Below are 115,343 nucleotides of genomic sequence, written 5' to 3' on the forward strand. Positions count from 1 at the left end.
CGCTGGACGGTCGCTACTTGTATGCCTCACGCCCCAGCTTTGCCGATGTCGTCGCCATCGACATGAACAGCGGTGAGATTATCTGGCGCACGCCAATCGAAGGCGTCCGCGCCGACCACGCCGCCATCTCACCGGACGGAAAAACCTTTTTAGTCTCCGCCTCCATGGCTCGTAAGGTGCAGGCCATAGACACCGCCAGCGGCAAGATCATCGCTGAGTTCGAATCCGGCGACCAGCCCCATGAAAACACCTATTCCAAAGACGGCAAACTGATCTACCACGCCAGTATTGGCAAGGTTTATGTGCCGACCAGCACCGCCATGCTCGACTGGATCAAGGGTGACCGCTGGCTGCAGATTGTTGACGCCAATACCATGGAAGTGATCAAGCGTATCGATATCGGCGAAAAGCTAGAACAGGCAGGCATGCCCTGGGTCGATAAAGCCGTAAGGCCGATGGCCGTCACCCACGATGGCCGCTTTATCTATTTGCAGGTGTCGTTCTTTCACGGCTTCTTCGAATACGATGTAGAGCAGGATAAGATCACCCGCAAATTAGATTTGCCGGTGCCGCAGCAAATCGCCGACATGAGCTATTGGCAGTACCAGCTCAACTCCGCCCACCATGGCATCGCCATCAACAGCGCCGGCACCAAGCTTTGCGTCGCCGCCACCATGTCGGGCTATGTTTCTATCGTCGATCGCGAGAGCTTCGAGTATACCAATATCACGCTGTCGGAAGATCCTCTCGGCGCCAAGCCTTACTGGGCGACAGAGAGCGCCGACGGCCAATATTGTTATATTTCCGTCAGCGAGCAGGATCGCGTCTCGGTGATCTCGTTTGAGACCGCCGAAGAAGTGGCCAGCATCCCCGTTGGCGACCATCCTCAGCGCATCAGAACCGGTAAGTTTTTACCGCTGGCACCGTAGCCAAAATTATTCAACCTGGCAGCGCTGATAGATGGCCTGCCACTGCTCGAAAGAGAGATCCTCCGCCGTCGATCTAGCACAGTGCTCGAGGCTATCGTTAATCGCCTCGGTGACACAGCCTGGAATAAATTCATGCTCCATCACTCTCTGCTCTAACACCTGCTTTTCATCCTCTGTGATTGCATTCGCTGACCTGCAGCGATGAGTCTCCGCCGCTGCACACGCCGTTAACAGCGGTATCAGTAGCCATAGCATCCGTTTCATTCTTTTATCCTTTCCTCGCTGCGCCATTAATTAGCCAGCAACGCAGTCATCCAATAGCGACACTATTTTTTGTCGCAACCAGCGATGGGCCTGACTGTCAGTGGTGCGATTATGCCAGTGTAGATAATGTTCCAGCGGATGGGTGGCAAAGGGCAGCGGTAGCGCCTGTAAATTGAGCAACGGCGCATAGACCTCGGCAATACTCTTTGGCGCCAAACACAACACCTCCGAGGTCGACGCCAGCGCCAGCCCCGACATCACCGAGTCACACACCGCAGTAATATTTCTGCTGCGCATCGGCGCCTTACTCAACATGGTGACACCATCCAAACCCGAGCGGCGCAGCTTCAGTCGCACATGATCGGCGCTGTAGTACTGATCAATGGTCAGGCGATCTTGATACTGCGAATGATTCTGGCGACAGGTCACTAGCAACTGGTCGCGGTGGAATAACTGGCTTTGATAGGAGGGATGATCCAAACGGCCAAGGTCGACGGCTAAATCAATTTGCTGACTGCCGAGCTTTTCGAATAGTTTATCCAGCGTCGGCGGCGCTAATTGAAAGTTAATTTGGCACTGCCCCATCGTCTTATCCGCCTTGACCAACGGCTGCAGCAGCAACATCATCGGCTCGGTGACAAAGACATTAAAGCGACGCGGGTGATCGATATCGAAGCTTTTTAAATTATCCAGCGCATTATCAATACCGATAAAGGCTGGGCCGATATCGGCGGCTAACTGTACCGCCACCGAAGTCGGTGCAATACCCCGCCCCTCACGCACAAACAGCTGCTCACCCAATTGCTCAGACAACCGCTTCAAGATACCGCTGACGGTAGGCTGAGTGGTGTCCAGTGCCTCGGCGGCAAGGGTAATGGAGTTCAACCGGTACACCTCCAAGAAGGTCGTCAACAGATTCAGATCGACTCTATTGGTCAGCATAACTCATCGAGCCTCGCGATGTTTTGTATAGTTATTTCATTATATATCACAATACTTAATCTCACCATAATAGCGCCAACAGATCAGCAATCACACCCATTGAGCAACGACAAAGGCAGGCACTATGAAAACATGGATAAGGCTATCAACTCTCTCTACTGCAATCATGGTCGCGACGACAGCTGTCGCCGCCGACCCCATGATGGAGTACAACACCCGCGCTACCCAAAGCGAGCTTAGTAACACCCAAAAATTTGAATACCATGAGGGCCAGACGCTGGAGCAGTACAAGGCCGCTGCCGGCGAAGGTAAAATTTACTCGAACGAGGCAGAAATCCTTTCCGTTCTCGCCGGTGGCGTCAATAACCACCCCTCCCACGGCGACAAGGGCTGGAAAGAAGGCCTGATGTTTGAGGGCATCGCCCCCTATGGCGATCATATGGTCTCCGGCGCCAACTGGTATCCGCGCACCGAAGAGGTCCAACCCGACGAGATGCGTGTCACCTTTATGGGCACCTCACCGATGATCCGCCCAGGCCAAGCCAATACATCGATTTATGTTGAACTCGGCAACGGCGCCAACTTCGTCTTTGACCTTGGCGAAGCGTCCATTGCCAACTATGTCGCCGCCGGCGTCGCACTGAACGAGCTTGACCACATTTTCATCACCCATTTACACGTCGACCACTTCGGCTCACTACCCTACCTCTATCAGTTCGGAGGCTGGAACGGCCGCTGGGAGAAACCCCTCAACATCTATGGCCCCAGTGGCGCCACTCCTGAATTCGGTACCCGCCACATGATAGAAGGGATGCAGCAGATGCTAAACTGGCATACCGATGCCTTCGACGTATTCCCCTCCGGTAACGACATCGTAGTCCATGAATTCGACTTCCGTGATGACGGCGGAGTCATCTATGACAAAGACAATGTAGAGGTGATTCACTGGCGACGCAGTCATGCCAAAGACGGTGCCTCGGGCTACCGCCTCAACTGGACCCAAGACGATGGCCGCGTACTGTCATTTGTTTGGACCGGCGATGGCCGCCCAACGGAACTCGACCTCAAATACGCCGCCGGTGCCGACTTATTCATCACCGAGCTGCAAACCGAAACCTTTGGCATCTCCTCAATCATTCAGGGTGTGCCACCGTTCCTGGCTCGCTACACCGTCGACACGCATCACACTCCGGCTTATGCCGCCGGTTATGTCGCCAACGAGGTGCAGCCACGATTGTTCATGACCACCCACATGACCTTCGACCCCTACCTCAACGAAGAGACTGTTGCCGAGGTACGAGAACACTGGAAGGGTCCCTATCACTTCGGCGCACCGGACGGCATCGTGGTCAATATGACCAAGGACAACGCCTGGGTTCGTGAGGGCATTCTACCGGACTTCCCCAATGCTCGAGCGCCACAGTTTGATCTTGTCGACGGTGCCGAGTTCCGCATTCCCGTGCCGAAGAACCAGCGCGAAGATATCCAGCAACAGGAGATTCGTGATTTAGAAATCGACCCTAAACTTTACTACCCCGAGGGCTACCACCCCGAGCTAATGACTGAGTGGCCGGTAGAGCGCGACATCATTATCCCCGCCGAGCAGGTACCGGATTCGATGAAGAAGGGCATGAATACTAAGCAGGAGTACATGGATAGAATGCGTGAGCACCATGGTTTGGAGCGTCAATCGGTCACCCGCCCAACAGAGCCTGGCAACGGTGCCGGTAGCGACCAATAAACTATTAACACACTAAGCAGCCGTTAGGCTGGCAATAACAAAGGGCACTGTTAGCAACCGCAGCGCCCTTGATTATTGTTCATTACATCGGAGAGTTCTTATGAAACCATTAGCGACGATCACACTGATCACAGCCGCCTTATTGCTGACACCCACCGTCGTCATCGCCGGTGAGGGGCATAATCACAATCACTTCAATCCGGCCCTTGAGGCCAGCGGCAACGATATCATCGGACTAACGGTGTGTTACAACAATGGCTTCGTCTCCGACCCGGAGCAACAGATAGCGTTTGAGAATCTGGTCGCTAACGCAGGCGTCAGTGGCGAAGAACTGGGTATGTTTTACATGAATAGCTTGGGCCAAAAAGCAGAGGCGATTATGGCCGACCCAGATGGCAGCGCGCTGTGGTCAGCACAATACTGCTCAGATTTGGTGGCCGATTACTCGACGCCAGAGAACATCGATGAGCGGGGTCATCACCCTCTCGACGGACACGATCACGGCCATGGCGAACTCGATGCAGAGACCGTGGCCACCGATATAGAACGCGGCAGATTGCTACCGATAAAATAGCAATCTGGGTTCAACAACTCGCTTAGCTGGCTTCGGCCAGCAAGCTCTCCAAGCACTGCTCGCTGATACCGTAAAACGCTTTAATCGAGGCGATTTGTTCTAACACTTCAGTATTGTCGAAGGGCTGCTGGCGCTTCACCGCCAGAATCATCTTGTTCTTATTGGTGTGTTCTAGGCTGATAAATTCGAATATCTTAGTTTTATAGCCGTTGGCCTCAAGCAGTAGCGCACGCAGCGAATCGGTGACCATTTCAGCCTCTTGACCGAGGTGAACACCGTATTGCAGCATCGGCTTAAACAGCGCCGGACTCTGCATCTGTGGACGAATCTGCTTATGGCAGCAGGGCGAGCACATAATAATCGTGGCGCCGGCCTGAATACCATAGTTGATGGCGTAGTCGGTGGCGACATCGCAGGCGTGCAGGGCAATCATCACATCGGTCTGCTTCGGCGCGTGGGTTTTGACATCACCGCAGACAAAATCCAAACCTCGATGATCGAGACGAGTCGCCGCCTGTTGGCACAAGTCAGCCAATTCCTGACGCAACTCGACACCGGTGACCATCGATTCGGTGCGCAACTGATGCCGTAGATAATCATGGATGGCAAAGGTTAAATAGCCCTTACCGGAGCCAAAATCGACCACCTGCAAGTTTTGCTGCTGGGCTTTTTCTCGCAGCCACAGCGGTGAGCTTTCCAGCGCCTGGCTGAATACCTCGATAAACTTATTGATCTGTTTCCACTTGCGGCTCATCGACGGAATCAACTGCTGCTTGGCATCAGTCACTTTCAGCGCCTGCAAAAACGGCCGTTGAATATCGACAAAGCGTTTCTTGTCGCGGTTATGCTGCTTCGCCTCAGGTTGCTGGGTCGCGGCTTTGTGTTGCGCCTTGTGCTGGACCAGCTGCACCTTACCTTTCTTGCTGACATTGAGCTGTAATTCACCATCATCGGCAAACAGGTGGGCGGCCTTAAAATCGGTTTCGATCAACTCACTGACCCGCTCGATGGTTTCATCCGGCGTTCGGTTCTTGGTATCAGTCTGTGTTTTAAAGCTGGTAACCCAGGACATTAACAACGCGTCCTTTATTTGCACCGGCTTGATTGTCACCCGCTGCAACAGTTTATCTTCGCCACAGTGTTTACTCAGTACCAGCTTTTCAAAACGCTGATTATCGATCGACTGTGCCAGCATCGATACAAAGGCGTTAAAACTCTGTTCAATCTTTTTCGACATAATGACTCTACTCTACCGGCGCTATAAACCGCAGATATCTAATTCGTTATGGATAAGCACCACGCACTGCGAGGCAAACAACATCTTGGGGCCAAGGCTGATTTTTTCGGTACCCAGACGCTTGAGACTGTTAAAGGATTTTTTCGGCATCGGGATATGGTCGGTTAAAATAAAACAGACATCACCGCTGAATGACTGCTCCCGGATAGAGCCACCCTTCTTATCCATCATATAGAGCTGGTAAGTCTCGGCCAGCTGCTGGATCTTCTTCTCGAAACTGATGGTTTCGACATGAATACCCGGCTCCACCTGACGGCTCATCTCTTTGCCAAAACCCACCGAGGCATCGAGGGCGGCGGCGACTTTTTTCAGCAGTGCCTGCTCATGAAAACCGCCGATATTCTGCATCTCGGCCGAGGTAAAGGTAATCGTCCGCGAATAGTCCTTGGTGCTTTCCAGTACCAGATAGACGATGACATCGTCGCGGTGAGATTGGGCAACGAAAATAGCATTCATCAAACTATGGGCCAGAATCTCGGTATGGGCGTCACCACCCACCTCGGCTAACAACGCCTGACTGTCTGTCGGCGCCGCCCGTGCTCTGAGTATAAATGCTCGCATAAATAACCACTTAGTCCTATCGGTCGAGAACGACACCGGTGTCACCCACAGCCTGGCTTAAAAGCGCACAGTATAAGGCTTTAACCCCACAATGCCTACTGTGACGCGCGGTGATGCGGTAGACTATAGCGCGTCATCAACCCACCCCGCCGTCATCACAGTGTATTCAAACCATGGCCACATTAATCTTTCAGCTACACATTTTACAATGGCACAAGGGCCAGCGCTCGGCGGCCGAGCAAGCGGCGCGGGCCGCCACCCCCACCCGCTATGCCATTGACCAACAGCCGCAGTATTTCGTCTTGGATAGCGCCTGTGTCATCGACCAGCACGGTGATGACACCGCCAACAGTATTTACCCCAACGGCCGTATTCACACCGCCATGTTAAAGGATGGTAGCATCCGCTTGGACCGGTTTATTATTCGCCCCGAACAGCAGGGGCCGACACTCTATTACAGTGATAACAAGCATAAGCCTATTGCCATCGGTACGCTGAATAACGGTTGGCTGGAGGCGGTTTACCACCATCGTTATGCAGTGGAACAGGATAATGAGATATTTTGGCTGTATGAACAGGTCACCCTCAACGCCGCCTGCGTCGAGGATTATCACCGCGATTACTTTTTGAAAAATACGCCGGTGCTGCAGTTTCAAGCTGACAATCAGGAGGGTTAACCAGGGCTTACAAACCCTGGCTGTACTGCGCCTGGGTCTTGGAGACAACCATCTCGTTAAGCGCTTCTCCAGCATTGTTGTCGCCGGCAATGACCGAGGCAAACTGCTGTACTAATACCGTCTTATCCAGCGCTTCCTTCGAGCCAGCACCGATATTGGTCAGGTCGATAAAGAACTCATCAAACAAACCATCCAAATCACGGATGATATCGGTGTTCAAGAACTGCTCGTCGTTATAGATACTGGGGTAGCCGCCCTTCTGCTTATCGACGGCAAAGGAAACACCTTTGACGTTGGTAATTGTCGTCGCCTTCTCGCACTTCAACATACAGCCATCTTCGATAGCCGGCTTCTTACAGCCGACCGTGCGCTGGAAGAAACACTGTCGACTGGTCATCATCAAAATCGGGTGGTAAATGCTGTACAGCATCTTGAAATTGGCGGGACGTGCGATATTACGAATCTGCAGACGATTAATCTCGTTAGAAATAAAAGCACCGGCACAGTTTAAATCCTGTTGCAGGGTTAACAGCGCAAAAGAGTTGGTGGTGTTGAGGAAGGGGCCGGCAACCCAACTGATGCCCATCTCATTGGCGGTAAAGGCCACACCGGTATTGTTGCTGACAATACGGGCCGGCTTAATCGCCTCTAATAAACGGATCGACTCGTCGTAGTCCTTGCCGATCAACACCGCGGGGAACCAGGGGATTAACTGCGGGTGGCGCTTGAAAATCTCGATATGCTTGTCGCAGCCACGCTTCCAGCTCTCTGGCAGTTTAAAGTAGACGTCACCATCGGTCAGATCGCACAGCGCCACATCGCTCTCATCGCTGATCAGAATCGACATCGTCGTCTTATCCTGCAACCGCGGGTGCTTTTCTAATACCGGCAACTCGACCGGAGCAATCACCGGCTTAGAGTCGTTCAGCAGATAGGCGACCTCGTTCTTCAACGCGGTTAACACCTTGAACGGCAGGCCAAGCCCCTGCTCCAAGCCATCGAAGTTGAAGCCTTCGAGGGAGTAATCGGTATTATTGAATGAGTTAAAACGCTTCTCTATCGCCGGACGGTCGACATTGGGTTTCTCTGTGGCGAACATCGGCACCGTTGACGACACCGAATGGGGCTGGCCTTTGACCGTAAACGTCACCGTCAGCGGTTCGCCGCCAGCACCGGAAAAGCTCAGCGCCAGCGGCGGCTTGGCAATCGATAAAAACTCGACTTTCTGACGCAGTTCATTACCGAGTTCATTTTTTTCCTCGTGTAACTGTCTACCCACCTCTTCAATCTGCACGGCAGAAATTACGTTGTCGTTGTTGGCCTCAAAGATTTTGACCGCATTGGTATTGCTGTAATCCCGCGGGCTATCGATGAACATGTCCTTGGTCATATTGCCGCGTAAAAACGAGTTGGTGAAGTCGCGATTGAAAACCTTGTGCAGGTTAGCGTCGTCATCCAGCAACACGCCACGTTCGACAAAGCTATTGATCTGCTTGCGCCAAGTATCGGTGACAGTGTAGACGTAGTGCGCGCCCTTGATGCGGCCCTCAATCTTCAGTGAATCGACCTCGGCGTCGACCAGCTCAGGCAGGTCAAAATAGGCCGAGTTATCCTTCAGGTTAAGCGGGTATTTGTTACCGGCCTCGGTCTCCTCGTATTCATCGCGGCAGGCTTGGCTGCAGCGGCCACGGTTACCCGAATTACCGACACTGACTGAACTGGAATAACACTGGCCCGAGAAGGCAATACACAGCGCACCGTGGACAAATACCTCGGTTAATATATCGTGCTGATGAGCCAAGGCCGTCAACGACTTCACCTCTGGCAGGTGCAACTCGCGGGACAGGTTGAGACGGGAGGCACCGACCGTGCTGAGAAACTTCACCTGCCCCTCGTTATGGGTGGTCAACTGGGTGGAGGCGTGCACATCGAGGCTGGGGAAATACTTTTTAACCAGGTAGAAGAAGGCCAAATCCTGCACAATAATGCCATCGAGGCGGGTATTGACCAACTGATTAAGCAGCTTAAACAGTGTCTTCATCTCGTGTTCGAGGATGACCACGTTGAGGGTGAGAAACACCTCGCAATCATATTGATGGGCTAGGCGCAGCACACCGGTCAACTCATCGAAGGACAGGTTATGGGCTCGGTTGCGAGCATTAAAGGTATCGAGACCACAGTAAACCGCATTGGCACCGGCAACAATCGCCGCCTTTATCGCCTCAACATCGCCGCCCGGCGCCAATAGCTCAATCTTTCTACTCATCACTCACAACCTGCTTTAATACGACTAAATTTTTCGATGGGCGATTCTACCCGTATAATGGCGCTATTACCATGAAAGCACGGGGGCTGGCCGCTATTTGCCACCGCCAAATACCCCTCGATTTTGTAGGCTTTTTAGCCTGTATCGATGCTAAGCCGATGACACCACAACCAATAAGAGAACCCGTGTGAGCCCGCCCATCATCTATTCGTTACAACACTGCCCCTACGCCATGCGCGCCCGTATGGCTATTTTACTGTCTGGCCAGCCGGTGATGATTCGCGCCATCGTGCTGAAAAACAAGCCGGCACCGATGCTCGCCGCGTCCCCCAAGGGCACCGTACCGGTACTGGTGTTCGACGATGGCCGAGTGCTGGAAGAAAGCCTCGACATCATGCTCTGGGCGCTGCAACAGAGCGACCCGAAAAACCTGCTATACAACGATGATGCCGGTGCCCTAGCACAGATGCTGGCGCTGATTCACCGGGCCGACGATGAGTTCAAAACACAGCTTGAGCAATACAAGCAAGCCAAACGCTACCACGAGGACAATAAAGAGGCGTTGCGCCAGCGCTGCGAGGTCTTTATCGCCGAGATCGAACAGCGGCTCAGTCTCAACCCCTATTTATTCGGCGCCACAATTAGCCTGGCCGATATCGCCATACTGCCCTTTCTGCGCCAGTTCGCCCGTGTCGACAGACAATGGTATCTGCAATCACCCTACCCCCACCTACAACAATGGCTGAAGCAGCAGCTCGACAGCCGAGTATTTTCCAAGGCAATGAAAGACTTTCCGCTGTGGCTGGAGCAGCGCCAGGCGTTTGAACTCACACTGTAGTTACCCCTGCAGCAACACGCCACAAGGGCTGTCTCGCCACCCACCCGTAATAACCATGGTTACGCTGCGACAAGCACGTATATCGCCGCCGCCGTTGTCGTCGGATAATAGCCCCATTCCTTATGGGGACTTAGCAGGCGCGATGCGGCGCCGAGCCGTCGGTTCCTCCGCCGTATACATCGACAGGTAAATTTATGCAGCTTACAGTCAACGACCATTTAACCACCGTTTACCGTCACAAAATGTCCAGTCAGGGTGAGCATATTGCTCAGAGCCAAGAGGGAAAGCAGTGGAGCTGGCAGCAGATTCAACAACAGGCAGACAGTATCTCGCTGGGCTTGCTGGAGTTAGGCTGTGAGGTGCAGGAAAACATCGGTATTTACGCCGATAACAGCGCCCAGTGGAGCTGGATCGATATCGCCAGCATGGCTATTCGCGCCGTGCCAGTGCCGGCCTACGCCACCCATAGCCAAGATCAGCTGGCCTATGTTATCGACGATGCCCAAATTCGGGTTTTATTTACCGGCAACCAGCAACAATACGATGCCGGTGTTGCCCTGCTGGCGCAATGCGACAGCCTCGAATATATTGTCGCCATCGATGACGGTGTGTTTATTCATCACCCCCAACACAGCAGCCTGCTGTGCGATTTTATCGCCGCACAGCGCGCCGAGCCGACCCGCGCGTTGTTGGCCCAACGCATTGATCAGGCCAGCCTCGACGATATTATTACGCTGATTTACACCTCGGGCACCACCGGTGAACCCAAGGGGGTCATCCTCGACTACCGAAACATCAGCGCCGCCATTGAGATGCATCGCAACCGAATTGTCATCGATGAGAACGACACCTCGCTGAGCTTTCTGCCGCTGTCCCATATCTTCGAACGGGCCTGGACCTGGTACGCCCTGGCCAGTAATTGCCGGGTCGCCTATTGTCGCAACCCGGCCAGAATTCAAAAAGCACTGGTCGAGGTAAAACCGACAGTCATGTGCGCCGTGCCACGGCTGTATGAAAAAATTTATACCCAGGTGATCAGCAAGGCCGAGAGCGCGCCCAGGTTGAAGAAGCTCATCTTTTCGCTGGCCTTCAAAATCGGCAACCATTGCTTTGAGCGCCGTAACAACAATCAGACCGTCGGCCCTGTTGCCACAGCAGCCAACACACTGGCCGACAAAATTGTGTTTGCCAATATCCGTCAGGCACTGGGCGGTAATATCCGCTTTATGCCCAGCGGTGGTGCCGCCCTCGACGCCGGTATCAACCAGTTTTTTCAGGTGTGTGGCCTCAATGTTATCTCCGGTTTTGGCATGACCGAAACCTGCGCCACCGTCTGCTGTCGCGATGAGGTCGCCATGCCGATGAACAGTTGTGGCACACCATTGCCCGGCATCGAATTGAAGCTTGGCGACAATAACGAGCTACTGATCAAGGGGCCAACCGTCATGCGGGGCTATTACAACAAGCCGCAAGAAACCGCCGCAACACTGGTCGATGGCTGGCTAAAAACCGGCGATGCCGCCAAACAGGTCGATGGTAATATCGTCATCACCGAGCGGCTCAAAGACTTGATGAAAACCTCTAACGGAAAGTATGTCGCGCCTCAACGCGTAGAGGGCAAGTTGATCAAGGAACAGTTAATCGAGCAAATTACCATCATCGGTGATGAGCGCCAATTTGTCTCGGCGCTGATTGTTCCAGCCTTTGAAGACCTGGAAAAACTGGCCAAGCAAAAAGGCATCGAATACAAGGATCGCCTAGAGTTAATCAGCCACAGCGATATCGTGCTGCACTTTAAACAGCGTATCGAGAAAATGCAGAGCGAACTTGCCGGCTACGAGAAGGTGAAGAAGTTTACCCTGCTGGTTGAGGAGTTCACCATTGCCAAGAACGAACTGACGCCGACGCTGAAAGTGAAACGCAAGGTGATTTTAGAAAAATTCAAAACTGAAATAAACGCGATGTACAACAGCGTGAAAAAACACGCCTAATCGTCAAACATGACTGGCTGTTGTTCACACAGCCAGTCATGCGACGTCAGCGGTATCACTCGTGCAGCCAATCCAGCGCGGCATGTTCATCATCGAAGTATTTAACCTCGCCAGAAACAAACCACGAGCCGATGCTGGCAGCAGTATGCTGCCAGTGTTGATTGCCATAGACGGCAATTTTGACGAAGTGGTTATTGTGTTTCAGCCCCATCTTAAAATCATCCCAGGCCGCTCTCAGCTCCCAGCCTTCGAGCTCGGTGGCATCAAACAACACCTTGATTAACGGGTTTCTCACCTCGCCCAACGCCGCATCCAGCATCGGCGTAATGGTTTGGTAATCATCGTGGGTTAATTTTCCGGTGGCCTTCAAACTGAGAAAAAAATCCCTGTCAGTGCGCTCGATACCGATGGCTATACCGTGGCGTTGATTACTCATAGTGGCTCTCCTTGTTGACTCTTTATCCCTCTACTCAGTATAGCTAATCGACGGCGGCTGGGGGTTTAACAATACAACCGCGCATCGACACCGCACAGCCTGCACTAGACGATATTCACCACCATCACGTCAAACTTCGCCAAGGTTAACAGCCTGTGCGTCACCGAGCCCAGGGCCAAGATTCCCGCTGTTTTGCTGCCAACAACCACAGTATCAGCGCCGAGCTGGCCGGCCTGCTGATAGATTTTTTCAGCGCCCTTACCCTCGACAACATGGCAGTGCTCTGGGGCGATGTCGGCGCCGACCAAATCAAGCAATAACTGCCGTGCAGCGTTGGCATTTTCGCGGGCAATTTCGGCGGCCTCATCAGTAATCACCCCCAGCGACATGGCGGCGCTAAAGGCGAGGCTGATGCTGGGCACCACATGAACAACATGCAGGCTGGCACCACTGTTGTGTGCCATGGTTTTGGCCTTGGCCAGCACCTGTAATGCCGAGGGAGTATCTTCAAGATCAATCGCTGCTAATAGGGTCGTCATCTGTCGTTACCTCTGAAAAAGATATGCATCGTAATATTGCTTCTACAGGGCCATCGCCGTCACACCATCGACAACGATTAACACCACTGACAGTATCAACAGTAGACTATTTTTTTACCTTGATCTCAGGCAACAATATGGCCGCCAGCTAACCGCTGACAGTGTTATCCGCCGGTGTGTTGTCTGTCAGCGTTTTTAGAAAGCATTCGACGGGGATAAAGGCCAGCGGCACCAGCGAGGCAATAAAAACCGGCAGCCACACCTTCAGCGACCAGCCCTGCTTATTGCCGACACTTAAGCTCAGCATCATGTACAACATAAACAAAAGCCCGTGGCCCATGCCCAGCAGGCTGACATAATCTCGGCTGATTAGGCCGGCGGTTACACTGAGAATCGCCAGATAAGACAAGCCTTCCAGTAGGCTGATGGCGCGAAATAGTTTTAACACTGGGTTTACCTCTGGCATCGGTCAATCGTTGCGGCTGTATCAGCCACGGCGGTGGCATTTTAGGAAAATTTCAATACCTGTGGCACATCTTTAAGCAACTCTGTCAGGTCTCGACCATCGTCCATCACCGGGGCTTGGGCATCGATAATCTGCGCCAGCTCGGTATTGACACACAGCAGGGTGGTCAAGCCGCGATAGGGGTGCAGGCTGATCATTTGTAAATCGCCACTGCCGCCATCAAGCTCGGCCACACCGGCCGCAGAGGCTACCACGGCCTCACACTGGGCTGGCCAATCAATATCGCCGCCGTTGATTTTTCTTGCCGTCAGCGCACCGTTAATCGCCAGGCCAATCACCGCTGCCTTCAGCGCCGGTGACTGACAAAAACGCTCAGCCTGCTGCATCGAGTGCCGATCATCCGCGGCGCCGGTCAGCAGAAGAGGCTTCTCGCCGACCATTACCGCCGCCAGCGTCATCGCCTGAAACGCTGCGGTGGGTGAAAAGACGCCGGGGGTCAGCGTCGAGGCCTGCAAGTGTGCCTGCAAACGCTGCTGAAAAGGGCTGGACATGGGGATAACTCTCATCGATCAATAGTGGCCGCCATTCTACAGGTGAATACGGCAGTTTTCAGCCGATCTATGCTGAAACATGGTTAAGCCGGGCGGGCACAAGAAAGGCCTCCCCCGCGAATGCCGACAGTGGCTGCGGCGCCAAGGCATTAAACCAACCGTCTTGGCCACCCTCGCTGCCAGTTTCAGCCAACGGTTCAGACGCAGGCTTTTTAATTCACCGTTGACTAAAACGCTGCGCGCTAGAGGGTATCTGTTACCTAAATAGGACGTGATCATAAATCAAAGACCTGACCCTGTTATTTGCTGTTAATTGTGCAGCTTCATTTGCGGGAACGGTATTGTCCAATTGTTAGTATTAGAAACATTGATACATTCAGCCTGTATCCATCGCTCGATCTCATATTTGAATTCAGCAGCCTTACCCTCCAGCTCACAAAGGATGATAAAATCTAGCGAAGAGTCATTAATTCTCTTGAAATCAATCAATATATCTATGATGAATTTGGCGAATGTTTCAGGCTTATCAGCCTGTTCAAAATGCTTAATGATGGTATCGCGGATTGAGTGTGTCGCATTTTTTTGATATTGATAATCAATACCAAAAACAGACTTAATCGTCATACTCTTCTGAGATAAATTGAGTGGATTCAAATGCAGAAAATTCTCTGTCGTCAGTACCTTAAGCATATTCATACAAGATAGGTGAACAGACTCAGGTGACTGCATAACCACCTTACCATAAGTACCATCATCCAGACTGACCCAGTCACCTCTTTTACATGGAAAGAACGGCTCATTATCATGGTATGGGCGCGAGCAAATTCCGCTGAGGTCATTCAGATTAATGCGAATATGGGCATCAAGCTGCGGATTATGCAAGTGAGAGAAAAATCCAAGTTGCAGAACTTTCCACGGTATATTTTTATAAATTATACGTTCATGTTCACGGATAGCCCCCAGGTTCAAAAGAGTGCGTATGTTTGCCACATATACTGGAAAGCTGTTTCTTAACCCGATGACGGTTAAAAGACCTATCAAAAACCATATACAAAGCAGCAGCCAATCTTCTCGCATATAGGTCACTAACAAAACAGTACTAACAGCAAAAAGAATGCTAATCAACTGCGTGGCAAAAGCCCACACTCGGTTGAATAATTTCACCCTATTATTAGAGCTTCGACGCTCTAACAGAGTAAAGAATGTTGCCAGTTTCATAAAGAATAAATAGGCTAATATAGCCGAGCCAATACTGATAACAACAGTGGCAACTCGATGAAATACGTACATCAAAATATGGGGGTCTAAATTATTCAGAAAGAAGGGCTTACCTTCTACCTCGGCATAACTATTTTCAAAAAACTCTTTCTTAACTTTCGACTCAGCTAGTTTTGATTCCCAGTAAATAATAAGTTTGCTAATAGTTTTTCGTTCTTTTGATTCAACATTGTACTTGAGAAGCAACTTCTCCAAAACTGAAATACCGTCTGAAGTAGCAAGGATCTGCTTGTCTATATCGGCCAGTTTCTTTTGATGTTCCAATACAATTTTGGGTCTTTCCGCCAACTGACTCAAAGATGAAAAAATGGGCTTGAGCACTACTGACAGCTCCTCCTCCCAACTAAACACTGTTTCTTCGGGAGGTATAATCCAGTTGCGATTAAATTCTACATCGTTTAGCTCAACCAATAGTAACTGTAACTCTACTAAGTCTCGACGGTGGTCTTTATAGTTTTGCGGCCCAGTATGAATTTGCTCATCAAAACGATAAAGCATGGAGTCAATAGCCTCCAGAATTGAGGCGGTATCATTATAGTAAATACCTGTTATCTCTTCTTGCGCTAAATTTTTTTCATCATCACTGAGATTCTTTGCCGAAACGGCAAGGCTGAGAAAGCCAAGAAAAATAAATACAATAACCAATGTGAACCGCTGTATAAATTGAATCATAAATAGCTTAGGCCTAACTGGGGTGTGATTTCATCAAGGTTTTATCCACTAAGGCTAGCGGATTCTCATCAAACAGGCAACTTAGAAAACCTCTTGCAATACCGGTCATCTGGACGAAATATCAAGGGTCAAACAGGGCCAGGTTATGCTCCCCGGGTAGGATGGTGCGGGTAGTGGAGCGTGGAGCGGGGAGAGCGTCGAGTGGAGCGGGGAGAGCGTCGAGTGGAGCGGGGAGTGGAGCGGGGACACCCATCGTTATATTTGACGATATTCAATTCAACCCTATAGTTAATATGCTTACTTTTCTGACACCACGAATCAAGGATGATTGTGATGACGAAACCGCGCAACACATTAGTGTCACTCGACGCTACACCCTACTATCACTGTGTATCCCGCTGTGTTCGCCGCGCATTTCTCTGTGGCAGTGATAACAACGGGCGCTGTTACGAACACCGACGGCAATGGATCGAAGATAAGATCACAGCATTAGCAGGTATCTTTGCTATCGACATCTGCGCCTATGCCGTCATGTCTAACCACTATCATGTGGTGCTGCACATTGATAAAGATGCAGCCGATAGCTGGTCTGTCGATGAAATCCTTGAACGATGGCATAGCTTGTACAAGGGCACCGTGCTGACTCAACGCTATCGCGGTAATAAAAACAGCTTAACAAAGCCTGAGTTAGACGCTGTTAATGAGAAGGCTGAGCTGTGGCGGCATAGGCTCTGTGATATAAGCTGGTTTATGCGTATCATCAACGAATCTACGGCTAGACTGGCAAACGTCGAAGATGGTTGTACCGGGCGCTTTTGGGAGGGGCGTTACAAGTCCCAGGCTTTGCTCGATGAACAAGCCCTTCTGGCTTGTATGGCCTACGTAGACCTCAACCCTATTCGGGCAGGCATGAACACAACACCAGAGAGCTCTGCTCACACCAGTATTCAACGGCGCAGCTTGCAGGCCAAGCGCGCTCACTCACCTAATCATCGGCAGCAACAGGTGAAAGCGTTCATGCCATTCGTTGGCAACCCAAGAAAAGATATGCCTAAGGGGGTACCGCTCCGACTAACGGATTACCTAGAGTTAGTCGATTGGACCGGGCGAATTATCAGAGAAGACAAACGAAGTGCCATCCATCATCAATTGCCGCCTATATTGGATAGGCTTCAACTCGACCCAAAGCATTGGTTATATTTGTCGCAGAATTTCGAGAGTCGTTTTAAAAATCTAGTCGGCTCGGCCTTTGCCATAAAGCGGGCGGCAGAGACTTTAGGCTACCGGCGAACGCCACGAAGCTGTATCAATCTGCTCTAACTATTTTTACTTTACCAGCAGAGAACTGACAGGTTCACTCTTCTGTGGATAAGCTCGCCCGCGCTTTGATAATATCGTCTTGATAGCAGTCTACGCTGTGTATACTCACCCTGCCGCGCAGTAATAGGTGTTCAGCTCAGAATAAATATACTCCACCGCGTTAACGACAGAGCCTTTTCTTAGGGTGGGTGTCCTTTTAGTAGTTTATCTTCCATGCTTTTAATAAAGCAGCAGCGAAATGTTGACTTGTCACTTAGTACTCCGTGTGAATTTAACGCCTCAAACACCGGCGCAGCTTGCTGCGTCCGAGTGCTTTGACTTGTTAGGCGATTCTATCAGACTGACTAAATCTTCTGCTACAAACTGCTCAAATGACTTTTCATAGAAAACAGGCTGTGCAGAAAGGCTTTTATAATTTGATCTTATTGAATCGTTTAAATAAGGATCAATGACATGTAACTCAGTGTCATTCCTTAAATTTTTTCTGAATAAGGCTTTGATATGAACGTCTGCTTCTGGAAATGAATAACCAACAAATACGATCTTCTTTGCTTTTCTTATTTCGATAGCAGTTTCATCAAGCAATTTGTTAATAGCTGGGTGAGAGAGATCCTTTATATGTGATGGTGGAACTATAAAGGTATCAAAGCTGTTCCCGTCTAGAGGGCAAGAAAGATCAAACTCTACTGTCTCTGGGTTTTCACAGCTAGCGTGGATATAGCCTTTAAAGCCCATAGAGCCAAGGTCTATTTTTGTGTCCCACGCCGTAAGTAAAACTTGATTGCAGCAGTTACAATACTTCCAATTGAGAGAGCCATGTAGTTTGATAAGTTTTATTGGTTTTGGGTCACCACCATCCCAAACTGGCACAGGCTCTCGGGGATTAACCCACCAATCAAATGCACTAATGTCATCATAATGGTGGTAGTTCATTAGTTCGATGCAGTAATCAATGTATGCTTTGTCGGGGTATAGAAAGTCGAAAGATTCATCTAGCAAGGTATCGTAATTCATTGTTACCACGGAAACGTTTCTATTAGTCTCAGAAACTACCTCCCAAAATTTACGATATGTTCCGTTTCGGTTTCCGGCTGGCTTGGATATCACGTAATGTACAAGCTGTATTAGAGCTTCTTTAATTTCGGTGATTCTTAAGGTCGTATATTCTTTTCCGAGCCCTTCTCGTTTGCTAATAAAATATTCCAGATAACCAAAAATTGATTCCAGTGTCGGATATTCACCATCTGAAATATCGAAATTTTCATTGATGAAGAGGCGCACTTTACTAGCTGCATTAGAAGAGTTTATATGCTCATCTTTAGATTCGAAGATCAGCTTTAGGATATCTCTTTGTAAGGGAGCGCCTTCTGCAATAGAAGCTCCGGCCCCGAACACAAAAAGTGTATCTCTTTCCTGTTCATATTTTATGTATGACTCTTGGTGCGATCTCAAATTTATTCCTTTCGCCTAACGCCCAAAGCAGCGGCGCGCGTTAGCGCGTCCAGCCCGCAGGGCGATGCTGCCTTTGTTTGTTATATGAGTTACTGGATAGCATTTATATAGGCCCCAATTGACGTTGGTTTAATAGGTGCTTTAAGGCTTCCTGTTATATTTACGCTCTTGCTGCTCTGAAGATTAAACTCTACCGAGGTCGATGCTACTAGATCCTGGGTTTTAGCTCCTTTTGGGAGGTCTCGCTCAGCATAGGCTTTAATAATGAGAACTCCGTTTTGCGTATTTTCGCTAGTATTTAATACATTAACAATATAGCTACATGTGCGGCCAGAGCAGTGAAGTTTTTTGTTCTCAATTGAAAGATATTGTGACCTCTCATTTGTAATAAGATGAGCAGTAAACATGATTGCCAATAGGGAAAAAACGCAAGCAATAAAGTAACGCGCCTTAGTCATTATCAAATGGCTCCATATAACGCTTATTCTACTGACTAGTCGGTAATAATGAAAAACCTAGGAAGAGTCGGTATAACACCCCAAATCCCCCGTAAAGCGGAACGTTCCGCCTATCACCCTTTTCTATATTATCGAATAAAGCCAGTAAGTGTTTAATAGTTATTGTTTATTAAGGCAGTCATTAAAGTGACCAAAAATGAGCGGAATCGTACTGTTTTTAATACTTGCCGCTGTAGTCGGTATATTCTGCCTTTTGTATACTTCAATTTATGCACTTATCTTACTGAAATAAAAACATATTTAAAATTAATTTACATTATTCACGCTATTATGCGGAAAAAGGGGGCAATATTATTCTTTTATATGTATATCCATACAGTGTTCGAGGCGAAAAATTATACCCAAGCCGCCCCCACCTCACCCAATGGGCATCTTCAGCAGGGATGCTGAAGCTGAGCCTACAGGGAAGTATTTACGGCGTCCCAGTGGCTGTGGTGGGAGCGACGCCCAAAGCACCCAATCTCAGCCCCCAAACCCCCCACCCACAAAAAAAGCCGCTAAAATAGCGGCTTTTTATCAAACTAACTTCATTACATCAGAAGCTAATCAAGCAACCTCAAACAAACCCGCAGCACCCATACCACCACCGATACACATCGAAATCACCACATACTTAACACCGCGACGCTTACCTTCCAGCAATGCTGAGCCGACCATACGGGCGCCAGACATGCCGAACGGGTGGCCGATGGAGATGGCGCCGCCGTTAACGTTGAGCTTGTCGATGTCGATGTTGAGTTCTTTCTGGCAGTAAACCACCTGTGAGGCGAAGGCTTCGTTGATTTCCCACAGACCGATATCGTCAACGGTGAGGTTGTGCTTGGCTAACAACTTAGGAATGGCGAAGACGGGGCCGATACCCATTTCGTCTGCCTTACAACCGGCAACGGCAACGCCGCGGTAGTAACCCAGTGGCGCTAGGCCGAGTTCTTTCGCCTTCTCGCCTTCCATCAGTAGACAGGCCGCGGCGCCGTCTGACAGCTGTGAGGCGTTACCGGCGGTGACCGAAGTACCCTGCTGAACCCACTTACCGTCTTTCCATACAGGCTCTAACGAGGCCAGGCTGTCGGCGGTGGTCGACGGGCGATTACACTCGTCCTTGTCGACGATCACGTCTTCGTAGGTGACTTCTTTGGTCTCACGATTGAACACAGACTTGGTGGCGTTCATCGGCACGATTTCTTCGGCGAAGTTACCGTTCTGTTGTGCTGCGGCAGTACGCTGCTGCGAGATCAACGCGTAGGCATCCTGCTCTTCACGGGTGATATTATAACGCTGAGCAACAATCTCGGCGGTTTCGATCATCGGAATGTAGGCAGTTTCGTCAACGGCTAAAACCGTCTTAGAAACGCTGCGGTAGGTGTTCTTGTGCTTGTTCTGAGTCAGTGAAATAGACTCGACACCGCCGGCGATGGCAACGTCATACTCGTCACACATAATGCCCTTGGCAGCGGTGGCAATCGTCATTAGGCCCGAGGCACACTGACGCTCCATCGCCATGCCCGGAGTCGTCTCTGGCAGGCCACCGGCGATAGCCGATAGACGACCGAGGTTATAGGCCTGAGTACCCTGCTGGGCAGCGGCACCGAAGATACAATCTTCAACCAAGGCTGGGTTGATGCCGGTTTTTTCAACTAACGCCTTCACAACATGGCCGCCCATGGCTGGGGCTTCGGTCTCGTTGAATGAACCGCGGAATGATTTGGCTAGACCGGTACGGGCCGTTGCTACAATGACTGCTTCTCTCATCTTCTTTTCCTTTTTATCGGTATTAAACAATACCTGAATAATTTTTTAGGCTGCCCGCGATTAAGCGCGCTGAGCCGATGTCGAAATAATTTCACCTGTGAGGTAGCTGGCGTAATCTGACGCCAGGAACATCATCACGTTAGCCACTTCCCAAACCTCGGCAGCGCGGCCGTAGGCCTCTTTGCTCTCAAGCTCGGCCAACAACTCAGGTGGCGCAGACTTACGCAGCATCGGGTGCATGGCAATCGATGGGGCGACGGCGTTAACGCGCACGTTAAACTCGGCGGCTTCGACGGCGGCGCAGCGGGTCAGTGCCATGACACCGGCCTTCGCCGCAGCATAGTGCGCCTGTTCTTTCTGGGCGCGCCAGCCAAGTACCGAGGCGTTGTTGACGATAACACCGCCCACTTCGCGCTCTTTCATTACCTTCATCATGTAACGGGTCATCCGCATGGTGCCGTATAGGGTGACTTGAATCACCTTGTCCCACTCGCTGTCTTCCATCTCGATCAAGTTCTTCGAGGTGCCAAGGCCGGCGTTGTTAATCAGAATGTCGGTGCCGCCGAGCTTGTCTTCGGCGAAGTCGATCAGGCCTTGCACATCGTCTTCGACGCAGACATTACACAGCTTGCCCCAGACGTTGTCCTTGCCGGTCAGCTCTTTGAGCTCGTTGACTGATTTCTCTAGACGGCCTTCATGCACGTCGGAGATAACAATGGCACGACAGCCCTCTTCGACGGCGCGCTTGGCGGCGGCGAAACCGATACCCGCACCGGCGGCGGCGGTGATCAGCACGGAACGGCCGGCAATTAAGTTGTTGCCTTTAACGTATTCTGGATTCTTTAAATCAATCATTTTAAACCTCTGTGTAAGCACCTAAATGCTTATCGGCGGAAAACAACAAACCCAAACACACGGTTTGGGCTTAAATTTTATATTCGTTTTTAGCGCTTAGCTCGCCTTGATGGCAACCTTGGGCTCTTTTGGCATACCCAGACCGCGCTCGGCGATAATATTGCGCTGAATCTGGTTGGTGCCGCCGTAGATGGTGTCGGAGCGAACAAACAGGTACATCGACTGCAAACGTGTTAGCTCGTAGGGGCCGCCTGCGAGTATTTCACACTCCGGCCCCATCACATCCATCGCCAGCTCGCCTAAGTCACGGTGCCAGGTGGCCCAGAACAACTTATACATCAGCGCTTCTTTCTGCAACGCGCCGTCACCGGCATCGCCAGACAAAGTACGCATGCTGTTGTAACGCATAATCTTCAAACCGGCGTGGGCCTCGGCAATACGCTGACGAATGATGGGGTCTTTGGCGGCGCCGTTCTCTTTGGCGATGTCGATCACTTGATTCAATTCATTCTGGAACTGCATCTGCTGTCCCAGCGTCGAGACGCCACGCTCGAAGCCGAGCAGACCCATGGCGACCTTCCAGCCGTCACCGGGGGCACCGACGATATCGCTGGCATCACACTCGGCGTCGTCGAAGAACACCTCGTTAAACTCCGAGGTGCCGGTTAACTGCTCGATGCCGCGCACTTCGATGCCGGGCTGGTCCATCTTCATTAAGAAGAAGCCCAGGCCCTTGTGCGCCACAGAGTCGGGGTCGGTACGGGCGATGACAAAGACATAGTCGGATTCATGGGCCAGAGAGGTCCATACCTTCTGGCCGTTGATAATCCACTTGCCCTTGGCCTCGTCGAAGCGCGCCTTGGTTTTTACGTTAGCTAAATCGGAACCGGCGCCGGGTTCGGAATAACCCTGACACCACAGCTCGGTACCGGCGACGATGCCGGGTAGATACTTCTGCTTCTGCTCGTCGCTGCCGAAGGCAATAATGGTTGGCCCAGCAAGACCCTCACCAATATGACCGACGTGGCCGGGAGCACCGGCACGGGCATACTCTTCGTTGAAGATCACCTGCTGCTCGATCGAGCAGCCGCGGCCACCGTGTTCCTTTGGCCAGCCGACACAGGTCCAGCCGCCTTCGGCTAGTTTCTGTTCCCACTTTTTACGTTCTTGGGGGAACATGTGTTCATCACCGGGGCCACCGCGGAATTTTAACTGCGCGAATTCACCGACTAAGTTGTCGGTTAGCCACTGGGCGACTTCGGCACGGAAGTGTTCGTCTGCTGCACTAAAACTGAGTTTCATGTTTCTCTCCTAAGGCCGAATTAACAGCAGCTGCCGAGCAAGTTGGCGGCAATGCGTTCGCGGTGATAGCTGGCGTTACCGAGGAAGTGCTCGGTGGCCTTGGCCCGTTTAAAATACAGGTGCACATCGTATTCCCAGGTAAAACCAACGCCGCCGTGTAGCTGAATGGCATCGCCGGCGTTCTGGAAATAGATCTCAGAGCAGTATGATTTAGCGATACTGGCGGCCTCGGCCAATTCAGCGGCCATCGACCCAGCGACCAACGCATCTTGAGCAATACAGGCGGCATAGTAAACACCGGAGCGGGCAGCCTCGGCCTTGGTCATCATATCGGCGGCCTTGTGCTTAACGGCCTGGAAGCTGGCAATCGGGCGGTTGAACTGCACCCGTTCCTTGCTGTATTCAACCGTCATGTCCAACACCTGTTGGGCACCACCCATCTGCTCGGCGGCGAGACAAATCGTCGCCATATCGAGAATCTTGGCGAGCTTGTCGGCGGCATCTGTGGCCATTAACTGGGCACTGCTGAGGCTGACGTTGGTCAGTGTTAACTGCGCCTGCTTGCGGGTCTGGTCCATGGTGGGCAACCAGGTCGCCTCCACACCGGCGGTATCGGCAGGCAGCACAAACAACGCGATGCCGTCTTTACCGGCACTGCCCTGTTCACGGGCGGCAACGATGAGGTGCTGGGCGGTATGGCCGTCGATGACATAGCGGTAGTCACCGTTTAATACATAGTTGTCGCCGTCTTTCGCGTAAGTCGCGGTGACGCCATCGGCATCCCACTGACCATTGCCGGTAAACGCCAGCGTGGCTGTTTCGCCCTCTAAAATTTTGCCGAAGACTTCGGCCTGCTGCGCTTCATTAGCGGCCATCAATAAGGCGGTGCTGGCCAGACAGACGGTCGAGAAGTACGGTGCGCAGACGACGAAACGGCCCATTTGCTCCATCACCGCGACCAGCTCAACATAGCCCAGGCCCATGCCGCCGAACTCTTCCGGTACGGTCACCGCCTGAAAATACAGCTCTGTACAGATGCGCTGCCACAGCTCATCGCTGTAGCCCTGCTCGGTTGCCATCGCCTGGCGAATAGCCTCTGAGGTAGAGACATCGGCAAGAAAACTCTCCGCGGTATCGCGGATCATCAATTGCTCTTCGGTAAATGCGAATTCCATGTGGACTCCGTCGTTATGCTGGATGATTATTCTTTTCAGTCTGCTTTATACGCTGAAAAAGACTATTTAAACATGGCGGTTTGGTCATCTTTAAGTAGCCTTTTTGGAACGCTGGTTCACATCACCCTTTACAGTGATGCAAACCCGGTATTCGGCTCGATTAACGCGTGCCGTAAACCTTCTGCGCGGGAACTTCTTGCTCTAACAATGTTGCCATTGCCTCGCCAACCTCGGCCGGAGCCCAATGGGCGCCCTTGTCGATACCGGCGGTTGAACGCCAGCCATCGGCAATCGAGATCTTGCCACCTTCGGATTCGAACACGCGACCGGTGACGGCGGCGGCTTCGCCAGAACCCAACCACACCAGCAGCGAGGAAACGTTCTCTGGCGCCCAGTAATCAAAGCTGTCGTCTGCTGGCTTGGCCATACGGGTGGCCATTTCTTCCACGGCGGTGGTCATACCGGTACGGGCGGCAGGTGCCACGGCGTTGGCGGTAATGCCATAACGACCAAGTTCGGCGGCCTGGTTCAGCGTCAGCGCGGCGATACCGGCCTTGGCGGCGGCGTAGTTAGACTGACCGACAGACCCCTGCAGGCCAGCGCCCGAGGTGGTGTTGATGATGCGGGCGTCGACGGCCTTGCCCGCCTTCGACTGATCACGCCAGTAATGCACGGCGTGGGAAGAGATGCAGAAGTGACCCTTCAGGTGCACGGCCATAATGGTGTCCCACTCGGCTTCGGTCATCGAGGCAAACATGCGGTCGCGGTTAACGCCGGCATTGTTGACCACGATGTGCAGGTCGCCATAGGTGTCGATGGCCTGCTTAACGGCGTTGGCACTGTCTTCGTAGTGGGTAATGTCCGAGGTGTTCACCACGGCCTGACCACCGGCGGCAACGATTTCATCAACCACGGCCTGCGCGGCGGCTTCGTTGATATCGTTAACGACAACATTGGCGCCTTCGGCGGCGAAAACCTTAGCGTGTGCGGCACCTAAACCACCACCGGCGCCGGTGATGATGACAACGCGATCCTGACAAATAGCCATGGAGAAATCCTCTTTGTTTTTAAATCATTTTTTAAAATTTATTCGCTGTCTAAGCGCTCGATAATGGTGACGTTAGCCTGACCACCACCTTCACACATGGTCTGTAGACCATAGCGACCGCCGGTGCGTTCCAGCTCGTGTAAAAGGGTTGTCATCAGCTTGGTACCCGAGGCACCTAAGGGATGGCCTAAAGCAATGGCGCCGCCGTTGACGTTAGTCTTCTCGTGCGGGTAGCCGGTCTCTTTCAACCAGGCCATGGCGACGGAGGCGAAGGCTTCGTTGATTTCGACCAGATCGATATCGTCCAGCGTCAGGCCAGCCTTTTTCAGCGCGTGTTCGGTCGCTGGGATGGGCGCGGTCAACATCCAGATCGGATCGGTGGCACGGACGCTCATGTGATGAATGCGAGCGCGGGGCTTTAGATTGTATTTCTTCAGTGCATCTTCAGAGACGATTAGCATCGCCGAGGCGGCATCACAGGTCTGGCTCGAGACGGCGGCGGTGACCTTGTCACAGCCGAACAGATAATCGAGGCTGGCCATTTTTTCCAGCGTGGTTTCACGCGGCGTCTCATCGTTGGTGACACCATTGAGCGGCACGATCTCACGGTCGAACCTGCCTTCTTTGATGGCGGCGATGGCGCGGGTGTGTGACTCCAGCGAGAACACTTCGAGGTCCTCACGTGACAAGCCCCACTTGTCGGCAATCATCTGCGCCGAGTTGAACTGTGTCGGTGGCTGGTTGCCGTAACGCTCAACCCAACCTTTCGAGCCGGTGAACGGGTCGGTAAAACCCAGCGGCTCGGCGGCGGTCATGGCGTAGGAGATCGGAATCTGTGTCATGGTCTGCACACCGCCGGCAACGACGACGTCCATGGTGCCACTCATCACGGCTTGGGCGGCAAAGTGTACGGCCTGCTGCGATGATCCACACTGACGGTCGATGGTAGTACCCGGAACACCGTCGTCGAGGCCGGCGGCCAACCAACAGGTGCGGGCGATATCACCGGCTAACGGGCCAACCGTGTCGCAACAGCCGAAGATGACATCTTCGTAGTCGGCATCGGGAATATTGTTACGTTCAACCAATGATTTTAATACGTGGGCACCGAGGTCGGCACCGTGAACATCGCTTAAACCCCCTTTACGGCGGCCAGTGGGGCTACGTAATGCATCGACGATATAGGCTTCAGCCATGATGTGTTCCTCTTTTTACCTGGCGCTATTTTTAGCGAAAGGTTTATATAATTTTTTAAGGCTTTTTTAAAACTTAAAGCCTACTTAATAAATTTGCTCACTGCGTGATTTCACCGCCTGCCTCAGGAAAAGAGATTCGGCTGGCAATAAAATCACTCCGCGAGAGCCGTCTGGTTCAATGCCACTAGCTTTTGCCAGAGTCAAATTTCAACCATAACCTCCGACGAGCGATCAATATTGTCGACTAACCGTCTTCAGCATGGATGCTGAAGCCGAGCCCCCACGGATGGGTTTACGGCGTGTTAGTCGGCAGTGTTGATCGCGGCAGCGAAGGACAAGCCTTGACGCTGCCAATTACAACTAACCTGCGAAGGTATTACCCGCACCGATCTTGGCGTTGTCAGCAAAGATAGCATCGGCAACACGGCCCTTATGGAATGCTTGGTCGCCCCAGGTCTTATCCAGTGCCCAGGCCTTCTTCATATAAATATGCAGATTCACTTCCCAGGTATAACCCATGGCGCCGTGGACCTGAATCGAGTTCTTGGCACCCAACAATGATGCTTCGCAGGCCATCGATTTGGCGTGCGAGACGTTTTCATCGACGGTCGATAGGTTATTGGCGATGGCGTAAGCGGCGTGAGCGACGGTGGCCTTCGAGTATTCTAACGGTACGGCGACGTTAGCCATGCGGTGCTTAACGGCCTGGAAGGTACCGATGGCCACACCAAACTGAGTACGCTCTGAGGTGTACTGCACCGAGATGTCGATCATGCGCTGAGTCAAACCCAGTGCCTGAGCGGCGCAGCCTAATGCACCGCGGTTAAGAGCGCCGGCAATCAGGGCCTGCGCCTCTTCGCCTTCGGCTAACACCGTGGCGTTGCTGCTATCGAAATCGACGGTATACAGCTTGCGGCTGGGGTCGACAGACGGGTTATATTCCAGTGTCGCATCGGCCTGCTCGACGGCGTAAAGCACACCGGCTTTTTCCATGATGATCAGATCGCTGACGTGGGCGTCTTCAACCAATAGGTTTTGCGCAAGGCCAACGGCAATCTTGGCGCTGCCCTCGGCAACCTTGGGCAACCAGGCGGCTTTTAGCGCTTCGTTGCTAGAGTTAGCCAGTGTCGGTACGGCAACCAGAACAGTCTGAACCAGCGGTTCAGGCAGGGCGACATAGCCGCACTCTTGCGCCAGCAGCACGAAATCTAATTCGTCCATGCCCATGCCGCCGAAGTCTTCGGGCACGGTTAAGCCGGTAAGGCCAAGCTCGGTCAACTGACCCCATAGCGCATCGCTACGACCGGTCTCGGTTTGCCACAGCTCACGCACTTTTTCCGGCGTGATCTCGTTGGTTAAAAAATCACGAACGCCTTCTTGGAATAAAAGCTGGTCTTCGTTAAAAGTAAAATCCATTATTCCGACCCCTTACTTGCGTGGCATGCCAAGCATACGCTCGGCAATGATGTTACGTTGAATTTCGTTGGTACCGGCATAAATAGGGCCAGACTGGGCAAACAAGAAGCCGTCCAACCAGGTGCCAACACCCTTTGCCTGTGGCGCAAAAGGCTCGAGTTCGGCGCGGGCAGATAAGATATCCATCGCCGTCTCGTGCATGGTTTGATCGAGCTCTGACCAGAAGATTTTATTGGTCGAAGACTCGGCACCGATCTTGCCGCCTTTGATTAAACGACAGGCCGTCTCGAAGGTGGTCAGGCAGTAAGATTCTGCCGACATATACGCCTTCACCACGGCATCGCGGATCGCGGGATCGCGGTCTGCCTGTGCTTGGTTTTGCTTGTACAGTTCCACCAAGCGCTTGGCTGTCTCTTGGAAACGCGCCGGTGAACGCAACATCAAGCCGCGCTCAAAACCGGCGGTGGCCATCGCCACTTCCCAGCCCTGCCCCTCACCGCCGAGGCGACGATTCACTGGCACCTTGACGTTGTCGAAGAAGATCTCAGCAAAGCCCGGCAGGCCATCTAACTGCGGGATGGGGTTGACGGTAATGCCTTCCAAATCCAGCGGCACCAGAATAAAGGTCAGCCCCTTATGACGCTGCGACTCAGGGTCGGTACGGAACATACCGAAACACTGATCGGCCCAGACGGCACGGGTAGACCAGGTCTTCTGGCCATTGATAATGTAGTGCTCACCGTCTTCGGTCAGCTCAGCCTTGGCGCGTACCGCCGCCATGTCAGAACCGGCATTGGGCTCAGACCAACCCTGGGCCCAGACCTCGGTGCCGTTGGCCATCTTCGGCAGAATCTCGGCTTTCTGTTCGTCGGTACCGTATTCCATCAGCGTTGGGCCGAGGAGAAAGATGCCATTTTGGTTAACGCGATTCGGCGCCTTGGCACGGAAATATTCTTCTTCGAAGATCAACCACTGGATCAGGTCGGCATCGCGGCCACCCAATTCGGTCGGCCAGGTCACCATACCCCAGCGGCCTTCGTTCATCTTGGCTTCCCACTCGCGGTGCTGCTGGAAACCCTCTTCGGTGTCGTAGGTTTTTAATGGCTCAGCCGGTACGTTCGCGGCCAACCAAGTACGTGCTTCCTGACGGAAGGCATCGTGTTCGGCGGTAAAATTTAAATCCATCATCAGCCTCTTTAGCGTCGATTCAATGTTGTTGGTTCAGCAGTCGATGACTGATTATTTCTTTTCGGTAAAGGCGGCGTCACGCTTGTTGACGAAGGCATCACGCGACTCGGCAGAGTCTGGCGACTGGTAGGCCTCCAGGGTAAAGCCCTGCTCTGAGCGATATTTGTCTTCGAGGTTGCCGTCTTCGATACCGGTTAAGGCTTCCTTGGCGAGAGCAATCATGCGCGGCGATTTCTCGGCGATGGCGGCGGCGATTTCTCGGGCTACGGGCAGCAGCTCTTCGCGGGGCACCACACGCTCGACAGCGCCTAGGCGATACGCTTCCTGCGCGTCAATCGGCAGGCCGGTAAAGTACATGTAACGGACCTTTTGAACCGGAAACATACGCTGCAGGTGAGCACCGCCACCCATGGCACCGCGGTCAACCTCAGGCACGGCGAAGGTGGCACACTCGGAGGCGACGATGATGTCGGCGGCGCCGGAGATACCAATACCACCACCGAGTACAAAACCGTGCACCGCCACAATCACCGGCTTGTCGTTGATGTGGATGGCCTTGAAGGTATCGTAGTTGCCCTTGTTCACCTTGACGATTAACGAGTCATTGGCGTCCAATTCTTTGATGTCGACACCGGCGCAGAAACCGCGGCCTTCGGCGGCGATAATAATCACGCGACAGTCGTCATTAGTGCCCAGCGCTTCGATTTCAGCGGCAATCTGCGCCCATTCAACGGAGGAGAAAGCGTTCACTGGTGGCTTGTCGAAGATCAGCTCGGCAACGCCGTTTTCAATACTGAGTTTAAAAGGCTTGGACATAATCAAATTCTCGTTATTGTGCGTGTTTATAGGGTTCAACCAGCGCTTAGCGCTGGCCTAGGGTCGCCAGGTAGGCCAGACGTTGCTCGGCCTCGGTGACGATACCGCTGATAATGTCTTCACAGCTCAACAGGCTGTCGATGACACCGGCCACCTGACCCGAGGGCAGTACACCCTCGTCGGGTGAACCATCGACCATTGCCTTCTGAATAATCATCGGTGCGTTGGCCGACATAATCGCCTGCGCCGGGCTGATATCGCCAGACTTGGACATCGCCAGGGCCGACTGCAGCAGGCTGAAGACACTGGCGCCGGTAAATTTACGAAACTTCAAACCGTTGCGCAGGGCAATCACTAGTTTTTTAGCGGTACCGGCGCGCTCTAACTCTTCCAGCATCTGGTTCATAATCATCCGCTGTGGCAGGCCGTCCATCGCCTTGGAGACGATGATTTCTGACGGGTTGTTACAGCTGACGTAACGGGACTTGGTCTGCTCTGGGGTCGGCGACTCCTTACTCATCAAGAAGCGAGTCCCCATGGCAATACCGTCGGCACCCCATGACAGCGCCGCCACCAGGCCACGGCCGTCCTTGAAACCACCGGCAGCAATAACCGGCACCTTGCCGGCCACGGCGTCGACCACCTGAGGAATCAACAGCGTGGTGGGGACAGAACCGGTGTGACCACCGCCTTCACCGCCCTGAATCGTCACCGCATCGGCGCCCATTTCAATGGCCTTGAGTGCGTGCTTGGGCAGGCCGATGGTCGGCATACAGACAACACCGTTGTCCTTGAGTTTTTTGACCATGTCCTTACCCGGCGAACGGGAATAGCTGACCGCCTTGATACCGTGCTTAACGACTAAGTCGACAATCTCGGCGGCATTGGGCTGATACATGTGGAAGTTGATGCCAAACTGTTTATCGGTCAACTCTTTGGTGCGCAGAATATCGCGCTCCACTTCCTGTGGCGGAATCGTGGCACCGGCCAAGAAACCAAAACCACCGGCGTTGGACGTGCCGGCCACTAGGTTGGGATCTGCCACCCACCCCATGGCGGTTTGCACCACGGGATGCTCGCAGCCCAGTAAATCAGTTAGTTTGGTTTTAATTTGTCCGGCCATTATTCCGCCACCTTTTATTTACATCTTTGGTTTTTCACCGCACTAACACGGTGTTTTTTGCTGTTCTTGTTGCCTTGGTACGATCTTGTACTGAGCCAAACCGACACCGTGCAGACAGTGTCCCATCGCATTACATCAACACAAGAGCGGCACTGCGGGGTTAGCGCAGTACACAAACAGCGTTAAGAGCGATCACCTTTGGGGTTATCTTTTAACTGCTTTGAACGGAAGTTCTTCGGGTCGATCTGGTTGATAATTTCCATCTGAGCCTCAGTCGGCGCCGTAGTCGTGGCGACAATAGTGGGAATCTCCAGTGGGAAACCGGTGTTCTCAACAACCTGTTCAACGGTGATACCTGGGTGGACAGAAACCAGACGAACCGCCTTGTTAGCACCGCCGAAATCAAGCACACACAAATCGGTGATGATCAGGCCGATCTCGATGTCGTCGAAGCTGTAACCCTTGGGTAGACGCCCGGGGTTGTAGCCGATCGAGTTCACCACATCACACTCGCCTTCGACGAAAACGCGAGTATTGTGACTGGGGACGAAGAACGAGTTGCCGTGGCTGATAGAGTTGCCCGGCAGACCGCGCATGCCTAACATCTGTACTTTTGGCTGCTCATAAGTGCCGCCGATGCAAGAGATATTGGCCTGACCGAAACGGTCAATCTGTGTCGGGCCGATCATGGCGTGACGCTTGCCACTCCAGACATTATCGAAGATGCGGCTAAAGCCCATCCAGGTCTCGTTGCGCTGGATGTAGTCGGCATCCCGTGACAGCGGGTTTGGTTCGCTCAAAAGATAGGCTTCTGAGTCGGTCATCATCAGCTCAGGGTTAGAACTCTTCATCGCCACGGAAGCGGCAATACGAGGAATAACACCAATGCCGGTGGCCAGCACCTCGCCCTTGTCGGCAAAGGCCTCGGCGGCGGCAACAATCATCAGTTCAGCTAAGGTGTAATCGGTAGCAAACGTGCTCATAATATTTTTTCCTTGTTAACAGTTAGACGCTAAATTGCAGGCCGATTAATACACAGGCTGCGGCAATTTCTGGATGGCGTCTAAGCCGCCCACTTTCTCTTGGTATTCTGCTTCGGTGCTGTCTTTGATGAACTTGTCGAAGTAGGCCTCAAAACCACCGTCTTTGGCGCTGGCGTTGTATGTTTTGAAGTGCGGTACGTCGAAGCCGTAAGCGGGCTGACAAGAACTGGGGTGAGCGCCACCGGGAACACAGGCTACACCTTGAGTCATCGAGCGCTCCCACAGCACGAAGCGTGCTTCTAGCGGGTCGTTGAAGAATTCAGTCTCGACAATTTCTTCACAGGTGACAAAGGTCTTGTCGGCGGCGCGGGCAAACCACTCGTCCATATAGTAGTCCGGACCCTTAGACTGACAAACACCACGAACATCGGCGCGGTCGGCGTGCAGGAAGGATACGTCTAACTTAAGCGCTGGCATTGCCACCCACTCTTTGTCGTCGTAGGGGCTGTCGATGACTTTGATCTCAGGGTTCACCTTGATTGCATCGGTGCCCAGACCAATCTGCGTTGGCATAAAGGGCATCTTCCAAGCAGCGGCACGCAGGCCGAGCAACATCATGCCCTCGTCAATTTCCATTGTTTCAATGGCGCCCTTTTGACGGGCTTGACGAAAGTAAGGCTCCAGCGGAATAAAGTCCAAAGAAACAAAGGCGAAAACAACCTTCTTTACCTTGCCAGCCGCGCACAGCATGCCAACATCGGCGCCGCCATAGGCCACTACGGTGAGATCTTTAACGTCTGAACGCAAGATTTCACGAATCACAGCCATTGGTTTACGACGCGGGCCCCAACCACCGATACCGATAGTCATGCCGTCGCGTAGCTCGCCAACCATGTCTTTAATGGTCATTCGCTTATCCATGGAGCTTCCTCTTTCTTCTGGTTTATCGGCGATGATCAATCATCATAGCCGCCTATATTAGGTTTTTTTGCTTGTTTTTTGCGCCAACATTTGTCACCGACTGGTCGCTTATAGCCAGCCGCACGACAAGAATACGCAAATACGCATTTGAATTGATTTTACACAAAAGGACTGGTTATGCATCTTTTCAGAAGCGACTTTTTACGCATTACGCGTATAATTGGCAAAATTTAATCAATTTGCGTTAATTTAGCATTAACACAAATTAATCTTTGCTAGTCGACGATGTGACTGACGCGATAGTCGTGCTTGACGAAATTGACACCGAGAGAGGTCTCGGTTCGGCGAATGCCTTTGATAGTACTGATATTTGTATGCAAAAAGCCGGTTAATTGTTCCGGATCCTGCACCAGGGTAATGGCCAGAATGTCGAAACGGCCTAACATTTTGGCGACAAAGCCCATCTCGGGGATATCACTGAGCTGCTGAGCAATGCGCTCACAGTCGCCGCTGTGGTCAACATCGATCCAAATAAAGGCCAGACAGGGGTTTTTGAGTTTGTCGATATTGGTGACGGCGGTGATTCGCATCAAGCCCTCATCCAGCATCCGCTTAATGCGCGAACGCACCGTACCCTCGGTAATATTGAGCTCGGCAGCGATACGGCGGTTGCTGATACGGGCATCGCGGGAGAGATAGCTCAGAATTTTGTCGTCGACATCGTCGAGGCGGCGTTTATTAGTCAAAGGGCACCCAATTGGCTTGGTTTTTGAGAACATCAATCGCCATTGCTGGCATAATTTTTCGCACGCCAGACACCGAGGCCAACGTTTTGAGCATGGCATCGAGGGCAGCCTGGCCATCGGCGACCGTCAGCACCTCAATATCGTGTGTGCCCACTACCTGGCTGACCGAATAAACCCCCTCTACGGCGGCAAGATCCTCCGACACCAACAGCGCCGAACGCCCTTCGACCTGAATACCAACAGCCAGTAACATACCAAAGCCAGCAGCCTGAATATCCGTGACCGCCACCACTCGCATGGTCTCTGAGTCCTCTAACCGCTTCACCCGAGAGCGCACCGTTGCCTCGGTCAAATCGAGTTCCTTGGCCAGCGCCCGATAGGGCATACGGCCATCACTGCGTAGCAGCGCAATGATCTGGTAATCAATATCATCGAGGTTGGTACTCTGCGTTGTCGCTATACGGCTGCTGACAGAATCACGATAGTCGGTCACATTTATGTCCTTTTAACGACTAGCTAGCTAACAGGGGCGGCTAAAATATCGGCCGCCAGTTTTTTTAATTCGGGCTTAACCACTTTACCCGACGCATTAAGCGGCAAGGCTTCGACAAATTCAACGTAAAAAGGACATTTATAACGCGCCAATGCCTCAGCACAACCTCGTTTGACCTGTTCGGCGGTCAGCGATGAACCCGGTTTTTTAACCACAAAAGCCATGCCGACCTCGCCCTGGGGCGGTTTGCTGACACCGATAATGGCCACTTGCGCAACCCCTTCGAGGGTGTAACACACCTTCTCTACCTCGGCCGGATAAACGTTCTCACCGTTCATAATATACATATCTTTCAGCCGGTCGGTGATCTTCAAATAACCCCGCTCATCCATGACACCAATATCGCCGGTCTTCATCCAGCCATCGGCGGTAATCGCCTCGGCCGTCGCCTCAGGCATATCGAAATAGCACTGCATGACATTGTAGCCGCGCACCCAGATCTCCCCCTCTTCACCCCGGGCAACCTCGTCGCCGGTCTCGGGGTTGGCGCACTTGACCTCGACGCCCTCGATGGCTCGACCAGAGGTCTGCGAAATCGTCTCGGGGTCGTCATCGGGGCGGCAAATGGTCACCACGCCGCAGGACTCGGTCAGGCCGTAGGCGGTAACCACCACCTCGAAGCCGAGTTTCTGACGCATATCGTTGACCAACTGCACCGGCACCGCAGCGGCACCGGTAACACCTAAGCGCAGACTGGAGACATCATATTGATCGCGCTCCGGATGGGCCAGAATCATCTCGTACAACGAGGGCGCACCGGGCAACATGGTGACCTTGTCCTCGGCGATCTGAGCCAACACCTTGTCTTTGTCGAAGGCAAAGACCGGCAGAATCTTGGCGCCGGTTAACAGACAGGCCAGCCAGCCGGCCTTGTAGCCAAAGCTGTGGAAAAACGGGTTGATAATAAGGTAATTGTCGTCGCTGCGCAGACCAACTGTTGCCGACCAGGATTCAAACACGCGAATATTCTGACCGTGATTACACACCACACCCTTGGGCTTACCGGTGGTGCCAGAGGTAAACAGCATGTCCATCGGATCGTCGGCGGTGATCGAGGCAGCACGTTGCTCACCGCGCTCAGCCGTCACCTGCTCAGCGCTGGCGATAAAATCACTCAAGCTCTCAGCACGGGCATCCTCACCGCGCAGCAAGACAGTCTTTACCGACCCCAGTGCTTCACCGGCCAACATATCCAAGACGTCGCCCTTTTCTAATGCTGGGTAGGTAAACAACAACTGAGCACCCGACCGACGGATGATGTCGGCGGCTTCGCTGCCCTGTAAGCGGGTGTTGAGCGGCACCAGAATAGCGCCGGCCAACTGCAGACCAAGGGCGGCGATAATCCACTCGTAAACATTGGGCGCCCAGATGGCCACACGGTCGCCTTTATCGACGCCATTGGCGATAACGGCTCGACAGGCCAACTGCGCCTGTTCGGCCAGCTCGGCAAAACTGAGTTCGGTATCCCCCTCTTTCAGGGCGGTATTGTTCGCATATTGCGCCACTGCGGCAGCAAGAATCGCCGGCAGTGTTGTGGCTTGGGCAGCGTGAGTCACGTGGCTGTCCTCTCTAATTATTTATGGTTAGCCAAAATTCTTTATGATCGACAATATTAGAAGTAACAGAGGGGTAGCGCAACAGGAATGCGTATTTTTAGGCTCTTTTTTCTACGAATTAACAGGCTTATTACCACAAACAAGGGGGAAATATTGCGTTTACCCCCGCTGTAGCCGCCTAAATCCAACGAGTGACACAGACTGCCACGGGCAAGATTACCAACCTGTCATGCCGGCGACATCATGTCTCGGTAATCAACCATTCAGCCGCAATCTCGTCGACCAAGCCCTCCCGCTGCAATTTTAACAGGTGGGCGTGCAGGGAGAACACCGCCATTGAATGCATACTGGCATCGACATCGTCATAGACCCGGGTAACCAACACCTCCATCGACTGACGACCGCCAACACGCAGACCGTTGATCACCTTGAGCTCCCGACCGAGCCGGTGCGCCACCACCTGATCGATAACCGTTGTCGGCTCCGGCATCAGATCACCGTGAGCCGGCGCGATACAGTCAATATCGTAATTTTTAAGTTTCTGCAGGGAGGCGACATAGTCGTACATATCCCCGGAGGGCGGCACAATAACAACTGTGGAGCCGTTCATCAAGTGGTCACCGGCCATTAGCAGGCCGCTGTTTTTCTCCAGCAAACAATAGTGGTTGCTGACATGGCCTGGGGTGTAAATTGCCTGCAAATCAAATTCGTCGGTGGTCAGCTGCCAATGCTCGTACAATTCGACATCGGCCTCAAATAACGCATCCTGAAACTGCTGATCATCCGCCGGCTTACCAATGACAACAGCACCACTCAGCTCTGCCAAGCGCACGGCCGCCGGCGAGTGATCGGGGTGAGTATGGGTGGCGATAATATGACTGATGGTTCGCCCCTCCGCCGTCAGCAGCTGATAAAGCTGATCGGCGTGCCCCTGCTCTATCGGGCCGGGGTCGATAACGGCGACATGCTGGTCACCGACAATATAGGTATTGGTGCCCAAGCCGGTCAGTGGACCGGGGTTGGGGGCGGTAATGCGTCGCACATAGGGGTTAATATCGACGATTTCGCCGTAGAGTATCGCAGGCATATAGGTAATATATTGTTAGAAATAGAACCATAGATTGCAGTAAAACAGCCGACCAGTCAAAAGTATGCCGCCGCTCACATCAGCGCAAAATCTTGTATACTGTGTGCTATTCCACTGATTTTGATCAATAGGTTTTATCCGCCAATGTCTACAGCCCTTGCCAAACTACTGTCTAAATTGCCGCTGCCGCTGCTGTATTTACTGTTCGCCCCAGTCGCCTTTTTTTCGCTCTATTACCTGTCCCGCTACCGCCGCAAGGTGGTCGCTAATAATATTGCCCAGGCGATGCCAGAGCTGACAGCCAAACAGCAAGACAAGCTGGCGCGCGACTATTACTGGCATATGGCCAACCTGGTCTGTGAGGTGATCAAAACCGACAGCATGAGCAAGCAGCAGTATCAGCAACGGGTGAATTTTACCAACCCTGAAGTACTGTTAGCGGCCAGGGAAACCGGCCGTCACGTGATTATTCTGAGCCAGCATCAGGGCAACTGGGAATGGTTGCTGGCTGGCTGTGCTGCCTGCATGGAAAACCCCGTCGACGTTGTCTATAAAGAGCTACACGATTCAGCGTTTGATGAATTTATGCGCAGCGCCCGCGAGCGCATGGGCAATACACCGATTTCACACAAGGTGTTGTTTAAGGAACTCGGCAAACGAAAAGAACCCTGGGTGCTGGCCATGCTTGCCGACCAAGCGCCACAGCGAAAGACCAACAAGTGGTGGGGCACATTCTTTAACCGTGAGACACCGTTTCAAATGGGTATCGAGTTGCTGTCTCGCCGCAGCAAGGCGGTGATTGTGTTTGCCTCATCACAGCGTGTCAGTCGTGGTTATTATGATTGCACGTTTACCCAGTTGGCCGAACCACCGTATAAGAAAGACGATCACCGTATCCTCGAGGCGTATGCCAGTAATATGGAATCTGCGATCAGAGCGCAGCCAGAGACGTGGTTGTGGAGTAATAACCGCTGGCGCTACGGCAAGAGTGACGACCCGACACTGGTTGAGCAACCAGCGAGCAAGCGTCCGCCTGAGACGGATAACAGCGGTGCATAGCGGCACCGCCAGCATGGGGTAAGAGCGTTTAGCTACGCTGCACAACCACACGAGAAAAGCCGATAGATTTGGCCGCCATCATCGCCTTATCAGAGCTGGTAAAATGGCAATTGTCGCCCTTGGGCGTGGTCACATGCAAGGTGTGGCCCCATAAATCATGGCAGTCTAAATGCCATTGATGATCTGCATCAGAATGGAAAACAACAACGTCACTTAGTCGGCCGATTTCATACAGTGTTCTTAGCTGCGGTAGATTCATCTGTCTCTCCTGAGTGTGATTATGCCCCTTGAGTATAGAAGCTAATCCACCACTCGGCGCAGCCATTGGCTGATTAGTGACACGGTGAACAGTTTTTTCATCTTATCCGCTGAAATTTTTGCTAGAATCCGCGGTCGAATTCAACCTGGTGGCCAATAGCAAAGCCGCCGACATGACTCTAACGACACTCATCAGGAGGGCGCGGTGCTGGCGAAAGTTTCTGGCCTACAGCAAATACTTAAACGAATCGATAACAGCAGGCTGTTTCAAGGCTTTGTTATCTTTGTCATTCTGGTCTCGGCGCTGACCATCGGCGCCCATACCTACCACCTTCCCCCCTGGATGGAGTACAGTCTATCGTGGCTGGACTTAGCGATTACCGTGTTCTTTGCCGGAGAACTGACCATTCGCTATTTAGCCAGCGATGGCTTTAAGCGCTTTTTTACTAACGGCTGGAACATCTTCGACACCGTTATCGTCATCGGCAGCCTCGTCCCCGCCGGCGGCTCGGCTATCTTACTGGCGAGGTTACTGCGTATATTCCGCGTATTACGACTGGTCTCGATGGTGCCCGAGCTGCGTATGCTGGTCAACGCCCTGCTGAAAGCAATCCCAAGAATGGGTTATATCGCGCTGTTAATGTTCGTTATTTTTTATATTTACGGCGCCGTTGGCAGCATGCTGTTTGCCGATATCAATACGTTCTTGTGGGGCGATGTGTCGGTGGCAATGCTGACGCTGTTCCGGGTCTCGACCTTCGAATCCTGGACCTCGATTATGTACGAGACCATGGCCGTCTACCCACTCAGCTGGCTCTATTATCTCAGTTTTATCTTCCTCACTGCCTTTGTCTTCCTCAATATGATGGTTGGCGCGGTATTGGATGTGATGACCCAGGAGACCGCCAAGATGCGCAGCGAAGAGCAGGATGACGAACAATCCACCGCAGCCACGGCAGAGGATGTGGCCGAACTGAAGGCACAGCTCGGCGAACTGAAACAACTGCTGATTGAGCAGCGGTCAATGCCGCCGACAGAACCGGGCGACATGCACGAGAAGATACTGTAACCAGCAACTATCAGGCGTCTTAACCGACGCCTGACGCGGTTAAATAAAGACGAAAAACTCTTTGCCGTCAGCCAACTCTCCGTCAGCCAACAAGTCTTCCAGTGGCTGCTCTTCGGTGGCTTCTTTATAGGCCTGATAGGCAGATACCGAGACGATAATATCGCCGTTTTCATCTTGAAAAATCACGTCTTGGTCACGAATAGCACGCAGAATTTTCTTCTTCTGGTTATTGGTGACGGCGATTTCTTGCATGCTCATTGGCTACCTCAAATGTTCAATGATTGTTAGCGCGAGTATACGAAGTTTAGGCCGCTGAACAAAGGTAAATTTACTCGCCCGCGCAACATTTTCTGGCCGTCATATTGCTGGTTGTTCGGCGCCCTTGAGGGTGTTACTCTGCGGTGATAAACGTGGTCAAGCCTTGATCTGCCGCGCCCCCTGTCCCTGATTGAGAAGTCGAATCATGCAAAAGCCCCAGCGCGATATTACCCTGCGATTTTTAGCCGAACCCCAAGACGTCAATTTTGGTGGCAAGGTACACGGCGGCGCCGTGATGAAATGGATCGACTTAGCCGCCTACGCCTGCGCCGCTGGCTGGAGCGGCCGCTATTGCGTCACAGCCTATGCTGGCGGCATCCGCTTTGTCGCCCCGATACATGTCGGCAACCTGGTCGAAGTCGAAGCCAAGGTCATTTATACCGGCTCGTCATCCATGCATATTGCCCTGGAAGTCTGCGCCAGCGACCCGAAGTCACTGAACAAGCGCCTGACCACCCACTGTATTGTCATCATGGTCGCCGTCGATGAAAGCGGCGAAAAAGTACAGGTACCCAAGTGGCAACCCGAGACCGAAAAAGACATCAAACAACACGATACCGCAATTAAACTGATGGACATGCGCAAGATCATCAGCGAAGAAATGGAAATATTTACCGACTAAGCCTGCCACCCCAATACAAAAAAGGCGGCTAATAAGCCGCCTTTTTTATGTCGCTATAAAAATCTACAACAGCGCCGCCGATAGGCCGGCGGCAATAAATAACACACCGGTAAAGCGATCAAATCGCGCCTTGTTCTTGCCGGTGGTGAGATAGGGCTTGATTAACGTCGAGGTTGAGCCATAGAGCAATTTACAGATAAAGTCGACCACAAACCACGTGGCGACGATGACCGATAACTGCCCCAAAATCGCCTGCGCTGGGTCGATAAACTGCGGCAAAAAGGCGATAAAAAACAAGATATCTTTCGGGTTACTGGCACCCAGAGTAAAGGCGCGGGTAAACATATATTTGGCCGTGGCACGTCGCGCATCGGTGGACATATCCAGCTCGCTGTCCTGCTCTGCCGCACTGTCACGCCAACTGCCGACACCGAGATAAATAAGATACAGGGCACCGGCAATTTTCAGCGCGGTAAAAACGCTATCGGAGGCAACAATAATCGCCCCCAGCCCCAACGCCGAGGCGATGATCAACGTTGTCGAGGCCAACACACCACCGAGAAAAGCCGGCACCGTTTTGCCGATACCGTAATTGATCGAGTTGGTGACCATGAATAACGACAACGGCCCGGGTATCAAAATAACAAAAAAGATGGCGGCCACATATAACAACCAGACTTCAAACGACATCGAGCACCTCTATTCTATAGCAGATCACCTGCGGCCTGAGTCAACACAGCAGGACAGGAAAACAATGTAAGTAGTTACGTAATAACTTGCATTATAGCTTGAGAGCGGCGACTATTACTAGGATAATGCGTAGCAATATAATGACAACCAACCATAAGCGACTAAGTAGTATGAGCGATTGGATTACCGATATGGGCGGGCTGGCCTTGGGCAGCCGCTTTCGACGACTGAGCGATGCCATGAGTGGCGAAGTGAACAAGGTCTACAAACGACGAGATATTGAACTCAACTCCCGGCACTTCCCCGTCTTATCACTGCTGCACAAACAGGGTAAGGCCGGGCTATCAGTGACCGAAATGGCCGAGCAGCTAAAAATCACCCATGTCTCGGTCAGTCAGACCGTAAAGCAGCTAGAAAAACAAGGCTATTGTGCCCGTAAGGCGCACAAAAACGACGAGCGGATTCTCAAAATCTACCTGACCAGCAAGGCCAACAAGCTATTGAAAGACGAGCTGCTGTCTGTCTGGCAGGTGATTAAAGATGTGACCGAGGAGCGCTTGGCCGTTATCGAAGGCGATTTTTGGCAGGGCCTGGCTGTCGCCGAGGAAAACCTCAGTCGCTATTCGCTGGCGGAAGAAATTCTCAACCGGCTACAAGCGAAGTAGATTGCTAACAGTTCCGATTGCTGCGATGACAACGTGCTACTGTATTGGTGTTATACAAAGGCCTGTTTGAGCAGTTCAAAAGAGCGTTTTCTATCGTCCAGATAATACATATTAGTCACCGCCATAATCTCATCGACATCAAAACGCTTGGCTAATGTGGCGACACGCTGTCTCACCTGCTGGGGCGTGCCGACGGCACGACTGTCATCACGACTGGCAATAAAGGCCGCTAACTGCTGGCTGATCTCGTAGTGCTCTGCCTGCTCCGGGGTGAGAAAGGCGCCGGTCGACTGGCCGGTGAAAAAGCGGAACAGATTGATGTCATGGGTCAGCTGCAGCAGTCGCGCCCTGGCCTCGGTATCGGCACAGAATACACTGATTGTTAGAATGGCATAAGGTGCCTGCAGTTGTTCAGTACGGTAATCCGGCTGTGTATTGGCCTGAAAACGCTGTCGGTAATAGGCAACGATATCCGGCGCCGCCTGTGGATTAATAAAGGCGGCCAAATTATAGGGCAGGCCTCTCTCGGCAGCCAACAAGGCGCTATCGATGCTCGAACCTAACATCCACACCGGCTGGTCGGCCGTCGGCTTCGGGCTGACTATCGGCTCGCTGACAGGCCGCCATAGGTAGTCGCAGAGTTCTGCCACCTGCCGTGGGAACTGTTCGAAGTTCGGTCGCCTATTCGCCGCCAATGCCATTGCCGTCGACATATCCGCCCCCGGCGCCCGCCCCACGCCGAGATCAATACGCCCGGGATAGAGGTTGGCTAACAGCGAGAAAACCTCGGCCATTTTATAGGGGCTGTAATGGGGCAGCATAATACCGCCCGAGCCCAAACGAATATGCTCAGTGGCGGCACCGAGGGCGGCGATCAGCACCTCCGGCGCACTGCCAGCCACCGAGGGAAAGGCATGATGCTCAGAGACCCAAAAGCGATGATAACCCAGCTGCTCGCACCACTGCGCCATCGCCAAGGTTTCCTGTAACGCTTGTGCGGCACTGTCGGGGGATTGCGCCAGGGATTGATCGAGAACAGAGAGTTTTATAGTCATCGACAGACTATACGTCGATTGACACAGTCTGTGAATGCAGACATCGCAGGGAAGCCGATAACAGTCGAGCGGAGAGCCCCGCTCGACCAGCAACTTACTTGGGGGTAGAAATAATCTTCACCTGGGCAAATTGTCGATCACCGGCGACACCGCCGTGATAACCATAGCCACTTTCCTTGGCGCCAACCCAGGGTGAACCCTGGGCGCCGCCACACCCCTTGTTGATACCGACCATGCCGGTTTCTATCGCTTTTGCCACCTCTGTGGCGGCGGCAATATCGGTACCAAAAATCACCGCACTGAGGCCGTAATCGGAGGCATTGATGACCTCTAACACTTCATCAATGTCGCTATAATGACGGACACAGGAAATCGGACCAAAGGTCTCTTCCTGCATAATATCCATGGTGTCTTTGACTCTTAACACCGTTGGCATGACATAGCCCGGCGGATGCTGATCTTCACCGTACAATACCTCGGCGCCCTGCGCTTTGGCTGTGTTCAATTGGTCTAACACATGCTGGCGCTGAAAATCAGCCACCATCGGCCCCATGGTCGACTGCTGCAAATCCCCGGCAACCACAGTCACATCGGCTGTCGCCTCAATTAATAAACGCTCAAACTCCGCCGCCACGGATTCATGGACATACATCCGCTCTGACGAGACACAGACCTGGCCACTGTTGTAATAGCTGTTCTGAGCGGCAAAGCTGGCCGCCGCCGCGATATCTGCATCGGCCAAGACCAGCAGCGGGTCCTTGCCACCAAGCTCGAGTATAATACGCTTAAAGTCTTTGGCCGCATCGCTCAAGATCTGCTGGCCGGCACGACGGGAGCCGGTAAAAGCGATCAACTGGACATCGCTGTTAACCAGCATTCTGCCCTGTTCCTTACCGCCTTGAACAATTTGCAGTACATCCTGCGGGAAGAACTGCTGCAGCGTCTGCAAATATAATTGGGTACACAGTGGTGTGTGCTCGGAGGGCTTAACAATAACCGGGTTACCGGCCATCAACGCCGGCAACACCATCCACTGCACCATATTAACGGGGAAATTCCACGGCGTGATGGCGGCGCAGACTCCGAGGGGGTCGTAGTGAAACGTGGTCGATGTCTGCTCATCTTCGATACAGTGAGGGGTTAACGCCTCTACCACGGCATCGACTTTAGTGGCCAGCGCTGTGGCGACCATGGTCGCCTCACCAATAGCCTGCTGTTCTGGTCGACCCATTTCGGCACTGATTAAACGGCCTATTTTTTCGGCGTTTTCGATCAGTACAGGGGCGGCGTTTTTAAAGCATTGAGCGCGGTCTTGCAGCGATGTTTGCCACCACTGTTTTCTCGCTCGATGCGCTTTCTCAACAATGTCGGCAAGCTCGGCGGCGGAGGTGACGGCGACTTCTCCGACAAGGCTGCCATTACTGGGATTGATTGATTTTATTGTTGTCATTTTGAACATCCTGTTTAGCAAGTAATAAACCTTATCATTGTGCACGGCAAGGCCGCTATATTATGACCAAGTTTTAACCCGCGCACTCCAGCAACAACACGGCAGGGCTTAGTCCCACCACAGGCTGACATCACCCTCGACCACAGCCTGCTGCAAATCTTCCAGTGAGCCGCAACCAGGCGCCACAGCCCCAGGGCAGAAGTCAGCCAACTGTCTGGCCAGTGCCGCACTGTCCTCCGGCTGGCGGAGCAGACGGAAGCTGACGCCTTCAACATCGACCCGGTACAGTGCCAGGCCATAGCGTTGGTGCCACTGCATTAACACTGCTACCAGCTCGCTACTATCGCGCTGAGGCTCGTCCGACCGGGTCTGCATCAGTTGCAAAAATTCAAATTGGTCGGCCACCGGTGCCACCACAACCTCGGCAACATCGCTGCGATTAAACTGACGCTTACCAATCATGGCCACCAAGCCGCTTGGCAGCTGCTGGCGGATTAACGGCATCGCCTGCAATGCCGATTGATAGGACATCTCAACAGAGATGCCGTCATCGGATTGCTGTTCACCACGGGTGAAGAAACCCCGCGCGGGACACTGACCAAATGCCAGCGCATCGAGTACCTGCATCGCCTGCGCCTTGGAGTCGGGTTGCGGCTTTGCCAGCTCTTCCTGCTGACCAAAAACCCCCAGTGTTTTAAAAAAATAAATAATGACTAGAAACAGCGCAATCAATACTAGAAAATGCATATCACCTCAATAACAAGCGTCATCATTATGCTGTTCAGCCTCGACGTCACGATTTATCCAAGCCCAGTGAGGCTTGGTACTGGGCAGAAATCAGCGCCTTTTTTTGTTCTTCAGTATCACATTGATGCCACTGTCGATCAAAATCCTTAGCAAAACTCAGCCACTTCTTCTGCCCTGCTAACAACTCTTCAATGTAGCGATTAACTAACAGATTCTGTGCCACCCGCTGGCTCGGCACCGGTGACGAGTCCTGCGGGTGACTCTGATGGGCTAACAGCCCCCGATAGGCGTGCTGCAGTTGCTCGATATGTTGCTCAACCTGCTGACCAATATTATCCAGCATCGACTGCTGTTGCGCCGCCTCGTTAATATCACCAAAGACCAATTTCAACATGGCCTCATGCTCGATGGTCAGCGGCTTGCCGGGCTCAGCCAACCACTCATCCAACGCCGCCTGTCCCGCCACGGTAATGCGATAGACCGTCCGCGTGCGCTTGCCTACTTTATTCTTCGTCGCCTCGGCCAACAGCATCGCCGTCAGCTTCTTCGGGCTCTCATAAAGACGGCTCTCGGCCCGCGGCCATATCGCCTTGATCGAGCTCTCACGCATGTACTGTGTCAACTCATAGGCAGACCAAGGCCGGCGCTGAAGCAGGCCCAATATAGCGTAATCAGTGGTATTCAATTGTAGTTTCATTAACAAATAGTACCGTTTATTGCACTTTACTTTTACTCCCAACCGGAGTAGTTTTTTTACTCCCGACAGGAGTATAGGGATAAGGCGCTGTTGTTGCACGCAACAAGACCACCGCTTACAGACCAAATGCCGATTAAAAACCTAATGAAAAACGGCCAAAAAATAACAATATTGACGGAGATAACCAGATGCTAACCGCTATCAGAAAACCGCTGCCCATCTTGATCGCCTCGCTGTCGCTGCTGCTTACCGCCTGCGATAACGACAACAATAACGATACCGCTATGGCGACTATCACCGAGGGCAGCAAGATTGCCTTTGACGCCAAGCTATACCGTACCGAGGGCGGCGTGCCGCATATTGTTGCCGATGACTGGGGCAGTATTGGCTACGGCACCGGTTACGCCGCCGCCCAGGATCACTTCTGTCAGCAATCGCGCAATATCTTGAAATTCCGCGGCGAGTTGGCCAAATATTTTGGCGCCGACGATGACGCCGACAGCGAGAATGGTAACGGCAATCTCGACTCAGATTTCTTCTTTAAATTGCTCGCTGCCGAGGGCATTTACGACGCCGACATAGACCCAGAATTTGATACCCTATTCACCGGCTATGCGGCGGGGTTTAATCGTTACATCCGCGATATTGGCCTCAACAACATCACCGACCAGGCCTGCGCCGGCGCTGAGTGGGTCATCCCGATGACCGCCGATGACGTGAAGAAATTCCACTTAACACCGGCATTTCTCCCAAACTTTGCCAGTTTCATCCTGCCGGCAAAACCACCGGAGTCGGTGGCAAAGGTCACCAAGAAATCACCGCAGCACCCCCCCAAAAAAGATCTTTCCCATGCCGAAGCCAGTGAATTACTGGCCATGATTAACAGCAGCTACAACCCCACCGACAAGGGCAGTAACGGCGTCGCCATCGGCAAAGATTTGACCGAGGATAATGCCGGATTGTTGTTTGCCAACCCACATTTAGACTGGTTAAACTTCGATTTCCGCATGTATGCCATGCACCAAATCATTCCCGGTGTCAGCAATATGCTCGGCGCCAACCAGGCCCAGCGTGCCCATGTCGGCTTCGGCACCAATGGCAGTGTCGCCTGGACTAATACCGTGTCCACCTCCACCGCCTATATGTTTTACAAACTCGACTTGGTGCCAGGCAACCCGATGGCCTATACCTTCGACGGTGAAGAGAAAACCATCAACAAAATCGACGTCACCGCCGAGGTGCTGGGTGAGGACAGCGCCAGCCATAGCTTCTATAAGGCCGGCGATAACTATATGGTTGGCGGCCGATTCCCCTGGATGGATGGCTTCGGTGTCAGCCTGCGTATTGCCAACGAGGGCGCCCGCGGTTTCCAAGGTGGCGCCATGGCCATGGCACAGTCGACCACGGTCGAAGAGCTTAAAACCGCAGTCAACAGCTATCAATCGACGCCGGGTATCAATACCATTGCCGCCGACAGCAGCGGTAACACACTGTACGGCGATCTCGGCCCGGTGATCAACTTTACCGAGCAACAGGTCACAGACTGCGCCCTGTACGGCGGCGCAATGTATGCCGGTAACAGCTCTGCCTGCGTGTGGAATACCGACAGCGATTCCACCGACCAGGGTTTGATGGGGGCCAGCAAGCAGCCGGCGCTGATCCGCAGCGACTATGTCACCAACTCCAACGACAGCTTCTGGCTGGCCAACCCCAACGCCCCCATCGGCGAGGACTATGTCAGTCTGCACGGCAACAATAGCTCTGAGCGTACTCTGCGGACCCGCAGTGGCCTGGCCATGATTCAGCAACAAATTGATGGCGCCGGCACCTTCGACCAGCAGGGTTTTCTCGACACCATGCTAAGTAACCAACACTATGCCGGCCAGATACTGCGCGATGATGTGGTCGCCCTGTGTCAGGCCGCCGGCAGTGTCGATATCGACATCAATGACAGCGACGAGGTGGTCGAGCTGGTCACCGTCGACCTGACCGAGGCCTGTACGGTATTAACTGACTGGGATCTGACCGCCAACCTCGACAGCCAGGGCAGCCATCTATTCCGCGAGTTCCTACGTGCCGCCAACAGCAGTTATCGTCACCTGCCCGATAGCTTCAGCTATGCCGTGCCCTACGATAACAGTGACCCGGTTAACACGCCTCGCGGCCTGGACACCGAGCCTGCCAATAACGCCGCCGTGTTGACTGCCCTGGGCACCGCCGTCAAGGCCATTACCGATGCCGGTATTGCTCTCGATGCCAAACTCGGGGATATCCAATCGATTACCCGTAATGATCAGCGTATCGCCCTGCCCGGCGGTGAAGAGTTCGAGGGAGTATTTAACAAAATGGGTTACGATACCATCAGCACCGAGGGTTACCCCGACGTCACCGGCTCCTCTGCCAGCTGGGTAATGGTGACCAAGCTAACGCCAGAGGCGACCACCGTCAAAGGTGTCACCGCCTACTCGCAGTCCTCCGACAATACCTCTGAACACTATGCCGATATGACCAAACAGTTTGCCGTCGGTGAGCTGATTGACATTCCCTATACCGAGGCCGACGTTATCGACCAGGCAACCTCTACCCTGGCGCTGACCGAAGGCGCTGAAGAGTGTCAGGACAACGGCTGGGAAAATTTCGCGGTCTTCGCCGATGAAAACGAATGCATCAACTATTTCGTTGCCGTCGATGAAAACCGCACCGGTGAGTTCAGCAACTAAGGCCAAAGACCTCAATCCACCCCTGCCTGAGCTGGCAAGGGGAGGATTTGATCACCTTACTCGGCAGCCACGGGTTGCTGCCGATATCTTTTCGCCGTCTTACTGATCAGCGACTCGATAATCAAAATGGAGACGATGGTAAGGTAGAAGGCCAGCACACCGCTGACCGGCCCGGAAAACTGTACCTGGTCACCGAACAGAATCACGATGGCGCCCATTGCCGCGACCTTGGATCCGACCAAGATAAGCCACGAGGTCAACACCCGCTTAGCCTTGGCCCAGGACTGTTGCTGCAAACAAAATGCCGAGGTAATCTTTTCAAACGCCACCGACAGTTTAACGATCACCGCCATAATCAACGCCGAAACAGCTCCCATGCCGATACTGGCGACACTCACCCAGCTCCATGCCACACCGTATCCCACCATCACCACTGTGCCAATCACGCTGCATGCAGCCACTTCCTTTACCATTTTCATGATCAAAACCTCTGAATCTATAAGAATATTTCTCGCCAATAGCTATAGAGCATGGCGGCTCTGTGGGCGCGATTATATAAACAGCAATCCGATTTAAATATCTGTATTAGCAAGGTTTGTTTTAAATTCATTTTTTATCATTTTTGTGCATTTATTCTAAAGCAGAGCCGCGGGGATAGCGGCTTAATCCGCCATCAGGCTAGCCTCATTGTCAGCGGTCACCGCTACACCATCTGAACAATCAACATACGGTTGCAAGACAGCCATCGCTGCTGCAACGCTGTGTTTACCGAAACGAGCCTGCCCTCCCAAGCACCGTGGGGCAGCGCATAGGACAAATGCCATCGCCGCATTACAAAATGGTACCCTCAGCGTTATTTACATTGATCAGCTGGCCGCGTAAGTTTGCTCCTAGTGGGAGTAATACCCTCCCCGTCAAACAGCCCCAGCCGACCCTATGTTTTATTTACCGTTATTCATCAGATAACCCAGCGTTGGCGAGCATAATAAAGACAATACCCGTGAGGAGATTTCACCGTGTTAAGCCCACTGTTTAAGCGAACGCCACTGGCCGCAGCAACCCTGCTAACCCTGTTGACTGCCGCCGGCACCGCCAGCGCCAAAAACGCCGCCTTCGATGCCACGGTCTACCGCACCAGCGGTGGTATTCCTCATATTATCGCCGACGACTGGGGCAGTATTGGTTACGGCACCGGTTTTGCCGCTGCCGAAGATCACTTCTGTAAACAGAGTAAGAATGCCCTGAAGTTTCGCGGTGAGCTGGCGGCCAACTTCGGCCCCGGTGAACAGAACGCCAATATCAGCTCCGACTTCTTCTACAAGCTATTAGCAGCAGAAGGCATTTATGACGAGAAGGTCGACAAAGAATTCGACCGCCTCTTCGCCGGCTATGCCGCCGGTTTCAACCGCTATTTGCGCGATACCGGCATCGACAACATTAAAGACCCCGCCTGTGGCGGTGCTGCTTGGGTTCAGCCGCTGACCGCCGATGATGTGCGTCGCTTTCACCTGACACCGGCCTTTTTGCCTAACTTCTCACCGCTGTTATTAGCCGCCAAGCCACCGGCAGCCAAGGCCGCAGCGACACCGGGCACTACCGCCGCGACAATCAATACTACCGTCGCCATGACCGACCGCGACTTATCCGCCTACGCCGCCAGCTTCTACAACCCCAGCGACAAGGGCAGTAACGGCGTCGCCATTGGTAAAGACGCCAGTAAGGATGGCGCCTCCAGCCTACTGTTTGCCAACCCGCACTTAGAGTGGAAAAACTTCGACTTCCGCATGTATGCGATGCATCAAATCATTCCCGGCGTCAGCAACATGCTCGGTGCCAACCAGGCCCAACGCGCCCATGTTGGCTTTGGCACCAACGGCGATGTCGCCTGGACCAATACCGTGTCGACCTCTCAGGCCTATATGTTTTACAAGCTCGACCTAGTACCCGGCAACCCGATGGCCTATAGCTTCGATGGCAAGGAACAGGCCATCGAAGCGGTCACCGTCAGCGCCAATGTATTGGCTGGCGAGGGCAGGCTGATCGAACAACAGCACACCTTTTACAAGGCTAACAACGGTTATATGGTCGGCGGAAAATTCCCCTGGATGGAAGGCTTCGGCGTTAGCTTGCGGATTGCCAACGAAGGCGCCCGCGGCTTCCAGGGCGGTGCCATGGCTATGGCACAGGCCAGCACCGTCAACGAATTAAAGCAGGCAATCAACACCTACCAATCGACACCGGGCATCAACACTATTGCCGTCGATAATCAGGGCCAGGCGATGTATGGCGACCTTGGCCCCATTGTTAACTACACCGACCAGCAGCTCAAAGACTGCGTCTTCAAGCCGCCGATGTTTCAGGGCAACAGCAGCAAGTGCGCCTGGAATACCGATGATGATTCCGCCGTGCCTGGTTTAATGGGAGCCAGCAAACAGGCGGCGATTATTCGCAACGACTATGCCACCAACTCCAACGACAGTTACTGGCTGGCCAACCCCAACGTACCGTTCAATGGTATTCCTGCAGTTCAGGGTAATTCGAAGAGCGAGCGTACCCTGCGTACCCGCTCTGGCTTGACCATGGTGCAGCAGCGTATCGACGGCAACGACGGCCTGGTCGGCAAAGGCTTTGACCTCGACAACTTGGTCGAGCGCATGCTCAGCAACCAGCACTACGCCGGCCAGATTCTGCGCGATGATGTGGTCACACTGTGCCGCAAAAATCCCGCCGTCAGCGTCGATGGCAACAAGGTCGACCTGACTCAGGCCTGTCAGGTATTGAGCCAATGGAGCCTCACCGCCGACATCGACAGCCGCGGCAGCCACCTGTTCCGCGAGTTCTTACGCGCCGCCAACGGCGGTGAGTTTACCCGCTGGTTACCCAAGCAGTTTAATTACACCGTCGCCTTCGACCTCAACGACCCGGTCAACACGCCCCGCGGTTTGGACACCAACAACAACCCTGAAGTGCTGCAGGCATTAGCCAAGGCGGTACTGGTATTACAGGAGGTCAATATCCCAGCCGATGCGGTATTGGGTGATATTCAATACATTACCCGCAACGGTGAAAAAATTCCGATGCCGGCCGGGGAAGAGTTCGAAGGTGTCTTCAACAAGATGGCCTACGACCCGATCAGCAAACAGGGCTACCCGGATGTTACCGGCTCATCGGCCAGCTGGGTGATGGCCACACAGTTGACCGCCGACAACGTCAAGGTCAAGGGCGTGGTGTCTTACTCGCAATCCTCAGACCCAACATCGCCGCATTACAGCGACCTGAGCAAACTGTTCTCCGCCGGTGAGATGGTCGACATTCCGTTTACCGTTGCCGAGGTTAAGGCCGCTGCGCTCAGCACCACGGTATTAAAAGAAGGGGTTGATCAATGCCTCTCCGGTGGCTACAAAGACTTTGTCGCCCCCAGCTTCCGCAATAAGAACCGCTGTATTCGCTACTTTAAGGATATCGACAACAAGCAGTTCGCCGGTTTTAGCGCCAAGTAACAGCGCTGCAGCGCCTTAAAAAGCCGGCCTCTGAGCCGGCTTTTTTGTGTCTAATCAGCCCTCGATTCTGCTAGACTAAATGCAGTTTTAAGGGAGCGAAAACATGCATATCCATCATCAAATAAACTACGTTGAATTCCCCGGTTGCGACCTCGAAGCCACCCAGGCCTTCTTCGAGGCAGTATTTAATTTTGCCTTTGAGCATTACGGTGACGACTATATCGCCTTTGCCGACCGGGGGCTGGATGGCGGTTTCTACCGCGCACCAATGTCATCCAAGGCCGATAATGGCAGCGCCTTGCTGGTCTTTTACAGCCAGGATTTGACCACCACACTCACCGCGGTCGAAGACTGCGGTGGCACGATTAAAAAAACAATCTTCGCCTTCCCCGGTGGTCACCGTTTTCATTTTATCGAGCCCTCAGGGAACGAGTTTGCGGTATGGTCTGACTGCTATCACGAACGTCATCCACAGGATTGAGCAGCCCATGACGACAAGACAACAGCAGCGTGAGTTTGCCGATTTCAGCTGCGAGCTGCTACAGGGTATCGGCCCGGTTATCAGCAAGCCGATGTTTGGCGGCTTCGGGCTTTTTTTAGAGGGTTTAATGTTTGCCCTTATCGCCGACCACACGCTGTACCTCAAGGTCGACGAGACCAGCAAAACACACTTTACCGATCTCGGCCTCGAACCGTTTAGCTACTTCAAAAAGGACAAACAGTTTTCACTCAACTACTTCCAGGCACCGGAGCAGGTGTTTGACGATATCGACGCCATGCGACACTGGGGCAACATCGCCTATGAGGCTGCCTTAAGGGCGGCACTCAGTAAGAAGAATAAAACCAAGGCGAAAAAATAAAAACTGATCGCTTATCGCTACATTCTAAAGACACCAAAGCGACTCTCTTTGACTGGCTGAGTGAGGCAAATTGACAGGCTCTCGGCAATCACCGCTCGGCTGTCGGCCGGATCAATAATGCCATCATCCCACAACCGTGCCGACGAGTAATACGCCGTCGACTGCGCCTGATACTGCTCGATCAAGTCCTGACTATCAACATTATTATTCGGTCTTTTTATTTTTTTATTTTTTTTTGCAATCGCATCGAAAACACCGGCCGCCTGCGCCCCTCCCATAACGGCAGTGTTAGCATTAGGCCAGAGAAACAAAAAACTGGGATTGTAGGCACGGCCACACATACCGTAATTACCGGCACCATAACTGTTACCGGTAATCAGGGTGATTTTCGGTACATCGGCACAGGCCACCGCCGTCACCAACTTGGCGCCGTGTCGGGCAATCCCCTCCTGCTCAACCTTGGTGCCAACCATAAAGCCGGTGACATTGTGCAAAAATACCAGCGGGATTTTTCGCTGACAGCAGAGCTGAATAAAATGGCTTCCCTTGATTGCCGACTCAGAAAACAAGATGCCGTTGTTGGCAACAATTCCCACAGGCATGCCCTTAATATGGGCAAAGCCGCAGATCAGTGTACGCCCATATAAGGCCTTAAACTCATCGAACTGCGAGTCGTCGACCAGGTGCGCTATCAGCTCATAACCATTCACCGGCTGATTGGCCTGGCTGGGGATGAGCGGGTAAATTTGCTCTGCGGCATAGCGCGGAGGCTTGATTGATTTTAACGGTGCACCGCGGTAATAACTCGCCGGTAACCGCCCCACCAAACTGCGCAGCTGAGCAATGGCATCGGCGTCATCGACGGCCAGATAATCACAGACGGCGGATGTTGAACAGTGCATATGGCCGCCGCCCAGGGTTTCACTGTCGGTGATCTCACCGATGGCCTGCTCAACCAGCGGCGGGCCGGCAAGAAAAATGGTGCCCTGTTGCTGCACGATAATGGTTTCCTCCGACATCGCCGGCAAATAAGCACCGCCGGCGGTACAGCTGCCCATGACCGCGGCAAACTGGGCGATGCCCTCGGCAGACATTCGCGCCTGCTGATAAAAAATGCGACCAAAGCCATCGGCATCGGCAAACAACTCGCTTTGCAGGGCAAGATTAGCCCCCCCCGAATCGACCAAGTACAGACAGGGCAGTTTATTTTGTTGCGCAATTGCCTGACCACGCAGATGCTTTTTCACTGTCAGCGGAAAATAACAGCCGCCTTTGACCGCCGCATCGTTGGCAAAAATCATACAGCGTACACCGCATACCTTGCCGACGCCGACCACCAAACCCGCCGCCGGCAAGTGCTCATCATAAACCGCATAAGCAGCCAACATACCGATTTCAAAAAACTCGCTACGGCTGTCAATCAACCGCTCTATACGCGCCCTAACACTTAATCTTTGTGGGTACTTACTGGGCAGAGAAGCGGCGATTTTAGTCTTGATATCGGCCAACTCGGTCGCCGCTTTTTTGGCAGCACTGGCATTTTTTATATAACGCTCATCGTTACCGTCTACAGCACTTTTTATCGGTTGATAGGTCATCGTTTTCCCTGCTAAAAATCACGGTTACTGTACAGTGATCGGCCGATTAGCATGCGGCGAATTTCACTGGTGCCAGCACCAATTTCATACAATTTGGCATCGCGAAGAAAGCGCTCACAGGGATAATCTGAGGTATAACCATTGCCCCCTAACAACTGAATGCTATCGAGCGCGACCTGGGTGGCGTTTTCCGCCGCCAGCAAAATAGCCGTGGCGGCATCTCGGCTGATCGGTTCACCCCTGTCGGCAGCGCCGCAGACGGCATACACCAAGGCCTTGGCCGAGGTATAGCGGCTGTACATGTCGGCCAGTTTGGCCTGCACCAACTCAAACTCACCCAGTGGCTTGCCGAATTGTTGCCGCTCTCGCACATAGGGAATAACCGTGTCCAAGCAGGCCCGCATAATCCCCAGTGGCCCGGCAGCCAACACCGCCCGCTCATAGGCCAGGCCAGACATTAACACCGCCACCCCCGTCGTCTGATCGGTCAATACATTCGCTGCAGGCACCACGCACTGATCGAAATACAGCGGCGTCGTGGTCGAGCCTCGCATGCCCAACTTATCGATTGCTCGGCCACTGCTGAAGCCGGCGACATCTCGCTCGACAATAAAGGCCTTAATACCCGCCGCACCGGCGATATTATCGAGCCGGGCGTAGACGATAAACAGGTCGGCAATGGCACCGTTGGTTATCCACATTTTCTCGCCACTGAGACTGTAGTCGCTGCCGGTAGTCGTCGCCTTGAGGCTGAGGTTGACCACATCGGAGCCGGCGCCAACCTCGCTCATCGCCAGCGCCCCAATCAGGCTGCCATCGAGTAGGCCGGGTAAGAAGCGCTGCTTTATCGCCTCACTGCCGTAGCGCGACAACTGATTAACACACAGGTTGGCATGAGCAGCATAGGACAGGCCTAACGAGGCACTGGCGCGGCTCAGTTGCTCCATAATAATGGCCTGCGCCAGATACCCCAGCTCGCTGCCACCATAGGCGGGGCTGACGGTGACACCGCTTAGTCCCAGCGCCCCCATAGCCGCCCACAACGACCGGTCGATACCGTGCTGCTCGATCTGAGCCACCTGCGGTACGATCTCACGCTGGGCAAAGCGCCACACCAGTTGTGACAACTGCTCAAGATCATCGCCATGAGCAAAATTTAACATCGGCATAGTGTCTTCCATTTTCATTCTTATTCGCTTAACACTCGGAGTTTCAAACTGTTATGCTGGGTATCAGACAATACCTATAAGATTTGCCAGCAAGAGCCCTCACTATGAACAGTATAGCCCCCTGTTGTTTTACCGCCGCCTTATTGGCTTCAGTCAGTGCCGTTGCCGAACCGACTATCGAATACGGTTTTATTCAATTGGGTCAGCTACAGCTCAATGATAGTGAGACCACGGTATTCGATGGCAGCCAAAGCTACAGCGGCGAATTAGATGACCTGCCTTTTATTAATGCCGGGGTGCAAAAAATTCTCGGCGGTGAGACCTTTCGCTACGGCTATGAGGGCGGTGCGTTGGTCAGCTGGCAAAATGATGACATCAGCTATGCCGCCAAGAGCGATAGCAGCGGCGGCACACTGAAGATCAAAGTCAATAATGAACTATTTATGTTCGGCACCTTCCTCGGTGTGCTGGGCGACATCAAGCTCAGCGAGTATGCCCGTATTCATGTCTCGACCGGTCCTATGCTGGCCGTCGCCTCCGTGGCGCAGGAACAGCAGGAGGATCCAGAAAATCTGCCCGAGAGCCAGAACGGCACCATTATTATCGACGGCAGCAAGCGTGAATTTGGCTTTGGCTACGGCTGGTATGCCGGTGCAGGCATTGCTGTGTTACCGGTAAAAAACACCGAAATCGGCCTCGCCGTACGCCAGCAGGCACTGCGCTTTAGTTTCTCTGACGATATCTACCACGATAACTATGACGGCACCATCATAAGCCTTTCAATAGGTTATAAAATGTAACCCTGACTGGTTTTAAATTGCTGTAAAAATATTTTTAAAACTTTGTCATTGTCGGTTTTTATTACTATATTTTATGACTATAGAGTCGCCATAAAAAATCAGCTTTAACGGTTGCGGCGGAGTCAATAGTTTTTTTATACCTGATAATTCACTCCGCTGTTGATTGCACTTTGCAAATGATTCAACCGGGGAGATTTTCATGCGTCAATGCTGTTTGTCTACGCTTAATCCTGTCCATGACGGCGCCGCACCAACATGCTCACCCCCCGCTGTCAGCCCCTCCTCTGCGCTCCAACTTATTTGTGTTAACCGCTGGAGGTGACCGATGACAACCGTCGCTCAGTTCACCATCAAATTCCGCCAAACACTGAACGCCTGCGGGCAATTAAACAGTGCCGTCGGCGACTTATCCCAGCACGGTATCGGCAACAAAATGCTGCTGCGCTTTTACCGCGCCATGCACTATGCCCGGCTCTTCGACACCAAGGCTATCGCGCTACAGCGCACGGGCAGATTAGGCACCTACGCCTCCTGCCTCGGCCAGGAAGCCATCGGGGCTGCGGTTGGCGTGGCAATGAAAGACAGCGATGTGTTTGTCCAGTCCTATCGCGAGACAACAACACTGTTAGAGCGCGGAGTTAAGGCCGAGGAAATCCTGCTTTACTGGGGCGGTGATGAACGGGGCATGGACTTTGCCCATGCCCGCCAGGATATGCCGGCGGCAGTGCCTATTGCCAGCCAGTGCTGCCACAGTGTTGGTATTGCCTATGCGCTGCAGCTACGCAAGCAACCCCGTGTTGCCGTGGTCATGCTCGGCGATGGCGCCACCTCCAAGGGCGACTTCTATGAATCACTCAATGCCGCCGGGGTTTGGCAACTGCCTCTGGTCTTTATTATCTGCAACAATCAGTGGGCCATCTCCCTGCCACGCAGTGCTCAATCACACTGCCAAACCTTGGCACAAAAGGCCATCGCTGGCGGCATTAGCGCCGAGCAGGTCGACGGCAACGATGTGATCGGCAGCTATCTGGCGGTCAACAAGGCGATCGAAAACGCCAGGGCCGGTAACGGCCCCCATCTGATCGAAGCCCTTACCTATCGTCTATCGGATCACACCACAGCCGATGATGCCCAGCGCTATCGCAGCGAGCAAGAGCTGGCCGAGGCCTGGCAGCAGGAGCCCATTGCCCGCCTCACAAGCTACCTGCTGCAACAACAGATCGCCGACCAACAGCAGCTCGATGGCATCGATCAAAAATGCCAACAGCAACTCGATCAGTCGGTGGATAAGTACCTCAATGCCGGCGAGCAACAGCACAGCTCAATATTCGATTTCCTCTATCAGAAGATGCCCAAACAGCTTCGCCAGCAGCTCTCTCAGCTGCATAAAAACAATCAGTCAGGGGGTGGTGAATGACGGCAATCAATCTCGTTGAAGCGGTCAATCAGGCGCTGCGCCATGAGTTGTCTAACAATGACGATGTAGTGGTGCTGGGTGAGGACATCGGCCGTAACGGCGGCGTATTCCGCGCCACCGACCAGCTGCAACAGCAGTTTGGTGAGCGCCGGGTGATCGACACACCACTGGCCGAATCGCTGATCTGCGGCATGGCCATCGGCCTCGCCGCCCAGGGCATTAAGCCGGTGGCCGAGATACAGTTTATGGGGTTTATTTATGCCGCCTTTGACCAATTCATCTGCCACGCCAGCCGCCTGCGTAACCGTACCCGCGGCCGTCTCAGCTGCCCAATGGTGCTGCGCGCACCCTATGGCGGCGGTATTCACGCACCCGAGCACCACAGCGAATCAACCGAGGCGATATTCGCCCATGTGCCGGGTATACGCGTCGTCATTCCCTCCTCACCGGGCCGCGCCTATGGCCTCTTGTTAGCTGCTATTCGCGACCCCGACCCAGTGGTATTTCTCGAACCCAAGCGCATCTACCGCCTACAGAGCGAGGACGTGACCGATGACGGCAAGGCGCTGCCGTTAGATGCCTGCTTCACCTTAAAGCAGGGCCGGGACGTCACCATTATCAGCTGGGGTGCAATGCTTTATGAGTGCCAACAGGCCATCGAACAACTCTCTAACCGTGGCGTCGATGTCGAGTTGATCGACCTTGCCACCATCAAACCCATCGATGAGACAAGCATTTTACAGTCGGTCGAAAAAACCGGTCGCTGCGTGATTGTGCAGGAGGCGGCAAAAACCTGCAGCGTCGCCTCGGAGATCGCTGCCCTGATTGCTGAAAAAGGCCTGCTCTCGCTGCTGGCGCCGATACAACGGGTGACCGGCTTCGATACCGTGATGCCACTGTTTAAACTCGAACAGCACTATATGCCCAGTGTCGAGCGGGTAATAGAAGCCGTCGATAAGGTAATGGAGTTCTGATGAAGATTTTTACACTACCCGATCTCGGAGAGGGTCTACTAGAGGCCGAAATCGTCGAGTGGTTTTGCAAAGAAGGCGATACCGTCAGCGAGGATCAACCGCTGCTGTCGGTGGAGACCGCCAAGGCCATTGTCGATATTCCCAGCCCCTGTAGCGGCACCATCCATAAGGTGTTTGCCCAGACCGGTGAGCTGTTGCATACCCAGGATCCGCTGGTCGAATTTGATCACCAGGACTCTCACTCGGTGGTTGGCAGTCTGCCGGGCCAACAGCAGCAAGTGAAAGAGTCCGCAGAGACCGCCTCGAGCACCCACGTCGGCGTCAAGGCAACGCCGGCGGTACGCGCTCTTGCCAGTCGCCTCGACATCGATCTCAACGTCGTCACCCCCTCCGGCCCCGATGGCGCCATCAAGGCCGCCGATGTCGAGCGGGTCAGCAAGATCTTTCAGCAGGTGGGGGTATTAAAGCCACTGAAAGGGGTGCGACGGGCGATGTCCAAGGCAATGTCGCAGTCGCACAGCGAGGTGGTGTCGGTCACCCTCAACGATGATGCCGATATCAGCGGCTGGGGCGAGGACGATGATTTTACCGTTCGCCTGGCCCAGGCCATTATTGCCGCCTGTCATGCAGTGCCACAGCTGAATGCTTGGTATGACAGCCACTCGATCGGTAGCCGACAGATACCACAGGTGCACCTCGGGCTGGCTGTCGACACCGCCGACGGGTTGTTTGTACCGGTGATTAATCATGCCGATGGACTCGATGGCGAGGCGCTAAGGGCGAAAATCGATGAGACCATTAAAGAGGTGGTAGAGCGAAAAATCAGCGCCGATAAGCTGCGGGGCAATACCATTACGCTGTCGAACTTTGGCCCGCTCGGTGGCCGCTATGCCAACCCGGTTATCATCCCGCCCACCGTGGCCATTGTCGGTGCCGGTCGCAGTTACCCACTACCGGCGCTGATCAGTCGCCAAGGCGACAGTGATGTCTGGCTCAACAAAACCTATCTACCCTTATCGCTAAGTTTTGATCACCGCTGCATTACCGGCGGCGAGGCAGCACGATTTTTACAGGCGATGATCAAGGCGCTGGTTTAAACCTTAGTAGACGATCTCTTCCGTCAACTGCTGTTGTACCACCCGGCTGCCCACCAGGTCTCCTAACACGTTGACGCCGGTACGCAGCATGTCCAAGGGCCGCTCTACCACCAGCAGAATACCGATACCCTCCAGCGGAATGCCAACAGCCAACAGCACAATTTGCATACCCGACATCGAGCCCGTCGGCATACCCGGCGCACCGATTGATGACACCATGGCCATCAAAAAGATCACTACAATGTGTATGCTACTGAGCTCGATGCCGAATAAATAGGCCAGGAAAATAGCCGCAATGCCTTCGAATAACGCCGTGCCGTCCATGTTGACCGTCGCACCTAACGGCAACACAAAGCTGCCAATCGATGGGTCGACATGCAGCCCCTCTTTGCTGGCCTGCATAGAGGCTGGCAACGTCGCCGCACTGGACGACGAGGTCACCGCCAGCATCAGCGGTTTGGCGGTGGCCGAGAACAACTGACGATAGCCAACGCCGCCGGCAAATTTAGCAATTAAGGGCAGAATAACCAGGCCATGCAACAGTGTGGCGCCGATGACCACGGCCATAAACGACAGCAACACACCAATAATATCGCCGCTCATGCGCAGCTGAAAATCGAACACGATGGAAAAAACTGCCAGTGGTAGGAAGGCGAGAATCCAGCTCAACATTTTAAAAATCATGGCGTTGATATCGGCTACCAACTGAATAATTGGACTGTCGTTTTTCGCCGTCACCACCAGCGCGATACCGCTGAGGAAGGCAAAGCAGACGATGCCTAAGACATTGTTGCTGGCCAGCGAGGCAAAGGGGTTGGATAAGGCTCGCTTCATCATCTGCTGCAAAATGGTGACAAAGGAATCATCGCCGTGGTTGATCAACTTCCCCGGCTGTTGGTAGGTAATTTGCTCCTCTAAGGCGCTGGCCGCCTGCAGCTGCACCTCGAAGGCCTCCCAGGGGTGGACAAAAAATACCGCCACCAAGCCGATGGCAATGGCTATTGAGGTGGTCAGCAGATAGTAGCCGAGAGTATAGCGCCCCAGCGTGCCCAGCTGTGAGGGCTCTTTCAGTTGCAGCACACCGTTGATAATAGAGAAGAACACCATTGGTGCCACCAGCATGGTCAACGCCGATAAGAACACCACTTTAATGGCGACAACGACCTGGTACATCACCGGCATTTGGCCCGCTTCCAGCCACTCCGGCGAGGCAAAAAAGACCGATAAGAGATAACCCAGGATACCGGCGATGAGGGTTTGAGCGGTGAGGTTTGACCGTATGGCGGTTAAAGACATGAGCTAATCCATTATTTTTTTATAATACTGGCATCATAGCCCGCGACCGTTTCAACGGCAAAGTGATTTTTGACCGGCACAAAAAAAGAGGCCGCAGCCTCTTTTTCATCCGCGGCATCGCGCCGCATAAAAGCCCCTGGGTTTAGGCTTCCATTCCCTTGATCTCTGCGACCGGGTTAACATCGGCTTGATAGTCGACGTTTTCCATATCGAAACCAAACAGACGCATAAACTCGCGCTTGTAGTCGACAAAATCAGTCATCTCTGGGATGTTCTCGGTGGTTACCTGATCCCATAACGCCTCAACCTGCTGCTGAATCTCTGGCAGTAGCTCCTTGCTGTCGGCACGCAGACGGCCCTCGTCGTCGGTGATTGGGCTGTCGCCGTAGAGGCTGTCACGGAACAGGCCATAGACCTGCTCGATGCAGCCTTCGTGAGTACCGGCCTCTTTCATCGCCTTAAACAACAGTGACAGGTACAGCGGCATTACGGGGATGGCCGAACTCGCCTGAGTGACCACGGCTTTCAATACCGAGACACGGGCATCGCCACCGGTGGCGGCCAGCTTGCTGCGAATATCCAATACCTTCTTGTCGAGATCTTTCTTGGCCTCGCCAATGGTTCCGTTCCAGTAAATGTCCTGTGTCACCTGCTCACCGAGGTAGGTATAAGCGGTGGTCTTGGCGCCATCGGCCAAGACACCGGCATCGCCGAGAGCATCGATCCACATCTGCCAATCTTCACCGCCCATGACGGCGATGGTATTGTCGATATCCTGTTGGTCGGCGGCGGTAAGCGTCACCTCTTGGATCGTCTGCTTATCGGTGTTGATACCGCGCAGCGTCACATCTTGGCCGATCGGCTTCAGTGTCGAGTTAAACACCTCACCGGTCTTGGGGTGAGTACGGCGTGGCGAGGCCAGGCTGTAGACAACCAGATCCACCTGGCCGAGATCACGCTTGATTACATCGATCGTTTTTTGTTTGATTTCATCGCTGAAGGCATCGCCGTTAATGCTTTTGGCATACAGGCCATCGGCCTCGGCAAACTTGTGGAAGGCGGCTGAATTGTACCAGCCCGCGGTGCCGGGTTTTTTCTCGCTGCCTTCTTTTTCGAAGAACAGGCCGAGGGTATCGGCACCCCCACCGAAGGCAGCACTGATGCGCGAGGCCAAGCCGTAACCGGTGGAAGCACCGATGACCAAGACACGCTTGGGCATCGCTGCAATCTTGCCCTGAGCCTTAACATACTCGATCTGCTGTTTAACGTTTTCTTCACAGCCGGCAGGGTGTGAAGTAATACACATAAAACCGCGAACACGTGGCTTAATAATCATTGCAATACCTATTGTTATTGACCGCCGCAAATAGCGGCAATACGTTGAATCTTCAGTCGATATAACGGCGGCCAACACAGCGGCAACAACCGATAAAGGGGGACATTATAAACAGCTACCGGTGAATCTCTAGTGGTCACCGTCAACACTGCGGGCTAAAACGGCCAAATCAGTCACTATCAGAGGCTAAAAAAACAATACACCGCCGCTTTCAGCCGCGCGCTTTATTTGGTCTCATCCAGAATGATAAACGAGGCAAAGGTGGTCAATAACAACAGCGAGACTATCCACACCGGCTGGCCGACAATCAACATGGCACAGCCCATGGCCAACCAGATATGCTTGACCAGCTGGCGTTTCTTTTTGTTTTTCGCCCCCGGCCTACAGCGCAGTAGGTATTTGCGTCGATGAAATGCCAGCAGCCCCCGGCGCAGCCATTCCAGCGTCCACCAAAGCACTAATAATACCGGTCTCATGGCCTACCTCTTTTCGTCGCAACATCACTGCATAAAGCATAGACGACAATTATCAGGGTTGAGCCCCAGCGCTATTTTAACCTGGCTATTCGCTATCGCTGGGCGACTACGGTATAACAGCGGTATTGATCACTACTTAAAGGCGGGGCTTAATGTCCATCCAAAAACAAATACTAAAAGCGTTTCGCGTCGGCGACTCCACCTGGAAAGAGCCCCAGTGCATTATCGTCTTTGCCTTCAAGGGCACCGATGCCAAGGTACTGGGTTCCGATTACATCGACTGGCCAAACTGGCTGACGCTACGCGCCGAGCGAGCGCCGGATCACGATCAGTACCTCGTTGCCGATGCCACCGAGGCCTATATCGACAAGGCCCGCTCACCGGGTATCACCACGGCACCGGCCGCCAGCGATGGATAATCTCTGCCCACTGTGCCAGCAGAACAACGCCTGCGGCGCTGCCAGCAACAGCGAGCAAACACCGTGCTGGTGTATGTTTCAGGCCATCGACAACGACAAATTGCGCCGTGCCCACCCCGAGCTCACCGATGCTCAGTGCCTGTGCCAACGCTGCGCCGCCAATTTCAGTAAACCACTGCAGCCATCACAGTCAGAGCAGAACACGCTGGGCATCGATGTCGGCAGCGGCGATAATACGAACGGATCGACAAAACAGCAGTCATAACAACCACCCGCTTATTTTATCCACTCTTTTTCGCACAACTGTGAGTTCTCCATGTTAAAAGGCAACCCCGTCACCGGCGTACAGTATTTATTCAAGGGCTTCTCCCTGCTCAACACCCAGGGGCTGCGCGTCTTTGTCGCCATCCCACTGCTGATCAATATTGTGTTGTTCGGCGGCATGATTTACTGGGCCTTTGCCCAGATGAGCGAGGTCACCGCCTGGCTGACCGGTTATCTGCCCGAGTGGCTGGCCTGGTTAACCTGGCTGATGATTCCGTTATTTTTCATCGGTATCTACTTCGTCATCATGTACACCTTTACCGCCATCGCCACCATTATCGCCAGCCCGTTTAACGGTTTGTTATCAGAGAAGGTCGAACAGCATTTAACCGGCAACAGCGTCGGCGACAGCAGTATTAAGGAACTCATTGCCATGGTGCCCCGCACCGTCGGCCGAGAATTTCAAAAACTGGGCTATCAAATCCCCCTCTTACTGATTGTGTTAGTACTCACCTTCATACCCGTAGTCGGCATGCTGTCGTCGCCACTGTGGTTGTTGCTCGGTGCCTGGATGATGGCGATTCAATACCTCGACATCCCCTTCGACAACCACGCCAAGCCGTTTAACGATGTGAAACAGGCCTGCCGTGACCAGCGCCTGACCAGCCTCGGCTTCGGCGGCGCCACCACCGCCCTCAGCCTGATCCCGCTGGCCAACTTGATCGTCATGCCCGCCGCCGTCTGCGGCGCCACCGCCTATTGGGTCGACGAACTAAAACATCATCACTGATGTGATGCTGCGTAGGCCACTGCCATAAAGCAGCTCTACCATAAGCCTTGGTGTGCCTGTTAGCTGTAGAAAGATTTTTCTTATTTCATCACGACTGTAAACGACAGGCAGCCGTTGGTACTGTTTGGCGGGGTGAAATTGAAGATTACTTATTTCCAGCCCCATGAAACGCTTATAGAGATATACCAATGCATTTAATGCAATCTTTTGAGTATTGACAGAGCAATACAGACTATCTGCCATATGCGATAAAAATCGCCTCAATGTGTTGTGTGGTCAAGTGTCGCGGGTGCTGTTTATGATGAAAATAAATATAGCGCTTAACCCAGTGGATATAAGTTTTCTCGGTCGTGTAGGCCAGACCCGAGACTCTAATATGGAGCCTGAGCTGATCCAAGAATCGTCTGGATTTTGGATTGACCGTGTAGCGGATATCGTTCATAGCGCCCACCCAACAATGCTGTATCAACATGCAGCAGCCGGCAAATTAATATTGGTCAACGCCGAGTTATGAAGCCACCGGGCGCTTGAACACGGTAGAGCAGCTTGTAACTTGTTGATAGTATTAGGTAGCGTTTTTGTTACAGGGAAAACCCTGTAACAACGTTATTGTTGACTTCGGGCTCGATTTTCTTTTCGGGCCGGGGCTGTATACAATTGATAAATATAATAATCATTTGTTTAGGCGAATATATAATGGGCGAAAACAGCAAAAGATATATAACGCCTGCTGGCCTATTAATTCACTGTTAAATGTCATTGAGGTAATCTTGGAAGACTATTTAGGTGTTTTTCTAATAATCTGGGCAATAGCCATAAATTATGTTTGGTTTTCAGCTAAGCATCTCGCTGATTCGAACGGACTGAAAGTTAGCTGGTGGGTAAACCACTGGCTGGATTTCTCCAATATGGCAACATTAATGCGTACTGACACTTCACCTCAGGTACGCAGGAGAGCGGCAATTTATTTATTCTCGCTAATATGTCTTTGTATTGCTCCATTTATTATCTTTAAGGCATGTCGTGGGTAAAACATTTAACAAGTTTGTCAACGAACGCACTTCGTGCTGGACCGCTAAAAGCGCTGCTTCGCAGCAACGCGGCCCGTTACAAAGGCGTTATGTTTTTGTTCGACATCGTTAAAGGATTAGAGAATGGATGTAACCTGGGTTAATGTTGCTGATAGTGCAATAAAAATAGGTCTTGGTGCTCTGATTACTGCTGTCTCCGGTTTTGTCGTTCTTTCTAAGACTCAAAGCCATGAAAAGACAAAAGAAGGCAGCGCTCTTTTCTATAAGCAACAAGATGAGAGGAAATCAAAATATGTTGAGTTTTTGTCTGCCTCTCAAAGCCTGATTTATCAACACATACTATATAAATGTACTTTTGACACAAAAGAGTATTTTGAATATTTAAGAAAGTATAATGAAGTTCAGATAATATCTCCTGATCATATCCAGATTGAGGCATCAAAATTATTTGATTCAGTTAATAATTTCGTATCACTAAATAAACAAAGTGGTAGGGATGATTTAATACTAGAGCATAGAAATATTTGTAATGTAAACTTGGTTTCATTTCAAAAACTGGCCCAAAAAGATTCGACCAAAAGCTATGCCAAAACATAACAAGCGCCTGCAACCTGACTCCGCAAACCGTCACTTTTTGTGCATAAAACCCGCACAAAAACTGCCAGCTTGCTACGCAGTTGAGGCGGGCGTTAACAATCTTATGAAAGTACGAATATATAACGAAGAGGATCAAGCATCCGTTATTTCTCTTTGGGGTGAATGCGGCCTTGTTGCGCCTCAGAATGACCCAGCCAAGGATATCGAGCGAAAGCTAAAAGTTGATCCCGATTTATTCTTAGTTGGGATCGCTGACAATGGAATTGTCGCAACCGTTATGGGTGGCTATGAAGGACATCGCGGATGGATAAATTATCTAGCGGTCAAACCATCAGAGCAGCGTAAGGGCTATGGCCAATCTATTATGCGAGCTGTCGAGCAGGCTCTTATAGAAAAAGGTTGCCCTAAAATCAACTTACAGGTTCGCACCACCAACGAGAAAGTCATCGCATTTTACTCAGCAATTGGCTATGGCAATGATAATGTTGTTGGTTTAGGGAAGCGCCTTGAGTATGATTCGTAGCAATATGTTAACAAGGCGTGCAATGAACGCTTGGGCTGGATAGCCTTAAGCGTGGCCTCGCCACAATTTTTTCCCCTTCCCAAGGCGTTTTCCTAGAGACCGGAATTCATGAGCTTATCTATTTCAGACATTCAGAAAAAGCCCTGAGAATATACAGCGATATGCAATCGGGAGTACTTGGGGGCGCATGCTGCGTGTCCGCAGCAAATACACCGGCAAAAGAAGCCTGGAGCACCGCTGAAGAGCTCATCGAGAAAGGGTCATTGTCGTCACTGGATCGGAAAAAACTAACATCACAGCTGTAGCCGGCAACGTGGCGTTATGTGCATCTAGACGCTAGTGCAGAGGGATAAAGAAATATGAAGTTTTCACTATTTAATGAATCAAAATCTCAACAAGTGATCGATCTTTTCAAGCGAGTATTCTCTGCTTCTGAGGGAGAAGCAGAAGGTCAAGTAATTGCTGATTTTGTAACAAATCTCATTGCCACTACTGCGCCACAAGATCTAATGGGGTGCATTGCTGAAGAAAACGAGATGGTTGCTGGCTGCATATTCTTCAGTCGCCTTACCGTGCCTAGTGGTAAGGTTGCTTTCATTTTATCGCCGGTTGCCGTTTCAACAGATGATCAAAGCACAGGCATTGGCCAAAATCTAATCCAGTATGGCCTAGATCATCTCAAGTCTTTCAATGTCACTTTGGTCTTCACTTACGGCGACCCAAGTTACTATTCCAAAACTGGCTTCGAGCAAATCAATGAAAGTGTCGTACAAGCGCCCTGCCCTTTAAGCCAGCCAATTGGCTGGCTCGCGCAATCGCTTGACGGGCAAGTAATTCAGTCTATGGCTGGCCCTACTCAATGTGTTGAAGCATTAAATAATCCTGAACTATGGTAAAAATGCACTTGCAAGAACAGGATCAGCAACCAAAATAGGGACATGTTGGTTTTTAAACCAACTCAATAGGCCCGTGGTCGTCACAGTGATCCCCATGCTGATGATGTAACCGACCATCAACGATAAAGTCAGTATGATCATCGTGTTGGATTGCCTCGTGACCGCAGTCAGGCCCATGAACATGTCCAGCACAACCCTGAGTTGGGTGGCATTGCGCGGGGTTAGTATTACTTAATTCAATACTGTGCTCATCACAATGGCCGCCATGTGGATGATGTAGTTTTCCATCGGCTAAATAGTCAATATGGTCACCATGGCGAATAGCGGTATGACCACAGTTTGAACCATGCGTGTGATTATCGTGGGTGTGGGTATTAGAGCAAGACATCGTTAAACCTCCTATTTGTCAAAACGGTCAAGCATAATACTAGTTGTTTTTCCGCCGTTTGCTTGGCAATTTATCGACAGGCTGAGGTGGTTGTTGAGCATATGGATTGGAAGCATGAGCTTTACAAAAGGCACGGAGATGAAAGGTATCCACATAACACGCCAGGACACACTCTGAGAGCAAAAAAAGGGGCGACGTTATCAACGTCGCCCCTTTCTTTCACGCGGTTACAGGCTAGACAGCAGCAGCCAGTGCGTTAACCGGTGTGCCATCGAAGGCGAGGATATCAACACAGGTGGCACCGGCTTCCTGGCCCTTGTGGACAAAGTGCTGGCTGAAGTAGTTCTTGTGCTCGGCACCGTCGTGGAAGTGATGCGGTGTCAGTACCACCGACAAGACCGGGATTTCCATCTCCAGCTGCACCTGCATCAGGCCATCGAGTACCGACTGGGCGACAAATTCGTGGCGATAAATGCCACCGTCAACGACCAAACCTGCGGCGACAACGGCGTCATACTTACCAGACTTGGCCAGCAATTTTGCCTGCAGTGGAATTTCGAGGGCACCTGGGACTTCGAATAGATCGACGTGGTGGCTGCTGCGTTTGCCGACTTCGGCGACAAAGCCATCGCGGGCTTGGTCGACAATATCTCGGTGCCAACAGGCTTGGATAAAGGCAATACGCTTGGGAGAATTAGTTGTAGCTGTCATTTTAATACCCTATTACTGATTAAATAAGGGCGAGTTATAGGTATACATCGGGCAGCGGCCATTGCCAGCTGCGTCGAGAGACCACAATCTCATAACCGGACTTTAACCGTCGGCCTCGGAATCGCACCGAGTCTGCTGTCCTTGCCGAGAGTGTCGACAAGCGCCCGCGGGCTACACGTAAACGTGATTACCGCCGGTGGGGACTTTCACCCCGCCCTGAGAATCTCATCTGGCAGCCAAGTACACAGACCACGAGATAAGGCGCGAGATACTACCAACACCGTCACCGGCTGTAAATATCCCCTGCGGGTATTCCTGATAAATAAGGCTTAGATATTACCCATTTAGGTTTAATTGGCAGACAGAACAGACAGCAAAGGCGATCTTGACAGTCTAAATCATCCGCCCCAATCCCCTGCCGCTGTCGCTGGCAATCAGGTATTGGTTTTCCCCCGATTGCTTGGCCTGATACATCGCCATGTCGGCAATATGCATCAGCGACTCTATGTCGCTGGCGTCGTCTGGGTAGATGCTGACGCCGATGCTGATGGCCAGTTGATGGCGTCGGCCATCGATGGCCAGGGGCTGAAGAAACACATTGCGCAGCTTTTCGACCACCGTGGTAATGTCTCTGGTGGTGTTGATACTATTGAGAATCGCGACAAATTCATCGCCGCCAACCCGGGCAATGGTATCACTGCCCCGTATCGAGCTGTTCAGCCGCTGGGCAATTGCATGCAGCACCTTGTCGCCGACCACGTGACCGTAGACATCGTTAATCGGCTTGAATTTATTCAGATCCATAAAGACCAGCGCCATCTTGCTGTTGGTCAGCTTGCTTTTTTCCATCGCCTCGACAATACGAATACGCAACAACTCTCGGTTCGGCAGCCCGGTCAAGGCATCAAAATGCGCCAGCGCTTTTAACCGTTCGGTGGATTCCTTGCTGGCGGTAATGTCTCGGGCGATGCCGGTAAACTTCTCCGCCTGCCCCTGCTCATCAAACAGCACATCGCCGGATTCCATCACCCAGTGCACCGAACCATCGGGCCAGATCACCCGGTATTCGATCTCATGGCGGGAATCACCAGCCAAACAGGCTTTTTCCTGCTTCTGTACTCGCTCAATATCATCGGGGTGAACAGCGCGGGCAAATAAACTATAGGAGGGGGTAACATCCCCTACCTTGTGGCCAAAAATGGCATAAATCTCATCGGACCAATAGAGTTTATTTGGCTTAATCTCCCATTCCCAGGTACCGACATGGGCAAAATAATTGGCTCGGATGCTGCGTTCGGCATCATCGCTGGTGATCAATTGTCGGCGTTTCTTGGCGGTATTTCTCCGCAACCACAACACCACTAACGTTCCCGCTATGCCGAGGGCAAGACCAACCGTTGTCCATAAAAGTGCTGTGTACATTAGGCGTGTCACCGGAAGACAAACAGAGTATTGGAACTGTCATTATACCATAGCCAAGAGAAGCCGTTAGAATTGGCCAACCGATACCGTTGTGGCGAGCACACCATCACCACTGTACAGCGGCTTGCAACGCGCTATGATGAGGGTGTTATTCGTTACTGTGATGACTCAAAGCCATCTTACTGAGGAGAGCTGACACCATGAAATACCCGATCCAGGGCTCATGCCAATGCGGGCAACTGCGCTATACGCTGCACCAACCACCAGTCAAAGTGCTTGCCTGTCACTGCACTGAGTGTCAAAAATTATCCTCCAGTCCCTATAGTGTCACGGCCATCATCGACGCCGATGCCATCGAATTTGACGGTGAGATGAGCGACTGGAGCCGATCCTCCGACAGCGGCAACACCAACAATGCTAAATTTTGCCCTGGCTGTGGCAACCGTGTCTATCATTACAACCCAGACAATATGGCCCAACTGAAGCTCAAGCTTAAGCCGATACAGATGGACGATGACGGGGTGTTTGAGCCCAGTACCCACCTGTGGGTGTCAGAAAAACTAGACTGGGTTGAAATACCCCCCGGTGTGACGGTGTTCGACAAGCAGGCTTAATACAGTCTAACACTGTGTGTTGGTCACGCAGTCTTTGTCGTTGCTGTCACAGCTGTTGATGTCCAACACGTACCAGAGATAGCAACGTGAAAAGATCCCGTTGAGAATTAACATAATGGATATGATCATGACAAACCACTCAACGCCGTTTAAATCAGGCTGAGTAAACACCCAGGCTGCAAACAGCAAGCCTGCCACTAATCGCACGACCCGTTCGATGTTACCTATATTACGTTCAATCATATAAACCTCGTCTGTTGTATTCTTCTATACGAGCGCGACAGCGGTTTGGCTCACAATGAATACATCAGCGGTTTTTTGCGCGACAAAAAAAACCCCGGCAGCGGATTCGATGACGGGGTTCTCTGGCCAGGCCTCGATCAGAGGCCTGCGGGTGGCAAGGCTTACAGCGCGTTGTTCAACAGCTTGTTCAGCGTTTCGCTGGGGCGCATGGCACGCTCAAGTTTGGCTGGCGTCGGCATATAATAACCGCCCATCTCAACAGGCTGCCCCTGACAGGCAATCAACTCCTCGGAGACTTGCTGCTCGTTGTCAGCCAGATCTTTCGCCAGCTGGCTGAAAGCCGCCTGTAGCTCTGCATCGTCGGTTTGGGCCGCCAGTGCCTGCGCCCAATACAGTGCCAGGTAGAAGTGGCTACCACGGTTATCAAGCTGCTTCACCTTTCTTGATGGCGACTTGCCATTAGACAGTAACTGACCGGTGGCCTGATCGAGGGTGTCGGCCAGAATCTGCGCCTTAGGATTGCTGTTTTTAACGGCGATATCTTCCAGCGATACGGCGATGGCGAGGAACTCGCCGAGCGAATCCCAGCGCAGGTGGTTCTCTTCCTCAAACTGCTGCACATGCTTGGGTGCACTGCCACCGGCACCGGTTTCAAACAAACCGCCGCCCTGCATCAATGGCACAATCGACAGCATCTTGGCACTGGTGCCCAGTTCTAGAATGGGGAACAAGTCAGTCAGGTAATCGCGTAATACGTTGCCGGTGACCGAGATGGTATCGAGACCGCGCAACAGGCGTTCCATGGTGTAACGAATGGCGCGATCGGGGTTGAGAATGTGAATCTTCAAACCTTCGGTGTCGTGATCCTGCAGGTAAAGCTCAACCTTCTTAATCATCTCGGCATCGTGACCACGGTGTTCATCCAGCCAAAACAGTGCCGGTACATCCATCGCGCGGGCGCGGGTCACAGCCAGCTTAACCCAGTCGCGGATCGGTGCATCCTTGGCCTGGAACATCCGCCAAACATCACCGGCCTCAACGCCATCATGCTGTAGTAACACCTCACCGTCGTCGGCAACAACACGAACCGTGCCACTGGCAGGCAGCTCGAAGGTCTTATCGTGGGAGCCGTACTCCTCCGCTTTCTGCGCCATTAAGCCGACATTAGGTACGGTGCCCATGGTGGTCGGATCGAAGTGGTCATGGTGCTTACAGAAGTTGATCACTTCCTGGTAAATGGTGGCGTAGCAGCTGTCGGGAATGACGGCCTTGGTGTCTTTCAATTTGCCGTCGGCACTCCACATTTTACCGCCGTTACGAATCATTGCCGGCATGGAGGCATCGACGATAATATCGCTGGGCACGTGAAGATTGGTAATGCCTTTGTCTGAATCGACCATGGCCATTTCAGGGCGGTCTTCATAGCAGCGGCGCAGATCGTATTCGATCTCGGCGCGCTGAGAATAAGGCAGGCTGTCGATTTTACGCAGCACGCTGCCAAGGCCGTCATTGGGCTGGATGCCCAGCTCTGTCAGTGTCTCGGCGTGTTTCTCGAAGGCGTCTTTAAAGTAAACAGAGACCGCGTGACCAAACACAATCGGGTCTGACACCTTCATCATGGTGGCTTTTAAATGCAGCGAAAAGAGCAGGTCAGCCTTGTTGGCGCCGTCCATTTCCTCGTCGAGGAATTTGCACAGTGCCTTGGTGCTCATATATTGGGCACTGATGATTTCGGCGGCTTCAACAGGCACCTGCTTTAACAGGGTAACCTTGCCATCGGCCTCGACTAACTCGATATTCACCGTGCCGGCCTTGGTAACAGTGGTCGAGATATCGCTGGCCTTGAAATCGCCAGAGCGCATGTGCGCCACGTGGGTGCGAGAAGCCTGGCTCCACTTACCCATGGAGTGGGGGTTTTCACGGGCATATTGCTTGACCGCACCGGGGGCGCGACGATCGGAGTTACCCTCACGCAAGACCGGGTTGACGGCACTACCCAACACCTTGGCGTAACGATTTTTAATCTCATTGTCGGCCTCGTTGTTAATCTCGGCCGGGTAATCGGGAATATCGTAGCCCTGCCCTTGCAACTCGGTGATTGCGGCGATGAGCTGAGGAATCGAGGCGCTGACGTTGGGCAGCTTGATGATATTGGCTTTCGGGTCTTGGGTTAGCTCGCCCAAGGCTTTCAGACCATCGGCAACGCGTTGATCGGCGCTGAGGTTGTCGGGGAAGTTGGCCAGAATACGGCCCGCCAAGGATAAGTCGGTGGTGGCAACTTCGATGCCGGCTGCCGCGGTAAAGGTATTGACGATGGGCAACAGTGAGTAAGTCGCCAGTGCTGGCGCTTCATCGGTCAGCGTATAGATAATTTTTGATTTTTCTTTAGACATATCGTTCCCTTGGTTAACTTAGTTTCTCATCACCTGTGCGGTCACGAGAAAGCAAAACTCTGTCGTTCTCCATCGTCGCTCCAACACCACAATGCTGGTCACTACTCGGCGTCGATGATGAAATCTTGCTGCATTATACAGACATATTGATGAACTTTCGAAGACAGCGGTGTATTTATCCACAACAGCGACTGGGGTTGACTATACCGTGATTGCCAGCCGTGTAAGTTGTGTTGAATCAAGGCTATAATGTCTTGATTCGATTTAGGACTGATCATTAGCATGCATTACTACCGCGCCACCATCGCCTATAAAGGTACCGCGTACTTTGGCTGGCAGGCACAATCACTGGATACGCTGCACGAAGAAAAACCGACGGTGGAAGGCACTCTGCTCAATGCCTTGAGACAAATTTGCCGCCGCCAAAACTGCACGGTCTCCGCCGCCAGCCGCACCGACGGCGGTGTGCACGCCCAGGGGCAAATAGCCAAATTCACCCTGCCCCTCGAGATCAGCCCCGAGCGGCTACAGCAGGGCATGAATTCGTTGCTGCCCGCCGACATACGTATTATCGATTGTCAGCCCGCCAGCAAGCAGTACCAACCCAACCGCAGCAGTATCAGCAAGGAGTATCACTACTACTTTACCGCCGCCGCCATCGATAATGTGGCCAGCCACGATATCGCTCAGCATCTGCCGCTGGTTGTACCCACAGCCGAGACACTGCAGCTGCTCCATCAGGGCTGCCAGCTGTTTGTCGGCCAGCACGATTTCTATAATTTTTGCCAGCGCGATAAAAACGGTAACAGCTGCGTGCGCACGATCACCTACTGCGATATTCATGCCGCCGACTTGGGCCCGCTGACCGATAACGTCTACTACCTCAAAATCATCGGCAATGGGTTTCTCAAGTTTATGATCCGCTATGTCATGGGTGCCTTAGTCGAATTAGCCTGTGGTCGTATCAGCCTCGACGATATCCAGCGTTATATAGACCAGCACCAGAGCGATAAGCTCAGCGCCAAGGTCAAGCCCAGAGGGCTGCATCTGATGCGCATTGACGAGCAATAACCCCTGCCGCCATGACCCACTCTTCCTCCGTTAAGCTGACCCTGGTCACCACACTGGCCTTGCTCGCCTTTGCCAGCAACTCGGTGCTGTGCCGATTAGCACTGGGGGACGAGGCCATCGATCCCGTTGGCTTTACCGTTATTCGCCTGCTGTCTGCCATCACCGTCCTGGCGGCGCTGCGCCAGCTACAAAGACGGCGGGGTGAGCAAACTGCGCCATCGCCGCACTGGCTGGCGGCACCGATGTTATTTATCTATGCACTGACGTTCTCGTTGGCCTATGTCGAGCTCGATACCGGCCTCGGCGCCCTGGTGTTGTTTGGCGCCGTACAGCTGACCATGATTATCGCCCACCGGCTTGCCGGTCACCGACTGCATATCGGCGAGTGGCTCGGCTTGATAACCGCTTTTCTCGGTTTTGTTTATCTGGTGCTGCCGCAGCTGGGCACACCATCGCTCAGTGGTTTTATCTTGATGGCTGCCTCCGGTATTGCCTGGGGCATTTACACGCTGCTGGGACGACATTCGACCAACCCTCTGGCCGACACCGCCGGCAATTTTATTCGCACACTACCCTTTACCGCCTTGCTGACACTTTTCTATTGGCAGCAAATCCAGCTGACACCGCAGGGGATTGTCGTCGCTGTCACATCGGGGGCCATTGCCTCGGGGATTGGCTACGCCATTTGGTATCACGCACTGACGGGGTTGAGCGTCACACGGGCAGCCGTGGTGCAGTTACTGGTACCGGTACTCGCTGCCATCGGTGGTATTGTTCTGCTCAATGAGGTTTTAACCGTACGCTTAGCCGTCGCATCAGCATTGGTATTGGGCGGGATTTTACTGGTGGTAATGGGACGCCTACCGGCCGGCAAGCGTCACTAGGAAAAGTTTTACAGCGCTTGCTGAGCAGCGTCGCGGGCCTGCAGGGTAATCTGTTGCGTCAGTAATTTTCGCATCCGCAACAACCAGCCCTGCACTCTATCATTGTCGATTGCACACTTCTTTTTACAATCGGGCTTGTCGACAGAGACAAGGACAATCGTCAGCGCGCTATTATCATCACTGATCGTGGTATTGATCACATAGCCTTTGTGTTCAATGTCGACATGATAGACATTGTTGTTCACCGCACTGACCTGCCAGCCATTTCTCTCGACTGCGGTTTTTATCAGCAACGGCAACTCGGTAACAAAATCACCATAGTGGACAGGCTTGGCAAAGGCATCGTGTTGATAGGCATTGCTGTTCATACTGAACGCGGCCAGTAGCAAAAACATCAAAATCTGTTTCATTTTTTCTCTCCTAGCAATTGCTTCGCCTGCTGTTCAATACTGTTGCGTAAGTTGCGAACATACTTGTAATAACCGCCTGCGTTTTTGTAACAGATACCCTCGACGTTATTTTTACAGACCAGATCACCCCAGGCCTGATCATACTGCAACTGAATCATATTATTGTTAAAGGCAACCTTCATGATATTGGTGTCGCCGCGGTAATCGAATCGGGCCAAAATAAAGCCGTCGCCCTCACCCTCATACTGCCAGGCATAGCCCCTGGTGGTGACCATACCCTCCAGTATCACAAAGCGAATCTGCGCGGCACTCAATCCCTGCACAGAAATCTCACGGTGTACCTTATTGATATAGCGGTCGGGGGACTTTGGCCATAGCTTGCTATCAATAACCAACACTTGGGGCTGCGCCATCACAGCCATTGTTGACAACATTAAAATAGTGGCACCGAAAAATCTCAACATAGATAACATCTCATTTCGTTTTAACCCTGTTTATCATTACTACTGATTATTGGCACCTATGATGCTGAATTTTTTACTAAATGTATATTGATGGTGGCTAAAAATAGCACTTGTGTTGCTCTACTCGAGCGCGTAGGCATTGCCTTCTATGCTGAATTGATAATCAATTTTCTGCACCTTATCCTGCTCATCGCCGTGGCCTTTGCCTGTCAGCCAGATTGACTTGTCGCTGAGTCATCCACTGCGTATCAGTGCCACCATGGTCATCGGCGAAAATGTTAACGGTTGGTTTTCGAGTTTGGTTTGACGCATGAAGGCCTCAGCCCTTATTTCACTCTGCTAGCTTGAGGGTAAAGACCGGCTAAACACTGATACCGCGGATAGACAGCCCCAATCGAAAGCAATATATTAACCACTCACCTTCGCTTTCAGCACAGGCCTAAGGCAAAACGATGACTTTTTTAGAACACAAAATCCCGCCGCCTTTAGTCGCGGTAATCGCTGCCTTTTTTATCTGGTTAACCCCCGGTATCAGCGATCATGCCGTGCTGAGATTCGGCCTGGTCGCTATTTTTTTTATTCTGGCGGCTGTGTTTTTGCTCGCCGGGGCCGGCGCTTTTAAAAAAGCCGACACCACCGTCAACCCGCTGAAGCCAGCCACCGCCACAAGCCTGGTCACCAGTGGTATTTACCGTTATACACGCAACCCCATGTATGTCGGCTTTGTCTTAATGCTCTGCGCCTGGTCAAGTTTCCTCGCCAGCCTGTGGTCAGTCGTTTTTATTGTTGGCTATATTGTTTATATCCAGCGTTTTCAAATCGTACCCGAGGAGAGGTATCTGAACGAACTCTTTGGCCAAGACTATACCGACTACTGCCTCCGCGTTCGTCGCTGGCTCTGACACAGTCTGTAAAGCGCTATACTGGTACGATGAATTATCTCGCTCATTTACATATCGCCGAGGTCTGCCACAGCCACTTCGCCGGCAATTTACTCGGTGATTTCGTCAAGGGCAGCCCTGAACAACAGCACCCCGCCGAGGTTGCTGCCGGTATTCGCCTGCACCGTTTTGTCGATAGTTTTACCGACCAACACCCGCTGGTCAAACAAGCAAAAACGTTATTTGTCGATGAACGCAGACGCTATGCACCGATAGCACTGGATATGTTTTGGGACCACTGCCTGGCCAAACACTGGCAGCAGTATCACAGCAAACCGTTGAGCCATTTCAATCGCCATGCCGCCGCTGAGGTGGCGCGTTATCAAGACAATTTACCTGAACGCTACCAGCGTTTGATGCGCTATATGTGGCCTCAGCGTTGGCTTGAAAGCTATCAAGAGATTGACAATATCGGCTTATCACTTGCACGAATGTCGCAGCGTAGCCCACGGATGGCGCCTCTGGCAGACTGTATTATCGACCTGCAACAGCACTATCATGCACTGGAGGAAATCTTCCCTGAATTCTATCCGTTGCTGCTTACCGCCGCCCAGCAGCAAACGGTAAACCGCTGATTACTGCGAGCCTAAGGTGTTAACAATCATCGATTTAAACCACTGGTGCGCCGGACTATTGCGGGTTCGACGATGCTCGATCAAGTGAATACCAATATTCAGTTCATCATATTGCTGAAAAGAAAATACCGGTACGAAATCTGTCTGATAGCTACCCCGATCCATCATACGATGGGAGGCTATCAGTAGCTTATCCGAGCAACGCATTAACTCAGTAAGGCTGTCCAGTTGGCCGCTTCGATAGCAAATATCACGGTGTAGTTCTTGCCGCTGAAAGAATTCATCGATGGGGTTTTGATACTCACTATGAGACTGAATATCCAAAATTAAATCGACGTACTGATACTCTAAACACTGTTTTAGGGTAACTTTTTTGGATTTTTTCGCCAGCGGATGCGAACGATGCGCAAAGATCACAGGGTAGAGCGTATCCAACTGTGTCGATGAAAACTCATCATTATTTACCGGCGTGATATGGATAGAAAAGTCGACCAAACGATTCTTAAGTTGCTGCATAGGGTTGCTGGCAGCAGGGTATTCGGTAACAGCCGCCTTCGGTGCCTGGGCGATCATTTTTTTCATCAACGGGATGATTAACATCTTGCTCATCAAGGGCGGTAACGACAGATGAAAATTATGACTGCAGTCGGCAGAGTTGAAACTGGCGCTACTGATAATACTGTTGGCGTCAATCAACAAACTATCAATCTGCTCAGCCAAGGCCAGTGCCTTCTCCGTGGGCTGTAGGCCTTTTAGTTCTCGGTAAAACAACGGGTCGTCGAACAATACGCGTAAACGACCAAGCGTACGACTCATCGCCGGCTGTGATAAATATAATTTTTCCGCCGCCCTGCTGACACTGCGCTCTTTTAACAGCACACTGAGCGAGACTAACAGGTTGAGGTCGACACGGGATAACTGTTGCTCTAGGCTTCTCATAGTTATGCACTCGAATTATACTATTGCCGGTATATAATTTGTTGAAATCATATTGCAAACAAGCCGATATTACCAGCAAAGCTAGGACAGGAACCACCATGGCGACAGAGCGTCTAACCTTGATTATTAGCAGCTTATTTTTCTGCTCACAGGCATTAGCCTGGGGCGTTTTAGAGACGGAGGAGGTCGATGGCTTTAGTCGTTATTGTCACTACACTGACGGCGGTATTGTCACGGTAGACAGCACCGACCTGTGCCCGGCAAACAACACCGAGCACTCAACCAACAATGGCTCACCGTCGATAGAGGTCGATAATAAAAACGGGGGATTTGGCAGTCTCACGGAACAGCGCGTGGAAGGCTTTAGTCGATACTGCCACTATTCCAACGGCAGCATAACCACTGTCCCCAGCACCGATCTCTGCCCCATTAATAGCCCATAGGCAATGTCTTAACGTAACGTCGCGCCCTTAAAATAATACACTCGCTGCTCCAGCCCTCGACTATTGCGGCCGACAAAGACAAAGCCACTACGCTGCCAAACACCCTGACGCAGCGCTGGCGCTGACAACAGCTCTGAGCCTTCAAGCGATAAACAAAGACCGATGGCCATAGTGGCATTATCATTGTCAAACAATTGCTCAAAGCGCTGCTTAACAGCCATCAAGAGTGACAACCCCAAGCCCGTGCGACGATAGCGCTTGTCGGTAAAGCTACGCAGATGAAACAACGGCTGGCCAATCAATTCATGCTTGCCGACATAGCCACTCATCACACTACCGACATGCCCTTGATGGCGGGCGACAGCAACAACCTGCGACAACCGGGCGACAGCCGTTTCCCTATCAGGCAACGCGTTGGTCGACAACCAAAAATCAATCAGTTCTTCCGCCGCCTGTCCCGCCGGCTGTTCAGTATTAATATAAAATTCAACCTGAATATCTTGCTGCTGTGAAGACATTAATGCTGGCACCATTTCTTTGTTTTTAATTGGCTTACTGTAACATGGTTGTTGCATCAAGGGCTTCAGGTTTATACTGTTCCTTCCTTCCTGTGTCAAAAATACCAAACAACTGCCATGACGTTTAAACTACCCGAGAGCTTCGGTCAACGCCCCTTCGCCCGCAAACACTTTCGCAACATCGCGCAATGGGCGCTGACTCATCATCCTTTTTACCAGCGCCGCGGATTAACACAGGACGGCGAAATTCCACTGCTTAGCCGTGACGATATTCTCGACAACAACACACTGCTACTCAATAACCACCCCATCACAGCAACAACCTCCGGCTCTACCGGGGTACCGGTAAAAATCTCTTGGTCGGAGCAACGTAAGAACATAGAGCGCAAGGCAAGCGAACGCTTTATTAGTTGGTTAGGCGGTCGCCGTAGTGTCATTCGCTTTATTCACGATGACACCCCTGCAGACAACCTGTTAGATGTGAACAGCAGCATCGCCGATCAGTTGATGATGATTGAACATCGCCGCCACATCAGCGACGCCATCACTACCTACCCGAGCAATGCTGAAAGACTGTGCCGAGCGGTCATTGAACAGCGACTCGATATGTCACACATTCAGCGCTTTGGTGTCTATGCCGAAGTGTTTGAGGCCGAGCAGGAAGTACTGATTCGTCAGGCCTTTCCCAACGCCCAAATTTGGAGCACATACAGCTCTCAAGAGTTTGGCATGATTGCAGGACGCTGCCCGCACAACCCCCGATATCATCACATTATGGCCGGAAAAATTGGGGTTGAAATCCTTGACGACAGCGGTCAGCCCTGCCCACCAGGCCAGATTGGGCGGCTGGTTATTACTGATTTTTTCAATCAAAATTCACCGCTGATTCGCTACGACATTGGTGACCTTGCCGCATGGGGAGAATGTGACTGCGGCCAAATAGACCTACCATCCATCGAACAAGTTCTCGGTAAAATACGCGGTTCTTTAGTCCATAAAAACGGCGAGCGCATCCCCTTTACCCATCTCTCCGTGGCCCTTAGAGACATCGAATCGATGCGTCAATACCAGGTCATACAAGAACAACTGGAGCGGTTTACTCTACGGCTGGTCAACCCTAGAGGCAGTGAAGACGATACCTTACGAGAAGAAGTTCACCAGGTGTTTTACCAACACTTTGGCTACCAAACAGACATCACTATTGTGTTTGAAAAAAGCATAGAGCGGGAGCAAAACGGTAAGTTCTATTCCTCGATCTGCCGCTTATAACGTCAATCTATTACCGCGCCGGGAAAATAATAGACATATACCTTCTGTTGCTGGGCATTATCACCGATGTAAACAAATGGCGCTGGCTTCCATACCGCCTGATTTAAATGTGATTTTAATCCGGGGTTTTCAACCTCGGCAATCATTCCAATGCAGCTTTGGTCTTTACCGGTTACAAAATCTTGCTCTAACGATGCTAATAATTTGTGAAACATCTTCAGTGAGAGATACGATAACCGATGCTCGGGCCTGACAAAGGAACGAATATGGTAGAAGGATTTACCCAATTGCGAGTTCACCTGTGGGTAACTGGTGTAAATCCCCGCCAACTCACCCTGCCCATCATAGGCAAGCTGAGCCACTTGCTTTAGACGCTGTTGCGCATCGACAGTGCTCGGCAAAGCCCTGCCCTGCTGCCACATCGCTAACACCTGCTGTTGCTGCTGTTCGGTAAGACCGGTGCGGCTGTCAATTATTTGATACTGCTCAGTCATTGGCCTACTCCTATTGTGTCATCGTCTGCTGGTTTGCATCCACGGGCATATCTCAACCCCCAGGGCAACAACCACTCATCGCTCTCCAAGGCTCGGCATAAACCCAGTTCTTGTTCTAACGCCAGGGCAATATCTTGCAGAGAGATACCCTGCAAGAAAAACAAATCACGACAAAAGCTGGCCGCCTCTCGCTGGTTGTTGAACTGCCAATGTAGCGGCTCAAAGCATTCCTCTACATCGATCAAACCCTGATGCAACATCAACTCTGAAAACTCTCCATCACGGAAAAAGTAACCATCGTGACCATCCGGGGTGTAGCGGTCGACAAAACCATTGAGAAACTTGCCCACATCAGAGCCCAGTTCAACATCAGCCACCGCCAGCACACCATCGGGCTTTAATAATTGCTGCCAAGTCTTAAATACTGGCCGGCGATCAACAATATGATGTAAACCGGCCAGGCTTCCCAGTGCATCGAGGCTCCGACCCGGCAACTGGATGCTATCAAGCTGGTTATGTAAAACGTTAAAGCCTGGGTTGATCTGTTCGCTGAACTGGGTCGAGGGCTCAATGCAGTAAACCGTGATATCACCCCGCTGCTGGTTGACGCCATCGGATAGGTAACCGCCACCGGCTGGTGCATCGCAAAATACGCCATCTGCAGGCAGGTGTAACCGGCGTATTAATTGCTGCCGCTCCTCTTCCCTTGCCTGGGGGTGCTCGATACAAGCACGGTTATACGACTCGCCTCTGACATCAAAAATCTGCTGGTAATCTAACCGATTCACAGAGTGTTACCTTTTAAAAATTATTGTGCGCTGGTGTTTGATAGGCAATCTTCGACTTTATTGCTGACCGAAAGCAATCACTTTCTTACTTTAACAATATTTATTTAGTGTGAAGCACGACACATATAGCCCGAAAAATTGATCCATGTTAATATCGCCCATAAGTAATTATACCTATATGAAAATACTTGCATAACAATCAATACAAAACTAAGTCTTTTCATTAGAGCTAACCCTTTATCTCAGCGTCTATGTCTCAGGTTATTTGGTCGCTATTAAAAAACTGATCACCATAAGAAAAGGTTTTCTATGTCGTCTCTTCCGTTCAAATCGAAGTTAATCCCCATTGCTATTTCACAAGCGTTATTAGCTCAGGGTGCACTGGCCGCGCCTTTCACTACAGTCTCATTGGCGGACGGTGATAGCTTTACTGAAGTTCAAGTCGGCAGCGATACGGTTGAGGTGCTCTCTCCTGATAATTTTGGTGGCCAAGACGACGCGGGTATTGAAGTCACGCTCGGTAATAGCAGCTCGGTGACCACCAGTGCCACCGCTAACGGTGCTTATGGCAAAGGTGCGCTACCGACAAACAGAACCGCCCGTTCAACGGCCGTCTATGCGGAATCACTCGATGGCGGAGGAGATGTTACCGTCACCCTGAACAACGGCTCATCAATTAGTAGCAGTGCCAGTGCCGCCGATGCTGATGGCGCCGCATATGCCGAAAAATATTCGGCACACAGTTATAGCAAGGGCATAGATGCGGATAACTACTCAGGTAAAGGCGGAGATGATGCTCGTACAACTATCGAGTTAAGCGGCGCTACTATTAATGTCGACAGCGACGCCTCAGCCAATGGTTTTAGCTATGCTGAGAGCAAGGCAATAGACAGCCGAAACTATAGCAACTACGACAGCAGTAGTAGTAACCAAGTGAATATCAACGACAGCACACTGACAGTTTCTGCGTCTGCTGTCAGTAAGGAAGGTGGTTCTGCTCGCACCAGTACCGGCGTCATTGATATTAGCAGCGAAAGCAAATATGAGAACAGTACTAACACCGTTACTCTGACCAACAGCACGCTCAACACAGAGAACACAGAGAACACAGAGAACACAACATCCGATACCATTTACGCTAGTGCCACTGCGGTGCACCAACGTTCTTATTCGGAGTCAGGGGAGGCCAACAATACTACCACCTTGAGTGGCAGCACGATCAACCAAAATACAACAGTCACCCCCCTGACTGGTGAAAGCACCAATATCAATATCGATCAAGACGGTATCGATATTGTAAGCAACACAAAATATAGCGAAAGCGGTGATAATAAGAATACTGTCACTCTGAGCGACAGCGCTATTGACCAGCGCATTACGGTTTCTGCCGGCAGCGTCAGCAATACCAACGTTAATGCATCTAACGGCGCAATTGAACTCGAGAGCAGTAATTATTCTGGTACCGAAGCGGTTACCAGCAACAGTGTCACCCTCAACAACAGCGACCTGACACAACAAACCAATCTCAGCACCGGTGACGGCGACAGCAACGAGCTTTACAGTGAGTCTTCGGCCATTATCGTCGATGGATATAGCGAGTACGCCGGCAAGGGTGGCCCTGGTGGCTATGTCAGCACTAATGGCATTAACACGATCACGCTGAATAACAGTCTGATCTCTCAGCAAAGCAAACTCACCGCTGGCAGTGGTGATAATAGTGAATTAAGCAGCTATGCCGAAGCGATAACAGTTCAGCCCCAATCAAACTCCCCTGTTGTCAGCGCAGTGACGAAACTCAACAATAGCTCGATCGAGCAAACAGCAGTACTCAGTAATAACGGCGGCGACGATGCCGAGCAAGACGTTCACCTGGGTGGCATCTATAGCAACAGCAAATACAGTAACAATTACGGTGAGGGTGTTAGCGACGAAACAGCAACATCTACCCAATCCATGGTTGAGCTCAATACCGCATCAGTCATACAGACAAGCACTCTAACACTCGGCCAGGGTGATGAACTCGACGCCGACAGCAATTTACAGGCAATATTTTCTAGCGCCACGTCTAAATATGGTAATTCAGCCAGCATTGTCAACCTCAACGCCGACAGCAAGATTCAGCAGCAAACAACGATCACCGCTGCCGATGGTAATGATATCGATCTGGATAGCCGTCAAGACGCAATCAATAACTTCGGCTTCTCAAGTGGTTATGGCGATAGTTTCGTCGTAGTCAGCCTGAACGATAGCGTTATCGAGCAAACGGCTAATCTCACCACAGGCAGTGGTGAAGACCTTGACTTAGATGCCGATTCGGAGGGTATTAACAGTTTCAACTATTCGGAAGGTGGCGATTTCATCCATCTGGTCGAACTCAACAACAGCGATATCATTCAAGCAAGCACACTGACCACCGGTGCCAACACAACCGATACTGATTTAGAAAGCGACCATGACGCAATCGACTTTGAAGCCGTTTTTGTCAGAGGTGAAGAAAATCTGTTAGAGGCTGCCAACACCGTCTCATTGAGCAATAGTGCGATAGCACAATCTGCTCAGCACACGTTAGGCAGTGGCGATGAAAATAACAGTGATATCTTCCTGCGAGCGATCGACGTCGATACCGGCAACTATGCTGAAACCGCTAACGATGTTACCTCTACCACCACCGTCTCTCTAGACAACAGCTCGATCAGCCAATCGACCAGCCATACTATTGGCGCAGGTAACTACACCGATGTTGAGACCTATATCACGGCTGTCGATGTTGATACTGATGGCAATTACAATAATGACAGTATCGTCAGCCTGACGGATAGCCAAATAACAATCGATAGTGCAATGACTATTGACGGCGGCAATTATATCGACGTCAGTCATTACGCCGAAGGTGTTGTAGCTAGTTTCGATGCCGATGGCGACCTCAACACGTCGACCGTCACCTTGAACAACAGCACCATCGCACTCAGCTCGGACATCGCATTAGGTTCGGTCAGCAACAGTTACGCTGAGAACAGCCTAAAGGGCATGTATATCGAAAGCTACGCTGACGGTGACAACGGCGATGGCGCCAACGCCACCACGGTGTCAATCAACAACAGCCAGCTCTCGACCCTGATCAATACCACCAGCACCGGACGCGAGGTTGCGGAGGGTGAATATAACTACAGTGAAAACACAGCTGACGCTGCCAGCCTCGATATACAAGCCGAGGGGCGGATATCGAATACCGTTAAAGTCACCATCGACCAAACCACGATAAACGATAGCGTCACCATCGACAGCGCCGGCCAATATGCTGATGCAGAAGCGGAGCCCGTCGATATCAGGGCAGACTCTTACGGTAATACTGATGTCAATGTCACTATTACCAATAGCGAAATCAACGCCAATACAGCGGTTGTGTTTAAATCTGCTGAGCCCACTGAAGATGATTACAACGAAGGCTATGGTAATAGTGATATCGAGCTGATCGATATCAGTGCCGACAGCCGAAGCGAGCTAGCCGACGGCAGTGAACGCAGCCGTGCAGAATTAACAATCAGTGACACGACTTTAAACGCCACTGCAACGATCAATGACAAGGGCGGCAATGGCGAAAGCGATGCCAATATTGATATCATCGAGTTTGATGCCGATGGAAAATACGCCAGCTCCGAGGCGGTTATCTCGCTCAATAATGTCACCGCAACCGCTAATGCCAGCGCACGCAGCGCCGGCGGCACCGACAACAGTTATGTGACCGCTACCGTCGATGGTATCGATGTCGATGCCTACACCTATACCTATGGCGAGGGCGATATTGACACTACCAGCAGTATCAATCTAACCCTGAGCGACACGACGATTAATATTGCTGCCGAGGCCACCATCGACAGCAACGTCTTTAATGAAGTGACGGCCAGTGCCGACGGTATTCGTGCCGAGAGTAGCAACCAGTGGGATCGTGAGAGCATCAACATCAACCTCGATAACGCCGATATTATTGTTGCCGCCACATCCAGCACATCAGCAAACAATACTGCCGAGTTCACCACAGAGGCCTATGGTATTGTCGTTAACAGCACCAATAGTGTCATCGACTTAACATCGTCTTCCATTGATGCCAGCGCCAGCACTAGCAGCACTAACGAAGAACAACAGGCGATGGCCTCGGCCATTCTGGTTGAGAGTGGCGATGCCACCATCAGCCTCTCTGGCACCACGCTAACCGCCTCGGCCACCAATGGCCAAGCCTTTGGTATCTACGGCACACCGGATGTCATCGGCGATTACGAAACCTACTACGGTGCCGGTGACCTCACCATCAACCTCGATGCCGACAGTGCCATCAACGCACCGACAGCGGTCTTCGCCAGCGGTAGTTTGAACAACGCCGGTACTATTTACGGCTTGATCAATATCGACACCGTGAACAACAGCGGCTTCATCAGCGGCCACACCATTGCTCAACAGTTGACGGTTTCAGGCTTCCAACAGGGCACTGCTGAGGTTGATGAACTGACGGTAACCGCCGACGGTACTATCTCTTCATCGTTGTCTGCCGATACCGTGCCGACTGAAGCCAACTTCCAGGTAGCACAAACAGCCGCACTGGCCGATGGCGCAACTGTCGATGTCGAATTTACTGGCTTTAGTCTTTCCTACTTCTTCAACGAATACCTCGTCTTAGAAGCCGGTGAACTCGATGCTACGCAGGACAACTTGGCACTGGTCGATGGCTTCGCACTGCTCGATGCAGTCTGGTCCGATAGTTTTGGCGATAATACCCTGGCCGTTAGCTTCGAGGTAGCTGACTTCAGTCAGTACGCCAATACCAACAACGGTAAACTCGCCGCCAATGCCCTGCGCAGCCGCCTAGTGGAATACCTCAGTGAAATAGAGCCTTCCGCTGATGCCCAAGTACAATCCGCAGTGTCTGTGTCCTCAGCCAGCGTTGCTGCACCACAGGGACTGTATGACTTCCTTATTGAAGTGAATCAGGCCAATCACTGGGATCAATTAATTGACTCTGCCAACGGTGATAACATCGCCGCCCTGAGCGAGTCAGATCGCGTCGTCGGTAATTATATCCAGCGTCAACTGGCCGGCAGCACAGGCCTTAACTCCGGTGACGAGGCCTCTGTTCGCAACGGCTTATGGGTACAGGGCCTCTACAGCAAAGGCGAACAGGATCGCAATGGCGAGAACCCAGGGTTTGACTCTGACACCACGGCGATTGCTCTAGGCTATGGTCGCGACCTGAACGACAACCTCACCATCGGTGCCGGTATTACCTACTCCGAAACCGAGGTTGATGGGCACACCGCCGGCCAAAGCCTCGAGAGTGATTATGTCTCACTACTGGCTTACGGGCAGTATCAGCATCAAGACTGGTTTGCCAATGCTGTCATCAGCTATGGTCTGGCATCCAATGATGACGAGCGCCGTGTTGCCTCTGAACAGTTAAGCTCGAGCTATGACAGCGATAGCTTCTCAATACGCGCCCAAGTGGGCCACGACTTTGGCTTCAATAATGGCATCGTCTTAAGCCCACGCGGTGAATTCCGATACAACTACATGAGCGTCGACGGATATCAAGAGCAGGGCGGCACCTTCGCCGCTCTCGAAGTTGATAGCCAGTCTTATGATGTCGTCGAGTTTGGTGCCGGTCTCAACCTGGCAAAAGCCTACGATACTCAATACGGTCTATTCACTCCGCACCTGGATGCCGGCATCTACTATGACACCAAGGGCGATAATGTGCAGATGAGCAGCCGCTTTATTGCCGGTGGTCCAGGCTTTGTTGTTGAAGGTGAGGAGCCCGATCAAACCAGCTTTACCACCACTGCAGGTGTCGACTGGGATATGAACGACCAACACAGTCTGCGCTTAGATTATCAGTACTTCGGCAATGGAGACTTCTCGTCTAACTCACTGATGGCTAAATACCATTACGCGTTTTAAACCGACGCAGGCAGTAGCGATATAAACCGCCACTGTAAACTGTAAGATGGCTGGCTCTATGAGCCGGCCTTTTTTTTCGCTATATTGGTTAAAAAATTGAGATAAGCGCTATGAAACAAGACGCATCGACCTCCGCCCGCATTGTTGGCGATGATGTTCAAGATGAGATCAACAACCCTTTTCACCTGACCTTTTCAAAGGGCATGATCAGCTGGATGACTCAGCTTAACGTCGCCCTGGCCTTTACCACCTATACCGCTGGTAAATTAATACTGGCAGGCCCCAACCGTGGCCATCTGACTGTTTCAGAGCGAAATTTTGGCCGCGCCATGGCCATGTGGCCGACCGACAATGGGCTGCTATTGAGTACCGAATACCAAATTTGGCGGTTTGAAAACGGCCTCAAACCAGGCCATCAATACGAACAGTGGGATAAGATATTTTTACCCCGAGCCTGCCACGTCACCGGCGCCGTCGATACCCATGACTTTGCCTATGACAAAGACGGCAGAATGCTCGCCGCCATTACTCTCTATAACTGTATTGCCACCATCGATGACAGCGGCTGTTTTACCCCGCTTTGGAAGCCTGAGTTTATCAGTGACATCAGCGGTGAAGACCGCTGCCATCTCAATGGTTTTTGCATGGAAGATGGCGAACTGGCCTATGCCTCAGTCGTCGGCGCCTCCAATACGGCTCAGGGCTGGCGCGATCACCGCGTCGACGGCGGCATGATTATCGATACACGCACCAATGCGGTAGTGTGCAGCGGCCTGTCAATGCCGCACTCTCCCCGTCTTTATCAGGGCAAGCTATGGATTTTAGAGGCTGGTACAGGCTGGTTTGGTTACGTTGATATCGACAGCGGTGAGTTTATCAAGGTGACCTGGTGCCCAGGCTTTACCCGCGGTTTACGCTTTTTTGGCGGCTTTGCCCTGGTGGGTATATCCAAGCCTCGACACAAGACCTTTCAAGACCTTCCCCTCGACGAACAGTTAAAGCAGCGTGACTGCGAACCCGAATGCGGCGTCTATATCATCAACCTCAACAGCGGCGAGGTAGAGCATCGGCTGACGATTACCGGCTCGGTGGAAGAGATTTATGATGTCGGTCTGATCGAAAATACGCAATCACCAATGCTTGTTGGACTGCAGGGTAAAGAGGTGCGACGCTGGATACAGGTTGGAGAGGATAACCGTCAGCTATAAAAATATTGCCACTGAACCCCGCGTAGCCGGCAGCAACAATCAACGCTATTGTTTCTGTCGGAGACTCTCTTCAGCCGCCAAGGAGGCCGCCCAGATGCCAATGCTTACCCGCCGAAAAAAACACCTTACCGCCTTTCTTTTCGCGCTCATCGCAGGGCTGATCTCACTGCCCTGCCACAGTGCCGACAAGGCAGCCACCATAGAACATGGGGACAGCAACCCCAACAATATCAATCAGGCCTGGGACAGCATGCAACAACAGTGGCTTGAGACGGACCAATTTTGGCTGAGCAGCGCCGAGCAAGAGGGCGGTTTAACCTGGGGAACGCGCAGCGAGTATCCACCCTACGAGGCGGTAAAAGAGCGCGACACAATGATTATCGTCACCCATAACGGTCCCTGTATGATGGAGTTTTTCCACACTCGCTGGCGCCGCGCCAACGATGTTCGTCGCTGGAATGAGGTGATGAATGATTATCAAGGATGTGCCACGGTATTTGATTAAATCCGCTTATCTGTTCACTACCGGGAACTTAATCATCGCCGACACACTCAAATTAACAAACATTGATGTTAAGGTGGAAGACAATGATCAAAATGCGCAACGCACTGATGACACTACTATTGCCGATTGGCCTGTGCTTTAACGCCAGTATTAGTCATGCCACAGAGACCGCCGCCGAAGTAATGCTACCGGCCTATAGCACAGAGTATTCGCCCAAACGAAACCCCTTCGATGATGCCAACAAGGCTATTGCCCTCGCCCATGCAGAGAATAAAAACGTCTTTATTGAGGTGGGCGGTAGCTGGTGCGGCTGGTGTTATAAGTTCGACGCCACGCTGAAGAAGAACCGCGAACTCAATCAGGCTTTTTACCAACAATTCGTGGTGCTCAAGGTCAGCGTCGACGATGAAAACGACAACGCCGAATTCATTAAAGGGCTGCCGCCGTTTACCGGCTATCCTCACTTCTTTGTCGCCGACAGTCAGGGGAAAGTTTTTCTGTCCCAAACCCCAACTGACTTTGTCGCCGATGGCGAATTTGTTGACCAACGTATTGTTAATTTTATCGATGCCGTCGCCCAACGCACCGCATCGCAATAGGCTGCTGAAGATGAACAACCCTTTTCTCGCCCCCACCGCCGCTGAACCGCAAAAGTTGAACGGTGGTATCAGTCGTCGCCACTTTGTTCAAGGCCTCGCCGGTGCCAGCATACTCGTTCCCGTCTCGGCCTCGGCAATCAACCAAGCGGCTGAGGCGCTGGTTGAGGAACGCGATAAAGACCCGTGGCTCACCCTCGGGCTGGTACAGCAGTTAGTGTTACCCAACGATGGTAATGGCCCCGGCGCCAGCGAGATCAACGCCCTGGCTTATCTGCGCGCAGTCAGCGAACAGCCCCAGTTAGATACCGATTCAAAAGCCTTTATTTTCAATGGCGTTAACTGGGTCAACGACGTTGCCATGCAATCTCATCAACAACATTTCTCGGCACTCAACAACGAGCAACAGCGTCTATTACTCACCACGGTTGCCAAGTCTAGGGCGGGGGAGAACTGGCTATCAATGCACGTCCGCTATCTGTTTGAGGCCTTGTTGTCGTCACCGGGCTATGGCTCGAATATCGATCAAATAGGCTGGCAGTGGCTACAACACAGCGGCGGTTTCCCGCAGCCGTCAGAGCAAAAACTATGGTTTAACTTGGAGCGCCGTAGCTAATGACCAAGACGATACAAACAGAACAATCCTTCGATGCCATCATCATTGGCAGCGGTGCCGGTGCCGGCCCGGTTGCCCTTCGTCTGAGTGAACAGGGTAAGAAAGTCTTGGTGTTAGAAAAAGGCCCCTGGTATAGCGAGGATGACTATTTCAAAGATGAGATGGCAGCGACCCGACGCAGCGTCTATACGCCACAATTAAAAAACGAGTTTCACAGCTTGGAAGAGGAATACACTGACGGCAGTTGGCGCAGTGAAACTACCAAGCAGTCTGGCTGGAGTTTTTGGAACGGCAATACCGTCGGCGGTTCCTCCAATTTCATGAGCGGATTTTTCTATCGGTTAAAACCCACTGACTTTCGATTAAAGACTGAGTATGGCGCCATCGACGGCGCCAACGTGGTCGACTGGCCCATCGACTACCAGGAGATGGAACCCTATTACGCCATGGCCGAGCATCGTGTTGGTATCAGCGGCAAGGTGGCTGAACACCGTTTCTTAGAGCCACGTTCTGAGGCCGACTTCCCCATTCCCCCAACCGCTGAACACGCCATCAGCGGCTGGTTTGACAGCAGTTGTCAGCAGCTAGGCTTCACCCCGCTGCGCACCGCTCGGGCGGTATTATCGGTGCCGCAGGAACATCGTAAGAGCTGTGAATATGCGGGCTACTGCGGCAGTTATGGCTGTGCCACCGGCGCCAAGGGTAGCGCCAGAGCGGCACTGTTAGACCCGGCAGTAGCAACGGGGAACTGCGAAATAAGACCGCACAGCAAGGTTTTTAAAATCGCCACCGACAGCAAGGGTGAGGCTCAAGGCGTGCATTATTACGATCGCCGTGGCAACGAACAAATTGCCTATGCCGAAATCTATGTGGTGGCCTGTCAGGCCATTGAGTCTGCCCGTTTACTGCTGTTATCAACCGGGGAAAAACACCCTGACGGCCTCGGCAACAACAGTGGCCAGGTGGGAAAAAACTTGCTGTTCTCCGCCGGCGGCGTCGGCCACGGCGATTTCCATTATGACCAACTCGAACAGAACAAAGCCGAGCAACTGAAAGTGATAGGCCCCTTTGTTAACCGCGGTTTGCAGGACTGGTATCAGATTGACGACAAACAGTTTGGCAGCAAGGCCAAGGGCGGCACCATCGATTTCTTGTTTGCCCATCCCAATGCCATCTCCCGCGCCAATCGCATTCGTTTCGATGATAACAACAGCCTGCGCTGGGGCAGCGAGTTAAAAACGGCGTTGCACGACAGCTTTACTCAATCCCGCACCTTCGATTTTGAAGTGTTTAATGATTGGCTGCCCACGGATAATTGCTATGTTGATCTCGATCGCGACAACACCGACCAATGGGGGCAGCCGGTGGCCAAGGTGAGACTGGGTTATCATCCCCACGATTTGAAGGTAGGCGAATATTTATCGCAGCAGGGCGAGAAGGTCTTAACGCAGATGGGGGCGCAGAATGTGCGCTCCAGTGTCAGTGGCTCACCGCCGGCTAACCTTCAGGCCGGCGGTTGCCGCTTCGGTGACGACCCCGCCACCTCGGTACTCGACCGGGACTGTCGCGTCCACGACTGCGGTAATGTCTTCGTCAGCGATGGCAGCTTTATGCCGACTGGCGGCAGCGTGCCTTATACCTGGACGATATACGCCAATGCCTTTCGCGTCGCCGACATTATCGGCAAGCAGCTCGGGTAACCTTAATGCTTAGATGAACGATTGTTATACATTGGGCCGGGGTAACCATGGGGCGGCCTGCAGCTCGCTGGCCAGAAGATGACAAAGAATCAATGTGACTTTACAGTCGTAAAGCATTATTGATAGAGGTCAATAAAAACTTAGCGGAGCCCTCCATGTCACACAGCGTAAAGAGTCACATCACCCGAGAAGTCATTACCAACGGTGTCACCAACAGCTTTTTTAACGGTGTCATTGCCTGGATGCTACTCAAAGAGATTGAGACGATTACCCTGTGGCAGGAACACAGTATTGCCATCGACATGGCCGCCACCGCCGCCATTTTACTGTTTATTCTGACGGTGATTATCATCCCTCTTAACCGCAGCAAGCTGCGTAAGGGCAAAATCATCGCCGCCGAGTGGAACCCGGCCAGCCGCCTACACCGCATCTTAATGAGGTTCCCGCAGAAGCTGTGGCAGCAGGGTTTGATGTTCGCCCTCTGCGGCATCGTCCTCGTCGCGCCGATATCTGTCCTGCCCTTTATGCTAACCGGTATTACCGAGATGACCGGCAGCCAATACGCCATCGTCAAAGGCGTCTGGGCCGGTTTAATGGCAGCGATCATGGTGATTCCGATGATTATCCTGGCACTGGCACCGGCGGATAATAAGCCCACGCTGGCCAGCGCTTAAGACGGCATCGAATCATCCAGCTGCAGCGCCGCTGTCGGGCAATCCAGCATGGCGGCGATGGCCGCAATGAGTTCTTGCTCTGGCGCGGTGATGATACCGTCGTTCAGGGCACAGGCTTTCATCCCCTTGATTAAGCGCGGCTTGAGTAACGGGTAGCAGTTAACCAGTCGGTTGGCCGCCTTGATAAAGCCCTCCATGGAAAAACTCGCCAGCGGCTGCAGTTCAATATTATACAAGCCGGCAGTATTGGCACCGCGCTGAAAAGCCGCCTCTACTGCCTCGTCGCCGCTCTGGTCATTGCCCTCGTCACCGTTCACCTTGTCGCGACCAAAGTGCGCCAGCGCCGATAACAGCACGGTATATTCCTCGGCCACCTCGTTCACTTTTTTATAACGGGGCCGACTCTGCCGCGGACGAGAAAATTCACCGGCCATATAGTGGCTGACCAACTGAAACAGACACCATTCCAGCAGGGTGTATTCACCATCGCTGCGAATCATCAACAGCATCGCCTTGTTAAAGGCCCGGTATTGGTTTTCAGACAAACACTTTAATGCCGGCATGGCCCTGTCGATCAGCGCCAAACGCTGCACATCGGCGGTCTCATCCAACCACTGTTTAAACTGCAGGCTCTGCAGCGACAAGCCCTGCATGCCGGTATCGGTAATGATTTTCAGCTGACGCTGCTGTAACACCTGCTCACTATCGAGCAGTAAGGCAAACACCAGGGCACAGGCGCCGAAGGGCTCGCTCAGCTGCCGCCGCAGGCTGGCCAACTCTGTTGACTCGCGCTGGCCCTCGACCGTGTCGTGAGCTGCAGTGCTGGCCGCCGACACCGAACTCAGCACCGACGCGGCAGTCGCCGCCCCAACGACGGTGGCCAGTGGATCCGCAGATGGCGGCGCAACGGCATCTGGCTGCTCAACGGCGGGCTTGGGGCGGAGGTATTGACCGTCCCAGTCTGGCTGTATCTGTTGAATGCGTTGATCCAACGGCGGATGGGTGGCAAACATGCCCCGCGCCCTGGCCAGTGCCTGACCAAAGAACAGATGGCTGGCCTGCTCGGCATTAGGGCTGTCGACACTGGCGCCCTGACCGTGGCCGGCAATAATTTTCAGCGCATCGGCAATGCCATCGGGGTTGCGGGTAAACTGTACCGCCGAGGCATCGGCCAGGAACTCTCGCTGACGGCTGACCGCCGCTTTTATCATGCCGCCGAAAAAACGCCCCAGCCAACCAATAACAATAAATAATAGGCCGATCTGAGCGCCCTTGTTATCGGAGTCACTGCGGCTGCTCGAATGGTAGTGACGACGACTGTGATAGCCCCGACGGTGGCGGCGGTAGCGACCATAGACCATCGATTCGCCGATCATGCCGATGAATAAAATACCGTGTAGCAGCGCGATCAGGCGGATATTCAGCCGCATATCACCGTTTAAGATATGACTGAACTCATGGGCAATCACCCCCTGTAGCTGGTCGCGGTCGAACAGTTGTAAGGCGCCGTCGGTAATGCCGATGACCGCATCGGCCGGGGTGTTGCCGGCGGCAAAGGCGTTGACCCCCGGCTCATCGGCCAACAGGTATACCGCCGGCACCGGCATATTCGCCGCCAGCGCCATCTCCTCGACCACATTGAGCAGTTGTTGATGGCCATGGTTGTCACTGTTGGGCGCAACGCGTTGGCCACCAAGGGATTCGGCCACCGCCTTGCCGCCACTGCCAAGCTGAAGCCATTTATAGACAATGGCGCAGGCAATCACTCCGACCACCAACAGGCTGATCTTGCCGAAGCTTTGCCAGTTGATGTAATCGATGACGCTGACACTGCCCTGAGTTTGGCCAAGCAACATACCAAAGATCAGCGCGACGCCAATATTGGTGAGTACAATCAGGCAGGTCACCGCCACTAAAAATAGCAGTACCAGCCGCCCCGTTTGTCGACGGGCTTGGTCTTGTTGACTAAAAAAATCCATAACAACGTTTTTTTAAAAGGAGACTTTAGGCGCAACTTTAATCGCCTCGGCATCATCAAACTCTAACAGCTTGGCATCGGTCGGGTGACCAAACTTTGCCGCCAGCACAATCTGTGGGAACGACTGGCGATAACTGTTAAAGCTCATCACCGCATCATTAAAACCCTGGCGGGCAAAGGCGACACGGTTTTCGGTGCTGGTGAGCTCTTCCGTCAGCTGCATCATGTTTTGATTGGCTTTTAAATCCGGGTAAGCCTCCATCACCACATTGAGCTTGCCCATGGCAGACTGTAACGCGCCTTCGGCACCGGCCAAGCCTCCGAGAGCCGATGGGTTTGAAGGGTCTGCTGCCGCCGCTTTTAACATCGATGACGCCTCGTTTCTGGCCGAGATTACCGCCTCTAATGTGTCACGTTCGTGGCTCATATAAGCCTTGGCGGTTTCAACCAAATTAGGAATTAAATCGTAGCGACGCTTGAGCTGTACATCGATCTGAGCAAAGGCGTTTTGGTAGCGATTTTTATAGGTCACCAGCGCATTAAAAATACTGACCAGGTAAAACGCCAGTGCGGCAATAATGACCAATACTACGATTGTCGTGACACTCATAATCTCTTCCCATTCCATTAGTGGCGCTGTGTAGCGCTTGATTGCTCCAGCATAATCCATTCATCATAAGATAACAGTGACGGCGATAATACTTTTTTGAACAAAAAAAACGGCGAATAATCGCCGTTTTTTTTTATCGTACTAGTGCCGAAACTTACAGCGCGTTTTTGATCCGCAGGCCGTAGTCCTCGTCGGCGCGCTGATACTGCGCAATCATGCGCTGCTGTACCGACTCTGTTGCCTGTGACAAACCACCGACAATATTGCCAATCAACTGCTGTTTTTGTGACTCGCTCATTAACCGATACAAATCACCCGCCTGACTGTAGTAATCCTCTTCGCTCTGGTCGTGATAACCAATCCAAGCGTCTTCTAATACCGGCATAGGTGGAGCCATCACGGTTGCATCCGGTACCGGACTGCCAGCCTCAGCTTGATCGTTAGGATAGAAGTTAACCCGCTCATCCTGATTAGCACCGTTCGAATATGGACAGGTGCCGGCGAAGGCGCCATCACGCTGATAGTGATTCACCGGGCACTTTGGCGCATTGACCGGAATATTATTGACGTTGGCGCCGACACGAAAGCGATGCGCATCCTGATAGGCCAATAATCGTCCCTGCAGCATTTTATCCGGCGACACACCGATGCCGGGCACTAAGTTGCTGGGGGCAAAGGCGGCCTGCTCGGTTTCGGCAAAATAGTTATTCACATTTTCATTGAGCTCGAGCTGGCCGACCTCGACCAACGGGTAATCGCTGTGCGGCCACACCTTGGTGAGATCAAACGGGTTGATTCCGTAATGTTTGGCATCGGCATCGGGCATGATTTGCAGCTTTACAGCCCAGCTCGGGAAGTCACCGCTGTCGATGGCCTCGACAAGGTCTTGCTGGGCACCGTGGGCAGGACGCTGAGCGGCCTCTGCATCGGTCAGGGTTTGAATGCCCTGGTTGGTCTTTAAGTGCCACTTTACCCAAAAGCGCTCACCCTCGGCATTGTAAAAGCTCAGTGTGTGCGAGCCAAAGCCATGCATATGACGCAGTGAGGCCGGGATGCCGCGGTCGCTCATCAAAATAGTCGACTGATGTAATGACTGCGGGTGACTGGCCCAGAACTCAAACATTCTTGCCGGATTGGGCAGGTTGGTGCGCGGGTCTTTCTTCTGCGAGTGGACAAAATCCGGGAATTTAATCGGGTCGTTTAAGAAGAACACCGGCGTGTTATTCCCCACCAGGTCGAAGTTGCCCTGCTCGGTATAAAACTTAACGGCGAAGCCACGGGGGTCACGGGCATAATCGCTGGAGTCCTGGCCGCCACCGACGGTCGAGAAGCGGACGAAGACTCGCGTCTTTTTACCCACGTCCTGTAAAAAATCGGCAAGGGTAAGATCGGATAAGTCTTTGCTTAATACAAACGAACCGTAAGCGCCAGTACCTCGCGCATGGACCACTCGCTCGGGGAGTCGCTCGCGGTTGAAGTGGGCCAGTTTTTCAAATAAGTAATGGTTGTCATAGGTTAACGGCCCTCGCTTGCCGACGCTGATGCTGTTGTTGTCGTCTGCCACTGGGGCGCCATTGGCACTGGTTAATATTGTTTTCATTGTTCGTCCCCTTTGATGGTGGAGTGTGAGACCGGCCATTGCCGATCTCTTTAACTGCCCCCATCATAGGAAAAACACATCGATTGTTGAAATCGATTGACCCTATAGAAACGATAGATATTGCCTATTGAATGCTTTATGGCTGCTGTTTCGTCGCCGCCAACACAATCTCGCGAATACAGACATTCTGCGGCTGCTGATAGGCATAAACCGCAGCCGAGGCAATGTCATCGGCGGCCAAAACACCCCCCATACCAGTCTTCCAATCCTCGTAGCCACTCTTAATCGACTCTGAGGTGGTGTGCGACAGCAGCTCGGTTTCTACAGCCCCTGGGGCGATAGTGATTACTCGCACATTATCGGCGGCCACTTCCTCGCGGAGGTTTTCGCTGATCGCGTGGACGGCAAATTTAGTGCCGCAGTATGCGGCATGATCACCAAAGGTCTTGCGACCAGCCACCGAACTGATATTGATGATGGTGCCGCTGTTACGGGCCTTCATCTTGCTCAGCACCGCCTGCATGCCATTGAGCAGACCGACCACGTTAACGTCAAACATCTGTTGCCACTCAGCAGGTTGCTGCTGATCGAGCTGGCCCAGTAACATCACACCGGCATTATTAATCATTAAATCGACATCGCCGTATTGCGCTTCAGCCTTGGCAATGGCGGCATCGACGGCGGCTCTGTCGGTGACATCCACCCCCTCACACAGGGCATTTTCCAAGCCCAGCTGCTGCAGCTTTTCAACCCGGCGAGCCAACAGCAATAACGGGTGACCCAAAGCACTAAACTGCTGTGCCATGGCGGCACCAATACCTGAGCTTGCACCGGTAATAACGATAAGTTTCTTCATGATCATTCTCTCTGTCTGTTGGTGTAATACGAGGGCTTAAGCTCGAATTGTTGACTGACAGTATAGGTAGAACCGAATAGTTGATATATGGCCTACAATCAACATCACTGTTACGCTATAAGCAACAATTTACGGAATAGGTCTACCCATGGAACGCCAACTGCCGCTGGCCGATATTCGCGCCTTTGTCACCATTGCTCAGTGCGGCAGCTTTACCAAGGCGGCCGAACAGCTATCGGTCTCCAGAGCTCACTTATCGCGCCAACTCAATCAGCTCGAGGCCAACCTCGGTGCTCAGTTACTGGTACGCACCACCCGTAGCCAGCGCTTAACCGCCGTCGGTCAACGCTTTTATCAACGCTGCCAACGCAGCTTGCAGGATATAGAACAGGCGATTGATACGGTGTTTGAAGACAGCGAACAATTAGCCGGCGACATTGCCATCAACTGTGTCGGTGGCGTCATTGGTGAAAATATCGTGGCCTCGCTGCTGGCCCAATTTCAACAGCAATACCCCGACATTCGGCTGTCACTCGACTTAACCAGCCCCCGCGTCGACCTGATCAATCAAGAGGTCGACCTGGTGATTCGCATGGGAGCCCTGCAAGACTCCTCACTGATTGCCAGAAAACTGTGCGACATTGAAATCACCTGCGTTGCCAGCCCGCAGTACTTAGCCCAGGCCGCCGTGCTGACATCTCCGGCACAGCTTGACCAGCACCGCTGTATCACCGGCACGGTAAAGCAGTGGCGTTTTTACCATCAAAAAAAAACAGAAAAACAAGAGGTCACCTTAACGCCGGTATTCGAGTGTAAAAATGGCAACGCTATGATTGCCGCGGCCCTTCAGCACCTCGGTATTATCCGGCTGCCTAAACCGCACTGCCAACGCGAAATTGATGACGGCCAATTGGTTGAAGTCTTTGATGATTGGCATATTCAATCGGTGCCACTGTATTTACTGTATTCACAAAAACACTATCAACCGCTGCGATTACAGCGGCTGATCGATTTTCTGTGTCACGAATTCCAGCAACCTAATACTTGATCAAGCCTTTGAGAAAGACAAAATCGCCCTCGGCCCTGTTGGTGGTATCGAACTCATGCAGCCATTTTAATTCAGTGGTCAGTGCCCACTGGTTGTTCAATTGATGGTCGAAGGAAACAACCGGCCCGGCACCGGCAGTCATACTTTTATAATCACCATAAATGGCCGCATCACCACTGTCTTTTTCCACCTGTTCATACCAATAGCCCGTCACCCCCAAACCGAGCGTGCCATCCCAAACATCGAGGTGTTTAATATACGATGATTCCAGATGCACCTGGGTGCCAGTCTGGTAATCGGTGTCCATATTTTTCTTATTGAAGTCAGCACCGAGGTAGACATCAAACTCGTTGCCGGTGTGCGGGTTAAGATAGATAAAACCGATAGTCGGTTCGACCGTCCAATAATTTTTACCGACATTCGCCACCTTGCCCTCTTCAAAATCACCGGTGGGCACGTAAATGGCAAAGCGTAGATCGGTACTCCACAGGCTGCCCGAGGCGTAAACCATGTGCACCGGAATAAAGATAACATCGCCTAAGCCGGAGTCTGAATCCTTGTATCGCCGGCTGGTGCCGTCACCATTATTCTTCACATCGGCCTCGATATCTAATGAGACATACGGCAGTATGGCCTCTATCGAATAGCTCCAAGGGCCATCGCCACCCCAGTCGGGGCGCCACCCCAACCCCAGATCCACACGTTCCATGGTACGGTCGACATTGGAGACGGTATAACCAAGATTACTAAAGCCGGCCATCGGCACGGCAATGTTCTGGGTATTTTCGCCACTGTAATAAATACCGTTAACGCGGACAGTAAACGCTGTCGCCTCGGACCCCTTATCCACGGCCGAGGCAATCAGGCCCGGCACATAGTGCCCCGTGCCGGCCTCCTCTGCCAGCAATGGTGAGGTGGTGGATAACATCGCGGTTGTTGACACGATTGCTGCAGCAATAAATTTCATCAAAACACCCTCCGCTGAGTTCAAACCAATACAGAAAATGCTGCCATTCAGCGGACCAGCATTCCTGGCGAGATAGCTGTTTTCATCCATCGAAAAAATGTGACGGACGTCACATAAAAACAGTGCTAGAAGCTGATTATAGTCAGCCGACAAGCCTTGCCACGCTGTTTTCTACAATCTACGACAATTGTCTTATCAGTATTTTTTGGCTGTATTCTTTCGGCACTGTTCAGCGACTACGTCATTTGACGTAGTCAGGTGGGGTGTCTGTCGCATGGTGTATCTGGCCCGGTTAGTCATAATAAATCACAGAGAAAGTCGAACATGATCAACGGCTTCAATATTGACTGGCAAACCCACGATGAAGGAAAAGAACTGTGAAAATTAAAACAATAGTCTCAGGCATTGCACTGAGCTTAAGCGCCACGATGATGTCGGCTGCAATGGCGGCAGATACGATTAAAGTCGGTGTCCTGCACTCACTTTCTGGCACCATGGCCATCAGTGAAACCACACTGAAAGACACCGTGCTAATGATGATTGAAGAACAAAACAAAAAAGGCGGTCTACTGGGCATGCAGCTGGAGCCGGTGGTGGTTGACCCCGCCTCAAACTGGCCACTGTTTGCCGAAAAAACCCGTGAACTACTGACCCAAGAACAGGTAGATGTGATCTTCGGCTGCTGGACATCGGTATCGCGTAAATCTGCCCTGCCAGTCTTAGAAGAGCTTAACGGCCTGATGTTTTACCCTGTTCAGTATGAGGGCGAAGAGTCTTCTAATAATGTTTTCTACACCGGCGCAGCACCTAATCAGCAGGCCATTCCCGCCGTTGACTATTTGATGAATGACCTAGAAGTACAGCGTTGGGTATTAGCTGGTACGGACTATGTCTACCCGCGTACCACTAACAAGATTCTCGAGTCTTACTTAATCGCCAAAGGTGTTGCCCCGGAAGATATCATGGTTAACTACACCCCTTTTGGTCACTCTGATTGGCAGAGTATTGTTGCCGATGTGAAGAAGTTTGGCGGCGCGGGTAAGAAGACTGCCGTGGTTTCAACGATTAATGGCGATGCTAACGTGCCGTTTTACAAGGAACTGGCCAACCAGGGTATTTCAGCTGAGGACATTCCTGTTATTGCCTTCTCTGTCGGTGAAGAAGAGCTTTCTGGTATCGATGCCAAGCCATTGGTGGGTCATTTAGCCGCCTGGAACTACTTCCAATCAGTTGAGAGCGATGCCAACGACGAGTTCATCGAGCAGTGGAAATCTTTCACCAAAGATCCTAAGCGCGTGACTAACGACCCGATGGAGGCGACCTATATCGGCTTCAACATGTGGGCTAAGGCAGTAGAAAAAGCCGGCACCGCCGATGTCGATGCGGTCAAGGCTGCGATGATTGGTATGCAGACACCCAACCTAACAGGCGGTGTTGCTGTGATGAATAAGAACCACCACCTATCGAAGCCAGTAGTTATCGGTGAGATTCAGCAGGACGGTCAGTTCGAGGTTGTCTGGGAAACGGAAGAGCTGGTTGTCGGCGATGCTTGGTCGAACTATCTCGACGGTTCTAAAGATCTGATCTCAGATTGGACAGCACCAATCAACTGCGGTAACTACAACGAAAAAACCAAGACCTGTTCTGGTCAGTAATACTCATTGTTTGCTCCACCCAATGAGTTGCTGTCAGGTAGCGATATCGCCGCCTGACAGCCTCTAGCATGTTCAAGCGATTTTTCTTATTCACCACGCAAGCGGGGAGGTAAACTGTGATGCGTGTTTCGACGTTTGTATTCACTTTCATACTCGGCATACTCGTGCAGTTCAACATAGCCAACAGCGCTATGGCACAGAGCCAACAGATTTTTCCATCAACGATTACCAGCAGCGAGCAAGGCTTGTTGCAACAGCTGACCACGGCGAAACTGAAACAGACGTCAACCCTGGTCGAGCAATTATCAGGCAACGACAATATTGCCTTGCTGCCACTGTACCAAACCCTATTAGAGGGCAAACTCTATTATGTCAAAGCTACCGGGCAGCTGCTTCACAGCGAAAAAACAAGCAGTGGTGAGCGACTTAATCACGATGTTTTTACCGCCGCTGCGGTGACCGGCCTCGACAAAAAATCGATCAAGAAAATTCGCGTCAATAACAGCCTGCGCAAGCAACTGCGTACAGTTATCGCCAAGGCGACACTGCTGGGCAGCGATGTCAATCTTCGTCTAAGCGCCGCGACAGCCATACTCAACGATGTCAATAACGGTAATATTGCCCTGATAAAACAGGCAAAAACCAGCGAGACCAACAGCGACATTATCGACTTGCTTGACGTTGCCATTGCTATTCACACCCTCGACAACGAGATCGATGAGACCACGTTGATCGCTACCATCGACAGCTTATCGGGCAGCGTGCAGCCGGCAGCTCGCAATCAGTTAGTAGCCGTTAGAGACAATCAAGACAAAGCGCAATATAACGAGGCCGTACAAAATGCTGCCGCCGCAGCACTGCAAACCATCGACAAAGAAATTGAGTTCTACGCCTTTATAGAAAAGCTGTTCTTTGGTCTCAGCCTAGGTTCTGTGCTGCTGCTGGCCGCTATCGGGTTGGCCATTACCTTCGGCGTCATGGGGGTGATCAATATGGCCCATGGCGAGATGATTATGCTCGGCGCCTACACCACGTATGTGATTCAGCTCATCATGCCAAATTTTATCGAATACTCACTGTGGTTTGCCGTCCCCGCGGCCTTTTTAGTCTCGGCCAGTGTCGGTGTATTAATCCAAAAAACCGTGATTCGCCACCTCCATGGTCGCCCATTAGAAACCCTATTAGCCACCTTTGGTATCAGTTTGATCCTACAACAGACCGTGCGCACTATTTTCTCGCCACTCAATAGACAGGTTGTGTCACCGGAGTGGATGAGCGGCTCGCTGGCTATCAATCCTGTTTTTTCGCTAACCTATAACCGCCTCTATATTATCGCCTTCGCCCTGCTGGTCTTTATGGCGCTGTTATTTATTTTGAAAAAAACCAATCTTGGTTTGCATGTGCGTGCGGTTTCGCAAAACCGCGACATGGCCAAGTCGATGGGAATAAAAACAGAGCGTGTTGACGCCATGACGTTTGGCCTGGGTTCTGGTGTTGCCGGCGTTGCCGGTGTTGCTCTCAGCCAGCTGACCAATGTCGGACCCAACCTCGGCCAGTCTTATATAATCGACTCTTTCATGGTGGTGGTGTTCGGTGGTGTTGGCAATTTACTGGGCACTTTAATTGCGGCCTTCTCCCTCGGTGTTACCAATAAATTCCTGGAACCGCTGACCGGTGCGGTGCTGGCCAACATCTTAGTCTTGATATTTATTATCTTGTTTATTCAAAAACGTCCAAAGGGATTATTTCCTCAGAAAGGGAGAGCGGCAGAATGAGTTCATTATTATCCAAGGCTGCTGCATTTCGCTTCTCTGAAGGCGGCGTGGCCATGTTTGTCGGCGTATTGTTCGTCACCACCTTACTGGCCGCCGCAGCCAACCTACTGTTACCACCTGAGTCACCACTGCACGTTAGCACCTATACTATTACTCTACTGGGCAAGTATCTGTGCTATGCCCTGCTGGCCCTCGCCGTTGATATCGTCTGGGGCTACTGTGGCATTTTGAGTCTGGGTCACTGCGCATTTTTCGCCCTCGGCGGCTATGGCATGGGAATGTATCTGATGCGTCAGATCGGCGACCGCGGCGTCTATGGCAACCCAGAACTACCTGATTTCATGGTGTTCTTAAACTGGGATTCGATTCCCTGGTATTGGCAGGGCATGGATCAATTCTGGTTCGCCATGATCATCGTGTTAGCCATACCGGCCATACTGGCCTTCGTCTTCGGCTGGTTGGCATTTCGTTCAAAAGTCACCGGTGTCTATCTGTCGATTATGACGCAGGCGCTGACCTATGCCTTGATGCTGGCCTTCTTCCGTAACGAGATGGGCTTTGGTGGCAACAATGGTTTAACCGATTTCAAGGATATTCTTGGCTTTAACCTACAATCTGACAGGACCCGTGTCAGTCTGTTTGTGATCACCGCCACCCTATTAGCGCTCGCCTATGTATGCAGCCAATTTATTATGCGCTCGAAGCTCGGACGGATTGTTGTTGCCATACGCGACAGCGAATCACGCTCACGCTTTATCGGTTATAAGACCGAGAGCTATAAGGTTTGGTTGTTTGTTTACTCCTCGCTGCTCGCCGCCGCCGCCGGTGCGCTTTATGTACCACAGGTAGGCATTATAAACCCCGGCGAGTTTTCACCGCTTAACTCAATCGAGGTCGTTGTCTGGGTTGCCGTCGGCGGCAGAGGCACGCTGTATGGCGCGGTTATTGGCGCTATTCTGGTCAACTATGCCAAGACCCGCTTTACCGCCATTATGCCGGAGGCCTGGCTGTTTGCCCTCGGGGCACTGTTTGTCTGGGTAACCGTCTTTTTGCCCAAGGGAATTGCCGGCTTCTGCGAAGAAAAATACGCCGCCTTTAAACAGCGTAAAGGCTTTAACCAGGAGGTCACCTCATGAAAATTAGCAATCTGGCTCACCGAGAAACCTGGCAACGTGATCAAGTGTGGCCCTATTTACAGCCGAAGGAGCCAATCATTGATATTTCAAAAAACATGTTGCTCTATGTCGAAGACTTATCGGTTAGCTTCGATGGTTTCAAGGCCTTAAACAATCTCAACCTCTATATCGAGGCGGGCGAACTCCGTTGTTTAATCGGCGCTAACGGCGCTGGTAAAACCACGTTAATGGACGTTATTACCGGCAAGACCACGCCGGATGCCGGCAGCGTCTATTTTGGTCAAACCCACAATCTGTTAGATAAATCTGAACCCGAGATAGCCCAATTAGGCATCGGCCGAAAGTTTCAAAAACCGACGGTTTTCGAGGCGCAAACCGTTTTTCAAAATTTAGAGTTATCACTCAAAACCAACAAGGGGATTTGGTACTCTCTCTTTACCCAGCTCTCCAAGGGTGAGATTGGCCGCATTAAAGAAGTACTCAATACCATTGGTCTTTACAATGCTCGCAACCAACTCGCTGGCGCCCTTTCTCATGGTCAAAAACAATGGTTGGAAATCGGTATGTTACTGGCATCAGAGCCACAACTATTGCTGATCGACGAACCTGTTGCCGGTATGACCGCACAGGAAACAGAGCGTACGGCAGAGCTGCTGACCTCGCTGGCAGGCGACCACACCGTGGTAGTGGTCGAACACGATATGGAGTTTGTTCGCAGTATCGCCCGCACGGTAACTGTTCTTCATCAGGGCAGCGTGTTGGCTGAAGGGTCGATGGATCAGGTGCAAAACAACCCGGATGTTATCGAAGTCTATTTAGGGGAAGAGGCATGATTACCTTTAACAATATAAACCAGCTGTATGGCGGCACCCAAATTTTATGGGATTTAAACCTGCACATAAAACCCGGCGAATGCACCTGTATTATGGGACGAAACGGCGTCGGCAAGACCACGCTACTCAAAAGTTTGATGGGATTATTGCCGATCAACAGCGGTGAAATCTTATTCGAGGGCCAGTCGATAGAAAACATGGATGCCGAGCAGCGTGCTTATATGGGGATCGGCTACGTGCCACAGGGGCGTGATATTTTCCCCCTGTTAACCGTTGAGGAAAACCTCCGTATTGGCCTGCCCTGCCGCAAGGACAAGGCCAAGAAGGTACCCGAGAGAATCTTCGAATTGTTCCCGGTACTCAAGGATATGTTGCACCGCCGCGGCGGTGATTTATCCGGAGGACAGCAACAGCAACTGGCCATCGCCCGGGCGTTAGTCATCGAGCCCAAGGTATTAATTCTCGATGAGCCCAATGAGGGTATTCAGCCCAACATTGTCAAACAGATTGGCGATGTTATTTTAAAACTTAATGAGGAAGACGGCCTGACGGTTATTTTGATCGAGCAAAAACTCGGCTTTGCCCGCCGTGTCGGCAAGGAGTTCAGACTGATGGAAAAGGGGCGGATCGTCGCCAGCGACAAGATGGAAAATCTTACCGAAGAGTTGATTAAGCAACATTTATCGGTCTAAGCCTGCCCGCCGAATAAGCGGCATTGACGCTGTGACTACAGCGCCAATGCCGACTGTAAATGCTCGACAAAGGCGCGGGCTCGGGCCGACATGCGAGACTCATTGTCCATCACTAAATATTGTCCCTGGCTGGCGGCCACGACCTCATCTGACAACCGCACCAGCTGACCGTTTTGTAACTCCTCTGCCACCTCAATCGTCTCCACTAGGGCGATCCCCATACCGGCACGAACCGCACTCATTACCTGATAAGACTCAGGGAAGGTCACATTGGCGACGGCCTCGCCCTCGACACCGGTATGCGCCAGCCAACGACGCCATACCTGATGTCTATCGTGCAGCAGCGGGTAACGTAAGACATCGGCAGGCTGCTCTATCGGCGACGATGACTGCAATAAACTCGGACAGCACACCGGAAAATAATTCTCATGAAATAGGCGCTGGCAAACACGAGTTGTCACCTCCGGCTGGCCATAGCAGATGGCGACATCGACATCGGCCGGTATCTGTCGTTGGCCGGGTGTAATATTCTGTATCTGTAATTCGATCTCTGGGTACTTGAGCTGAAAGCCCTGTAGTAATCGCACCAACCAGCCGACACAAATACTCGGTGTGGCGGCGATAACTAATGCCCCAGTCATTGATTCCGGGTTGAGGTAATAACTGGCATCGACAATTTTATCGAAGGCTGAACGCACACCCACCTGAAACCGCTTACCCGCCGAGGTTAATTGCAGACGGTTATGCTGGCGATCAAACAGCGCCACTCCCAAACGCTGCTCCAGCTGTTTCACCTGTCGGCTGACCGCGCCGTGAGTCACTCCCAGTTCCTCGGCAGCACGGCGCATATTGCTGTGACGGGCGACAACCTCGAAGGCACGGAGGGCATTAAGGGGTAATTCTCGGCGACTCAGTATCATAAACAGCCTCTATGGTGAGTTTATATCACCATTATGGTCTAAATTTATCAGTTGCGGTGAATTTATCAGAGTGTAGTCTGGGCTGGCAATGATTAATCCTCTCCGCAGAGACTCTATAATAAGCATCAACGCTTTCATCTATTTGGCCTAAGCAGGACCATGACCATGACCAATATCATCTACCCCACCACCAACCTACTCCATACCGAACAGATGGTGGTCTCCCACGGCGAGGGTATTTACGTCTACGACAAGGCCGGCAAGCAATACCTCGAAGGCATGGCCGGTCTGTGGTGTACCTCACTCGGTTACGGCAACAAAGAATTGATTGAAACCAGCACCCAGCAGATGGAGAAGCTGACCTTCAGCCACATGTTTGGTGGCAAGACCCATCAACCCGGTATGGATCTGGCGGACAAACTGGCCGAGATGGTACCGGTCACCGACGCCAAAATATTTTTTGGTAACTCCGGCAGCGATGCCAACGACACCCATATTAAACTGCTGCGCTATTACTTTAACGCCATCGGCCAGCCACAGAAGCAAAAGATTATTACCCGTGAACGGGCTTATCACGGCGTCACTGTCGCCGCTGGCTCGCTGACCAGTCTGCCGGCCAACCTGCAACACTTTGATGCACCGTTAGATGCGCTGGGTATTTTGCGCACTGATCACCCGCACTATTTTTCTGGCCACCTTCCCGGTGAGAGCGAGGCGGAGTTTGTCACTCGTATCACCGACAACCTCGAGCAACTGATCATTCGCGAGGGTGCAGACACCATTGCCGCCTTTATTGCCGAGCCTATTACCGGTGCCAGCGGCGTTATCGTGCCACCTGAAGGCTATTATCAGAAAGTGCAGGAGGTTCTCAATCGCCACGGTATTTTATTCTGGACCGACGAGGTTATCACCGGCTTTGGCCGTACCGGCAACGACTTTGGCTGCACCACCATGGGCATCGAAAAGCCCGACATGATGACGTTTGCCAAACAGCTGTCGTCAGCCTACTTCCCCATCAGCGCTTCGGTAATCCGTGGCGATATTTATGAGGCGATGCGTGAGCAGAGCAACAACGTCGGCGTCTTTGGCCACGGCTATACCTACAGCGGCCACCCCGTGGGCTGTGCCATTGCACTGAAGACCATGGAAATTTATCAGCGCGACAATATCTTTTCTCAGGCCGCCGACACCGGCGCCTACCTACAACAAAAGCTGGCCACATTGAGACAGCACCCAATGGTGGCCGAGGTTCGCGGCAAAGGCCTGATCGCCGCCGTCGAACTCTGTGCCGATGCCGCCGCCAGCAAAAACACCAAGCTTGGTGAGTTAACCAATATCGCCGCCGCCAACTGTCAGGCCAATGGCTTAATCCTGCGCCCTGTGGCTGGCAACAGCATTGCAATCTGCCCACCGCTGATTATCACCACGGCGCAGATCGACGAGCTGGTCGATAAACTAACCCTTAGCCTCAATCAGCTCTAAACAAAAATGACCGATCTTTAAACGCCCTTGCCGATGACCGACAAGGGCTTTTTTATGCTTTCAAAAAATTAAAAGCTCACACTGGCACCGATTTCAAAACTGCTCTCAGCACTGATCGGCTGACCGGGCGTCACCCGATGCGGGCCATAGGTATAACTAACATAAGGCTGGAGCCACTTGGTTTGATAACTGGCCACCAATTCATGACTGGTAACATTATCATTTTTGTAATTTGTTGCTCCTGCTAATAAGCGGTCGTGTCGCAGCGTATAGTTGGTCTCAATCGACGGTGTCAGGCTGTAGCTGGCGCCGATAGCATTCTTCCACTCACGGCTGTATAAATCGAATATTGGCAAATCTAGCAAAAAAGTATCGTCGCGCCACTCATGTGAGATGTCGGCAAACAGTATTATTTTGGGTGTCAAAGCAATGCCGGCAAAGCTGCCCAGGGTTTTAATATCGATATTATCGGCCTTGCCATAACTGACATAGGGCTCAATATAAAACTGGCTGACGACGAAACCGTAGCCGGCACCAACTTCGAGGTAGCCAGTATTATCAATATCGAAGGAAAAGCGCATCTCCTCCGTGGCCTGAATATTGACCGAGAAAGTGGCGATATAATCATCGGAATTTTCTGATTTCGACACATTAAAGCCAAAGTCTGGCGAGGCATCGTGTGTTGTTTTCGATAGTTTCTGAGTCTGCTGATTCGATACGACCAACGGGTTAAAATCATCGTCTTGGTCAGCCGATACTACGGTAGAAATAATCAACAGCAGTGAGAAAATTATTTTCTTTGGTTTTAACTTTACAACGGTGAATAATGACATCAATCCATTCTCTCATCATCAGCAATAGTGGGCACAGAATGTGCACATGACATTTGCGCGGTTTCACCGGCTATCAACGGTAGGACTTACGCTCCGCAAACCGCAGAGCGTCGATAGCTGCTTGTATTTAGCGATTGGCAAAGCGAGCTTTTAACTGTGACTTGATAGACGTTATTCGTTGTTTCATCTGACGACGCTGGTCTGCAGATAAAGCTGAGGCTGTTTCAGCCTGAGCCTTCGATACAATCTCTTTAGGAACGGTTACCGACCAATCATCACCCACACGTTCAATCACATGATAAGCATCATTGGTGCTATCGATGGTGTAGCTATTTCCCTGCCTATCCATAGCACTGCCACCTGCCCAGCTATTGCGTGAGATCTCTATCGTTGTGCCATCAACAAAAGTAATGGCTGTTTCAAACTGATCATTACCTGAACCATCCTCAATCACTGTTCTGTATGACTTGTCATCATCGATAATATTAATTGAGGGACGAAGCGGGTCACCATCCTGAGGCGGCAAGCCAAACTCAGGGTCTGTTCCAGCAGGCGGCAAAATAGGGCTGTTGCCGTTACCCACACTGACTACAATACGGTCGCCGTCGACATCTAACCGGACGAATTTACCGTCGTGGGTGGTCAGTTTTGCCGAGCCGTTATCAACCGTGACAAAGCCGAATACCTGGCCACTCTCGCTGCGCAATACGGTGTATTCGTTACCGCCAATCTCATGTTGCTCGATATTGCCGACCAGCGTCACCCTGCCCTGTGTATCGGTAAACACCACCTCACCAGAGGCTACGGATAATTGCCGACCATTATCGCCGGCAAAGACCAGACCGCTTGTATTCTCGATAAAATCACCATGACCACGCTCTATGCCTTCACTGACAGGGCCGCTTGGGCCATCATAGCCAGGGTCACTTTCGGGATTACCAAAGCCAGGATCACTTTCGGGATTGCCAAAGCCAGGATCACTTTCGGGATTGCCAAAGCCAGGGTCACTTTCGGGATTGCCAAAGCCAGGGTCACTTTCGGGATTGCCAAAGCCGGGATTACCCCACTCAGGGTGCTCCATTCGGTCATCAGGCATAGCAGGGGATTTAGAGCCACCGGAAGAAGAACAACCGGTTACAATGGCGGTGCCGATAGCAATGGCGAGAATCTTTTTTGTCACAGCAAAGTTCATCATAGTTTCACTCTCTATAAAAATGTTTGAAAAGCGTTACCGAACGGTTAATCCATTAACAAAGATTTTTAGTTGCCAGTAAGTGAAACGAAGTATGATTATACTTCAAAAGAATAACCAACAACCATAATGAATTTGGTTGATAACAAATAGTTATCAACAAAGGATAATACGTGGATTCACTAAGTGAAACATGGCGATTGCAGCACACTGATCCAGGGCGAATCGATTGTCACCCTAAAAAAGCTAAGTAGATGACGCAGAGAATTCAGTCTATGTGCCTATTATGAAAAAGGGTTCAGCTGGGATGCTCCTGCGGTTAACACCGTGATTACCAATAGCTATTAGCCCTGTAACTTCACATCGCCTATGCTCTTCAGCTGGTTATCACACCGCTTATGGTCGGGGTGATGAGCGAAGATCTACCCCTTGGTTTAACCACACCCCGGCCACTTTTTTATTTTTTAAAAAACTTACTGATTGAGTAAGGTAATGGCAGCCGTTGCGGCGGCGGTGCGGTTATCGACCTCAAGCTTATTAAACACCTGCTCCAAATGCTTATTGACCGTACGCGGGCTGATATCCAAGATTTGACCAATCTCTCGATTAGTCTTTCCCCTGGCAATCCAAATCAATACATCGGCCTCTCTATTCGTCACCCCCAGTTGGCTGATTAATATCTCTTCGTCACTCAGTTTATTGCCATCGACCAACTTCAGCAGCGCTTGGCTACCCTCTCTCGACTCGATGAAGACAACCTCTATTGGCTTGGATAACCCCTCTAACATCAGAGCTTGTTGCGGATTTGGCTGATGCGCCAACCACATGGCCAATTGATTACCCACGAGCTGTTGAAACAGCAGCGATGTCACATCCGATTGCTCGAATAAACTATAAGCCTGTGGCGTAGCCCACAGTAAGTTACCCTGCTGATTAACGGTAATCAAAAATTGACCCGTGGAGTCCAGAGCCTGCTTGGTACTCTGCGCTAAACGCGCATTATTGAGGTGGACCTTCATCCGTGCCAACAACTCATCGGGGCGAATAGGCTTGGTTATATAGTCGACACCCCCTGCACCCAAGGCCTTGACCACACTCTCAGAATCACTCAGGCCGGTCATAAAAATCACCGGAATCGAGGCCAGCTCAGGGATTTGCTTCAACTGTTTACAGGTTTCGAAGCCATCCATTTTTGGCATGATGGCGTCGAGTAAAATCATATCGGGCTTCATTCGCTTGGCAATCGTCAGCGCCTGCTTGCCCTCTAACGCAACTAATACACTGATGCCAGCTTGCTCCAATGTATCGTTCACCAAGCTCAACGCATCGGCGGAGTCATCGACGACTAATACGACATCTTCACTATCCAAGGCCATCATACGTTTTGTTCCCTACTGAGCAGTGCTTCTATTGAGTCAAATCGCATTGATAATACCAGCTCTTGCAGCGAGGCAATAATTTCGCCATCGACCACCGCCTGCTGTTCCAGCGCCGCTAGCACCTTGGTGACACCTTTCTTGTGCCCTATTTGTACATAGGATAACAATTCATCCATCAAGGGATGCTCAGGCGGCAACCACTGTTTGAGTGACACCGTTTCAACTGTGGGCTGTGATGTACCACTCGATGAATAGACCCTCGGTTCCTCATCTTCATAACGCCATCGTAGGGCTAACAGCGTCGCTATTTTCTCCAACAATAGCTGATTGCGAATCGGCTTTACCATGTAATCGTCATGGGCGTGATGATCTTCCGGGCTACGATGGCGTTCAGTGGCATCGGCAGACAGCATAATAATAGGCGTTTGATAGTGTTGATTACGTAACAACTGAGCCAGGTCAAGGCCGCTCATTCCCGGCATTGATACATCGAGCAAAAACAGGTCTGGCGTAATATCAGACAGCATTGACAACGCCTGCTCACCATCACCCGCCTCAACGGTAATAAAGCCCAGTGGAGCTAAGATATCGGTCAACAAGCCTCGGTGCAGCGGTTCGTCATCGACGATCATCACCGTCTTAGTCACCCCTGCCAAGCCCACAATTCTTCTTTGCTCAAGTTCGGCGCTATCGCTTTCACTGCCCTTGTTATTAACCCACGACAGCATCAGTGAGACAGTAAAGCTGCTGCCTTCACCTATCTCGCTATCGACTTCCAGGTTACCCCCCATGATTTCTGTTAGCAACCGCACTATGGTCAACCCCAAACCGGTACCATGAATATTGACGACTTGCTCATTACGCACACGCTCAAACGGGTCGAGCACTCTGGCCAAATCATTTTTATCGATACCGACGCCGCTGTCGACAACGGAGAATTCTGCCACCTGATTACGGTAACGAATGTGGAAATCGATCTGCCCCTGTTCGGTATATTTAACCGCATTGGACAGTAAATTAATCAAAATCTGACGTAGCCGCCTTTCATCGGCAATCACTTGCTGTGGCAGCTGATGATGAATATGGCAGTTAAAAACAAGGCCTTTTGCCTCGGCCTGCGGCCTGAACATTTCTGTCATCTGTTCGATCAGGGCCAATATATTAACCTTGTTGCGATAGATATCTAATCGTCCCGCCTCAATTTTTGAGATATCGAGCAAGCCTTCGATAAGATCCGTTAAATACTCCCCACTGCGCTTGATAATCCTCAAGCCCTGTTGATGTTGCTCAGGAATATCTTTCTTATCGGCCAATAATTGCGCATAGCCCAGAATAGACTGCAGCGGCGTACGCAGCTCATGGCTAATACCGGATAGATATCGTGTCTTGGCGCTGTTGGCGCTCTCAGCCACCTCTTTCGCCAGCTGCAATTCTTTATCCGTTTTCTGATGGGCATCAATCTCATCGATCAACCACTGTGTCTGACGGTTAGATTCCTGCTGGGCTACAATACGACTCTCGTGAGCCAAAACAAACAGCCACGAAACCACGCCAGAGAGTATAAACAGAGTGTAAAATACTGCCCAGATCACCTGCTCGACAAATGCCGACTGGTCGCCAACCTGGGGTTGAAGATGAAAATACACCAACGCCAGCAGCAGTGTATTCAGTAAGTTTGCCGCGCCAAATATCAAGATAAAACGCAGCCAGTGTGAATCGGCAACCGGCTCTAATCGCTGCGGCAACAACGCCTTAATACGTTTATACAATTGTCCGCCTAAGCGCGCCTCTGGTTTGCAGCTGTCCAAGCAGCGGGCATCTATCGAGCAGCACAGCGAACATATTGGCCCTAGATACGCCGTGCAGTAACTCATATCCTCCTGCTCGAAAGCGGTTTCGCAGATACAGCACTCGATGCTGGTATGTTGATGGGGCAACACCGGGTTAAACACCGCGGCATTTTTATCGCTGGCAATTAACGCATCCAACTCGGGCGAGGTTCGGGCAAGATAAAAACGCCCCCCGGTCAACCAGGCAATACCGGGCACTAAAATAAAGCAACTCAGCAGGCTGATAAAGTGGGCCAAATAGCTGGCGTTATCACCGAATACACCGAGGTAACAGCTGATGCCGAATATTGAAGAGAATAACCATGAGCCGACACCCACAGGGTTGATATCATGCAGGTGGCCGCGCTTAAACTCGATAATACTCGGGCTTAGCTTCAACGGCTTGTTAATCAGTAAGTCGGCCGACAGCGAGGCCAACCAGCTGATTGCCACGATAGAAAATATGCCTAGCACCGCCTCCAAGGCTCGATAAATCCCCAATTCCATTAAGATCACCGCGATGACCAAATTAAATATTAACCACACCACTCGACCGGGGTGACTGTGGGTTAGTCGGGAGAAGAAGTTTGACCAGGCAATAGAGCCGGCATAGGCGTTGGTCACATTGATTTTCATCTGTGATATCAACACCATTACCCCTGCTAACAGCAACGCCATGGTGGGTGATTCGGTGACATAACCAAAGGCTAACTGGTACAGGTAGACCGGGTCGATGGCCTGCTCATAATCGACCAGGTTGACGATGGCCAAATAGGCCAGAAAAGAGCCAAACAACATCTTAATCAAGCCGATAAAAATCCAGCCGGGGCCGGCTAAAATCAACCAAAACCACCAATTCCGTTTGTTGGCGGCGGTTTTCTCTGGCATAAAACGCAGATAATCAGCTTGCTCACCAATCTGTGCCACCATGGCAAAAAACAGTGATGCCGAGGCGCCAAATAACATCAGACTAAAGCCGCCACCCTGAGGCACATCTGCCGGCGCATAGCTGGCCCAGTTGGAGACCTGATCAAACTCATAGTAAGCCACGCTGAACAAGGCTGTCAGTTGCAAAATCAACCACAGCGGCTGACTGCCAATCTGAAACCGGCTAATAGCTGAAATACCATGGGTGACAATGGGTACCACCACCAGGGCAGAAAGAATATAACCCAGCGCCAGGGGAATGGAGAACAAGGCGTTTAAGGCGGAGGCAAAAATCGCCGCCTCAATAGCAAAGAAGATAAAGGTAAAGGAGGCGTAGATCAGCGAAGTCACTGTCGAGCCTAAATAGCCAAAGCCTGCGCCTCTGGTAAGCAGATCTATA

111 protein-coding genes and 1 riboswitch (2 of these 112 running past the window's edge) are annotated in these 115,343 nt (G+C 52.1%); of the genes, 47 read left to right on the top strand and 64 right to left on the bottom strand.

Annotation, left to right across the window (positions count from 1 at the left end; translation table 11 throughout):
* Positions 1-929 carry the 3' portion of a YncE family protein gene (locus L9P87_RS06660; RefSeq protein WP_237443894.1) on the top strand. Its footprint begins 367 nt before the window's first position, so the window shows 929 of its 1,296 coding nt (coding positions 368-1,296); its start codon lies off the left edge, out of view; its stop codon occupies positions 927-929.
* Between the two features lie 6 nt (positions 930-935).
* On the opposite strand, the gene L9P87_RS06665 is transcribed toward L9P87_RS06660, so the two are convergent.
* On the bottom strand, positions 936-1,193 hold the full coding sequence (locus tag L9P87_RS06665) for a hypothetical protein (RefSeq protein ID WP_237443895.1): 258 nt from the start codon (positions 1,191-1,193) through the stop codon (positions 936-938).
* 30 nt (positions 1,194-1,223) lie between these two features.
* Positions 1,224-2,135, bottom strand: coding sequence for a LysR family transcriptional regulator (locus L9P87_RS06670; protein ID WP_237443896.1), 912 nt, complete (start codon positions 2,133-2,135; stop codon positions 1,224-1,226).
* Positions 2,136-2,259: 124 nt separating this feature from the next.
* Between L9P87_RS06670 and gntH the strand changes: the two genes are divergently transcribed.
* The gene (gene gntH / locus L9P87_RS06675; protein ID WP_237443897.1) at positions 2,260-3,876 is read left to right on the top strand and encodes a guanitoxin biosynthesis MBL fold metallo-hydrolase GntH; all 1,617 of its coding nucleotides are present in this window, start codon (positions 2,260-2,262) and stop codon (positions 3,874-3,876) included.
* A gap of 100 nt (positions 3,877-3,976) precedes the next feature.
* The gene (locus tag L9P87_RS06680) at positions 3,977-4,450 is read left to right on the top strand and encodes a hypothetical protein (RefSeq protein ID WP_237443898.1); all 474 of its coding nucleotides are present in this window, start codon (positions 3,977-3,979) and stop codon (positions 4,448-4,450) included.
* Positions 4,451-4,472: 22 nt separating this feature from the next.
* Here L9P87_RS06680 and L9P87_RS06685 read toward each other — a convergent pair whose 3' ends face one another.
* Positions 4,473-5,687 (bottom strand): class I SAM-dependent methyltransferase, encoded by a 1,215-nt coding sequence (locus L9P87_RS06685; protein ID WP_237443899.1) that lies wholly within the window; start codon positions 5,685-5,687, stop codon positions 4,473-4,475.
* 21 nt (positions 5,688-5,708) lie between these two features.
* Positions 5,709-6,308 carry a tRNA (pseudouridine(54)-N(1))-methyltransferase TrmY gene (trmY, locus tag L9P87_RS06690; RefSeq protein WP_237443900.1) on the bottom strand — a complete coding sequence of 200 codons (600 nt, stop codon included), beginning with the start codon at positions 6,306-6,308 and terminating at the stop codon, positions 5,709-5,711.
* Between the two features lie 173 nt (positions 6,309-6,481).
* Here trmY and L9P87_RS06695 point away from each other — a divergent pair, with 173 nt between their 5' ends.
* Positions 6,482-6,985 carry a hypothetical protein gene (locus L9P87_RS06695; protein WP_237443901.1) on the top strand — a complete coding sequence of 168 codons (504 nt, stop codon included), beginning with the start codon at positions 6,482-6,484 and terminating at the stop codon, positions 6,983-6,985.
* A gap of 7 nt (positions 6,986-6,992) precedes the next feature.
* On the opposite strand, the gene L9P87_RS06700 is transcribed toward L9P87_RS06695, so the two are convergent.
* Positions 6,993-9,251 (bottom strand): peptidase U32 family protein, encoded by a 2,259-nt coding sequence (locus tag L9P87_RS06700; RefSeq protein ID WP_237443902.1) that lies wholly within the window; start codon positions 9,249-9,251, stop codon positions 6,993-6,995.
* 187 nt (positions 9,252-9,438) lie between these two features.
* On the opposite strand from L9P87_RS06700, the gene L9P87_RS06705 reads away from it, so the two are divergent.
* Together L9P87_RS06705 and L9P87_RS06710 are read left to right on the top strand one after the other, a co-directional pair.
* Positions 9,439-10,089: a glutathione S-transferase gene (locus L9P87_RS06705; protein WP_237443903.1), complete on the top strand. Its 651-nt coding sequence runs from the start codon at positions 9,439-9,441 to the stop codon at positions 10,087-10,089.
* Between the two features lie 194 nt (positions 10,090-10,283).
* Positions 10,284-12,080 carry an AMP-dependent synthetase/ligase gene (locus L9P87_RS06710; protein WP_237443904.1) on the top strand — a complete coding sequence of 599 codons (1,797 nt, stop codon included), beginning with the start codon at positions 10,284-10,286 and terminating at the stop codon, positions 12,078-12,080.
* Positions 12,081-12,135: 55 nt separating this feature from the next.
* Here L9P87_RS06710 and L9P87_RS06715 read toward each other — a convergent pair whose 3' ends face one another.
* From L9P87_RS06715 to L9P87_RS06735, 5 genes are all read right to left on the bottom strand, one after another.
* On the bottom strand, positions 12,136-12,516 hold the full coding sequence (locus L9P87_RS06715; RefSeq protein WP_237443905.1) for a SpoIIAA family protein: 381 nt from the start codon (positions 12,514-12,516) through the stop codon (positions 12,136-12,138).
* A 104-nt stretch (positions 12,517-12,620) separates the two neighbouring features.
* Entirely contained in the window at positions 12,621-13,055 is a 435-nt protein-coding gene (locus L9P87_RS06720) for a universal stress protein (RefSeq protein ID WP_237443906.1), read from the bottom strand.
* 148 nt (positions 13,056-13,203) lie between these two features.
* Positions 13,204-13,503: a DUF3817 domain-containing protein gene (locus L9P87_RS06725; RefSeq protein ID WP_237443907.1), complete on the bottom strand. Its 300-nt coding sequence runs from the start codon at positions 13,501-13,503 to the stop codon at positions 13,204-13,206.
* A gap of 59 nt (positions 13,504-13,562) precedes the next feature.
* Complete coding sequence (locus tag L9P87_RS06730) at positions 13,563-14,072, bottom strand: hypothetical protein (protein ID WP_237443908.1); 510 nt, start codon at positions 14,070-14,072, stop codon at positions 13,563-13,565.
* A 309-nt stretch (positions 14,073-14,381) separates the two neighbouring features.
* Entirely contained in the window at positions 14,382-16,022 is a 1,641-nt protein-coding gene (locus L9P87_RS06735; RefSeq protein ID WP_237443909.1) for a hypothetical protein, read from the bottom strand.
* A gap of 333 nt (positions 16,023-16,355) precedes the next feature.
* Here L9P87_RS06735 and L9P87_RS06740 point away from each other — a divergent pair, with 333 nt between their 5' ends.
* Entirely contained in the window at positions 16,356-17,342 is a 987-nt protein-coding gene (locus L9P87_RS06740) for a transposase (RefSeq protein ID WP_237443910.1), read from the top strand.
* A 279-nt stretch (positions 17,343-17,621) separates the two neighbouring features.
* Here the strand turns inward: L9P87_RS06740 and L9P87_RS06745 are convergent, their stop codons facing one another.
* The 17 genes from L9P87_RS06745 to L9P87_RS06825 all read right to left on the bottom strand — a co-directional run bounded on the left by L9P87_RS06745 (position 17,622) and on the right by L9P87_RS06825 (position 37,026).
* Positions 17,622-18,794: an SIR2 family protein gene (locus tag L9P87_RS06745; protein WP_237443911.1), complete on the bottom strand. Its 1,173-nt coding sequence runs from the start codon at positions 18,792-18,794 to the stop codon at positions 17,622-17,624.
* Between the two features lie 1,064 nt (positions 18,795-19,858).
* Positions 19,859-21,061 (bottom strand): thiolase family protein, encoded by a 1,203-nt coding sequence (locus L9P87_RS06750; RefSeq protein WP_237443912.1) that lies wholly within the window; start codon positions 21,059-21,061, stop codon positions 19,859-19,861.
* Positions 21,062-21,121: 60 nt separating this feature from the next.
* A complete protein-coding gene (locus tag L9P87_RS06755; RefSeq protein WP_237443913.1) occupies positions 21,122-21,916 on the bottom strand; it encodes an SDR family oxidoreductase in 795 nt (264 codons plus the stop codon).
* A 96-nt stretch (positions 21,917-22,012) separates the two neighbouring features.
* Positions 22,013-23,218, bottom strand: coding sequence for an acyl-CoA dehydrogenase family protein (locus L9P87_RS06760; RefSeq protein WP_237443914.1), 1,206 nt, complete (start codon positions 23,216-23,218; stop codon positions 22,013-22,015).
* Positions 23,219-23,238: 20 nt separating this feature from the next.
* On the bottom strand, positions 23,239-24,393 hold the full coding sequence (locus L9P87_RS06765; RefSeq protein ID WP_237443915.1) for an acyl-CoA dehydrogenase family protein: 1,155 nt from the start codon (positions 24,391-24,393) through the stop codon (positions 23,239-23,241).
* A 160-nt stretch (positions 24,394-24,553) separates the two neighbouring features.
* Positions 24,554-25,441 carry an SDR family oxidoreductase gene (locus L9P87_RS06770; protein ID WP_237443916.1) on the bottom strand — a complete coding sequence of 296 codons (888 nt, stop codon included), beginning with the start codon at positions 25,439-25,441 and terminating at the stop codon, positions 24,554-24,556.
* A gap of 38 nt (positions 25,442-25,479) precedes the next feature.
* The gene (locus L9P87_RS06775) at positions 25,480-26,637 is read right to left on the bottom strand and encodes an acetyl-CoA C-acetyltransferase (protein WP_237443917.1); all 1,158 of its coding nucleotides are present in this window, start codon (positions 26,635-26,637) and stop codon (positions 25,480-25,482) included.
* 360 nt (positions 26,638-26,997) lie between these two features.
* The gene (locus L9P87_RS06780; RefSeq protein ID WP_237443918.1) at positions 26,998-28,053 is read right to left on the bottom strand and encodes an acyl-CoA dehydrogenase family protein; all 1,056 of its coding nucleotides are present in this window, start codon (positions 28,051-28,053) and stop codon (positions 26,998-27,000) included.
* A 12-nt stretch (positions 28,054-28,065) separates the two neighbouring features.
* Positions 28,066-29,241 (bottom strand): acyl-CoA dehydrogenase family protein, encoded by a 1,176-nt coding sequence (locus tag L9P87_RS06785; protein WP_237443919.1) that lies wholly within the window; start codon positions 29,239-29,241, stop codon positions 28,066-28,068.
* Positions 29,242-29,292: 51 nt separating this feature from the next.
* Entirely contained in the window at positions 29,293-30,057 is a 765-nt protein-coding gene (locus tag L9P87_RS06790) for an enoyl-CoA hydratase family protein (protein WP_237443920.1), read from the bottom strand.
* A gap of 46 nt (positions 30,058-30,103) precedes the next feature.
* A complete protein-coding gene (locus tag L9P87_RS06795) occupies positions 30,104-31,180 on the bottom strand; it encodes an NAD(P)H-dependent flavin oxidoreductase (protein WP_237443921.1) in 1,077 nt (358 codons plus the stop codon).
* A 182-nt stretch (positions 31,181-31,362) separates the two neighbouring features.
* A complete protein-coding gene (locus L9P87_RS06800; RefSeq protein ID WP_237443922.1) occupies positions 31,363-32,163 on the bottom strand; it encodes a CoA-transferase subunit beta in 801 nt (266 codons plus the stop codon).
* A 45-nt stretch (positions 32,164-32,208) separates the two neighbouring features.
* The gene (locus L9P87_RS06805) at positions 32,209-33,084 is read right to left on the bottom strand and encodes a CoA transferase subunit A (protein WP_237443923.1); all 876 of its coding nucleotides are present in this window, start codon (positions 33,082-33,084) and stop codon (positions 32,209-32,211) included.
* Between the two features lie 275 nt (positions 33,085-33,359).
* Positions 33,360-33,830, bottom strand: a complete 471-nt coding sequence (locus L9P87_RS06810) for an Lrp/AsnC family transcriptional regulator (RefSeq protein ID WP_237443924.1) — start codon at positions 33,828-33,830, stop codon at positions 33,360-33,362.
* Entirely contained in the window at positions 33,823-34,323 is a 501-nt protein-coding gene (locus L9P87_RS06815) for an Lrp/AsnC family transcriptional regulator (RefSeq protein ID WP_237443925.1), read from the bottom strand. Before L9P87_RS06815 ends, L9P87_RS06810 begins: the two co-directional genes overlap by 8 nt.
* Before the next feature lie 23 nt (positions 34,324-34,346).
* Complete coding sequence (locus L9P87_RS06820) at positions 34,347-35,939, bottom strand: FadD3 family acyl-CoA ligase (protein ID WP_237443926.1); 1,593 nt, start codon at positions 35,937-35,939, stop codon at positions 34,347-34,349.
* A gap of 241 nt (positions 35,940-36,180) precedes the next feature.
* Entirely contained in the window at positions 36,181-37,026 is an 846-nt protein-coding gene (locus L9P87_RS06825) for an MBL fold metallo-hydrolase (RefSeq protein ID WP_237443927.1), read from the bottom strand.
* 144 nt (positions 37,027-37,170) lie between these two features.
* Between L9P87_RS06825 and L9P87_RS06830 the strand changes: the two genes are divergently transcribed.
* A complete protein-coding gene (locus L9P87_RS06830; RefSeq protein WP_237443928.1) occupies positions 37,171-38,085 on the top strand; it encodes a lysophospholipid acyltransferase family protein in 915 nt (304 codons plus the stop codon).
* A gap of 28 nt (positions 38,086-38,113) precedes the next feature.
* On the opposite strand, the gene L9P87_RS06835 is transcribed toward L9P87_RS06830, so the two are convergent.
* Positions 38,114-38,344: a BTB/POZ domain-containing protein gene (locus L9P87_RS06835; protein WP_237443929.1), complete on the bottom strand. Its 231-nt coding sequence runs from the start codon at positions 38,342-38,344 to the stop codon at positions 38,114-38,116.
* A 204-nt stretch (positions 38,345-38,548) separates the two neighbouring features.
* Between L9P87_RS06835 and L9P87_RS06840 the strand changes: the two genes are divergently transcribed.
* Complete coding sequence (locus L9P87_RS06840) at positions 38,549-39,412, top strand: ion transporter (protein ID WP_237443930.1); 864 nt, start codon at positions 38,549-38,551, stop codon at positions 39,410-39,412.
* A gap of 39 nt (positions 39,413-39,451) precedes the next feature.
* On the opposite strand, the gene L9P87_RS06845 is transcribed toward L9P87_RS06840, so the two are convergent.
* On the bottom strand, positions 39,452-39,670 hold the full coding sequence (locus tag L9P87_RS06845; RefSeq protein ID WP_237443931.1) for a hypothetical protein: 219 nt from the start codon (positions 39,668-39,670) through the stop codon (positions 39,452-39,454).
* Between the two features lie 205 nt (positions 39,671-39,875).
* Between L9P87_RS06845 and L9P87_RS06850 the strand changes: the two genes are divergently transcribed.
* Entirely contained in the window at positions 39,876-40,352 is a 477-nt protein-coding gene (locus L9P87_RS06850) for an acyl-CoA thioesterase (protein WP_237443932.1), read from the top strand.
* 63 nt (positions 40,353-40,415) lie between these two features.
* On the opposite strand, the gene L9P87_RS06855 is transcribed toward L9P87_RS06850, so the two are convergent.
* On the bottom strand, positions 40,416-41,042 hold the full coding sequence (locus L9P87_RS06855) for a LysE family translocator (RefSeq protein WP_237443933.1): 627 nt from the start codon (positions 41,040-41,042) through the stop codon (positions 40,416-40,418).
* A gap of 170 nt (positions 41,043-41,212) precedes the next feature.
* Between L9P87_RS06855 and L9P87_RS06860 the strand changes: the two genes are divergently transcribed.
* Positions 41,213-41,707: a MarR family winged helix-turn-helix transcriptional regulator gene (locus L9P87_RS06860; protein ID WP_237443934.1), complete on the top strand. Its 495-nt coding sequence runs from the start codon at positions 41,213-41,215 to the stop codon at positions 41,705-41,707.
* 50 nt (positions 41,708-41,757) lie between these two features.
* On the opposite strand, the gene L9P87_RS06865 is transcribed toward L9P87_RS06860, so the two are convergent.
* The 4 genes from L9P87_RS06865 to L9P87_RS06880 form a co-directional block, all read right to left on the bottom strand.
* Positions 41,758-42,762, bottom strand: coding sequence for an LLM class flavin-dependent oxidoreductase (locus L9P87_RS06865; protein ID WP_237443935.1), 1,005 nt, complete (start codon positions 42,760-42,762; stop codon positions 41,758-41,760).
* Positions 42,763-42,856: 94 nt separating this feature from the next.
* Positions 42,857-44,212, bottom strand: a complete 1,356-nt coding sequence (locus tag L9P87_RS06870) for an aldehyde dehydrogenase family protein (RefSeq protein ID WP_237443936.1) — start codon at positions 44,210-44,212, stop codon at positions 42,857-42,859.
* Between the two features lie 108 nt (positions 44,213-44,320).
* Positions 44,321-44,959 carry a DUF4253 domain-containing protein gene (locus L9P87_RS06875; protein WP_237443937.1) on the bottom strand — a complete coding sequence of 213 codons (639 nt, stop codon included), beginning with the start codon at positions 44,957-44,959 and terminating at the stop codon, positions 44,321-44,323.
* A gap of 46 nt (positions 44,960-45,005) precedes the next feature.
* Positions 45,006-45,656, bottom strand: a complete 651-nt coding sequence (locus L9P87_RS06880; protein ID WP_237443938.1) for a PadR family transcriptional regulator — start codon at positions 45,654-45,656, stop codon at positions 45,006-45,008.
* 188 nt (positions 45,657-45,844) lie between these two features.
* On the opposite strand from L9P87_RS06880, the gene L9P87_RS06885 reads away from it, so the two are divergent.
* The gene (locus tag L9P87_RS06885; protein ID WP_237443939.1) at positions 45,845-48,376 is read left to right on the top strand and encodes a penicillin acylase family protein; all 2,532 of its coding nucleotides are present in this window, start codon (positions 45,845-45,847) and stop codon (positions 48,374-48,376) included.
* A gap of 56 nt (positions 48,377-48,432) precedes the next feature.
* On the opposite strand, the gene L9P87_RS06890 is transcribed toward L9P87_RS06885, so the two are convergent.
* Positions 48,433-48,855 (bottom strand): hypothetical protein, encoded by a 423-nt coding sequence (locus L9P87_RS06890; protein WP_237443940.1) that lies wholly within the window; start codon positions 48,853-48,855, stop codon positions 48,433-48,435.
* A 537-nt stretch (positions 48,856-49,392) separates the two neighbouring features.
* On the opposite strand from L9P87_RS06890, the gene L9P87_RS06895 reads away from it, so the two are divergent.
* From L9P87_RS06895 to L9P87_RS06905, 3 genes are all read left to right on the top strand, one after another.
* Positions 49,393-51,876 carry a penicillin acylase family protein gene (locus L9P87_RS06895; RefSeq protein WP_237443941.1) on the top strand — a complete coding sequence of 828 codons (2,484 nt, stop codon included), beginning with the start codon at positions 49,393-49,395 and terminating at the stop codon, positions 51,874-51,876.
* A 103-nt stretch (positions 51,877-51,979) separates the two neighbouring features.
* Positions 51,980-52,357: a VOC family protein gene (locus L9P87_RS06900; RefSeq protein WP_237443942.1), complete on the top strand. Its 378-nt coding sequence runs from the start codon at positions 51,980-51,982 to the stop codon at positions 52,355-52,357.
* Between the two features lie 7 nt (positions 52,358-52,364).
* A complete protein-coding gene (locus L9P87_RS06905) occupies positions 52,365-52,736 on the top strand; it encodes a TfoX/Sxy family protein (protein WP_237443943.1) in 372 nt (123 codons plus the stop codon).
* A gap of 17 nt (positions 52,737-52,753) precedes the next feature.
* Here the strand turns inward: L9P87_RS06905 and L9P87_RS06910 are convergent, their stop codons facing one another.
* Together L9P87_RS06910 and L9P87_RS06915 are read right to left on the bottom strand one after the other, a co-directional pair.
* Positions 52,754-54,334 (bottom strand): carboxyl transferase domain-containing protein, encoded by a 1,581-nt coding sequence (locus L9P87_RS06910; protein WP_237443944.1) that lies wholly within the window; start codon positions 54,332-54,334, stop codon positions 52,754-52,756.
* Positions 54,335-54,345: 11 nt separating this feature from the next.
* Positions 54,346-55,503, bottom strand: a complete 1,158-nt coding sequence (locus L9P87_RS06915) for an acyl-CoA dehydrogenase family protein (protein ID WP_290368484.1) — start codon at positions 55,501-55,503, stop codon at positions 54,346-54,348.
* Between the two features lie 104 nt (positions 55,504-55,607).
* On the opposite strand from L9P87_RS06915, the gene L9P87_RS06920 reads away from it, so the two are divergent.
* The 4 genes from L9P87_RS06920 (at position 55,608) to L9P87_RS06935 (ending at position 59,791) form a co-directional block, all read left to right on the top strand.
* On the top strand, positions 55,608-56,303 hold the full coding sequence (locus tag L9P87_RS06920) for a hypothetical protein (protein ID WP_237443945.1): 696 nt from the start codon (positions 55,608-55,610) through the stop codon (positions 56,301-56,303).
* A 325-nt stretch (positions 56,304-56,628) separates the two neighbouring features.
* Positions 56,629-57,720 (top strand): pyruvate dehydrogenase (acetyl-transferring) E1 component subunit alpha, encoded by a 1,092-nt coding sequence (gene pdhA / locus L9P87_RS06925; protein WP_237443946.1) that lies wholly within the window; start codon positions 56,629-56,631, stop codon positions 57,718-57,720.
* Entirely contained in the window at positions 57,717-58,694 is a 978-nt protein-coding gene (locus tag L9P87_RS06930) for an alpha-ketoacid dehydrogenase subunit beta (RefSeq protein ID WP_237443947.1), read from the top strand. The genes pdhA and L9P87_RS06930 overlap by 4 nt, the downstream gene beginning before the upstream one ends.
* The gene (locus L9P87_RS06935) at positions 58,694-59,791 is read left to right on the top strand and encodes a dihydrolipoamide acetyltransferase family protein (RefSeq protein ID WP_237443948.1); all 1,098 of its coding nucleotides are present in this window, start codon (positions 58,694-58,696) and stop codon (positions 59,789-59,791) included. The genes L9P87_RS06930 and L9P87_RS06935 overlap by 1 nt, the downstream gene beginning before the upstream one ends.
* 3 nt (positions 59,792-59,794) lie before the next feature.
* On the opposite strand, the gene L9P87_RS06940 is transcribed toward L9P87_RS06935, so the two are convergent.
* From L9P87_RS06940 to L9P87_RS06950, 3 genes are all read right to left on the bottom strand, one after another.
* Entirely contained in the window at positions 59,795-61,087 is a 1,293-nt protein-coding gene (locus L9P87_RS06940) for a dicarboxylate/amino acid:cation symporter (RefSeq protein WP_237443949.1), read from the bottom strand.
* Positions 61,088-61,229: 142 nt separating this feature from the next.
* Positions 61,230-62,423: an enoyl-ACP reductase FabV gene (gene fabV, locus L9P87_RS06945; RefSeq protein WP_237443950.1), complete on the bottom strand. Its 1,194-nt coding sequence runs from the start codon at positions 62,421-62,423 to the stop codon at positions 61,230-61,232.
* Positions 62,424-62,647: 224 nt separating this feature from the next.
* A complete protein-coding gene (locus L9P87_RS06950) occupies positions 62,648-62,899 on the bottom strand; it encodes a hypothetical protein (RefSeq protein ID WP_237443951.1) in 252 nt (83 codons plus the stop codon).
* A gap of 152 nt (positions 62,900-63,051) precedes the next feature.
* Between L9P87_RS06950 and L9P87_RS06955 the strand changes: the two genes are divergently transcribed.
* From L9P87_RS06955 to cysZ, 3 genes are read left to right on the top strand one after another with little or no spacing between them, the layout of a single operon-like run.
* Positions 63,052-63,318 carry a hypothetical protein gene (locus L9P87_RS06955; RefSeq protein WP_237443952.1) on the top strand — a complete coding sequence of 89 codons (267 nt, stop codon included), beginning with the start codon at positions 63,052-63,054 and terminating at the stop codon, positions 63,316-63,318.
* Entirely contained in the window at positions 63,311-63,583 is a 273-nt protein-coding gene (locus tag L9P87_RS06960) for a cysteine-rich CWC family protein (protein ID WP_237443953.1), read from the top strand. The genes L9P87_RS06955 and L9P87_RS06960 overlap by 8 nt, the downstream gene beginning before the upstream one ends.
* 51 nt (positions 63,584-63,634) lie before the next feature.
* The gene (gene cysZ, locus L9P87_RS06965) at positions 63,635-64,372 is read left to right on the top strand and encodes a sulfate transporter CysZ (protein WP_237443954.1); all 738 of its coding nucleotides are present in this window, start codon (positions 63,635-63,637) and stop codon (positions 64,370-64,372) included.
* On the opposite strand, the gene L9P87_RS06970 is transcribed toward cysZ, so the two are convergent.
* Positions 64,355-64,615 carry a site-specific integrase gene (locus L9P87_RS06970; RefSeq protein WP_237443955.1) on the bottom strand — a complete coding sequence of 87 codons (261 nt, stop codon included), beginning with the start codon at positions 64,613-64,615 and terminating at the stop codon, positions 64,355-64,357. The genes cysZ and L9P87_RS06970 overlap by 18 nt on opposite strands.
* Positions 64,605-64,733 (bottom strand): phage integrase N-terminal SAM-like domain-containing protein, encoded by a 129-nt coding sequence (locus L9P87_RS17900; protein ID WP_354001891.1) that lies wholly within the window; start codon positions 64,731-64,733, stop codon positions 64,605-64,607. Before L9P87_RS17900 ends, L9P87_RS06970 begins: the two co-directional genes overlap by 11 nt.
* On the opposite strand from L9P87_RS17900, the gene L9P87_RS06975 reads away from it, so the two are divergent.
* From L9P87_RS06975 to L9P87_RS06990, 4 genes are all read left to right on the top strand, one after another.
* Positions 64,671-64,886 carry a hypothetical protein gene (locus tag L9P87_RS06975; protein ID WP_237443956.1) on the top strand — a complete coding sequence of 72 codons (216 nt, stop codon included), beginning with the start codon at positions 64,671-64,673 and terminating at the stop codon, positions 64,884-64,886. The two genes, L9P87_RS17900 and L9P87_RS06975, sit on opposite strands and share 63 nt — an antisense overlap.
* A gap of 640 nt (positions 64,887-65,526) precedes the next feature.
* Positions 65,527-66,000, top strand: coding sequence for a hypothetical protein (locus tag L9P87_RS06980; protein WP_237443957.1), 474 nt, complete (start codon positions 65,527-65,529; stop codon positions 65,998-66,000).
* Complete coding sequence (locus L9P87_RS06985; RefSeq protein ID WP_237443958.1) at positions 65,987-66,523, top strand: GNAT family acetyltransferase; 537 nt, start codon at positions 65,987-65,989, stop codon at positions 66,521-66,523. Before L9P87_RS06980 ends, L9P87_RS06985 begins: the two co-directional genes overlap by 14 nt.
* A 359-nt stretch (positions 66,524-66,882) precedes the next feature.
* Positions 66,883-67,419 carry a GNAT family N-acetyltransferase gene (locus L9P87_RS06990; protein WP_237443959.1) on the top strand — a complete coding sequence of 179 codons (537 nt, stop codon included), beginning with the start codon at positions 66,883-66,885 and terminating at the stop codon, positions 67,417-67,419.
* A gap of 52 nt (positions 67,420-67,471) precedes the next feature.
* Here L9P87_RS06990 and L9P87_RS06995 read toward each other — a convergent pair whose 3' ends face one another.
* From L9P87_RS06995 to L9P87_RS07005, 3 genes are all read right to left on the bottom strand, one after another.
* Entirely contained in the window at positions 67,472-67,807 is a 336-nt protein-coding gene (locus L9P87_RS06995) for a hypothetical protein (protein ID WP_237443960.1), read from the bottom strand.
* Between the two features lie 234 nt (positions 67,808-68,041).
* Positions 68,042-68,518: a 6,7-dimethyl-8-ribityllumazine synthase gene (locus L9P87_RS07000; protein ID WP_237443961.1), complete on the bottom strand. Its 477-nt coding sequence runs from the start codon at positions 68,516-68,518 to the stop codon at positions 68,042-68,044.
* Positions 68,519-68,599: 81 nt separating this feature from the next.
* Positions 68,600-68,746, bottom strand: a riboswitch (FMN riboswitch).
* A gap of 165 nt (positions 68,747-68,911) precedes the next feature.
* The gene (locus L9P87_RS07005) at positions 68,912-69,940 is read right to left on the bottom strand and encodes a sensor domain-containing diguanylate cyclase (RefSeq protein WP_237443962.1); all 1,029 of its coding nucleotides are present in this window, start codon (positions 69,938-69,940) and stop codon (positions 68,912-68,914) included.
* Between the two features lie 200 nt (positions 69,941-70,140).
* On the opposite strand from L9P87_RS07005, the gene L9P87_RS07010 reads away from it, so the two are divergent.
* Positions 70,141-70,554 carry a GFA family protein gene (locus L9P87_RS07010; RefSeq protein WP_237443963.1) on the top strand — a complete coding sequence of 138 codons (414 nt, stop codon included), beginning with the start codon at positions 70,141-70,143 and terminating at the stop codon, positions 70,552-70,554.
* A gap of 6 nt (positions 70,555-70,560) precedes the next feature.
* Here L9P87_RS07010 and L9P87_RS07015 read toward each other — a convergent pair whose 3' ends face one another.
* The 3 genes from L9P87_RS07015 to L9P87_RS07025 all read right to left on the bottom strand — a co-directional run bounded on the left by L9P87_RS07015 (position 70,561) and on the right by L9P87_RS07025 (position 73,474).
* Positions 70,561-70,797 (bottom strand): YgaP family membrane protein, encoded by a 237-nt coding sequence (locus L9P87_RS07015; protein ID WP_237443964.1) that lies wholly within the window; start codon positions 70,795-70,797, stop codon positions 70,561-70,563.
* A gap of 161 nt (positions 70,798-70,958) precedes the next feature.
* Positions 70,959-73,190, bottom strand: coding sequence for an NADP-dependent isocitrate dehydrogenase (locus L9P87_RS07020; protein ID WP_237443965.1), 2,232 nt, complete (start codon positions 73,188-73,190; stop codon positions 70,959-70,961).
* 101 nt (positions 73,191-73,291) lie between these two features.
* Entirely contained in the window at positions 73,292-73,474 is a 183-nt protein-coding gene (locus L9P87_RS07025) for a hypothetical protein (protein ID WP_237443966.1), read from the bottom strand.
* On the opposite strand from L9P87_RS07025, the gene truA reads away from it, so the two are divergent.
* Entirely contained in the window at positions 73,473-74,261 is a 789-nt protein-coding gene (gene truA / locus L9P87_RS07030; RefSeq protein WP_237443967.1) for a tRNA pseudouridine(38-40) synthase TruA, read from the top strand. The genes L9P87_RS07025 and truA overlap by 2 nt on opposite strands.
* Positions 74,262-74,272: 11 nt before the next feature.
* The gene (locus L9P87_RS07035) at positions 74,273-75,145 is read left to right on the top strand and encodes a DMT family transporter (RefSeq protein WP_237443968.1); all 873 of its coding nucleotides are present in this window, start codon (positions 74,273-74,275) and stop codon (positions 75,143-75,145) included.
* 8 nt (positions 75,146-75,153) lie between these two features.
* Here L9P87_RS07035 and L9P87_RS07040 read toward each other — a convergent pair whose 3' ends face one another.
* Positions 75,154-75,555 (bottom strand): hypothetical protein, encoded by a 402-nt coding sequence (locus tag L9P87_RS07040; protein WP_237443969.1) that lies wholly within the window; start codon positions 75,553-75,555, stop codon positions 75,154-75,156.
* Positions 75,552-76,019 carry a hypothetical protein gene (locus L9P87_RS07045; RefSeq protein WP_237443970.1) on the bottom strand — a complete coding sequence of 156 codons (468 nt, stop codon included), beginning with the start codon at positions 76,017-76,019 and terminating at the stop codon, positions 75,552-75,554. The genes L9P87_RS07040 and L9P87_RS07045 overlap by 4 nt, the downstream gene beginning before the upstream one ends.
* Positions 76,020-76,471: 452 nt before the next feature.
* Here L9P87_RS07045 and L9P87_RS07050 point away from each other — a divergent pair, with 452 nt between their 5' ends.
* Together L9P87_RS07050 and L9P87_RS07055 are read left to right on the top strand one after the other, a co-directional pair.
* Positions 76,472-76,921, top strand: coding sequence for a methyltransferase family protein (locus L9P87_RS07050; RefSeq protein ID WP_237443971.1), 450 nt, complete (start codon positions 76,472-76,474; stop codon positions 76,919-76,921).
* Between the two features lie 29 nt (positions 76,922-76,950).
* Positions 76,951-77,535: an acyl carrier protein phosphodiesterase gene (locus L9P87_RS07055; RefSeq protein WP_237443972.1), complete on the top strand. Its 585-nt coding sequence runs from the start codon at positions 76,951-76,953 to the stop codon at positions 77,533-77,535.
* On the opposite strand, the gene L9P87_RS07060 is transcribed toward L9P87_RS07055, so the two are convergent.
* Entirely contained in the window at positions 77,536-78,474 is a 939-nt protein-coding gene (locus L9P87_RS07060) for a LysR family transcriptional regulator (protein WP_237443973.1), read from the bottom strand.
* Positions 78,475-78,572: 98 nt separating this feature from the next.
* Between L9P87_RS07060 and L9P87_RS07065 the strand changes: the two genes are divergently transcribed.
* Entirely contained in the window at positions 78,573-78,917 is a 345-nt protein-coding gene (locus L9P87_RS07065) for a hypothetical protein (protein WP_237443974.1), read from the top strand.
* 8 nt (positions 78,918-78,925) lie between these two features.
* Here L9P87_RS07065 and L9P87_RS07070 read toward each other — a convergent pair whose 3' ends face one another.
* Complete coding sequence (locus tag L9P87_RS07070; RefSeq protein ID WP_237443975.1) at positions 78,926-79,492, bottom strand: hypothetical protein; 567 nt, start codon at positions 79,490-79,492, stop codon at positions 78,926-78,928.
* Between the two features lie 60 nt (positions 79,493-79,552).
* Here L9P87_RS07070 and L9P87_RS07075 point away from each other — a divergent pair, with 60 nt between their 5' ends.
* A complete protein-coding gene (locus tag L9P87_RS07075) occupies positions 79,553-80,704 on the top strand; it encodes a phenylacetate--CoA ligase family protein (protein WP_237443976.1) in 1,152 nt (383 codons plus the stop codon).
* Positions 80,705-80,706: 2 nt separating this feature from the next.
* Here the strand turns inward: L9P87_RS07075 and L9P87_RS07080 are convergent, their stop codons facing one another.
* Both L9P87_RS07080 and L9P87_RS07085 read right to left on the bottom strand, forming a co-directional pair.
* Positions 80,707-81,198, bottom strand: coding sequence for a hypothetical protein (locus L9P87_RS07080; protein WP_237443977.1), 492 nt, complete (start codon positions 81,196-81,198; stop codon positions 80,707-80,709).
* A complete protein-coding gene (locus tag L9P87_RS07085) occupies positions 81,195-81,986 on the bottom strand; it encodes a class I SAM-dependent methyltransferase (protein WP_237443978.1) in 792 nt (263 codons plus the stop codon). The genes L9P87_RS07080 and L9P87_RS07085 overlap by 4 nt, the downstream gene beginning before the upstream one ends.
* Positions 81,987-82,295: 309 nt before the next feature.
* On the opposite strand from L9P87_RS07085, the gene L9P87_RS07090 reads away from it, so the two are divergent.
* The 7 genes from L9P87_RS07090 to L9P87_RS07120 all read left to right on the top strand — a co-directional run bounded on the left by L9P87_RS07090 (position 82,296) and on the right by L9P87_RS07120 (position 93,231).
* Positions 82,296-87,932 (top strand): autotransporter outer membrane beta-barrel domain-containing protein, encoded by a 5,637-nt coding sequence (locus tag L9P87_RS07090; RefSeq protein ID WP_237443979.1) that lies wholly within the window; start codon positions 82,296-82,298, stop codon positions 87,930-87,932.
* A 110-nt stretch (positions 87,933-88,042) separates the two neighbouring features.
* Positions 88,043-89,140, top strand: a complete 1,098-nt coding sequence (locus L9P87_RS07095; protein WP_237443980.1) for a TIGR03032 family protein — start codon at positions 88,043-88,045, stop codon at positions 89,138-89,140.
* A complete protein-coding gene (locus L9P87_RS07100; protein WP_237443981.1) occupies positions 89,115-89,645 on the top strand; it encodes a hypothetical protein in 531 nt (176 codons plus the stop codon). The genes L9P87_RS07095 and L9P87_RS07100 overlap by 26 nt, the downstream gene beginning before the upstream one ends.
* 83 nt (positions 89,646-89,728) lie before the next feature.
* Complete coding sequence (locus L9P87_RS07105) at positions 89,729-90,244, top strand: thioredoxin family protein (protein ID WP_237443982.1); 516 nt, start codon at positions 89,729-89,731, stop codon at positions 90,242-90,244.
* A 10-nt stretch (positions 90,245-90,254) separates the two neighbouring features.
* Positions 90,255-90,857: a gluconate 2-dehydrogenase subunit 3 family protein gene (locus tag L9P87_RS07110; protein WP_237443983.1), complete on the top strand. Its 603-nt coding sequence runs from the start codon at positions 90,255-90,257 to the stop codon at positions 90,855-90,857.
* Positions 90,857-92,557 carry a GMC family oxidoreductase gene (locus tag L9P87_RS07115; protein WP_237443984.1) on the top strand — a complete coding sequence of 567 codons (1,701 nt, stop codon included), beginning with the start codon at positions 90,857-90,859 and terminating at the stop codon, positions 92,555-92,557. Before L9P87_RS07110 ends, L9P87_RS07115 begins: the two co-directional genes overlap by 1 nt.
* A 155-nt stretch (positions 92,558-92,712) precedes the next feature.
* Positions 92,713-93,231, top strand: coding sequence for a hypothetical protein (locus L9P87_RS07120; protein WP_237443985.1), 519 nt, complete (start codon positions 92,713-92,715; stop codon positions 93,229-93,231).
* Here the strand turns inward: L9P87_RS07120 and L9P87_RS07125 are convergent.
* The 4 genes from L9P87_RS07125 to L9P87_RS07140 form a co-directional block, all read right to left on the bottom strand.
* Entirely contained in the window at positions 93,228-95,210 is a 1,983-nt protein-coding gene (locus tag L9P87_RS07125; protein WP_237443986.1) for a M48 family metallopeptidase, read from the bottom strand. The two genes, L9P87_RS07120 and L9P87_RS07125, sit on opposite strands and share 4 nt — an antisense overlap.
* Positions 95,211-95,222: 12 nt before the next feature.
* Positions 95,223-95,819: a LemA family protein gene (locus L9P87_RS07130; RefSeq protein WP_237443987.1), complete on the bottom strand. Its 597-nt coding sequence runs from the start codon at positions 95,817-95,819 to the stop codon at positions 95,223-95,225.
* Between the two features lie 154 nt (positions 95,820-95,973).
* Complete coding sequence (locus L9P87_RS07135; RefSeq protein WP_237443988.1) at positions 95,974-97,419, bottom strand: catalase; 1,446 nt, start codon at positions 97,417-97,419, stop codon at positions 95,974-95,976.
* A 136-nt stretch (positions 97,420-97,555) separates the two neighbouring features.
* Positions 97,556-98,275, bottom strand: a complete 720-nt coding sequence (locus L9P87_RS07140; RefSeq protein WP_237443989.1) for an SDR family oxidoreductase — start codon at positions 98,273-98,275, stop codon at positions 97,556-97,558.
* A gap of 148 nt (positions 98,276-98,423) precedes the next feature.
* On the opposite strand from L9P87_RS07140, the gene L9P87_RS07145 reads away from it, so the two are divergent.
* Entirely contained in the window at positions 98,424-99,323 is a 900-nt protein-coding gene (locus tag L9P87_RS07145) for a LysR family transcriptional regulator (RefSeq protein ID WP_237443990.1), read from the top strand.
* On the opposite strand, the gene L9P87_RS07150 is transcribed toward L9P87_RS07145, so the two are convergent.
* On the bottom strand, positions 99,313-100,290 hold the full coding sequence (locus L9P87_RS07150; RefSeq protein ID WP_237443991.1) for a SphA family protein: 978 nt from the start codon (positions 100,288-100,290) through the stop codon (positions 99,313-99,315). The two genes, L9P87_RS07145 and L9P87_RS07150, sit on opposite strands and share 11 nt — an antisense overlap.
* A 428-nt stretch (positions 100,291-100,718) precedes the next feature.
* Here L9P87_RS07150 and urtA point away from each other — a divergent pair, with 428 nt between their 5' ends.
* From urtA to urtE, 5 genes are all read left to right on the top strand, one after another.
* Entirely contained in the window at positions 100,719-101,945 is a 1,227-nt protein-coding gene (gene urtA, locus L9P87_RS07155) for an urea ABC transporter substrate-binding protein (RefSeq protein ID WP_237444384.1), read from the top strand.
* 119 nt (positions 101,946-102,064) lie between these two features.
* Positions 102,065-103,720 carry an urea ABC transporter permease subunit UrtB gene (urtB, locus tag L9P87_RS07160; protein WP_237443992.1) on the top strand — a complete coding sequence of 552 codons (1,656 nt, stop codon included), beginning with the start codon at positions 102,065-102,067 and terminating at the stop codon, positions 103,718-103,720.
* 53 nt (positions 103,721-103,773) lie between these two features.
* Positions 103,774-104,856, top strand: coding sequence for an urea ABC transporter permease subunit UrtC (urtC, locus tag L9P87_RS07165; protein ID WP_237444385.1), 1,083 nt, complete (start codon positions 103,774-103,776; stop codon positions 104,854-104,856).
* A 95-nt stretch (positions 104,857-104,951) separates the two neighbouring features.
* On the top strand, positions 104,952-105,689 hold the full coding sequence (gene urtD / locus L9P87_RS07170; protein WP_237444386.1) for an urea ABC transporter ATP-binding protein UrtD: 738 nt from the start codon (positions 104,952-104,954) through the stop codon (positions 105,687-105,689).
* A complete protein-coding gene (gene urtE, locus L9P87_RS07175; RefSeq protein ID WP_237443993.1) occupies positions 105,686-106,381 on the top strand; it encodes an urea ABC transporter ATP-binding subunit UrtE in 696 nt (231 codons plus the stop codon). The genes urtD and urtE overlap by 4 nt, the downstream gene beginning before the upstream one ends.
* Positions 106,382-106,416: 35 nt before the next feature.
* Here urtE and L9P87_RS07180 read toward each other — a convergent pair whose 3' ends face one another.
* Positions 106,417-107,301 (bottom strand): LysR substrate-binding domain-containing protein, encoded by an 885-nt coding sequence (locus L9P87_RS07180; RefSeq protein WP_237443994.1) that lies wholly within the window; start codon positions 107,299-107,301, stop codon positions 106,417-106,419.
* A gap of 165 nt (positions 107,302-107,466) precedes the next feature.
* Here L9P87_RS07180 and L9P87_RS07185 point away from each other — a divergent pair, with 165 nt between their 5' ends.
* Entirely contained in the window at positions 107,467-108,783 is a 1,317-nt protein-coding gene (locus L9P87_RS07185; RefSeq protein ID WP_237443995.1) for an aminotransferase, read from the top strand.
* A gap of 68 nt (positions 108,784-108,851) precedes the next feature.
* Here L9P87_RS07185 and L9P87_RS07190 read toward each other — a convergent pair whose 3' ends face one another.
* The 4 genes from L9P87_RS07190 to L9P87_RS07205 form a co-directional block, all read right to left on the bottom strand.
* Positions 108,852-109,616, bottom strand: coding sequence for a hypothetical protein (locus L9P87_RS07190; protein WP_237443996.1), 765 nt, complete (start codon positions 109,614-109,616; stop codon positions 108,852-108,854).
* A gap of 127 nt (positions 109,617-109,743) precedes the next feature.
* Positions 109,744-110,811 (bottom strand): hypothetical protein, encoded by a 1,068-nt coding sequence (locus L9P87_RS07195; RefSeq protein ID WP_237443997.1) that lies wholly within the window; start codon positions 110,809-110,811, stop codon positions 109,744-109,746.
* 470 nt (positions 110,812-111,281) lie between these two features.
* Positions 111,282-112,187 (bottom strand): response regulator transcription factor, encoded by a 906-nt coding sequence (locus tag L9P87_RS07200; protein ID WP_237443998.1) that lies wholly within the window; start codon positions 112,185-112,187, stop codon positions 111,282-111,284.
* On the bottom strand, positions 112,184-115,343 hold the 3' portion of the coding sequence (locus tag L9P87_RS07205) for an ATP-binding protein (RefSeq protein WP_237443999.1). The gene runs 329 nt beyond the window's last position; the window shows 3,160 of its 3,489 coding nt (coding positions 330-3,489); the start codon falls outside the window, past its right edge; it ends in the stop codon at positions 112,184-112,186. Before L9P87_RS07205 ends, L9P87_RS07200 begins: the two co-directional genes overlap by 4 nt.

This window comes from Sinobacterium norvegicum (assembly GCF_923077115.1).
Taxonomy (GTDB): domain Bacteria; phylum Pseudomonadota; class Gammaproteobacteria; order Pseudomonadales; family Sinobacteriaceae; genus Sinobacterium; species Sinobacterium norvegicum.

Bases quoted from the DNA above. Each gene is read 5' to 3' on its own strand.
- L9P87_RS06665 (WP_237443895.1), bottom strand. From the start codon at position 1,193: ATGAAACGGATGCTATGGCTACTGATACCGCTGTTAACGGCGTGTGCA.
- L9P87_RS06670 (WP_237443896.1), bottom strand. From the start codon at position 2,135: ATGCTGACCAATAGAGTCGATCTGAATCTGTTGACGACCTTCTTGGAG.
- gntH (WP_237443897.1), top strand. From the start codon at position 2,260: ATGAAAACATGGATAAGGCTATCAACTCTCTCTACTGCAATCATGGTC.
- L9P87_RS06680 (WP_237443898.1), top strand. From the start codon at position 3,977: ATGAAACCATTAGCGACGATCACACTGATCACAGCCGCCTTATTGCTG.
- L9P87_RS06685 (WP_237443899.1), bottom strand. From the start codon at position 5,687: ATGTCGAAAAAGATTGAACAGAGTTTTAACGCCTTTGTATCGATGCTG.
- trmY (WP_237443900.1), bottom strand. From the start codon at position 6,308: ATGCGAGCATTTATACTCAGAGCACGGGCGGCGCCGACAGACAGTCAG.
- L9P87_RS06695 (WP_237443901.1), top strand. From the start codon at position 6,482: ATGGCCACATTAATCTTTCAGCTACACATTTTACAATGGCACAAGGGC.
- L9P87_RS06700 (WP_237443902.1), bottom strand. From the start codon at position 9,251: ATGAGTAGAAAGATTGAGCTATTGGCGCCGGGCGGCGATGTTGAGGCG.
- L9P87_RS06710 (WP_237443904.1), top strand. From the start codon at position 10,284: ATGCAGCTTACAGTCAACGACCATTTAACCACCGTTTACCGTCACAAA.
- L9P87_RS06715 (WP_237443905.1), bottom strand. From the start codon at position 12,516: ATGAGTAATCAACGCCACGGTATAGCCATCGGTATCGAGCGCACTGAC.
- L9P87_RS06720 (WP_237443906.1), bottom strand. From the start codon at position 13,055: ATGACGACCCTATTAGCAGCGATTGATCTTGAAGATACTCCCTCGGCA.
- L9P87_RS06730 (WP_237443908.1), bottom strand. From the start codon at position 14,072: ATGTCCAGCCCTTTTCAGCAGCGTTTGCAGGCACACTTGCAGGCCTCG.
- L9P87_RS06735 (WP_237443909.1), bottom strand. From the start codon at position 16,022: ATGATTCAATTTATACAGCGGTTCACATTGGTTATTGTATTTATTTTT.
- L9P87_RS06740 (WP_237443910.1), top strand. From the start codon at position 16,356: ATGACGAAACCGCGCAACACATTAGTGTCACTCGACGCTACACCCTAC.
- L9P87_RS06750 (WP_237443912.1), bottom strand. From the start codon at position 21,061: ATGAGAGAAGCAGTCATTGTAGCAACGGCCCGTACCGGTCTAGCCAAA.
- L9P87_RS06755 (WP_237443913.1), bottom strand. From the start codon at position 21,916: ATGATTGATTTAAAGAATCCAGAATACGTTAAAGGCAACAACTTAATT.
- L9P87_RS06760 (WP_237443914.1), bottom strand. From the start codon at position 23,218: ATGAAACTCAGTTTTAGTGCAGCAGACGAACACTTCCGTGCCGAAGTC.
- L9P87_RS06765 (WP_237443915.1), bottom strand. From the start codon at position 24,393: ATGGAATTCGCATTTACCGAAGAGCAATTGATGATCCGCGATACCGCG.
- L9P87_RS06770 (WP_237443916.1), bottom strand. From the start codon at position 25,441: ATGGCTATTTGTCAGGATCGCGTTGTCATCATCACCGGCGCCGGTGGT.
- L9P87_RS06775 (WP_237443917.1), bottom strand. From the start codon at position 26,637: ATGGCTGAAGCCTATATCGTCGATGCATTACGTAGCCCCACTGGCCGC.
- L9P87_RS06780 (WP_237443918.1), bottom strand. From the start codon at position 28,053: ATGGATTTTACTTTTAACGAAGACCAGCTTTTATTCCAAGAAGGCGTT.
- L9P87_RS06785 (WP_237443919.1), bottom strand. From the start codon at position 29,241: ATGATGGATTTAAATTTTACCGCCGAACACGATGCCTTCCGTCAGGAA.
- L9P87_RS06790 (WP_237443920.1), bottom strand. From the start codon at position 30,057: ATGTCCAAGCCTTTTAAACTCAGTATTGAAAACGGCGTTGCCGAGCTG.
- L9P87_RS06795 (WP_237443921.1), bottom strand. From the start codon at position 31,180: ATGGCCGGACAAATTAAAACCAAACTAACTGATTTACTGGGCTGCGAG.
- L9P87_RS06800 (WP_237443922.1), bottom strand. From the start codon at position 32,163: ATGAGCACGTTTGCTACCGATTACACCTTAGCTGAACTGATGATTGTT.
- L9P87_RS06805 (WP_237443923.1), bottom strand. From the start codon at position 33,084: ATGGATAAGCGAATGACCATTAAAGACATGGTTGGCGAGCTACGCGAC.
- L9P87_RS06825 (WP_237443927.1), bottom strand. From the start codon at position 37,026: ATGCCTGCGATACTCTACGGCGAAATCGTCGATATTAACCCCTATGTG.
- L9P87_RS06830 (WP_237443928.1), top strand. From the start codon at position 37,171: ATGTCTACAGCCCTTGCCAAACTACTGTCTAAATTGCCGCTGCCGCTG.
- L9P87_RS06835 (WP_237443929.1), bottom strand. From the start codon at position 38,344: ATGAATCTACCGCAGCTAAGAACACTGTATGAAATCGGCCGACTAAGT.
- L9P87_RS06845 (WP_237443931.1), bottom strand. From the start codon at position 39,670: ATGAGCATGCAAGAAATCGCCGTCACCAATAACCAGAAGAAGAAAATT.
- L9P87_RS06850 (WP_237443932.1), top strand. From the start codon at position 39,876: ATGCAAAAGCCCCAGCGCGATATTACCCTGCGATTTTTAGCCGAACCC.
- L9P87_RS06855 (WP_237443933.1), bottom strand. From the start codon at position 41,042: ATGTCGTTTGAAGTCTGGTTGTTATATGTGGCCGCCATCTTTTTTGTT.
- L9P87_RS06860 (WP_237443934.1), top strand. From the start codon at position 41,213: ATGAGCGATTGGATTACCGATATGGGCGGGCTGGCCTTGGGCAGCCGC.
- L9P87_RS06865 (WP_237443935.1), bottom strand. From the start codon at position 42,762: ATGACTATAAAACTCTCTGTTCTCGATCAATCCCTGGCGCAATCCCCC.
- L9P87_RS06870 (WP_237443936.1), bottom strand. From the start codon at position 44,212: ATGACAACAATAAAATCAATCAATCCCAGTAATGGCAGCCTTGTCGGA.
- L9P87_RS06875 (WP_237443937.1), bottom strand. From the start codon at position 44,959: ATGCATTTTCTAGTATTGATTGCGCTGTTTCTAGTCATTATTTATTTT.
- L9P87_RS06880 (WP_237443938.1), bottom strand. From the start codon at position 45,656: ATGAAACTACAATTGAATACCACTGATTACGCTATATTGGGCCTGCTT.
- L9P87_RS06885 (WP_237443939.1), top strand. From the start codon at position 45,845: ATGCTAACCGCTATCAGAAAACCGCTGCCCATCTTGATCGCCTCGCTG.
- L9P87_RS06890 (WP_237443940.1), bottom strand. From the start codon at position 48,855: ATGAAAATGGTAAAGGAAGTGGCTGCATGCAGCGTGATTGGCACAGTG.
- L9P87_RS06900 (WP_237443942.1), top strand. From the start codon at position 51,980: ATGCATATCCATCATCAAATAAACTACGTTGAATTCCCCGGTTGCGAC.
- L9P87_RS06905 (WP_237443943.1), top strand. From the start codon at position 52,365: ATGACGACAAGACAACAGCAGCGTGAGTTTGCCGATTTCAGCTGCGAG.
- L9P87_RS06910 (WP_237443944.1), bottom strand. From the start codon at position 54,334: ATGACCTATCAACCGATAAAAAGTGCTGTAGACGGTAACGATGAGCGT.
- L9P87_RS06915 (WP_290368484.1), bottom strand. From the start codon at position 55,503: ATGCCGATGTTAAATTTTGCTCATGGCGATGATCTTGAGCAGTTGTCA.
- L9P87_RS06920 (WP_237443945.1), top strand. From the start codon at position 55,608: ATGAACAGTATAGCCCCCTGTTGTTTTACCGCCGCCTTATTGGCTTCA.
- pdhA (WP_237443946.1), top strand. From the start codon at position 56,629: ATGACAACCGTCGCTCAGTTCACCATCAAATTCCGCCAAACACTGAAC.
- L9P87_RS06930 (WP_237443947.1), top strand. From the start codon at position 57,717: ATGACGGCAATCAATCTCGTTGAAGCGGTCAATCAGGCGCTGCGCCAT.
- L9P87_RS06935 (WP_237443948.1), top strand. From the start codon at position 58,694: ATGAAGATTTTTACACTACCCGATCTCGGAGAGGGTCTACTAGAGGCC.
- L9P87_RS06940 (WP_237443949.1), bottom strand. From the start codon at position 61,087: ATGTCTTTAACCGCCATACGGTCAAACCTCACCGCTCAAACCCTCATC.
- fabV (WP_237443950.1), bottom strand. From the start codon at position 62,423: ATGATTATTAAGCCACGTGTTCGCGGTTTTATGTGTATTACTTCACAC.
- L9P87_RS06950 (WP_237443951.1), bottom strand. From the start codon at position 62,899: ATGAGACCGGTATTATTAGTGCTTTGGTGGACGCTGGAATGGCTGCGC.
- L9P87_RS06955 (WP_237443952.1), top strand. From the start codon at position 63,052: ATGTCCATCCAAAAACAAATACTAAAAGCGTTTCGCGTCGGCGACTCC.
- L9P87_RS06960 (WP_237443953.1), top strand. From the start codon at position 63,311: ATGGATAATCTCTGCCCACTGTGCCAGCAGAACAACGCCTGCGGCGCT.
- cysZ (WP_237443954.1), top strand. From the start codon at position 63,635: ATGTTAAAAGGCAACCCCGTCACCGGCGTACAGTATTTATTCAAGGGC.
- L9P87_RS06970 (WP_237443955.1), bottom strand. From the start codon at position 64,615: ATGGCAGATAGTCTGTATTGCTCTGTCAATACTCAAAAGATTGCATTA.
- L9P87_RS06975 (WP_237443956.1), top strand. From the start codon at position 64,671: ATGATGAAAATAAATATAGCGCTTAACCCAGTGGATATAAGTTTTCTC.
- L9P87_RS06980 (WP_237443957.1), top strand. From the start codon at position 65,527: ATGGATGTAACCTGGGTTAATGTTGCTGATAGTGCAATAAAAATAGGT.
- L9P87_RS06985 (WP_237443958.1), top strand. From the start codon at position 65,987: ATGCCAAAACATAACAAGCGCCTGCAACCTGACTCCGCAAACCGTCAC.
- L9P87_RS06990 (WP_237443959.1), top strand. From the start codon at position 66,883: ATGAAGTTTTCACTATTTAATGAATCAAAATCTCAACAAGTGATCGAT.
- L9P87_RS06995 (WP_237443960.1), bottom strand. From the start codon at position 67,807: ATGTCTTGCTCTAATACCCACACCCACGATAATCACACGCATGGTTCA.
- L9P87_RS07000 (WP_237443961.1), bottom strand. From the start codon at position 68,518: ATGACAGCTACAACTAATTCTCCCAAGCGTATTGCCTTTATCCAAGCC.
- L9P87_RS07005 (WP_237443962.1), bottom strand. From the start codon at position 69,940: ATGTACACAGCACTTTTATGGACAACGGTTGGTCTTGCCCTCGGCATA.
- L9P87_RS07010 (WP_237443963.1), top strand. From the start codon at position 70,141: ATGAAATACCCGATCCAGGGCTCATGCCAATGCGGGCAACTGCGCTAT.
- L9P87_RS07015 (WP_237443964.1), bottom strand. From the start codon at position 70,797: ATGATTGAACGTAATATAGGTAACATCGAACGGGTCGTGCGATTAGTG.
- L9P87_RS07020 (WP_237443965.1), bottom strand. From the start codon at position 73,190: ATGTCTAAAGAAAAATCAAAAATTATCTATACGCTGACCGATGAAGCG.
- truA (WP_237443967.1), top strand. From the start codon at position 73,473: ATGCATTACTACCGCGCCACCATCGCCTATAAAGGTACCGCGTACTTT.
- L9P87_RS07025 (WP_237443966.1), bottom strand. From the start codon at position 73,474: ATGCTAATGATCAGTCCTAAATCGAATCAAGACATTATAGCCTTGATT.
- L9P87_RS07035 (WP_237443968.1), top strand. From the start codon at position 74,273: ATGACCCACTCTTCCTCCGTTAAGCTGACCCTGGTCACCACACTGGCC.
- L9P87_RS07040 (WP_237443969.1), bottom strand. From the start codon at position 75,555: ATGAAACAGATTTTGATGTTTTTGCTACTGGCCGCGTTCAGTATGAAC.
- L9P87_RS07045 (WP_237443970.1), bottom strand. From the start codon at position 76,019: ATGTTGAGATTTTTCGGTGCCACTATTTTAATGTTGTCAACAATGGCT.
- L9P87_RS07050 (WP_237443971.1), top strand. From the start codon at position 76,472: ATGACTTTTTTAGAACACAAAATCCCGCCGCCTTTAGTCGCGGTAATC.
- L9P87_RS07055 (WP_237443972.1), top strand. From the start codon at position 76,951: ATGAATTATCTCGCTCATTTACATATCGCCGAGGTCTGCCACAGCCAC.
- L9P87_RS07060 (WP_237443973.1), bottom strand. From the start codon at position 78,474: ATGAGAAGCCTAGAGCAACAGTTATCCCGTGTCGACCTCAACCTGTTA.
- L9P87_RS07065 (WP_237443974.1), top strand. From the start codon at position 78,573: ATGGCGACAGAGCGTCTAACCTTGATTATTAGCAGCTTATTTTTCTGC.
- L9P87_RS07070 (WP_237443975.1), bottom strand. From the start codon at position 79,492: ATGCAACAACCATGTTACAGTAAGCCAATTAAAAACAAAGAAATGGTG.
- L9P87_RS07075 (WP_237443976.1), top strand. From the start codon at position 79,553: ATGACGTTTAAACTACCCGAGAGCTTCGGTCAACGCCCCTTCGCCCGC.
- L9P87_RS07080 (WP_237443977.1), bottom strand. From the start codon at position 81,198: ATGACTGAGCAGTATCAAATAATTGACAGCCGCACCGGTCTTACCGAA.
- L9P87_RS07090 (WP_237443979.1), top strand. From the start codon at position 82,296: ATGTCGTCTCTTCCGTTCAAATCGAAGTTAATCCCCATTGCTATTTCA.
- L9P87_RS07095 (WP_237443980.1), top strand. From the start codon at position 88,043: ATGAAACAAGACGCATCGACCTCCGCCCGCATTGTTGGCGATGATGTT.
- L9P87_RS07105 (WP_237443982.1), top strand. From the start codon at position 89,729: ATGATCAAAATGCGCAACGCACTGATGACACTACTATTGCCGATTGGC.
- L9P87_RS07110 (WP_237443983.1), top strand. From the start codon at position 90,255: ATGAACAACCCTTTTCTCGCCCCCACCGCCGCTGAACCGCAAAAGTTG.
- L9P87_RS07115 (WP_237443984.1), top strand. From the start codon at position 90,857: ATGACCAAGACGATACAAACAGAACAATCCTTCGATGCCATCATCATT.
- L9P87_RS07120 (WP_237443985.1), top strand. From the start codon at position 92,713: ATGTCACACAGCGTAAAGAGTCACATCACCCGAGAAGTCATTACCAAC.
- L9P87_RS07125 (WP_237443986.1), bottom strand. From the start codon at position 95,210: ATGGATTTTTTTAGTCAACAAGACCAAGCCCGTCGACAAACGGGGCGG.
- L9P87_RS07130 (WP_237443987.1), bottom strand. From the start codon at position 95,819: ATGAGTGTCACGACAATCGTAGTATTGGTCATTATTGCCGCACTGGCG.
- L9P87_RS07135 (WP_237443988.1), bottom strand. From the start codon at position 97,419: ATGAAAACAATATTAACCAGTGCCAATGGCGCCCCAGTGGCAGACGAC.
- L9P87_RS07140 (WP_237443989.1), bottom strand. From the start codon at position 98,275: ATGAAGAAACTTATCGTTATTACCGGTGCAAGCTCAGGTATTGGTGCC.
- L9P87_RS07145 (WP_237443990.1), top strand. From the start codon at position 98,424: ATGGAACGCCAACTGCCGCTGGCCGATATTCGCGCCTTTGTCACCATT.
- L9P87_RS07150 (WP_237443991.1), bottom strand. From the start codon at position 100,290: ATGAAATTTATTGCTGCAGCAATCGTGTCAACAACCGCGATGTTATCC.
- urtA (WP_237444384.1), top strand. From the start codon at position 100,719: ATGATGTCGGCTGCAATGGCGGCAGATACGATTAAAGTCGGTGTCCTG.
- urtB (WP_237443992.1), top strand. From the start codon at position 102,065: ATGCGTGTTTCGACGTTTGTATTCACTTTCATACTCGGCATACTCGTG.
- urtC (WP_237444385.1), top strand. From the start codon at position 103,774: ATGTTTGTCGGCGTATTGTTCGTCACCACCTTACTGGCCGCCGCAGCC.
- urtD (WP_237444386.1), top strand. From the start codon at position 104,952: ATGTTGCTCTATGTCGAAGACTTATCGGTTAGCTTCGATGGTTTCAAG.
- urtE (WP_237443993.1), top strand. From the start codon at position 105,686: ATGATTACCTTTAACAATATAAACCAGCTGTATGGCGGCACCCAAATT.
- L9P87_RS07180 (WP_237443994.1), bottom strand. From the start codon at position 107,301: ATGATACTGAGTCGCCGAGAATTACCCCTTAATGCCCTCCGTGCCTTC.
- L9P87_RS07185 (WP_237443995.1), top strand. From the start codon at position 107,467: ATGACCAATATCATCTACCCCACCACCAACCTACTCCATACCGAACAG.
- L9P87_RS07190 (WP_237443996.1), bottom strand. From the start codon at position 109,616: ATGTCATTATTCACCGTTGTAAAGTTAAAACCAAAGAAAATAATTTTC.
- L9P87_RS07195 (WP_237443997.1), bottom strand. From the start codon at position 110,811: ATGATGAACTTTGCTGTGACAAAAAAGATTCTCGCCATTGCTATCGGC.
- L9P87_RS07200 (WP_237443998.1), bottom strand. From the start codon at position 112,187: ATGATGGCCTTGGATAGTGAAGATGTCGTATTAGTCGTCGATGACTCC.